The following is a 105,501-nucleotide window of genomic DNA, read 5'->3' as shown; positions in this document are numbered from 1 at the left end:
TAATATTTTTTATTTATATTTTTTTTATGATATGAATCCATATAAATATTCACTTAATTTAAAAATATTTTTCTAAATTTTAAAAATAACATACATAAAAAAAATATATGTATTTAATTAGTATATTTATTACAAATGTTATTGAAAGAACACAATGTTTTTTTATTACAAGGAAGTAATAAAGGAAATAGAAAAAAGCATTTAGATGAATCTTTAGCTTTAATTTCCCAAAAAATTGGAAAAATAATTCAAAAATCTTCTTATTTTGAAAGCGAAGCTTGGAATATGCACAAAGATACATATCCTTTTTACAATAGAGCTTTGTATGTAAAAACATTTTATTCTCCTATTGATCTATTAGAAAAAATTTATGATATCGAATTTTTTTTAAGAAAAAAATCCATAACGAATAAAAAAATAAAAGATCTATCATCCAAAAATAAAAAATCTTATAAAGATAGAGAAATTGATATTGATATTTTATTTTATGATCAAATTATAATACATAGTTCTATTTTAACTATTCCACATTCTTTATTACATCTTCGAAAATTTGTTTTAGTTCCTATGTGTGAAATTTCACCCAAAAAATATCATCCTATATTTAATACTACTCTTTTAGAAATATTAGGAGTTTGTGAAGATAAGTTAAAAATAAAAAAAATAGAATTTGAATAAATTCTTTTTATATATCCTGATGTATCCTATAAAATTCTGTACAACAGAATTTTTTATATATATTAATTATTTTAAATAATATTAATAATTATTAATAAATCTGGTTAATTGAATTTTTTTTTAAAAACTTAATTAAGTTGTATACAAAAAAATGGATTTCTATATCCGCAATAATATTCTTTTTTTTTCTATATACTATTTTTAGTTATGCAGAGGTAAAAAAAGAAGAGCTTAAACCAATTGATGAATCTAAAATTGAAAATTATTTGAATTTGAACAAAAAAACAAAATTAAATAATATTGTTATAAAATATCGTTCAAATATACAAGAACATAATATAGAAGAGGGGAAATCTTATTTATATGGAAATACATTTATAGAATATCTTGATACAAAAATAGAAGCAGATCGTATAGAATTTAATTGGAAAAATGGTGATTTATATGCTATAGGGAAAAAAGAAAATGTAATTGTTATCCAAAAAGGAGATAATCGATATTATACTTCTAGCCGTTTTCACATAAATTTAGATAATAAGAAATGGAATGCAGAAAATATTTATATACAAGAAAAAGATTATGTTATTATAGCAAAGGATATCAAAAAAGAGAATGATTATAGTTTAATGAAAAAAGTGATTTATACAGCAGATCCATTTTTTATGGATAAAAAAGATAAAAATCCTGATTTTTATTTAAAAACAGATTTCTTGAAATATTTTCATAAAAAAAAAGCGGTTATTACCGGACCTGTTTTTTTTTATTGGTATCAAGTCCCCATTCCTATAATTTTTCCATTTTTATATATTCCTTTGAAAAAAAATAATAGTGAAATTTCTTCTTTTGGAATTACCTATCCTAGGTTTTTGATTCAAAATAAGAAAATATCTGTAGAAAATATAGGTTTTTATTTCCCTATTTCCGATTATTTTAATTTTATAATTTCCAGTTCGATATATGGAGGAGAAAGATGGAAATTAGAAACAGAAATGGAATATAAATTGAAATATGCGTATAATGGATCCATTCATTTTAATTATCAATATTTATCAAATAAAAAATTTGATTATCAAATTCAGTGGAAGCATAATAAAGATTATAATTCAAATTCTGAAATAAAATTTAACGCAGATATAAATTATTATTTCGATAATTTTTCTCCAATTATATCCAGAGGAAATGAAAATGAAGAAATGAATATTTCTAATATTAGTATAAAAAAAATTTTTCAGAATTATTTTTTGAACATGGAAGCATATATAATTCAGAAAAGAAATAAAGGAGAAACGAAATTAAGAATTCCAGAAATTAGCATTTCCATGCGAAAAAAACCTTTTTTTACAAAAAATCCGTTTTTTTATCCATTAATTATGGATTATCATATATTTGCACATAATTCTATCGAATATTATTCAATTCCTCCTCTACTAAAAAAAATAAAACAAAAAACAAATATCCAAACTGGTATCAATCATACTATAAATATTTATACCTTTATTCCTATTTATCCTTATTTAAAAATTTCTCCAAGAATTCATTATAAAGGATATTCTACTTTGAATTTGAATTCATGGACCTCCTCCTTATTTCAAACGACAGATGCATTAACAGACATATTATTTTCTTCTATAGAAGGATTTTTAGAATTAAATAATAGATCTTTTTTATTGAGACATAAAATGTCCCCTATATTTTCTTTTAGAATTAAATCTTATCTTCCTGTAAATAATGATAATAAAGAAAATTTTATTAAAAATAGAATCAGTTTCATATTAAATAACAATTTGGAATTGAAAATAAAAAATAATAAGAATTTAAAAGAATTTTCATACAAAAAAATAAAAATAATTGACCTTTTTCAGGTAAAGAATTTTTATTTTTTTGATAAAAATTCTTTTCATTTAGAAAAATTCCATTTTATGGGCTATACTAATTTTACGAAGTATTTAAAAATGAAATATAAAGGTGGGATAAATTTCTATGAAAAACGGAAAAATAGTAATTTTTTCCATGATAGAAAAGAAAAAAAAAGAATGTATTTTAATTTCTCATTTCATGGAAATTTTGAAAATGAAATAAATTTTGTTGATAATAAATATGAAAAAAAAGGAAAAAATCGTTATGAATACTTTTATTTTGATAAATACAATTATGCAATATATCCAATTCCATTGAATCTTAAAATTGATTTAAATTCAACTTATGAAAGTTCTTTTAAGAAAAAAAAATTATTCAACACTTTTCTAAGTATAAATGGATCTATAAATCTAACAAAATATTGGAATATAGAAATAAATACGGATTACAATTTATTGAGACATAAAATAACCTTTTTCAAGATTGTTTTTTACAGAGATTTGAGAAGTTTTAAAATGAATTTTGACTGGACTCCCATAGGAGAAGATCGTTACTGGTCTTTTTTTATTGGAATAAAAGATCAAAATTTAAGTAATTTATTACAGTATAAAGAAATACATTATTATTAATAAATTCATAAAATGAAAAAAATAAAATCAGAAAGAATTCTATCTTATGGACCATATAGAACATATGTATTGATAGAAAATTTTTTATTTGTATCTGTACAAATTTCCATTGATCCAAAAACTGGAAATTTAATTTCTTAAACAATAGAATTAGAAACAGAAAAAGTTATGAAAAATTTGAAAATTATTCTTTCAGAAGATAGGGTAAATTTTAAAAAAATTATAAAAACTTCTTTATTTATAATAAAAATAGAGGATTATCCTAAAATAAATTATTCTTATTATAAATTTTTTCATGAAATAGATTCTCCTTCTAGAGAAACCATACAAGTTTTGGGATTACCAAAAAAATACGAATATAGAAATATCTTTAATAGAATATAGATAGAATCAAAGATGAAAATAAGCCTTTTATTCCTTATGAATAAATGAGTTCAAAATATTATTTTTTATTAATTATATTATTTTTCCTTAATATTGACTATTCTTTTAACAAGAATCCTAAAAAATCTATAAAATTAATTCATGCCGATTTTATACAAAAAAAAGATCATAATGATATTGTTTTTCTAACTGGGCATGTCCATTTTAAACATAATGAATATCACCTTTTTTGTGATCAAGCTATCTATAAAAAAAATAATCAATTTTACGGATATGGAAATGTTCAATTAAAATCAGAAAAAAACAAAATTTTTTCTCAAAAAATAGAATATTCCGAAAATATGAATAACCTGAAAGCCTCAGGTAAAGTTATTTTAGTTCAAGGAAATATAAAATTAACAGCAAATACTATTAATTATAATTTTAGAAAAAAATTTCTTCAGGCAATCAAAAACGTGATTTTATTCTTGGATGAATTTAAATTATATACCAATATTTTAGAATACGATCTTAATCTTAAGAAAATTTTTTATAAAAAAGGAAGCTTCCTTTTTTATAAAGATTATAATATCTATAGCAAAGAAGGATTTTTTTTTCCTCTAAAAAAAAAAGCAAAATTAAAATATGAAGTAAAATTAATTAGTAAAAATTATACAGTATACTCCAATTCAATAGAATATCTATTTTCAATAGATAAACTAACATTATATAGCCCGACTATTATAGTAAAAAATAATAATAAATTGGATAATTTTTTCTATGCTAAATCAGGTACTTTTTTTCTAAAAAAAAATATCTTTTTGTCCAAGGAATATTGTAGTCTTCACTATAATGATAAAATTATAAAAGGAAAATATTGGTTTTTTGATCACAATAAAAAATATGGATTTATAAAAAATGTTCTTTTTGAAGATAAAAAAAAAGGATATTTCTTTATAGGAGATAATGGAAATTTTGATTTAGACTCTGGATTAATTTCCTTAAAAAGGAATACAGCATCTATAAAAATAGATCCTAAAGAGGATTCTTTTTTTATTTATTCTGATAAAATCATAATAAACTTAAAAAAGGATTCTATATTCTCAATTCAATTTTTTCCTGTTATAGGTTTTTTTTTAAATGAAGAACTTCAAATAAAAAGTGATTCCTTGAGATATGAACCATCCAATAATTCCATAAAATTTAATGGAAATCCAATTTTTTGGATAAAAAAACAACAAATAACTGGAGATTCCATTTCTATTCATCTTAAGAATGGTTTTTTTTTAGATTATTTGAAAATTATCAAAAATGCTTTTTATATAAAAAAAATAAATTTAGAAGAATTTAATCAGATCAAAGGAGAAATTATGATAGGTTTTTTTGATAAAAAAAATGTTTTAGAAAAAATTTTGGTTCAAGGAGATGCTGAAAGCCTTGTTTTTCTTTATAATAATCCTTTATATAATGGAAAAAAAATAATCAATAAATCTTCTTGTAAAATTATATATGCAGATTTAGAAAAAGGGAAAAAAATAAAAAAAATTTCCTGTTTAGAAAAAGCAAACTCAAAACTAATTATCCTATCTAATAATAGATCTAAAAAAAATTTATTTTTTTCTAAATTTTCTTGGAGAGAAGATGAAAAATCTAAAAATAAAAAATATTTAATCTATGAGAAAATGAAAAAATATAGAAAAGAAAATTTAGAAGAAAATGAAGAAATCAAAAAGTTAAGAAAAAAAAATTAATATGTATGAAAAAATTAGAGAAAGATTTTATTCGATATCAAACTCAAATAACATCTACTCCTATGAAAATTTCAGTAGATTATGCAGATGGTAATTATATTTATGGAAAAGATGGAAAAAAATATTTAGATTTTATTGCAGGTCTTTCTGTAAATACTTTAGGACACGGAAATAAAAAAATAAAAGAATCTATAAAAAATCAGGTAGAAAAGTATTTACATACTATGGGTTATGGTGAATTTATACAGGAACCTTGTGTAAAACTTTGTAAAAAACTTGCAGAAATTACTCCATATCCACTAAATAAAACTTATTTGGTTAATTCTGGAACTGAAGCTGTAGAAGGAGCATTAAAACTAGCAAAATGTTATACAGGAAGGGAAGAAATTATTTCTTGTAAATTAGCTTATCATGGAAGTACACAAGGATCCATGAGTGTTATGGGATATGAAAAAAATAAAAGACTTTTTAGACCTCTACTACCATTGGTTAAATTTATAACATTTAACCAAATAGATGAATTGATCTCCTCTATTACAGATAAAACAGCTTGTGTTATTTTGGAAACCATACAAAGTTCTGCAGGAGTGGTCTTACCTAACAATTCTTTTCTAAAAGAAGTAAAAAAACAATGTAAAAAAAGAAATTCTTTAATGATACTGGATGAAATCCAAACTGGATTTGGAAGAACAGGAAAATTTTTTGCTTTTGAACATTATGGAATTGTCCCTGACATTTTGGTAATGGGAAAAGGAATGGGTGGAGGAATGCCTATTAGTGGTTTTATGTCCTCAGATGAAATTATGAAATCTTTTTCTGATAATGCTCCAATGGGGCATATAACCACTTTTGGAGGTAATGCCGTAGCTGCAGCAGCTTCTTTAACTACATTAAATCAACTTATGGAGTTTAATATTATTGAAAAAGTTTCTATAAAAGAAAAATGGATTAGAAAATATTTAGTTCATGACCAAATAAGAAATATTCATGGAAAAGGACTTCTTTTATCTTTTGAATTAAAACACAAAAATCATGTTGATGAGGTATTACAATCTTGTATAAAAAAAGGATTAATTCTTTTTCGTTTTTTATTTCATAGTAGATCTTTGCGTATTTCTCCTCCATTGACTATTACGGAAAAAGAAATTCAAAAAGGATGTTCTATTATTATAGAATGTTTGAATAACCTTAAGAAAAGATAATAAAATGTTGTTTTCTATTTTTCCAAAAAAAAATGAGATTTTTTATTGAATTAGCTTATAATGGAAAGGATTACCATGGATGGCAAATACAGAATACAGTGAATTCTGTAGAAGAAAAATTAGAATATTGTTTATCTATATTATTAAAAACTCCTATAAATATAGTAGGAGCTGGAAGAACAGATAGAGGGGTCCATGCAAAACAAATGTTTGCCCATTTTGATCTTGAAAAAAAAATCAACAAGAATTTTATTAAAAAATTAAATATTTTTTTGCCTAAATCTATTCATGTCCTCAATATTTTTCCAGTAAAAAAAAATGTTCATGCTAGATTTAATGCGATAAGTAGAACCTACAAATATTATTTAACATATAAAAAAAATCCTTTTTTTCAAGATTTTTCTTGGTATTGTTTTTATCCATTAAATATTAAACGTATGAATAAGGCTACTAAAATTTTAATGAAATATAAAGATTTTAGTTCTTTTTCTAAAAAAAATAGAGAAAATAAAAAAAAAAATAATATATGTGAAATATACTATGCAAATTGGTCAATAAAAAATACTCATTTTTGTTTTACTATTGAAGCTAATAGATTTTTAAGAAATATGGTAAGGGGTATAATTGGTACATTAATTGACGTAGGAAGAGAAAAAATTAGCATAAATAGATTTATAGAAATTATAGAGTTAAAAAATAAGGATTATTGTAGTAAAACAATACCACCTCCATGTGGTTTATTTCTTTCTAAAATTCTTTATCCAGAGGATATTTTTTTATGAAAAAAAAATCTTCCTTGAAACAACTTTTAAGAATTAGTTTAAGTTATAAACTTATTCTAATAACAATAATTATCATTTCTATATTAATATCTTTTATATCTGCTTATCGCCCTAAATTGATACAGAAAGCTATAGATGTTCATATAGTTTATATGGATTTTTTTGGTCTTAAAAATATTTTAATATGGATTATTCTGCTTCTTATCTTAGAAAGTGTATCCCATTTTATTTTATTATATTTATCTAATATTCTTGCTCAAAAAGTTGTTGAAAAAATTAGAATTCTTTTATTTGAAAAATTATTATCTTTTAAAACTTCTTTTTTTAACAAAACACCAATTGGAAAACTTGTCTCCTATTCTGTTTCGGATATAGAAACTATCATTGTAATATTTAACGATGGTATATTACTTGTATCTGGAGATATTTTAAGAATAATGATGATTGTAATTATGATGTATACAGTGCATAAAAAATTATCTATTATTATTTTTTTTACTATTCCATTTATGTACTTGATTACTCGTTTTTTTCAAAAAACATTAAAAAAAACTTTTCATAAAGAACGTGTACAAACTTCACGTTTAAACAGTTTTTTACAAGAAAAGATCGTAGGTATGTCTATAATACAACTCTTCCATAAAGAAAGAGAAGAATATTTAAAATTCAAATCTATCAATCAAAAATTGATGAATGCTCATTTTAAAACTATTTTTTATTTTTCTATATTTTTTCCAATAGTTGAACTTATATCTGCTTCTACAATAAGCATTGTAATATTTTATGGAGGATTTTATTCAATTGAAAGTATAGGGAATAATATAAAATCAGGACAAATCATTGCTTTTATTTTTTTTATTTACCTTATTTTTCGTCCCATGCGTCAAATAGCAGATAGGTTTAATATTATACAAAGAGGAATTGCTGGTATAGAACGTATATTTTCTATATTAAATTCTGAGGATATAATTATTAATAGAGGAAATATAAAAATTAAAAAATTAAAAGGACATATTGTATTTCATAATGTCTATTTTTCCTATATAAATAATGAAAAAATGGCTATTAAAGGCATTTCTTTTGAAATACTTCCTGGAGAAAATGTAGCTATAGTAGGATCTACGGGTTCTGGTAAATCTACCATTACGAATTTAATTTCCAGATTATACGAGATAAAACAAGGTAAAATTTTGATTGATGGATATGGAATTAAAGATATTGAACTTAGAAATTTAAGATCTCATATAAGAGTAGTTACACAGGATACATTTTTATTTAATGATTCTATTATTAATAATATAACTTTAGGTAACTCTTCCATTAGCCTAATGGAAATAGAAAAAATGGCAAAAAAAATAGGAATACATAGATTTATAAAATCTTTACCTAATGGATATAAATATATTGTACAAGAAAGAGGTGATCTTTTATCGCTTGGAGAAAAACAGTTAATTGCTTTTTTAAGAGTACAAATACATCCTTATTCCATACTTATCCTAGATGAAGCAACAACATCTTTAAATCAAGAATTAGAAAAATTGATCTATCATGCTACATATCGTTTAACTAAAAATAAAACTTCGATTATTATCAGTCATCGGCTTTCTACATTAAAAAATGTAGATAAAATATTAGTTCTCAATAATGGAGTCCTTGTAGAAAAAGGACCCCATAAAGATTTAATTCAATTAAATGGATATTATGCAGAATTATATAAAGAAACATTTAATAAAAAAATAATATAATGTTATGGACAAACTATTTTTAAGTAAGTTTTTTTCAATTTATTTTTTACCCAATTTTTAATTTTTTCTTCTTGTTTTATAATCTTTCCCCAATTTTTTAATTTTGTATAATCTCTTTCAAAAGAAATTGGATGAGAAGGGATCCTTTCCAATAATTTAACAATAAAAAAAGCTTCCTTTCCATTTAAAATTTCTTTATACGTATCAGAAATTTCTCCATTGTTTAAATGAATTAAAGATTTTTTCATTTTTTTTGATAGATTTTCTTCTCCTATACAAATCTTTTTCCATATGAAAGAATCTACTATTTGATTATTTATAGGATTTTCATTTGGAATAGTTTCGAAAGAAATTTCATGATTTATTAAACGATTTTTTACTAAGTCTACAAACGATTTTGTTCTGGTTAATTCTTCTTTTGTATATTTAGGTTTGATTAAAATATGCCTTATATCTATTTCATCTCCTCTTTTTTCTTCTACTTTTACTAAGTGAAATCCTAAATTTGTTTCAAAAGGTTCAGATATTTGTTTTTCTTTTAGAGAATTAACTATACGTTTAAATTCTTTTGGTATATCTTTCTTTTTTAATCCCTTAATCAAACCTCCTTTCAATGCAGAAGAATAATCTTCTGATAATAAAATTGCTTTTGTAGAAAAATCTCTATCAAAATGAATTTCCTTTTTAATTTTTTTCAAAAAATTAAAAATTTTATTCCTGTGTTTTTCACTTAATTTTGGATAGAAAATCATATAAGAAATACATATTTTTTTAGGAATCATAGGTAGTTTATCCTTTTTTTTATTAAAAAAATATTTTACTTCTTCAGGAGATACTTCTATATCTTCTATTATTTTTTGATAGAATTTCTCTATATACTGATTATTTTTGATAGTTTCAGTTAATTCTTCTAAAAATTCCTCAGTATAGGAATTTTTATTTAATGTTTTTAAAAAATTTTCTTGATTTTCTAAAATATTAGATACTTTTGTTTCTAATTCTTGATCATCAAATTGTAAACTTGGATCTTTTTTTGCATAATAAAGAATTAATTTGTGAATTAACAAATTTTCTAATCCCTTACAGGAAGAAATATTTTTATTATAATCTAAATAATTTTTTATCTCGGAATCTAAGATAATTTCATCTCCTATTATAACAGAAATCCCATTTACTTTTTCTAATTCTAAAGAAAAAGAAAAATTAAAAAAAATCATCAAAAAAAAATATAAATATCCTTTTTTTAGAAAAAAATTAAACTTAAATAAAATATTTTTTATCATAAAACATAAATAAATTTGCAATTTAACAATCAAATTGATTTATTAAAAATAAAGATTATTATAATCATGACTTTGATAGCTAAAAATATATACAAAAAATATAAAAAAAGAAATGTGGTAACAAATGTTTCTTTTTGGTTAAATCAAGGAGAAATAGTTGGTCTAATTGGACCAAATGGGGCTGGAAAAACAACCTCTTTTTATATAATCGTAGGGCTTATTAGACCGGATCAAGGACAAGTTCTTCTTAATGAAGAAAATATTACAAACTACCCAATATATAAACGTTCTAGAAAAGGAATTGGATATTTATCACAAGAACCATCTATATTTAGAAAATTATCTGTAGAAGATAATATTTTATGCATATTAGAAATGAAAAAAAATTCTTATAAAGAAAGGAAAAAAAAAACAGAACAACTTCTTGAAGAATTTGGATTACAACATATACGAAAAAACAGGGGAGATCTTTTATCTGGAGGGGAGCGTAAACGTACTGAAATTGCTAGATGTTTAGCTTCAAATCCTAGATTTATTCTTTTAGATGAACCTTTTTCTGGAATAGATCCTATCGCGATAGAAGAATTACAAAAAATTATTCTTTCTTTAAAAAAGAAAAAAATTGGTATATTGATTACCGATCATAATGTACAGGAAACCTTTATAATTACAGATCGTCTTTATTTAATGTTTGAAGGAAAAATATTGAAAGATGGACCTTCTAAAGAATTGATAAAAGATTCTATGGTAAGAAAAGTTTATTTAGGAAATCATTTTCTAAAAAATCATAAAATAAAAAAATAAATGGATCATCGTTTTCAAGGTCCAGAAGTTGGATTGTTTCTTAATGGAGATCCTCCTAATATTTTTTTCAAAAAATATTTTTTTTACAAAAAAATATTTGCAGTGGACGGAGCTTTTTACTATTTAAAAAAAATGGGGGTACAAGTGGATTCTATTAGTGGAGATTTTGATTCTCTTTTAAAAAAGGATATTTTAGGAAAAAAAAATAAATTTTTTGAAATTTTTGAAACCAAAGATCAAAATTATTCCGATTTTGATAAAGCTTTACGAATAATATATTCTAAAGGATTTTTAAATATAAATGTTTGGGGCGCTAGTGGTAGCGAACAAGATCATTTTTTAGGAAATCTATCTACGGCTTTGAAATATAAAAAAAAATTATCCATAATTTTTCATGACAATTATCATTATTATTTTTTTTCTGATAAAAAAATTTTTTTTTATCAGAAAAAAAATAAAAAGGTTTCCCTTTTTCCATTTCCAAAAGTAGAAGGATTATTAACTCATGGTCTAAAGTATCCTATCAATGATGGATTATTGAAAATAGGTAAACGTATAGGAATTAGAAACGTAGCTACTGAACCACAAATAGAAATAAGTTATAAAAAAGGAGAACTATTAATCTTTGTAGAAAGATAACAGTATTTTTTATTGTATCCATTGGTTAATCCTAAAAATAATTTTATCTGTATGATTTTCCAAATCACATAAATTTCCATCCATTTTTACCCTATGTATTGAAATATGAACATATCCATGATAAACCATATTACAAATATGGGCTGTTTGTTGAATAGGGCGTAAGAATTCATCTATAGTAAAATTATTTTTTTCTCCTGCATGAAATGTTTTTTTTTCTGATCCAGTAGTAATAGATACCAATAAATGTTTTCCAGAAAGAGATTTTTTTTCATATAATTTTGTAAAAACCTGATCCTTCCACTCTTTTAAAAGGGAGGGATAACTATACCAATAAAATGGAAATTGAAATACTATAAATTTTGTATCCAAAATAATCCTTATTTCTTCCTCTACCTTGATTTTGAAATCAGGATAAATGTTATATAATTTTCGTATAATAATATTTTCTTTACATTTATCATGAATATTCTGTATAATTCTTTTATTTAGAATAGATTTTTCTATATTAGGATGAGCTACTAAAAATAAAATCTTATTTTTCATGATTAAATAAAAAATTTAGAAATTGATATCATTCAATTTTTTCATCATATTTTTTATATGATTAGCAGAATTTCTCAAAAGAAATATTTCTTCTTTGTTCAATTGTAATTCTATAATTTTTTCTATTCCATATTTTCCTAAAACAACTGGAACTCCTAAATACATATCTTTCAAATTATATTCTCCATTTAAAAAAACAGAACACGATAAAATTCGTTTGGAATTTTTAAGAATAGCTTTTACCATATTCACAACGGATTCACTAGGAGCTATCCAAGCGGATTTCCCCAATAAATTTACAATTTCCCCACCCCCATTTTTGGTTTTTTCAATAATAATCTGATTTTTTTCTTTCGATAAAAATTCCATGATAGGGATTCCAGATATAGAAGTATATCTATATAAAGGGACCATAGTCTCACCATGTCCTCCTAGTAATAAAGTTTGTATATCATGAGGAGAACAATTTAATTCTTTTGACAAAAAATAACGATATCTAGTTGAATCTAATATTCCTGCCATACCCATAACACGAGAAGAATCTATTTTAGCCGTTTTATAACATACATAAGCCATCACATCCAGTGGATTAGAAACAATTATAAATTTTGCATTTGGAGAAAAATAAATAGATTTTTTAGTTACAGTATGAATAATTTTTGCATTGATATTTACTAAATCATCACGACTCATTCCTGGTTTTCTAGGCAATCCACAAGTGATAATAATTATTTCGGAATTTTTCGATTTTGAATAATCATTAGTAATACCAATAACATGAGTATTTGATCCAACAAGAGGTAACATTTGAGATATATCTAAACTATTCCCTTCAGCTAATTTATCTTTTATATCCAATAAAACAATTTCTTCTACTATATCTATTCTAGCTAATAAACTAGCACATGATGTTCCTATATTTCCTGCTCCAATAATAGTAATTTTCATTTTTAATTTTTTTTGATATTAATATATAAATTTTTTAAACGATCGTTCTTAACGATCTTCTTTATGAAAGATTTCTCTAAATTTCTCTAACTTTACTGAAGTTAAACACAATTTCTATTTTTATGAGTGAGGATTTTTTTATAAAAAAATTCTATTCCAGACATATAGGGCCTTCTTGTGAAGAAATTCACGAAATGTTGAAAATATTAAAATACAAATCCATAAAAGATTTAATAAATAATACTATTCCAAAAGAAATACGTTTAAAAAAACGATTAAATCTTCCAAATTCTATTTCTGAATATCAATATTTAAATCATATTTATAGAATTAGTAAAAAAAATAAAATTTATCGTTCTTATATAGGATTAGGGTATAAAAATACTATAACTCCAGCTGTAATTCAAAGAAATATTTTAGAAAATCCAAGTTGGTACACCCCTTACACACCTTATCAATCTGAAATATCTCAAGGACGTTTAGAAGCTTTAATTAATTTTCAGACTATGATTTCAGATCTTACTGGAATGAAAATTAGTAACGCTTCTATGTTAGATGAAGGAACAGCTATAGCTGATGCTATGTTAATGATTTATAAGGAAAGTTTAAAAAAAAAACAGATAAGAAAAAATTTTTCCTATTTTTTTGTTTCAGATGAAGTTTTTCCACAGACATTTTCCATCCTAAAAACAAGATGTTACGGTTTAGGAATAAATTTAATTAAAGATTTTCATGGAAAATTACACGAATATAAAAAAGAAAAAATATTTGGATTATTACTTTCTTATCCTTCTCCTTCAGGAGAAATATATGACTACCTTGAAACAGTAAAATATGCAAAAAAGAAAGATATCTCAGTAATAGTATCCACTGATTTATTATCCCTAACTTTGTTAAAACCTCCTGGAGAGTGGGGTGCAGATGTGGTGGTAGGATCTACTCAGTCTTTTGGTCTACCTATGGGTTATGGAGGCCCTCATGCCGCTTTTTTTTCTACTTCTGAAAGATATAAACGTTTTCTTCCAGGAAGAATTATTGGTGAATCAATGGATAGAAAAAATAAAAAAGCATTTCGTATGGCTTTACAAACAAGAGAACAACATATAAAAAGAGAAAAAGCCACTTCTAATATTTGTACCTCACAAGTACTACCTGCTATAATGGCATCTATGTATGCTTTATATCATGGTCCAAATGGTTTAAAAAAAATAGCAGAAAATATTCATGAAAATACTAAAAAATTAGAATATTTATTGAATAATACTATTGGGAATAGTATTATTCAAATGAATACATTTTATTTTGATACTCTTAGAATAAAAATAAAAAATTCAGATTTTTTTTTCTTGGAAAAATTAAAAAAAATAGCTGAACGTAGAAAAACTAATTTCCGATATGTAGATAAAGATTCTTTAACAATTACTTTAGACGAAACAACTTGTAAAAAAGATATTTACCATATTGTTTCTATTTTTCATGAAGTTAGTAAGAAAAAAAACAGAAAATTTTTTATTGAAAAAGAAAAGTATAAAATTCCAAATTTTTTAAAAAGAACATCTAATTTTTTAGGACATCCAATTTTTCATAAGTTTCATTCAGAAAATGAACTTATGCGTTATATTAAAAGATTAGAAAAAAAGGATCTTTCTTTAAATCATTCTATGATTCCGTTAGGATCATGTACTATGAAACTAAATCCCTCTGCAGGATTGTTCTCTTTGAGCCAATATGAGTGGAGAAATGTTCATCCTTTTTCTCCTAATAATCAGACAAAAGGATATCAATTTATTATTAAAAACTTGGAAAAATATCTGAAAGAAATAACGGGATTTTCTGGAGTTTCTTTACAACCAAATTCTGGGGCTCAAGGAGAGTATGCTGGACTTATGGTAATAAAATCTTATCATAATTCTTTACAAGAAAATAAAAGAAATGTAGCCTTAATCCCTACTTCATCACATGGAACTAATCCTTCTTCAGCAAGTATAGCTGGAATGAAAGTTATTTTAATTTTTACTAAAAAAGACGGATCTATCGATCAAAATGATTTGTTAAAAAAAGTAAAAGAGAATAAAGATTTATTATCTGTATTAATGATAACTTATCCTTCTACTCATGGAGTATATGAATCAAATATAAAATCTATAATAGATCTCATTCATGAGTATGGAGGATTAGTTTATATGGATGGAGCAAATATGAATGCGCAAATAGGACTAATTAAACCAGCAGAAATTGGAATAGATGTATGTCATATAAATCTACATAAAACTTTTTCTATTCCTCATGGAGGTGGAGGACCTGGAATGGGTCCTATTTGTGTAGCCCCTCATTTAAAACCATTTCTTCCTAATCATCCTTTTCAAAAAAATTCAAACCAAAAAAAAGAATTGACCATTTCCTCTTCTCCATACGGCTCTTCTTTAATTTTAACAATTTCTTATGCATATATTCGTATGTTGGGTCCAGATGGATTGAAAAAGTGTACTGAAATATCTATATTAAATGCTAATTATATAAAGAATAAATTAAAAAATTATTATAAAATATTATATGTTGGGAACAAAAATACAGTAGCACACGAATTTATCATAGATTGCAGAGTTTTTAAAAGTATTGGAATAGAAGTTATCGATATAGCAAAAAGAATGATGGATTATGGATTCCATGCTCCTACTATATCTTTTCCTGTAGAAGGATGTATGATGATAGAACCTACAGAAAGTGAATCTAAAGAAGAATTAGACCGTTTTATTGAAACACTTATAAAAATACGTGAAGAAATTAACGAAATAGAAGACGGTCTATTTACAAAAAAAGAAAATGTATTAAAAAATGCACCTCATAGTTTAGATTTATTAACAGGAAACGATTGGATATACCCTTATACTAGGGAAAAAGCGGCTTATCCATTGAATTGGGTGAAAGAAAGAAAATTTTGGCCATCAATCGATCGAATTGATGATGGATATGGAGATAGAAATCTAATTTGTAGATGCACTTAAAATATTTTAGAATTTTTTAAATTTTGAATATGGAGTAACATTTATAGAATCAAAAAAATTTTTTTTGTATTTAAGTAGTCCTGTTATAGCTATCATAGCTCCATTATCTGTTGCATATTTTTTTTTTGGAATAAAAATTTCCCATTTTTTATTTTTTTTTGCAAAAAGGAGAAAATCACGTCTAATTTCATTATTAGCGGAAACTCCTCCTGCTAAAACAACTCTGAAAATTCCGGTCTTTATAGTAGCTTTCTGTATTTTTTCCAAAAGTATTTCTGATATAGTTTTTTGCACAGAAGCACATAAATCTGCTAAATTTTTTTTAATGAAAAGGGAATCCTTTTTTGATTTATTCTTGACAAATTGTAAAATATGGCTTTTAAATCCACTAAAACTAAAATCTAATTCATTCACGGATGGTTTTGAGAAAATAAATTTTTTGGAACATCCACTTTTAGAAAAATGATCTAATAGAGGACCTCCAGGATAATAGAGACCAAACATTCTAGCTATCTTATCAAAAGCATCTCCTACAGAATCGTCTAAGGTAGATCCTAGTATTTCCATTTTAAAAAAATCATTTACTTTTATTATTTGGGTATGTCCACCGCTAATCATTAAACATAAAAAAGGAAATTTTGGAAAAGAATTATTGATATTCGAATTTTGTATAAAATGGACAAGAATATGTGCTTGTACATGATTTACAGTTAGTAGAGGAATTTTTAATCCCATTGAAAAAGATTTCGCAAAAGAAGAACCTACTAATAAAGATCCTATTAGTCCTGGACCTAAAGAAAAAGATACAGCATCAATTTCATATCTATCTATCCTTGATAAGGATATAGCTTTATTTACAGCTAAAATAAGATTTTTATCATGAAATCTTGAAGCTAATTCAGGAACTACCCCTCCATATTTTTTATGAATTTTTTGACGTATGATAACATTAGATAACACTTCTCTATTATTAATTATAGAAACAGCGGTATCATCACATGTGGACTCTATTCCAATAATAATAAGTTTTTTTTTCATAAAAAAAATAACAATATCTTTAAGAATAAGAAATGAATAATTTTTTTAAAAAAAAATTTATTTTTCAAAATAAAAAAATATTTTTATTCTGTATAATAGTACTTTTTTTTATAATAGGAATATTTTATACTATTTATACTATTTATTATCAAAAAAAGAAAATACAAGAAAAAATAGTTTCTTTTTTTTTTGGAAAAAGTAAAGGAGAATATTGGTAGTAAAAAAATTTATGTAAAAAATATAACTTTTAATATTCTTAAAAAAGAATTTTATTTACATGATGTAAGTATCATAGATCATCACGAATTTTCTTTTATTCATTTTTCCAAATGTAAAATTTCTATTAATAATTTATTTCAATATATTTTAATCAATTCAAAATATTTAGATATAGGAAATTTAATTATTGATAATCCAAAAATATTTGTTAAAAAATACTTTAAGGAAAAAGAAAATAATTTATTTTATCTATTAAAAGAATTTATAATAAAAAAGAATTTGAGTAAAAATCCTATTGGAATTATTACTTGTTCTAATTTGAAAGTAAAAAACGCTTGTTTAACATACGAAAATATAAATTCTAAAAAAAATTATAGAAATAATTTTTCTACTTATATAAAGGATATTAAAATTGATAATAAAATAAAAGCCACCATATTTTTTTTAAAATTAAATGGATGGATAAAAAGAAAAAATTATAGAATTAAAAATTTTTTCTGCCGTTTTACATATCATCCTTCGAAATTAAAAATTCATAATTTTTTTATAAAAACAAATAATAGTTTTCTGAAAGGAAAATTTCTATTCTATAGTGAATACGAAAATCCGTTTTTTTACGAAAAAAATAGAAATATACAAGGGGAAATTTTTGAAGGATCTAAATTAGGGATAGATTTAATGGAACTATTTTTTTCTACTAAAAAATGGTCTTCCAATTCTATGTTTTTCATTCAAGGTATTATAAATGGTAAGTTAAATAAAAAACTTTTTTTTTCTAAAATTTTGATAAAAAATGTTTATGGAAATAAGATTTTTTCAGAAAAAATTAATATTTTCTATTTTAGAAATAAATGGAAAGAAATTCAATTTTTAAAAACCATTCTTAAAATTTCACCTCATGAAATACAAAAATTCATTTTATCAAATTTTCATTCAAAATTTAATTTTATAAAAAATTATTCTAAAAGTTGTATTTATAGAGGAAATATACTTATAAAAAAAAGGTTTTTAAAACTAAATGGACATATTCAATATAATAATATTAGAGCAAATATATATACTGGTATTAGTATTAACGATAAAAATATACAGTATACAGGAAAAATTTTAACAGAAAAAAAAAATATTTTTTTATTAAAACTACCAAAAATATCATTTTTTAGTAGTTTTCCATCAGATTTATGGATTTTTAAATTTAAAGGAATTTATAACAATTTTTTTTTGAAAAAGAATGTTAAAAATGATTTTCACAACTTTTTTACTACTTTATTTTTTTCTAATTATGAATCAAAAATAAATTTTAATAGAAAAGAAAATTCATATTTTCAAGAATTTTCTATAAATATAGCTAAATATAAAAATGAAAATAGATTTTTTATAAAAATATTTTCACATGAAAATAAATTTTTTAAAAAAATGTCCATAAATATATCCGATATAATTATCGGTCATATTTATGGGCATTTTGGATGGAATAATTTATTAAAATCATTAAAGGATGAGTTATATTGTTTAATAACAAAGAAAAAAATAGAAAATAATTATTTAGAAAAACAAAATGCTTATTTTAATTTATTAATTAATAAATCTTTTTACAAATTTTTTAATCAACAAAGAAAAATGAAAATACAATCTGATAATATTCAATTATCAGGACTATTAAAAAATAGGAAACTAAAAATTAGTTTTTTTACCAAAAAATTTCAATTAAATGAAATTTTTATAAAAAATATTTCTATTAAGGTAAATTCTTTTTTAAGAGAAAAAATAAAACTATCTCTTGAAAAGATGTTTTTTAAAAATTTTATATTTAAAAATATAGATCTATCTATTTTAGATAGAGATCACTCTCTATTTATTTATTCCAATTTTTTTTTCAATTTCCAAAAAAAAGAAGTAAAAAAACAAACCTTTAATTTAATTTTTCAAAAAATTAATGATCCATATAAAAAATGTAAGGAAAATAATTTTCTTATTTTTTTTATTCTTTCTTCTAAACTAAATATAAATGGATATGATTGGTTCATTATTAATCATATGAATAATAATATTGGAAAAATAAAAATAGACTTATTAAATCGGAGGTTTACCATTAATAATCTTGTATTATCTTCAACTTTAAAAGAAAAAGAAAAAAAAATAATTGTTATAAATTCCTATTTTATTGAAAATAATTATAATAAATTCCAATTTATACTAAAAAATATAGAATTAAAAAGAATAATTCCAAGAAAAAATATAATGATTGATGGTACTACAAACGGTTTTTGTATTTTACAAATAGGAAAAAATAAAATTGAACTTAATAAAATAAATATAAAAATTAACAATATTTTAATTGAAAAAAAAGTTCTTGGAGATTTTTATATTTACTCTTTTCCAGATAAGAAAAATTATAAAATAAATGGAATTTTGAAAAAAGGATCTTCTGAAATTTTATTTTTATCTGGAAATATTAATAGTGAATTACAAAAAAAATTAAATCTTGATTTAAATGTAAATATTCATAATTTTAATATTAGAGATGTTTCCTTTTTTTGGAAAAAAATTAATAGTGAAGCAAGAGGAATTATTGTAGGGAATATTCAAATTAAAGGATCCTTAGATAATCTTCATTATTTTGGAAAATTAGAAATTAAAAAATTTGGAATAAAAATAAATTCCATAAATACAGATTATGAAATGATAAATACAACTTATATAGATCTTATTCATAATTCTTTTATTTTAAATCCATCTTCTTTTATAGATACAAAATACCATACAAAAGGTTATATAAATGGGCATCTATTACATAATAATTTTTTTCAATGGAATTTAAATTTATCTATAAATACAAAAAATTTACTTGTTTTAAATACAAATAAAAAACGTAATACCTTTTTCTTTGGAAAAATTTTTTCTAATGGAAAAATTAAAATAATAAAAAAAGATAAAAGTGTAAAAATTTACATGAAAAAAGGAAATATTTTAAGTTCTTCTCATTTATATATCAACCCAAAAGGATTAAAATATAAAAAAAATAATTTTATTGACTTTGTAAGTCCTAATAATAAACATTTTAATAAAAATGATATCCAAAAAAATGAAATAAAAAAAATAGAAAATGATAATAAAGAAAATTTTTTCTCTTTAAATATAAAAACATCTATAAATAAGAATACCAAAGTTTCAATATTATTAGATAATAATTTGGAAAATTTTATAGAACTAAAAGGAAAAGGTTCTTTATTTTTAAAAAAAGATCCAGATACAAATATCCAAACCAGTGGAAAATATTTTGTAATAGATGGATTTTATCATTTTTCCAATCAAAAAAAAATTCCAATTTTTAAATTAAAAAAGAGATTTAAAATAAAATCAGGTGGATTGATTACTTGGACAAATAATTTCGATCACTCAAATATTAATTTGATAGCATATTATACAAGATATGTATCTAATGTAATAGATTATTTAGATATCCAAAATCATTCAAGTACTTATAATCCCATAATATTTACAAAATTAAAAATGAATATTTATGGAGACATAAAAAAACCTAATCTAAATCTAGATATTCTATTTCCAAATAGTAATGAAGAAATCCAAAAAAAATTATTCAAAAAATTAAATTCTTATGAAGAAAAAAATATTCAATTTTTTTCTATTTTAACCTTAGGAAAATTCTTTTTAAAAGATTTTCTAAAAAAAAATTTTTTATCCTCTTTTATTTATGACTTTTTTTTAAAACAGATAGGAAATCTACTTTCAGAAAGTAATCCATCATTGAACGTTAATTTCGATTTTATAAAAAAAAGAGAAAAAAACAAATATAGAAGTCTACTTTCTTCAATATATTATGAGATTAATGATCGTATTTCTATAAGAAGTAATATAGAATTACTTCTAAAAAAAATGAAAAAAGAAAAAAGAAGTCTATTTAGTATAGGAGAAATTCAATTAGATTTAGATCTCCATAGTACTAAAAATAGCCACTTAAAATTCACCATTTTTTCTCGTCCAAATGATAACTTTCTTCTTTCTAAGAAAAAAAATACCATAAATCATGATATTTATCCACTTTATGGAAGTGGAATTGTTTACAAAATTTCATCAGATGATTTATGGAAAAAAATTTATGAATTTTTTTTCCATAAAAAAAAATTATACAAAAATAATAAAAAATATATTGAAAAATAAGGAAATAAATCTTAAAAAGAAAGTTTTGTATCTTGGTGTTTTTAATACTTTTATACGAAAAAAAAATATATATAATAATGATTCCAAGATATAATACAGATGAAATAGATAATACTATTGTCAGAAATCTGAATCTAAATGCTAGAACTCCATATACTGAAATAAGTAAAAAAATAAGTAAAGAAATTAAACCTTTATCTGTTGGAACTATTCATGTAAGAGTAAAAAAATTAGAAGAAGCTGGTATTATAAAAGGAAGTACATTAATAATAGGATATGAATCACTAGGTTTTAATCTAATAGCTTTTGTAGGAATATTATCTGATTCTCGTGAATCAAAATTAGTCAAAGAAAAATTAAAAAAAATTCCAAATATTGTACAATTATATATAACTTCCGGTAAATATAATCTTTTTTGTAGAATTATCGCTAGAGATCCTTCAGATGCTAGAGATGTTATTTCTAAAATTGGAGAAATTAAAGGAGTTCTTAGAACAGAATCTACAATTTGTTTAGAAGAAAGTATTAATGATGAAAATAGATTGCTTTCTAATATATTGAAACAATATAAATCTTCTTAATTTTTAAGATTGTCCAATTTTTTTTATCCTTTTTTTAAATTTTCTAAGAAAATATTTATCCTTCCAAAAAATTGCATAGTTTCAATTTTTTATTAAGGGAATGTCTAAATTATTATTAAGGATTGATTTATATAAAAATATTACAGATAAGATTTTGATCTTACTTATTTCTATCTTAGCCTTGACCTTTTTTTTTCCAAAAAAAGATATAGTATTCATTTTTGAATACTATATCCCAGTTTCATATAAAAAAGATTCTAAAAAAAATTTTTTATATGAAAAAACAAAATCTATTACTAAAACTAAACATTTTATTGAAAAAGGGAAAAAGAATAATATTATAGATGAATATAAATTTCGAACATGTTCTTTTTTTAAGAACGAAAATGAATCTAGAATATGGAATAAAAAAAAGTATTATGGTTTAATTATAGGATATTTTTTAATGATAAGCATAATATTGAAGATATTATATCTTTTTTATTTCCAAAGCAAAATATTTAAAAATAATAGAAAAATAAATTTCTTAATAATCAATATCTTGTTGATATCTTTAATAACAATCTTAACTATAATATATCATTCTAAAACATTATATTTAATTCCATTTTGTATTTTTCCTATAAGTATTCGTGCCTTTTTTAATATAAATTTAAGTCTTCTTATCCATTTAATAACAATTTTATTATTATCTTTAATTACACCAAATAGCTCCGAATTTATTTTTCTTCAGGTTATTACAGGTTTTTTAGTAATGCTAACAAGAAAGAACCTTTATAAGGTAACTTATTTATTTTTTTCAGTAGGGAAAATAACTATTACTTATATCATTACTTTTTGCTCACTCACTTTAATTCGTAAAGGATCCTTAGAAAATATTTCCTTATATACTTTTTCTCTATTTTTTTTTAGTGGGATATTAACTTTATTTGTTCATCCATTAATATTTTTTTTTGAAAAATTGTTAAATATTACTTCAGATATTTCATTATTAGAATTTTCCGATATAAATACCCCAATACTAAGATTACTATCTCAAAAAGCTCCAGGAACTTTACAACATGTTTTAACTGTAGCAAATATAGCAGAAGAAGCGGCCGTTTCTATTGGTGCTAACTCTTTGTTAGTAAGAATAGGAGCTATTTATCATGATATTGGAAAAATTAAAAATTCTATATTTTTTACTGAAAATCAGTATAACATACTTAATCCTCACGAAAATATAAGTCCAAAAGAAAGTGCTAAAATTATTTTGGACCATGTCCCAATTGGAATTGAATTAGCTAAAAAATATCAATTGCCTAATCTCATTATGGATTTTATACGAACACATCATGGAAATCGTATTGTTCATTTTTTTTATGAAAAACAAAAAAAAATATATCCAAATATAATAGTAGATGAAAAAGAATTTCAATATTCTGGACCTAAACCATTTTCTAAAGAAACCGCTATTGTTATGATTTGTGATTCTGTAGAGGCCGCTTCCAAAAGTATAAAAAATCCATCTAACAAAGATCTAGAAAATGTAGTAGAAAATATTATTAATAAACAAAAAAAAGAAAATCAATTTTCTAATGCAAATATTACTTTAAAAGAAATAGAAAAAATAAAAAAAGTTCTTAAAAAAAAATTAATAAATATTTATCATACTAGAATTGAATACCCTATTTAATTTGTTTATTTAATAGATCTACTTTAGATTTGTATATATACATATACAAGGAGAGTTGCCGGAGTGGTTAACGGAACAGTTTGCTAAACTGTCGGTATGAAAAAAATATCGCGTGGGTTCGAATCCCACATTCTCCGCTTTTTAACGGGGTATGGCGTAGTTTGGTAATCGCGCCTGGTTTGGGACCAGGAGATCGTAGGTTCAAATCCTGCTACCCCGATTCTTATGGGTCACGTAGCTCAAATGGATAGAGCAACTGCCTTCTAAGCAGTAGGTCACAGGTTCGAATCCTGTCGTGATCATTTTTTTATTATATTTTTTTAGATTTTAGTACTTCGTCGATCATCCCATATTCTTTAGCTTCTTCAGAAGTCATCCAATAATCTCTATCTGAATCTTTTTCAATTTTTTCAATTGGAGATCCTGAATGTATGGAGATAATATCATAAAGTTCCCTTTTTAATTTCAAAATTTCACGAACGGTAATTTCAATATCTGAAGCTTGTCCATGGGTCCCTCCTATAGGTTGATGAATCATAATTCTAGAATGTTTCAATCCAGATCTTTTATTTTTAACTCCAGAACAAAGTAAAACAGCGGCCATAGAAGCAGCTACTCCTGTACAAATAGTAGCTACATCTGGTTCAATAATCTGCATTGTATCATATATTCCTAATCCAGCATGAACATCACCTCCAGGTGAGTTAATATAGATTTGTATATCTTTTGATGTATCTACCGATTGCAAAAATAACAATTGTGCCTGAACTATATTAGCTATTTGATCTTCTATAGGAGTTCCTAAAAAAATCACACGATCCATCATTAAACGAGAAAAAACATCCATTTGAGCTACATTTAATTTACGTTCTTCAACAATATAAGGAGTCATCATTTTAATATATTGATCTATAAATAAACTATTTATCCTTTGATCTTTTACAGCAAATCTCACAAATTCTTCAGAATTTTTTTTATGATAATTCATTTTTATTTACTTATATATATGGATAATATTTTATCAAATTTAATCATAATTACTATTATCTATCCATATATTAAAAAAAATAATGCAGAACTTAGAAAGTCCTTTAATTTTGATAAAAAAGTTTTGAATTTGTGTACAAAAAATTATTGATTCAAACCATAATCTATTCTATAGGATTCCTTTTCCCAAAGATTATTAATTATGCTTTTCTAAAATTTTTTACTAAATCTTTAAAAAGAGAAGAGTTTTCTCTTTATACAGATATGTATGCGTTATCCTTTTTAGTTATAGGGTTCCTTTCTTTTGGATTAGAAAATACTTATTTTAGATTTTTATCTAAAAAAAATCACAACAAGGAAGTTATTTTTTCAACAATAGTTATTATACAATTTTTTATAACATCTTTATTTTTAATATTTTCTATAAATTCAATAAAATACTTAGTTTCTATTGCTGGATATAAAAATCATCCAGAATATTTTTTCATGTTTTTTATAATTATATTTTTTGATACTATTTGCATTCTACCTATGGCTTGGATTCGTGCTCATGAAATGGCTTTAAGATATACTACTATAAATGTTATAAACATATTAGTACAATCTATTTTTATAATATATATGTTTTCTTTTTATACACCATTAAAACAAACACCTTTTATCCCAGAATCCTATTCTTACATTTTTGAATGGATTAATTCTTTTACAGATAAAATAGGATATATATTTTTTGCAAATATGATTGCTTCTTTAAGCAATTTTATTTTAATTATTCCTATTCTTTTAAGGAAAGTAACCATAAAAAAGTTTAATAAAATTCTAGCTAAAGAAATGTTAAATTATGGAATTCCTATTATGCTTGGAACTATGGCTTTTTCTATTAATGAAAATCTTGATAAAATATTAATTAAAAGATGGCTTTCCGATGAAATAAACGGGGCTTATTCCGCTTGTTATAAAATCGCATCTTTTATGAGTTTATACATTCGTGCATTTAGATTAGGAATTGAACCTTTTTTTTTTAAAAAATCTGAAGATGCTGATGCAAAATATTATTACGAAGAGATTATTTATATATTTATTATACTTGGTTTAATATTTTACGTATTAATATGTGGGAATATTTCCATTCTCATAGATTTTTTAATCGATAAAAAATATCATATTGCAATATCTATTATTCCAATAGTAATGATGGGAAATTTATTTTTAGGAATCTATACAAATTTATCCATTTTTTATAAAATTATAGATAAACCTATTATTGGAACTTATATATCCTTAATAGGTGTTTTTATTACAATTTTATTCAATATAGCATTTATATTAATTCCTAATAGCAGTTTTATGATACCTGCTTGGGGAACTATAACTTCTTATGGAAGTATGGTATTAGTTCTATATTTTTGGGGTAAAAAAAATTTTCTTAAATTCTATAAAAAAACGTGGAATATTATCCTTCATTTATTATTTGCTTTTTTCCTAGTTTCATATATAATTAATCATAAAAATAGGATAGAAATTCACTTTTTTTTACAATTTTTATATATAATTATTGTTTTTTTATTCGAAAAAAATAATTTTTTTTCTAAACTAAAATAGAAAAATAAAAAAAAAAGGAATATTTTGCATAAAAAAAGTTATCCATCAACATTCATTTTAAAAGCAAATATTCAAAAACCAATTTTCATAATTTTTTTGGAAAGAAAGTTAATTTCAACAGGTTTTTATTTAAAATTTTCTAAAAATATTAAAAAAGATTTTTTTATAAAAAAAAAATTTATTGATACTGGAACAATTTGTATTATCCATATTTCGGATAAAAAAAAAGAAATAGAAAAAGGGGATAACCAATATTATAAGGAATTAAAAGTAATTATAATAAATATTTCTTTAAAGAATATTTTAATTCAACCTAACGAAAAAATTGCAATTATGGATGTTTATCCAGAAATAGAAATAAAATGGAAAAAATGTTCCATTTTAAATAAAAGTAAAAGAGGAAATAATAGTTTTGGAAGTACCGGAATATAAAATTGTGGATTAAACTTAATCTATTTCAATGTATGAAAATCATAATTCCTATGGCCGGAGAAGGATCACGTCTTCGGCCACACACTCTAAGAACTCCTAAACCTTTGATTTCAATCGTAGGAAAACCGATCTTGAAAAGATTGTTGGAAAACTTATTTAAATCTATTGAAATTCTCTCAATAAAAGAAATAGTTTTTATTATAGGAAAAGTAGGGAAAAAAATAGAAAAACAATTAATAAAAATATCTAATGATATAGGATTTCACAAAATTGTAATATACTATCAGGAAAAACCATTAGGAACTGCTGATGCTCTTCTTAAAGCAAAAAATTCTTTAATAGGCCCCATAATTATTGCTTTTTCCGATACTTTATTTTACAATGATGATTTTGAAATTATAAAAAATACAAAAATAGAGAATATTATATGGACAAAACAGGTTAGAAATCCTAATTTATTTGGAATTGTAGAAAGTGAACCATCAGGATTAATTACTCGTTTTATAGAAAAGCCAAAAAGTAACGTATCTAATTTGGCTATTATTGGTCTTTATTATTTTAAAAATAGTTCTCTATTGAAAAAAGAATTACAATATATCCTAGACCATAATATTAAAAATGAGAAAGAATATCAATTGACTTCTGCATTAGAAAATATGAGAAAAAAAGGAATTAGATTTACTAGTCAACAAGTTCAGATATGGATGGATTTTGGAAATAAAAAAAGAACTATTTCCTCTAATTCAAAAATATTATCCATTGAATCCAAAAAATTAGAATTAATTCATGAAAAAACGATGATAAAAAATAGTTTAATTATAAGACCTTGTTTTATAGGAGAGAATACAACTATTGAAAATAGTATTATTGGTCCTTATGTTTCAATAGGAAAATTCACAAAAATAAAGAACAGTAACATAAAAAAATCTTTAATACAAGATTATACAAAAATACAACATGTGAATATTTACAATTCTATGATTGGAAGTTATACTTCTTATATAGAAATGGCAAAAGAAGTAAATTTAGGAGATCATTCTATTTTAAATTTTTAGTTTTTTATTTATATAAATAAAAAACTAACCAATATAATTAACTTAAAAAATTTAAATTAAAAAAAAGGCTTTAAAGTAAAACCTTCATATTAAATGAAAAATTCATAATTTTTTTTATATTTGAGTAAAATTTCCATTCAATGGATTTATTTTTTATTTTTTTTATGTTACTTGGAACATTTGGAACCACGGAAATTGTGGTTATTGTTATACTTGCACTATTACTTTTCGGTGGTAAAAAGATACCAGAATTAATGAGAGGATTGGGGACAGGATTAAAAGAGTTCAAAAAAGCTTCTGAAAAGGAAAATTCCGCAGAAGAAGAATAGAAATTTCTTTCATTTTCTGTTTTTTTTATTAGCACTTTTTTTTAACTAATAATTAATGAATGAAAAAGATAAGAAATATTATGTTTTTTATGCTCATATTCAAAAGCCTGATTATACAATCAGTATCAAAATCATTTGTTGAACAGAAAAGGAAAATAAATTATAATAAAAGCCTACCTATTCAAAAATTTGATATAAATCATATATATATAGATAATTTATGGAAAAAAATATTCGGAATCAAAAAAAAATATTTCTTTGGAAGAAGAAATTCCTTACCACATAAAAAAACTCTTATTATTACAAATATAGATGCAAATGAATTAAGATCTAGAATAAATAATCTAAATCAAAAATCTCAAATAAAAATACTTAAATATAATACCATAATACATGCATCTGTAGAAAGCTATCTTCGTATGGGAAAATATATAGGAAAAGTTATTTCATTATCTAATTTTTATTTTCCTATGTTTGAGGAAAAATTAGAAAAATATCGTATACCAAAAGAATTAAAATATATTGCTATCATAGAATCTAATCTAAATTCTACCATTACATCTAAATCTGGAGCTCAAGGAATTTGGCAATTTATGCCTGAAACTGGAAAAATATACAATCTCCATATCAATAATATTTATGATGAAAGAAATGATCCAATGAAATCTACAGAAGCGGCTTGTCGATATTTTAAATATTTATATAATAAAATAGGAAATTGGGAATTGGTTCTAGCGGCCTATAACGCTGGACCAAGTACAATAGATAAAATAATACGGCTTCATAATAAAAAAGATTTTTGGAGTTTATGGGATTTTTTCCCGAAAGAAACCAAAAATTATATTCCAAAATTCATTGCTATTAATTATGTAATGAATTATTACAAAGAACATAACATACAACAACTACCCCCATGTTCCCATTTTTGTATTAGATATAATGATACCGTATTAGTTCCAATAAAAGAAAAAATATCTTTGAGGTTTTTTGCATCCGAATTAAATATTTCCTATAAAGATTTAATGTTTTTAAATCCACAATATCTTGTAGATATTATTACTCCTGAAGATGGAAATAAATATTTTTTAAGATTACCAAAAGGAAAAATTTCTCTTTTAAAAGAGAAAGAGAAGGAAGACTTTTTGAGAAAAAAAAAAAATAATAATTAATTGATGATGAATGGATGAATTTCTACTATCAGATACCATTTTATTTACAAGATTATGAACGAAAAATTTGAACAAAAAAAAAAATCCCTAAGACTTGTATTAGATAAAATGGATAAAATATATGGAAAAGGTACAGTAATGCGCATGGGAGATTCACGTATAGAAAATTTAGAAATAATTTCTTCTGGATCTCTTAGTTTAGATATAGCATTAGGGATAAAAGGATTTCCTAAAGGTCGTATTATAGAAATATTTGGACCAGAATCTTCTGGAAAAACTACTTTAGCATTACATGCTATTAGTCAATCACAAAAAATAGGTGGATTTGCAGGATTTATTGATGCAGAACATGCTTTTGACTGTGTTTATGCTAAAAAGATTGGTGTGGATATAAAAGAATTAATCATTTCTCAACCAGATAATGGAGAACAAGCACTTGAAATAGTGGATAATTTAATCAGATCAGGGATTATGGATATGATAGTAGTAGATTCAGTAGCAGCTTTAACTCCGAAAAGTGAAATTGAAGGAGAAATGGGAGAATCCAAAATAGGACTACAAGCAAGACTGATGTCTCAAGCTTTGAGAAAGCTAACTTCTAGCATAGGTAAATCTAAGAGTATACTTATATTTATTAATCAATTAAGAGAAAAAATTGGGGTTTATGGGAATCCAGAAGTAACTACCGGAGGTAATGCCTTAAAATTTTATTCTTCTATACGATTGGATATTCGGAAAGGAAATCAAATTAAAAACGGAGAAAATATTTTAGGAAATAGAACAAAAGTAAAAGTGGTAAAAAATAAACTTTCTCCTCCTTTCAAAACTGCTGAATTTGATATTATGTACGGAGAAGGTATTTCAAAAATAGGAGAAATTCTTGATATAGGAGTTGATTTGGGAATTATTCAAAAAAATGGATCTTGGTTTAATTATGGAGATATGAAATTAGGTCAAGGAAGAGATTCCGTAAAAGAATTTTTAAAAGGGAAAAAAAATATTATAAATGAAATGCAAAAAAATATAATAAATCAGCATTTTCAATAGTAAAAATATATGAAAATTACTTTTTTAGGAACTGGTACCTCACAGGGAGTCCCTATCATTGGGTCCAAACATCCAGTATGTTTATCAAAGAGTCCAAAAGATAAAAGACTTCGAAGTTCTATTCTTATTGAAAAAGATAAAAAATCATTTTTGATAGATTGCAGCCCTGATTTTCGTTATCAAATGTTAAGAAGTAATCATGAAAAAATAGATGCGATTTTTATTACACATGAACATCACGATCATGTAGGGGGATTAGACGAAATAAGATCTATTAATTTTAAAATGAAAAAAACGATTCCAGTTTATGGATTACGTCGTGTATTAGAAAATTTAAAAAAAAGATTTTACTATATTTTTTCAAAAAATAAAAATTCAAATACTTCCAAAATTTCTATCTATGAATTGGATAATTATATGGATACTTTCATAGTAGAATATTTTAAAGTTATTCCTTTATATATATGGCATGGTCCTCTTCCTATTTTAGGATTTCGTATAGAAAACTTTGCCTATATAACAGATGCAAGTAGTGTTCCTATTCATACCATGGAAAAATTAATAGGTTTGAATATTTTAGTCTTAAATGTATTAAGAAAAGTTTCAAAACATTCCTCTCCTTTTACATTATCCGAATCATTGGAACTAATCCAAAAAATTGGACCTAAAAAAACTTATTTTACACATATAAGCCCTTTACTTGGATTTCACGATGAAATTCAAAATCAATTACCTAAAAATGTTTATTTAGCTTATGATGGACTGATTGATTATATATAAACTACTATTAACTATATAATTTTAACTCATCTTTCTTATCATAGAATATCTCCTATTTATATAAATAGAAGTTCAGACATTATAACTATATTATAAATTTTTTTGAAAAAAAATATTAAATAGATATCAGTATGCGAACGTTAAAAAAATTTCTTTTTTCCACAAAAATTACTTCTGTTTTATTTTTATTGTTAGCCTTATCTATGGCAATAGCTACTTTCTTAGAAAAGAAATATTCTACAGATATAGCAAAAATATTTATTTATGAATCTACTTGGTTTGAAACTATTATTGTTCTAATTATAATAAATTTAATAGGAAATATATGGAAATATAAGCTTTGGAATAAAAAAAAATTTCCTTTATTAATTTTTCATATATCATTTGTATTTATTTTTATGGGAGGAGTTATTTCTAGATACTATAGTTTTGAAGGAATGATGTCTTTAAGAGAAGGAGAAACTAATGGAAAAATTATTTCTAGAAAAAATTATATAAAATTGAAAGTACATAGAGGGATGAACACAATGGTTTATAATGATCCTTATATTTTATCTTCTTTTCATAATGGATATAAAGGAAAATTTTTTTTTGAAGGAGATTTATTGAAAATAAATATTATAAACTATATTCCATGTGCAAAAGTATTTCTTTCTAAAAAAAGTCCGGGGGAAAAAATTATAAAAATAGTTTCAACCAATAAAAAAGGGAGAACGGAAAATTTTCTTAAAAATGGAAAAATAATAAAAATAAATGGATTTTTTTTTTCCCTAAATAAGGATATTCCTTTTGGAATTCAAATTTTTGAAAAAAATGATAAACTTTATGTAAAATCTCCTTTTTTAGGGAGAAGAATGAATATGATCAATAAAGAAATTACATTCTTATCAAGAAATACTATTACACCTATAAAAATAAGAAGTTTATATCAAATAGAAAAAAATAAAGAAGTAGTTCAATGGGTTATTCCTGAAGGAATTGTAAAAGGAAAATTAGAATATATTAAGTCCTGTAATGATGATAAAAAAAATGATAATTTATTAGATGCTATTACGGCTAAGATAGCCTTTCAAAATAAATATAAATTGGTCACTTTTTTAGGAGGAAAAAATAGAACGGAAATGAGTGAACCTATATTCTTCAATAATCACCAAATTTCCATTGGATATGGATCTATTCTTTTGAATCTTCCTTTTTTTTTAAAGTTAAATAAGTTTAAGGTCGAAAATTATCCAGGTTCTGGATTTCCATCTTTTTTTATTAGTCATATAACTCTAATAGATAAAGAAAAAAAGAAAAATTATTTCATTTACATGAACCATGTTCTTAATTACAAAGGATATAGATTTTTTCAATCTGGATATGATCCAGATGAAAAGGGGACCCATTTTTCTGTAAATAATGATTATTTAGGTACTAATTTTTCTTATTTTGGATACTTTTTGATGAGTTTAGGAATGTTTCTTACTTTATTTTGGAAAGGAACTCGATTTAGTTTTCTTAAAAAGAAATTAAAAGATTTATCTAAAATTTCTATATTTTTTATTTTTTTTTCATTAATCAACAGCCATTTTATTTTTTCTCATATTCATGAATTGAAAAAATTCAAAAAAATTTCTTTAAAAGAAATTTCCTATAATATTCATATTCCTAAAAAACATGGAGAGAATTTTGGGCGTTTACTAGTACAAGATAATAAAGGAAGAATAAAACCTATAAATACTATGGCGTTAGACCTTCTTCGAAAGATTCATAAAAAAAGTCATATAGGAATTTTAGATGCTAATCAATGGTTTATATCTATACATCAAAATAATATATTTTGGGCAAAAATTCCTTTTATTAAAGTGGATAAAAAGGGAGGTACTGAATTTTTAATTCAAACAAAAGCCAATAAAGAAGGTTATGTATCTATGATAGATCTTTATACTGTAGATTCAAAAACATCAAAATTAAAATTTATTCTACAAAAAGATTATGAAAATTCTTTTTCTAAAAGTCCCATTCAAAGAAATGAATATGATAAAGCCGTTATTAACCTTAGTGAACGCGTAGGAGTTATTCATGGAATTTTTCAAGGTAAATACCTTCGTATTTTCCCTATTCCAAACGATATAAATCATACATGGTCTAGTTGGATAATTCCAGATTCCAATAGTTTAAATCCAATTGGATTATTGATGTTCAAAAATTATTTGAAATCTTTGTTTCATGCAAAAAATGAAAATAATTGGAATATTTCGGATAATGAAATAAAAAAGATACAATTGTATCAATTGAAAAATTCTAAATTTATTTTACCTTCAAAGAGAAAAATAGATATAGAAATTTTTTATAATAAATTGAATATTTTTTACTTTTTGCCTTTTTTTTATTCCGTTATTGGAATAATAATTCTTATAAGTTCTTTTATAAAAATTTTCTTTGAAAAAAAATACATATTTTGGATCTATAGAATTTTAATTTCATTTTTATTCATTCTATTTATTTTTGAATCTTTAGGTTTAATTTTAAGATGGTATATTTCTGGTCATGCTCCATGGAGTAATGGATATGAATCATCTATTTTTATTAGTTGGTGTTTGGTAGGTATAGGATTAATCTTTTATAAAAATCAATTTGTTTCAGGAATTACTGCATTAATTGCCTCTATTTTATTGATGATAGCATCACATAGTGATACTCTGGATCCAGAAATTACTAATTTAGTACCTGTTTTAAAATCTCATTGGTTGATAATACATGTAGCTATCATTACATCAAGCTATGGATTTTTTTTCACAGGATCCTTTTTAGGAATTTTAGTTCTTCTTTTATATATTCTTTTAAAATATAATTCTAAAAAAGAATATAAGAATAAAATTAAAATTCATATCGATAAATTAACTATTATTAATGAAATGAGCCTCACTATAGGCCTATTTCTATTAACTATAGGAACTCTTTTAGGATCTATTTGGGCTAATAGTAGTTGGGGCCGTTATTGGAGTTGGGATCCAAAAGAAACTTGGGCATTCATTAGCATAATGCTATATGCTTTTGTATTACATATGCGTCTAATACCAGGAATTAGAGGTATATTTTCTTTTAATTTTTCCAGTATATTGTCTATAAGTTCTATTATTATGACTTATTTTGGAGTGAATTATTATCTTTCTGGATTACATTCTTATGCTAGGGGAGAGCCAATTTCTATTCCTTATTGGGTTTATTATAGTTTACTAATTTTAGGATTCATTTCTCTTTTATCCTATTATTCATATTATTCGAATAAATTTAATGACAAAATTACGGAAAAATAGATAAGTAATATTCCTTATTTTATATATTTTTTGTAAAAAAAAGAAAAATTTGAAAAAAAAGGGGGGTACTCTATTTAGAGACGCGTTTGGAAATTTTCATTTCGTAAAACGTTTTTTAATTTTCACCTTTGGTTGTATTTCTTACAATCGTTATAATGGATTTAATCAATTACAATTAAAAGGAACAGAATATATTAAAGCTCTTCCTGATAAAAGAGTTCTTTTTGTATCTAATCATCAAACTTATTTTGCAGATGTGTTTGCTATGTTTCATGTATTTTGTAGTGTAAAAAATGGATTTATAAATACGATAAAAAATCCTATTTATCTTTTAAATCCTAAAGTTAATCTATACTATGTAGCAGCTAAAGAAACAATGAATAAAGGAATACTTACAAAATTATTTACTTATTCAGGAGCTATTACTGTAAAAAGAACATGGAGAGAGGGGAATAAAAAAGTAAATAGATCCGTAGATATATCTGAGATTACTCGTATGGGGACCGCTTTAAATGATGGATGGCTCATTACTTTTCCGCAAGGAACTACTAAAGAATTTGCTCCTGGACGAAGGGGTATTGTTCATGTTATAAGAAAATTTAATCCTATTGTAGTTCCTATTGTTATAGATGGATTTCAAAAAGCTTATGATAAAAAAGGAATTCGAATCAAAAAAAAAGGGGTTTTACAAAAAATGATTTTTAAAGAACCTATTAAATTGGATTTAAAGAATGATACTACGAATATGATTATGGAAAAAATTATGGACGCTATAGAACAATCTCCTAAATATTACAACAGAAAAAAAACTAAATTATGAAATACAAATATGTAATAGATACTTTCCTTGATTTTTTTCAAAAAAAAAAACATAAAATTATTCCTTCTTTCCCTATTTATTTAAAAGACGATCCTACACTTTTTTTTATTAATGCTGGCATGAATCCTTTCAAGGATTACTTTCTAGGATATAAAAATCCGGAATTTCGAAGAATCGTTAATATTCAAAGATGTCTTAGAGTTTCTGGAAAACATAACGATTTAGAAAATGTAGGATATGATAATTATCATCATACTATGTTTGAAATGTTAGGAAACTGGTCTTTTGGAGATTATTCTAGAAAAGAAACTATAGAATGGGCTTGGGAATTATTAATACAAAAATATAATATTCCAAAAAAAAATATTTACATATCCGTTTTTATTGGAGATGAAAAAGATGGATTATCCATGGATAAAGAAACTTACCAATATTGGAATTCGTTAACAAGTAAAAATAATATCCTTTTTTTTGGAAAAAAAGAAAATTTTTGGGAAATGGGGTCTACGGGTCCTTGTGGTCCTTGTTCTGAAATTCATATTGATTTTCGTAATCAAGAAGAAAAAAATAGATTACCAGGAAAATATCTGATCAATAAAGGACATCCTAAGATGATAGAAATTTGGAATTTAGTTTTTATAGAATTTTTTAGAAAATTAGATGGATCCTTGGAGATTTTATCTACAAAACATGTAGATACAGGGATGGGATTAGAAAGATTATGTATGATATTACAGGGAAAGTTCTCTAGTTATGAGACGGATATATTTTTTCCAATAATTAGAGATATAAAAGATTCTTTAGGAAAAATTTATAAAGAAGAATTTTATCAAGATGTATCCATACGTATTATAGCCGATCACTTAAGAGCTCTTGTTTTTTCTATCTACGATGGTCAATTACCATCAAATAATGGAGCTGGTTATGTTATAAGAAGAATTTTAAGAAGATCCGTTATTTATGCAACTCGTTTTTTATCTAAAAAGAAACCTTTTATTTACAAATTTGTGGAATCTTGGGTAAGAGAAATTAGAATATTTTTTCCTGAATTGGAAAATAAAAAAGAATACATAAAGCATGTAATTGAAGAAGAAGAAACCTCTTTTTTTAGAGTAATTGAAAAAGGGTATGAACGATTTCATCATTTAATCATAAAAACTAAAGAAAAAAATCAAAAAATTATTGACGGAAAAAGTATTTTTCAATTGTACGATACTTATGGATTTCCCATAAAATTATCTAGAATATTAGCTGAAAAAAATGATTTTTCTATAGATGAAAAATCATTCCAAAAAGAATTATTAAAACAAAAAGAAAAATCTAAAATAGATAATAATCTCATTATAAAAAGTGATTGGATAAAAATTCATAATAATCAATTTGTGAATGAAAATGAAAATTTTATAGGATATGATTTTTTAGAATATAAAATTTTCATTCTAAAATATAGAAAAGTAGAAAATAAATCCGTAAAAAAAAGAAAAAATTCTTATTACGAGTTAGTTTTTTCCAAAACACCTTTTTATCCTGAAGGAGGAGGACAATTGGGGGATACTGGTTTTATAAAAAATAAAATAGATAAAATTTTTATTGAAAATACAATAAAAGAAAATTCTATGAATTTACATATTGTTCGAAAACTTCCTTTGAATATTGATTCATCTTTTCAAGCAATAGTAAATAAAAATAGAAGAATAGAAATTGAAAAAAATCACACATCTACTCATTTATTACATTTCTCATTAAAAAAAGTTTTGGGGGACCATATTCAACAGAAAGGATCTTATATTGGAGAAGATTATTTACGTTTTGATTTTTCACATTATAAAAAAATAACTACAGAAGAATTAAATAAAATAGAAAAATTAGTTCAAGAATTAATTTTTTCTAATCTTCTTCTAGAAGAAAAAAGATCTTTTCCATTGAAAGAAGCCATAAAAAAAGGTTGTTTCGGAATATTTCATGAAAAATATAAAGAAAAAGTACGTGTAATCACTTTCGGAAATTCTTCCGAATTATGTATTGGTACACATGTCAAATGTACTGGATTAATTCAAGTTTTTGAAATTTTATCAGAGGCTTCTATATCGTATGGAATACGTAGGATAAAGGCTATAACTTCTAAAAAAGCTATTCAATATTTAAAATCTATTCATTTTCAACATAAATCATTAAAAAAAATTCTAAAATATCCGGAATCCCCGATAAAGAGTTTTCTTAGTTTACAAATAGAAAATAAAAAATTAAAACAAGAACTTGAAAAAGGGTTTTCACAGAAAATTAAAATTTTAAAAAAAGAGTATTTATTAAAATCGATCCAACTATCTTATATCACATATATATGTGATATATCTAATGAAGATAAAAAATTAAATCCCAACCTTATTAAGAAAATTGTTTTAGATTTACGAAACGAAGTATCGAATTTATTTATGGTAGTAAGTTTTATCAAAGATAAGAAAATAATGATTTTTATATCTATTTCTGATTCTGTAATCAACAATAAAAATATTCATGCTCATAAAATTATCCGTAAAATGGCGGATTATATCCATGGAAAATATTGGGGTAAATCTTTCTTTTCTATGGCAATAGGAAGCAATATAAATGGACTAAGTTTAGTTTTGAAAGAAACGAAAGAATTTATAAAATTTTTTAAAAATGATGATAGAATTTCTTTTTGAGAGATTTTTTTTAAAATTGTTTAAATTTGATAAATATTTTTTTTGGTAAAAATTTGTATATGAGTGATGATCGATATTCTTTTCTAAACTCTATCCATAATATAGAGTTTCTTTATAAGAAATATAAAGAAAATCCTAATTCAGTAGAACCAAGTTGGTGTGCTTTTTTTTATGGATTTGATTTTAATGAAGAAAATTATCAAAATTTTCATGAAAAAATGAATCAACTCTCTACTAAGAGTAGTCCCATAAATGTTCCAATTATTAACACAATTACTAAAGAATTTTTAGTTTATAATTTGATTCAAGCTTATCGAAAAATTGGTCATTTTTTTACTAATACAAATCCTATACGAAAAAGGAGAAAACATTTACCTTCTTTAGATTTAAAAAATTTTGGATTATCTGAAAAAGAACTTGATCTTTCGTTTGAAGCAGGAAAATTAATTGGTATTGGAAAAAATAGTTTAAAAAACATTATTAAACATCTAAAAAGTATTTATTGTAATTCTATAGGGATAGAATATATGTATATATCGGATCCTAAAAAAATAGAATGGATTGAAAATTGGTTTCTAAAAGAAAAATTCGAATTTTCCAAAGAAAAGAAAAAATTTTTTTTAAAAAAATTAAATGAAGCAGTTTCCTTTGAAAATTTTATTCATACTAAATTCGTAGGTAAAAAAAGATTTTCTATAGAAGGAAATGAATCTATATTACCGGCATTGGAAGAAATGATAGATTACACTTCCAATAAATATATGACCGAATATTTTGTCGTAGGTATGTCTCATAGAGGACGTTTAAACATTCTTTCTAATTTCTTAAAAAAAGAATATTCTCATATTTTCAGTGAATTCCAAGAAAAAAAATATAAAGAAAAATCATTTTCCGGTGATGTTAAATATCATTTAGGTTTTACAAAAATTAGAAAAACTTTTAGTGGTAAATATATAAAAATAAGTCTTGTTCCAAATCCATCTCATTTAGAATCAGTAGACGCTATTGTTGAAGGGCTCACTCGTTCTAAAATAGATATTGATTATAATCAATATAGTGATTCAAAAAAAATAATTCCCATTCTTATTCATGGAGATGCTTCTTTATCAGGACAAGGAATTGTATACGAAGTAATACAACTATCTAAATTAAAAGGTTATAAAACAGGGGGGACCATTCACCTCGTGATTAATAATCAAATAGGATTTACGACAAATAACACAGAAGGCCGTTCTAGTCCCTACTGTACTGATATAGCAAAAATTGTTCTTTCTCCAGTATTACATATTAACGCAGATGATATAGAATCTGTTATTCGAGCAATTCATTTTGCAGTAGATTTTAGAATGCATTATCATGAAGATATTTTCATAGATTTACTTGGGTACAGAAAATATGGACATAATGAAGCGGATGAACCTCGTTTTACTCAACCTACTTTATATAAAGTTATTTCCAAACATACAAATTCATATAATTTGTATAAAGAAAAATTAGAGAAAGAAGGGATCATTAATTCAATTGAAATAAAAAAAATGGAACAAGAATATGAAAAAATTCTAAATATAGGATTTGATGAAGCAAAAACTATTAAATGGAATATTCTAAATTCATTTTTAGAAGAAGAATGGAAAAACTTTCCTTATAAAAATAAGGAAATTTTTCATAAAGTAAATACTCAATTTTCAATTGAAAGACTTATAGAAATTTCCAATAAAATTTTTACTCTTCCTACGGATAAAATATTTTTTAAAAAAACAAAATCTATCTTTCAACAAAGATTAGAAATGGTTAAAAAAAAATTAGTAGATTGGAGTATTGCAGAATTGCTATCCTATGGAACACTTTTAGATGAAGGATTTAATATTCGTCTATCAGGAGAAGATGTTGTAAGAGGGACTTTTTCTCAACGACATGCAATTGTAAAAACAGAAGAAGAAGAGGATATTTTTTTACTTAATCATATTCGAATAGGACAAGGAAAAATGCAAGTTTACAATTCTCCACTTTCTGAATATGGAGTTTTAGGTTTTGAATATGGATATGCGATGTTATCTCCTTATACTTTGACTTTATGGGAAGCTCAATTTGGTGATTTTGGAAATGGAGGACAAATTATTATAGATCAGTATATTTCCTCTGGAGAAAATAAATGGAAAATTAGAAATGGAATTGTAATGTTCCTTCCTCATGGATACGAGGGACAAGGTCCAGAACATTCATCTGCACGTATTGAACGTTATTTACAACTTTGTGCTAACAATAATTTATTTTTGGTTAACTGTACTACTCCTGCTAATTTTTATCATCTTTTGAGAAGACAAATGAAATTAAATTTTCGGAAACCTCTTGTAGTTTTTACCCCTAAAAGTTTACTTCGTCATCCAAAATGTATATCAAAAATGGAAGAACTTTCTGAAGGAGAATTTCAAGAAATTTTGGACGACACTTCGGTTATAGATATAGATAAAGTAACAAAATTAATTTTTTGTTCTGGAAAAATATATTATGATTTGCTAAAGAAAAAAGAATCTATTAAGGATGAAACAACAGCTATAATTCGTATAGAACAAATTTATCCTTTGAAAATAAAAAAAATTATAGAATTATTTAATAAATACAAAAATAAAAAAAGAGTCTTCTGGGTCCAAGAAGAACCAGAAAATATGGGATTATGGAGTTCTATTTTTAGAAAAATAGGGAATAGTCTGTCATTTCATTTAATAGCACCATATGAAAATTCTAGTACATCTACAGGATCTTATATAGATTTTTTAAAAATTCAAAATAAAATATTAGAAAAGGCTTTTCTATAGTTTTAAAATTATAAAATAATACTTAAAATTTAAATTATCTATGATAATAAAAGTCAAGACCCCTTCTCCAGGAGAATCAATTACAGAGGTAGAAGTTACCTCATGGCTTGTTAAAGATGGGGATTACGTTTCCAAAAATCAGGTAATAGCTGAATTAGATTCAGATAAAGCAACTTTAGAAATTTCTGCAGAAGAAAATGGTGTAATAACCTTAATGGAAAAAAAAGGAAAAAAAATAAAAGTAGGGGATATTCTATGTACTATAGACACTTCTAAAAAAAGAAAAATTTATGAGGAAGAATCTAAAAAACCATATCCTGAAGAAAAAAAAAATAAGATTAATAAAAATAAAAAAAAGGAAACAGTTTCTTATAATAAGAACTGGCCTTCTCCAGCATCAAAAAAAATATTGGCAGAAAAAAATATTCCTATAGAATCCATTCAAGGAACGGGGAAACATGGAAGAATAACAAAAAAAGATTGTATTATTTCTGAGACTACGACCGATATACATTTCCCTTATATTATAGGAGGAAAATCTACTCCAGTGTATCGTTCAAAAAGAGTTACTACTCTTTCTCCTCTTAGAAGAAAAATCTCTGAGAGATTGGTTTCTGTAAAAAATAAAACGGCGATGCTAACTACTTTTAATGAAGTAGATATGCAGGAAATTTTCTTAATAAGAGAAAAATACAAAAGTATTTTTAAGGAAATACATGGAGTTAATTTAGGATTTATGTCTTTTTTTACTATTTCTTGTGTTAGAGGTCTATATATATATCCAGATATTAATGCAATAATCCATGGAGAACAAAAAATTAATTTTGAATATTGTGATATTAGTATTGCTATTTCAGGACCTAAAGGTTTGATGGTTCCAGTCATTAGAAATGCAGAACATTTATCTTTTCGTGGTATAGAACAAGAAATTAGTAGATTATCTACACGTGTTCGAAATGGAAAAATTTCTATAGATGAAATGAAAGGAGGCACTTTTACCATTACTAATGGTGGAATATTTGGATCTATGCTTTCGACTCCAATAATAAATCCACCACAAAGTGCTATTTTAGGAATGCATAAAGTAGTGGAAAGACCTGTAGTTGTTAATAAATCCATCGAAATACGTCCCATAATGTATTTATCGTTATCCTATGATCATAGAATAATTGATGGTAAGGAAGCTGTTGGATTTTTAGTATCTGTGAAAGAATCAATAGAAAATCCAATAAAATTTTTAATGGGAGAAAATGAAAAAAACATTCCTAAAATATTGGAATTATGATTCTAAAAAAAAATTTTGGAATATAGAATATAGGGGAAACTTATAAACCTATTGGATAGAATTCTATCAATTTTTTCAATAGAAAATTGACCTTTTTAGTATAAATAATAAAATACCATTAAAGGATTATATTATGGATTTACCATATTTTAAAAATTTTTTCTGATATAAGGATTTTGTCTATCTACCATATTCATTTTTCTCATTTGTATTTTTATTATTTGAATTTGATCATGCAATAGACCTCTTGTATCCATCTTTTTTGCTTCTGATAATAATAGTTCAGCTTTTTTTTTATTTCCTCTTGATAAAGAGGAAATTGCTAAGTTTAATTTAGCTATAGCTATATTTTGCTTAAATTTTAACCCAAAATCTATAGCTTTTTGCATATAATTTTCCGATTGATGCATATTCGATTCTGAATATAAAATTCCATGAAGAAAATAGTAATAGGCCATTTGATTTTTTCTTAGTTGTAATTTTGGATTTTTTATAAAGTCTAAAGACTTCTTTAATCCTTTCATATCTTTTTTTTTTATTTTAAAAAAGGCTAATAATAAAAATTCATTCCTGAAATAAAAAAAGATAGGAAGTAATCCAAAAAAAATTATAATTATTCCAAATAAATAATTTTTATTCCAAAAAAAATAAATAGATCCTATAAAAATAAATAAGGAAAAAAGTATTTTTGTGGATTTTTTCATCAAATTTTTATTAAAAATATTTATATTTTTTAATCCAATTAATGAGATCCTGATAATTGTAATTGTTTAAAGAATGTCCCGAATCGTATTCTTTGTATTGTAAAGAAAGTATTTTCTTATTTTTAAGAAAGTGAATCCCTTTTTTTACCAAATTAATAGGACAAATGGTATCATATTTTCCATGAGAAATAAAAAATTCTAAATCTTTATAAGAAGCACAATTCATTTTTTTTGGTAAAAGTTTTTTTTCTAAATATCCACTTAAAGCAATGACTTTTTTTACTTTTTCAGGATTTTTAAAAGCAATAGCATAACTTAGAATAGCCCCTTGACTAAATCCACATAACCATACTTGGTTTTTGTTTAATTGATATTCTTTAATAGCTTCATCTATAAAACAAGATATTTTTTCAATAGTTTTCTTAGCTTGTAAAATATTTATGAATCGATCTTCATTAGAAAAATCTATATCATACCAAGAATATTTATCTGATCCAAAAGAATAAAATCCTTGAATACTAATTATAAAAAAATTTTCTGGAATATCTTTTTGAAAAGAGAAAAGATCCTTTTCATTACTTCCATATCCGTGAATCATTAAAAAAAGAGGAGGTAAATATTGATTGACTATTTTTGGTTTTTTGATAATATGTTTAATAGAAAGTTTATTTAAAAGCATTTTTGTTAATTTTACTTAATTACTATTCCATTTTCTATTTTCAACTTTTCATCTGCCATATCTGCTAATTTTAGATTATGTGTTACAATTAAAAAAGTTTGTTTAAATTCTTCTCTTAGGGAAAAAAAAAAATCGTGTAATTTTTTAGCATTTTTCATATCCAGGTTACCTGAAGGCTCATCTGCAAAAATTATTTTAGGATCATTAATTAATGCTCTTGCAATACATATCCTTTGTTTTTGACCTCCAGATAATTCTTCAGGTTTTGAGTTTTCAAATTGAGAAATATTCAATTTATTCAATAATTTTTTTCCTTTTTTTTTACATTTTTTTTATCCCTAATTTTTATCAATCTTGGCAAACAAACATTTTCTAATGCTGTAAATTCAGGAAGAAGTTGTGGTGTTTGAAATATAAATCCAATTTTTTCGTTTCTAATAATAGATAGTCTTTTTTCCGAAATGGACAATACATTTTCTCCATCTATTTTTAAAACTGTTTTTTCCTTTTTTTTTAAAGTAGGATTCTCTAAAGTTCCCAGTATATGCAATAAAGTACTCTTTCCAGATCCAGATTCACCTAATATACATACTATACTTCCTTTTTTAACTATAAGATTGACTCCTTTCAAAATTTCTTCTTTTCCAAAGGATTTATAAATATTTTCAGATTGAACCATAAATTTTTATGTAAATTTAGTAATCTTATCATTAAGAAACTAAAAAAAACTTTTCAAAAATAAACTAATTTTAGTTTAAATTTACTTTTAAAAAGTATTCTAAATGAATTTACATGAATTCCAGGGAAAAGAAATATTAAATTCTTTTTCAGTTCATGTCCCTTATGGGATCATTGCTTCTTCTCCAGAAGAAGCTGTAAAAGCTGCAAAAATTATTTTTGAGAAAACTAATAAAAAATCTTTAGTTATTAAGGCACAAGTACATGCAGGAGGTCGTGGAAAAGGTGGAGGAATAAAAGTTGTCCAATCTTTGGAAGAAGTATATAAAAAATCCAAAGAAATTTTGGGAAATTATCTAATCACTCCCCAAACTTCAAAAAAAGGAAAATTAGTTCATAAAGTTTTAATTTCTGAAGATGTATATTCTTCTCCTTCTCCTTACTACATTCCTAAAGAATATTATTTATCAATATTTCTAAATCGTGATCTAGAAAAAAATGTAATTCTTTATTCTAAAGAAGGAGGAATGGATATTGAATATATATCAAAAAAATATCCAAATAAAATATATATAGAAGAAATAGACCCATCATGGGGATTACATCTATTTCAAGCCAGAAAAATTGGGTTTAATTTAGGAATAAAAAATTTAAGTTCTTTTTTAATTTCTCTTTACAATGCTTATTTATCTTGTGATGCTACATTGTTAGAAATAAATCCTTTAATTTATACTTTTGATAATAAAATTATAGCAGTAGATACAAAAATAATTATAGATGATAATGCATTATTTCGTCAAAAAAAATATGCTAATCTACGTGATAGAGAAGAAGAGGAGCCTATTGAAATAGAAGCTCTTGAATATAGATTGAATTTTCTAAAATTGGAAGGAAATGTAGGGTGTATGGTAAATGGAGCTGGATTAGCTATGGCTACTATGGATATGATTAAATCTTGTGGAGGTTATCCAGCTAATTTTTTAGATATAGGAGGAGATGCTGATAAAAAACGTGTAGAAAAAGCCTTTCTTCTTATATTGAAAGATCCATCGGTTCAAGTTATATTAATAAATATTTTCGGAGGAATTGTTCGTTGTGATACCGTTGCAGATGGAATTATTAATTCCTATCATCATATTGACCATGATATTAAAATACCGGTCGTTGTTCGTTTACAAGGAACCAATGAAGAAAAAGCCAAAAAAAAACTTGAAACTAGTAAATTACCGATTTATTCTACTTATACTTTAAAAGAAGCCTCTGATAAAATTAAAGAAATTTTATCGGATTAGTATTAAATTAGAATAATGGATAATAAGGGTTTTTCTTACAAAACTGTATTAACTAAAAAATATAGACCTGTAAAATGGAATGATCTCATTGGTCAAAATGAAGTTACAATTATTTTAAAAAAGGCAATAAAAAACAGTTTTTTATCTCAAATTTTATTATTTATGGGGCCAAAAGGAGTTGGGAAAAATACATGTGCACAAATTTTGGCCAATGAATTAAATTCTTTTTCAGAAGGAGTATCCTTGAATGTATTTGAAATTAGTGGATTTTTTAATCAAGAATCCATTTTTGAAATGATCAGGAAAATTTTTTTATATCCAAAAAAAGGAAAGTACAAAATACTTATTATAAATGATATTCATTTATTTTCTCAAGAATCTTTTAACCTCCTTTTCAAAAGTATGGAAAAACTTCCTTCACATGTATTATTAATTTTCTGTTGTTCAGAAAATAATGAAATAATAGACCCCATTATTTCACGTAGTCAAGTTTATGAATTTAAACAAATTTCTTTAAGAGAAATTTATTTTTTTTTGAAAAAAATTTCGGAAAAAGAATGTATTCAAATAGAAAAGGAAGCTTTATTTCTCATATCTCAATATGGAAATGGTTCAGTTAGTAAAGCCCTTTATACTTTTGATAGACTTACTTTCTATGAAGAAAAAAAAATTTCTAAGAAATTAGTAATGGAAAAACTAGGTATTCTTGATATAGATTCCTATTTTAAAGTGATTGATTATCTATTAGACGAAAAAATATCTAAAATATTAATATTATTGGATAAATTTTTGAAAAATGGAGTTTCATCTATTAATTTTACAGGTGGATTAACCACTCATTTTAGAAATTTATTATTATCTAAAAATACGGATACCCTATTTCTTTTAAAATATAAAAAGAAAACTATTATACAATCTTATATACAGCAGTCAAAGAGATTATCTTCTTCTTTTTTAATTAAGGCTTTAATCATTTGTCATGATATGGAAAAGGAATCTAAATTGAGTAAAAATTCTAGATTAACAATAGAAATATATTTAATACAATTATTTAATGGTTTTTATAAATGGAATTTAAATCGTAATTATTCTGAATTAAAAAATAAAAAAATTCAATTTTTAAAAGAAAATTGGAAAATTTTTATACACAAATTTTCCGAAAAAATAAATCCAATTTATTTAAATTCATTAAAAAATGAAATACAATTCCAAATTTTAGAAAATAGAATAATTTTAATAATTCCTTCAAAATTAGAAAATCGTGAATATTTCTTAATCCAAACATATTTTATAAAATACTTACGTAAAAAATTAAATAACCCTCATTTAAAATTTAAAACTTTAACAAAAAAATTAGAAAATTTTCCAAAAAAAAAATATAATTTTTTATCCAAAAAAAATAAGTGTGTAGATAAATTGATAGAAAGATTAAATTTGAAATTTTCATCTTCTATTATACCAATACAATAAAATAAACAAAAAAAAGACAATTGAAGATATTCAATTATCTATTTCATTTGTACAAATGAAATAGATAATTTATCTTCCTCGAAACATTTTTATTTATGAATCATAATAGATTTTTTTTTTCTTCTACTTATTCAGATGAAAATATTGAAAATGAGAGCTCCACTTCTTCTTATGGTAGTAGTGGATTTGGTGGTGGATTTGGAGGAATCAGAATGGGTTCCAGTTATTATAAAGGAACTTCTATAAGAAGCAATACTCCAGTATTGAACAATTTTGGAATTGATCTAAATTCTATTGCTATTGAAGGTAAATTAGATCCAATAGTAGGAAGAGATAAGGAAGTGGAACGAGTATCTCAAATATTGAGCAGAAGAAAAAAGAATAATCCTCTTCTTATAGGAGAACCAGGTGTAGGAAAATCTGCTATTGCAGAGGGATTAGCTTTTCGTATTGTACAAAAAAAAGTTTCCAGAGTCTTATATAATAAAAGAGTAGTTGTTTTAGACTTAGCAAGTCTAGTCGCTGGAACTAAATATAGAGGTCAGTTTGAGGAAAGAATGAAAACTATCATAAATGAGTCAGAAAAAGATGTAGATTTAATTCTTTTCATAGATGAAATTCATACGATGATTGGAGCAGGAGGAACAACCGGTTCATTGGATGCTTCTAATATATTCAAACCAGCTTTAGCTAGAGGTTCCATTCAATGTATTGGAGCCACTACGTTAAATGAATATAGACAATATATAGAAAAAGATGGAGCATTAGAACGTAGATTTCAAAAAATTATAGTACAACCATCTTCTGAAGAAGAAACTATTGAAATTTTAAAAAAAATAAAAGAAAAATATGAAAGTCACCATAATGTAATTTATACAGAAGAATCTATAAAAGCTTGTGTAAATTTAACTGTACGATATATTGTTGATCGTTATTTACCAGATAAAGCCATTGACGCCCTAGATGAAGCTGGATCTCGTGTACATATTAAAAATATTAAAGTTCCTCAAGAAATAGTTTCTTTGGAAAAAGAATTGGAAAATATTAGGGAAAAAAAATCCCAAGTAGTTAAAAGACAAAAATATGAAGAAGCAGCGCAGCTACGTGATACAGAAAAACGTATAGAAAAACAATTGATTAAAGAACAAAAATCATGGGAAAATTTATCCAAAGAAAATAAAGAAATAGTTTCTGAAGAAAATGTAGAAGAAGTCGTTTCCATGATGAGTGGAGTTCCAGTAAATAGAATAGCTCAAGCGGAAATGAAAAAGTTGAATAAAATGATGAGCATTCTAAAAGAAAAAATAATAGGACAAGATGAAGCTATAGAAAAAATAGTGAAAGCAGTTAAAAGGAATAGAACAGGTTTAAAAGATCCTAATTGTCCTATAGGATCTTTTATTTTTTTTGGAAAAACAGGAGTGGGAAAAACTTATTTGGCAAAAGTATTTTCAAAAGAACTTTTTGATTCAGAAGAATCATTAGTACGTATCGATATGAGTGAATATATGGAAAAATTTTCTGTTTCTAGATTAATAGGGGCACCACCTGGTTATGTTGGATACGAAGAAGGAGGACAACTAACAGAAATTATACGTCGTAAACCTTATTCTGTTATTTTATTAGATGAAATAGAAAAGGCCCATCATGAAGTATTTCATGTTCTATTACAAATGCTTGATTATGGATGTATAACGGATAGTCTTGGAAGAAAAGTAAACTTTAAAAATTCTGTAATTATTTTTACTTCAAATACGGATACTAAAAAGTTAAGAGAATTTGGTCAAGAAATAGGTTTTTATACTAAATCAAAAAAATCGAATGATTATAAAAATATTTTAGAAAAAACTTTGAAAAAAACTTTTTCTCCAGAATTTTTAAATAGAATAGATGATATTATCATTTTTAATACTCTTAACCAAGAAGATATATCTAAAATAACTTATCTAGAATTAGAAAAAATAAGTATTCATATGTCTTATTTAGGATATAAATTAATTTTATTTCCAGAAGTAAAAGATTTTATTAAGGAAAAAGGATTTGACCAAGAATATGGAGCCCGTCCATTAAAAAGAGTAATAGAAAAATTTGTAAAAAATCCCATATCGGAATGTATCATTAGTGAAACCTTAAAAAAAGGAGATAAGATCACATTGAAAATGAACGATAAAAAAAATGATATTCAGATTTCTATTCAAAAATCATAACTTAATTTAGTGTTAGAAACGAAAAAAAAAATAAAAATTATCATAGATACCTTAGATTTTCTTTATCCTAATCCAATCAGTTCACTCTATCATATTAATGAATATACTTTACTTTTAGCTATAATGCTTACTTCCAGAAGTAAGGAAAAAAAAGTAAACGAATTGACAAAACATTTTTTTAAAAAAATTCAAAATCCTCAAGAAATTCTTAAAATTTCTATAAATGATATTAAAAATTCAATAAAAAATATAGGACTTTATAATAAAAAGGCTATAAATATTTACAATATATCGAATATTTTAATAGATAAATATCATGGAGTTATCCCAAAAAATTTTTCAGAATTAGAATCTTTACCTGGAATTGGTCATAAGAGCGCTTCTGTTTTTTTATTTCACAGATCGAAAAAACCTGTATTTCCTGTAGATACCCATATTCATAGAATGATGTTCCGATGGAAATTAAGCAACGGAAAAAATGTAGAACAAACGGAAAAAGATGCTAAACGTGTATTTCCAAAAAAAAAATGGAAAAAATTACATCTTCAAATAATTTTTTATGGAAAAAATTATTCTCCATCCAGGAGATGGAATCCTAAAAAAGATATTATTTATCAAAAATTAGTAAACAATCATCTTTTATAAAATTAAAAAGGTAAATCATCAAAATCATCGGAAGATAAAGATGGAGATATAGTCGAGGTTTTTTTTGAAGATCCTAAAGAATGTTGTATTTCCTCAATTTTCCATCCTTGTATAGAATTAAAATATTTTATAATTCCTTCTGGATTAGTCCATTCTCTTCCCCGAAGATTAATAAAAATTTTTATTTTATCTTTTGGTCTTATAGATTCCAATAAATCTACTTTATCTTGAATAAATTCTATCAATATATTTTGAGGATATGGCTCTTCTGTCGTAATAACCATCTCCCTTTTTCGAAATCCACTATCAAATTTTTGAGTATCAAACAATTTTTTTACTATTCCTATTATTTCCATGGAATTTTATGATTTTATCATTTATTTTTTTTACTATCTTTACTTTCATTTTTCTTTTTTAGAGATTCTCCAATTTGATTAGATATATTGAATGAAGTTATCATATTATTCAACATATCATTAGCTGCTCCCGGAGAATTAGGTAATAAAATTAAATTAGTATTTGAACTTTCTCCCATAGATTGAAGAGTATCATAATGTTGCGTTACTACAATTAATGCAGACGCTTCTTGAGAATTGATTCCAACATTATTTAACACTTCTACAGATTCTAAAATACCTCTGGCTATTTCTCTACGTTGATCCGCTGTTCCTTTTCCCTGTAATTTTTTACTTTCAGCTTCCGCTTTAGCTTTAGCTACAATTTGTATTCTTTCTGATTCTGCTTTATATTCTGCAGCTACTTTTTCTCTCTCAGCAGTATTAATACGATTCATTGCTTGTTTTACCTGATCATCAGGATCTAAATCTGTAACTAATGCTTTAATAATGGAATATCCATAATCTAACATAGATTCTTCTAGTTCTCTTTTTACAGCAATAGCAATATAATCTTTTCGTTCAAAAACATCATCCAAACGCATTTTTGGAACCTCTGCTCTTACTACATCAAATATATAGGATGTAATTTGTGTATTAGAATTATCCAATTTATAAAAAGCTTCATATACCTTATTTTGGATGACTTTAAATTGTACAGAAATTTTTACTTTCACAAAAACATTATCTTTAGTTTTTGTATCTACCAAAATATCTAATTGTTGAATTTTTAACGTAAGTTTTCCAACTACATTATCTATGATAGGAATTTTAAAATGTAGTCCAGCCTGACGAATATTATGAAATTTTCCAAGTCTTTCAATAACAGATGCTGTTTCCTGATGAACTATGAAAATAAAACTAGAAAAAAGAGATAAGATCAAAAGAATTAATAATCCATAGAATAGTAAACTAAAAATGCTCATAGTTATCTTTTATATATTAAAATTTATAACATTCCAAGCTCTAAACGAGCTTCTTCACTCATAAATCCTCTATCCCAAGGAGGATCAAACGTTAAAATAACATCTACATTTTTAATTTCTTCAATAGATTTAATTTTTTCTTTTACTTCTACAGGTAAAATATCGGCAACTGGACAATTTAATGTTGTAAGAGTCATTACAATTTTAACATCTTTTTTTCGAGAAATTTGAATATCATAAATGAGACCAAGCTCATAAATATCTACTGGTATTTCTGGATCATATATCTTTTTTAATAAAGAAATAATACGATCTTCTAAAAATGAATCTTCATTCATTATTTCATTCATTTTAATATTTTCCCAAATTTATCAAAAAAACGAATAGGATAACCAAATTTTTTAAGATTAGGTAAAATATCATTAACTTTTCCAATAATTAAAATTCTTCCATTTTTTACAGAAAAAAATTTTTTACATGAGGAATGTATATTATAGATAGTCACAGACTGAATATTTTTCAAATAATTTTTGTAAAAATTACTTGGAAGATTATTTTTTAATTCACTAATAAAAAGATCACTAATTCTGTTAGGATCTTCTAAATCCATGATAAACTGACCGCATATTTCTTCTTTCTTAATTTTTAATTCTTCTAAGGAAACTTTATTTTTTGTTATTTCTATAATTTCTTTTAAAATATCTTCGATTGCCTTATCAGTAACTCCATTTCTTACCTGAGTATAAATGGAAAAATAACCTATATTTCTATCCGATTTTAAAATTGAATAAGCTCCATATGTATAAGCTTTTTTTTCTCTAAGATTTAAAAATAAACGACTTTGAGCTCCTCCTCCTAGAATCCCATTTGCTAAAATGGAAGAAAAATAAGTAGAATCATTTTTTTTAAAAAAAACCGGTCCTCCAAAACAAATTGTAGATTGTGTAAGAGAAGGAATATCGACTAAATCTATTTCTATTTTCGGAGATTTTATCAATCCATTTATATTTTTTTTTTCATGAAAAAAAAATCTTTTTTCCCATTTATGTAAATAACGTTCACATAATTTTTTTGCTTCTTTTGAAGAAATATCTCCTATAAAAGAAAGATAGGAAATATTCGGAATGTAATATTTATGATACAATTTTTTTAAATCATTAAGAGTGATATTTTTTATAGTATCGTAAGTTTCATATTCTCCATAAGGATGATTTTTTCCAAAATATAAAACATTTCGTACACGTTGTAAAATAGCATTTGGATCTTTTTCGGATAGATTGATATCTATAATTTTTTGTTTAACTATTTTCTCTAATTCTTTAGAATTATCAAACTTGCTATTCAACAAAATATCACTCATAATAGAAATCGATTTTTCCAAATTTTTTTTTAAAGTAGAAATAGAAATTCCTGAGAACGAAGTATATAAAGTTGTTCCAATATAATCAATAGTTTCATCTAATTCTTCTTTAGAATAATTTTTTGTTCCAGAACGAAGCATTTGCCCAAAAATTTTTTTGATTCCAGCTTTATCTTTTTCTAAAAATGGTTTATAATCCAATTCTAAACCTATTCTAACTAAAGGCAGTTTATGATTTTCCACAACTAAAACTTTTAATCCATTTTTCATTTGAAAAAAAACTGGTTTTTCAATATTAATGAAAATCTTTTTTTTTAAAGATTTAGGTGGTAAATTTCGATCGAATATTTGAGAAAACATATTGGTTTGAAAAAAAAGGTTAATTATTATGATAAAAATAATTTTTTTTAAAAAATTAACTAATTGGGACATTATACAAACGTACTCTACAATTTTTATTTAAATATTTATTAGCAACAATCTTAATATCTTCTACAGATACTTTACGATATTTTTCTATATCCGTATTAATTAAATCGGTGTTTTGATAGTATAGAAAATAATGGGCTAAATTTGCGGATATTCCACTCATAGAATAATTATCGAAAAGAAATTTCTTTTCAAAAAAGTTTTTTTGTTTATCTAATTCATATTGTGTAATCCCTTTTTCTTTCAAATTTTCTATTTCCTCATCTATAACTTTAGTTAATTGATCTAAAGTTATTCCTGGATTGATTAATCCGTATATAATAAAAATACCATAATCTTCCATAGAATCTAAAAAAGATCCAGCATAAGAAGCTAATTGTTTTTTATTTATTACATTTTTCATTATACGTGAACTTTCTCCAGAAGAAAGGACATGATCTATAATTTTTAATACGTAAGAATCTTCATCAGTTATTTTTGGAAATCTATATGATAAAAAAACTCCGGGAACTTTAGTATTTTTATCTACATATGTAGATAAAATCTCCTTACTTATGGGATCTTCTTCTATTTTTTTCATGTTAAAATCTATTTTCCCTTTAGGGATAGAAGAAAAATATCTAGAAACAAGATTCCTAGCCTCATTCATCTCAAAATCACCAGCCACTACCAACGTTGCATTATTTGGGACATAATAAGTTTCATAAAATTTTTTGTAATCTTTTTCTGTTGCTGTGTTCAAATCTTTTTCAAAACCAATAATAGGATATTTATAAGGATGTTTTTTGAATAATAAAGAAGGGATAACTTCGGAAATAGCTTTAGCATATGGTTGATTTTCAATTTGCATCTTCTTTTCTTCTTTTACTACTTCTCTCTGAATATTAATACTTTCCTCATCTATTTTTGCATGAAGCATCCTTTCAGATTCCAACCATAAAGCTAAAGGAAGACGATCAGATGGAAGCAATTCGTAGTAACAAGTTTCATCATGATTGGTATAAGCATTATTTTTCCCTCCATTAGAAGCTATATATTTAAAAAATTCTCCTTTTTTAATATTTTTAGATCCCTCAAACATAAGATGTTCAAAAAAATGAGCAAATCCCGATTTTCCAGGAAATTCATTTTTAGTTCCTACATGATATAAAACAGAAACAGAAACCAAAGGATTTGTATTATCTTGATGTAAGATTACATGTAGTCCATTTATCAGTTTTTCTTCAAAAAATCTAATTTTCGTAGCTTCGTTATCTGCTTTCAAATGATTAGAATTGAACATTATTATTGTTATGATTAGTAATATTAAGAAAGAAAATTTATACATGTTATGTATATGAATAAATAAAAATATAAAATTAAATATTCTATTTATTTTATTCTTTTTTTCAAAAAAGGAATTTACGAATTTTTTTCTTTTATTCTATTTTTGTTGATTAAAAATATTATGAATTTATTCATCAATTATGAAAAATTTTTTATTTTCTGTTTTTTTTTCATTTTCTACTTTTATATTTCTAATTGAAGCAAAAAATATAGAAGGAAATTTCAAAAAAGGAAAAGAACTTTTTAAACAAAATTGCACATCCTGTCATTCTCTAGATTTAGAAAAAAAGATGATAGGACCAGCTTTATATGGTGTAACCGAAAAAAGGAATAGAGAATGGCTACATAAATGGATAATTGATAATAAATCACTGAGAAATAGTGGAGATAAAGAGGCCATTTCTATTTATAAAGAATATGGAAACGTAGAAATGAACTCATTTCCTAAATTATCCGAACAACAAATAGACGATATATTATCCTTTATTAAAAAACCAAAACAAGATAATAAACAAGAACAAGAAAATAAACAAGAATTTCATAATAATCTAGAACTAGAAAAAAATAAATTTCTAATAAAAATAATTTTTTTTGGCCTTTTTATTATCTCTACAATTTTATTTTGGATTCTATATAAAGTTTATATTTTAACTCATTTACTAAGTAATGATTTTATTTTTACAGAAAAAAAGAAAAAAAATTTTTGGATATTATCCTATTTATTTTTATATAAATTTTTAGGATATAAAAAGAAAAATTGGTATTTCCTTTCTTCTTTTATAGGATTTTTTTTCATATTAGGAATATATGGAATATGGATTTTTTTAATGGAAATAGATGTGAATAAAGGATATAAACCAGAACAACCTATTTACTTTTCTCATAAAATTCATTCTGGAATAAATGGAATTGATTGTCAATATTGTCATTCTTCCGCAAAATATAGCAAAGTATCTGGAATTCCTTCGGCTAATATTTGTATGAATTGTCATATTACTATCAACGAATATAAAGGAAATTATATAGAAAAAGGAAAAAGTAGAGATGAATACAATAAAGAAATACAAAAAATATATGATTCAGTAGGTTGGAATCCAGAATTAAGAGAATTTTCTAAAAAAACTCATCCAATTCAGTGGATACGTATACACAATATGCCTGATTTTGTATATTTCGATCATTCTCAACATATAATAACCGGAGAAAAGATGATCAAAAAATCCAAAAAAGTAGATTTATCATGTAATGCCTGTCATGGAAAAGTCCAAGATATGGATCAAGTAGAAATGGCCAATAGTTTTACGATGGAATGGTGTATATCTTGTCATAAGAATACAGAAATAGATACTGAAAATCAATATTATAAAGAATATTTTCCAAATTTTATAAAAAAAAGAAAAGAAAGAAAAATAACAGTAGATATGATTGGTGGTCTGGAATGTGCTAAATGTCATTATTGACAAAACTGACTAATGATATTATAGTTTTTTTTCTATTAAAAATAATATTCATGATGAAATCAAATAATAAAAAAGAAAACGTTTTTCCTTCTCATTCTGAAAAAAATACTCTAGTTAAAGTATTTGTAAAAAAAAATAAAACATCCAGACGAAATTTTCTAAAATGGGTAGGATTTAGTACCGCTTCAGTAGCTTTAGCAGCATGTAAAGGCCCAGTTATAAAATCTATACCATACATTGTAAAACCAGATGTTATAACTCCAGGTATTCCTACTTATTATGCCTCGACTATGATAGATTCTTTTGATATTGGAAGTGTATTGGTGAAAACAAGAGAAGGACGTCCAATAAAAATAGAACCTAATTTAACTTCAAAATATTTCAATACAACATCAGTTAGAATACAATCTTCCTTATTATCCCTTTATGATGAGGAAAGGTTAAAAAATCCTTTTATTAATGGAAATAAATGTTCTTGGAAGGAAATAGACAATTATGTAATGAACCATTTAGAAAAAATATCCAAAATAAAAAAAGATATTGTTATTCTTTCCTCTTCTTATCCAAGCTTTTCTACAAAAAAATTAATTCAGGATTTTACAAATACATATCCTACTACTAAATGGATTACTTATGATGCGATTTCCTATTCTGTAGCTTTAGATGCTTCAGAAAAAATATTTGGAATTCGTGCTTTTCCACTTTTTGATTTGTCAAAAACGGAATTAATAGTATCTTTCGATGCTGATTTTTTAGGAGATTGGAGTCCAGAAAATATGGCAAAATCTTATGTAAAGAATAAAAATCCAAAAAAATCAATGTTAAAACATGTTCAGATAGAAAGTAATATGACTTTATCTGGAGCAAATGCAGATATTCGTATTTCAAAAACCCCTTCCGATATTAAAAAAATATTATTTGAAATTTACCAAAAACTTTTTTTTGGGAAAAGAATAAATCAAGATAAGGAAATTGATAAAATAGCCGATTTGATTGCAGAAAAAGGATCAAAAAGTGTGATTTTTGCAGATGGGGATAAGGAATCTTACATACTATCTTTTTTAATAAACCAAAAAATTCGAAGTAATGCTCTACAAAATAAATTTATTTTATCAAAAGAAAGTAATGATAAAAAATTAAAAAAATTCATAGTGGATTTAGAAAAAGGAAAAATTGGTGCTATTTTAATTCATAATACCAATCCAATTTATAGTCTTCCATTTTCTAGTAAAATAAAAAAATTTTTAAAAAAAATTCCAATTACTATTTCTTTTTCTATGAAAAAAGATGAAACTAATGAAATTATGAATGTATTAGCTCCTATTCCTCATTGGCTTGAAAGTTGGGGTGATACTAATCCTATTACCAACTTTTACACTCTGATTCAGCCTACCATTCAATCCCTTTTTAATACAAGACAATTTCAAGAATCTTTAATAATTTGGGGAAAAATTCCAGAAAAAAATTATTACGAATATTTAAAAAAAATTTGGGAAAAAAAAATAATTCCACAGTCTAATGTTTCTTCTTTTAATGAAGCTTTATTTCATGGATTTGTTGAAAAAAAAGAAAATAGAAAAAATAATAAACTCACATATGATTATCAAAAAGAAATCCATGAATATGGAATAAAATTAATCAATAGTGGAAAAAAAGTGGAAAAAAATTTTGAACTTAGATTATACACAAAAATAAGCATAGGAGATGGACATCAACATGACAATCCTTGGCTACAAGAGTTTCCAGATCCTATTACACGTACTACTTGGGAAAACTATCTAACTATATCATCATATGATGCAAAAAAAATAGGACTAAAAAATTGGTATACAGGAAGTGGAGCTATGAATGGAAATTGCGTGAATTTAATCAAGAACCATAAAATTTTAATTAAAGATATTCCTGTATACATTCAACATGGACAAGGTATAGGTTCTATAGGGTTATCTTTTGGATATGGACAAAAAATAGGAAAATTATCTAAAATATGCGAAGGAAAAAATGCCTACGTAGTCTATGAAGATTTCAGTTTAATACAAAAAAATATACAGATAAAAAAAACAAATAAAATACATAAATTTTCTTGTTTTCAAGTACAAAATACAACGGTAGGAAGAAATTTAATCAAAGAAACAGATTTAGAAACTTTTTTAAAAAAATCTAAAAAAATTTGGAATGAAGAAGAAAAGGTCCTTACTCATAAAGGAATGCTCCCTCCAGAAAAAATTTCTCTTTGGGAAGAAAAAAATAATCAAAAAGAAAGAAATGGACATCATTTTAACTTATCTATAGATTTAAACGCTTGTATCGGTTGTGGATCTTGTGTTATTTCATGTCATTCAGAAAATAACGTTCCTGTTGTTGGAAAAGAAGAAATAAGAAAATCTAGAGATATGCATTGGTTACGAGTTGACAGATATTATTCAGAAAAAATAAATTCATCAAAAAATGAAGAGGAAATTTTTAAAAATCCAAAAGTTTCTTTTCAACCTATAATGTGCCAACATTGTGAATATGCTCCTTGTGAAACAGTTTGTCCAGTTGGAGCTACCTCTCATGGAATGCAAGGTCAAAATATGATGAGTTATAATCGTTGTGTAGGAACACGTTATTGTGCAAATAATTGTCCTTATAAAGTAAGAAGATTTAATTGGTTCAATTATGTTAATAACCAAAAATTTGATTATAATATGAATAATAGTTTAGGTAAAATGGTCCTAAATCCAGATGTAGTTGTTCGAACCAGAGGGGTTATGGAAAAATGCTCTTTGTGTATACAAAGAACACAATTTGTTATAGGAATAGCAAAAAAAGAAAATAGAAAAATAAAAGATGATGAATTTGAAACAGCTTGTAGTATTTCTTGCCCAACCAATGCCATTGTTTTTGGAGATATCAATGAAAAAAATAGTCAGATTTCAAAAAAAATTCAAGATAAAAGGAATTATAAACTTCTTGATTTTCTTGGAATACGACCAAATGTATCCTATCAATTAAAAGTTAAAAATTTGAAATAGATAGAAAAAATTTATGCTAAATAACCGTGAATCCAACCCTATACGAGAACCATTAATTATCGGAAATAAAACATTTCAAAATATTACTGAAGATATCCTGAATCCTATAGAAAAAAAAGCTGGATCATTATGGTGGATTTCTTTTTTTATTTCAATTTTAGCTTTTTTTTGGGGATTAGGATGTATTTTTTACACTGTAAGTACAGGAATAGGAGTATGGGGGTTAAATAGAACCGTTAATTGGGCTTGGGATATAACTAATTTTGTTTGGTGGGTAGGTATTGGTCATGCAGGGACTTTAATTTCCGCAGTTTTATTATTATTTCGTCAAAAATGGCGTTTATCTATTAATCGATCAGCTGAAGCTATGACAATATTTGCGGTTATACAAGCTGGATTATTCCCTATTATTCATATGGGTAGACCCTGGAATGCCCATTGGGTATTACCTATTCCTAATCAATTTGGAAGTTTATGGCCTAATTTTAATTCTCCACTTTTATGGGATGTATTTGCGATTAGTACTTATTTTTCCGTTTCTACTGTTTTTTGGTTTATGGGATTAATTCCAGATTTTGCCATGATACGAGATAGAGTAAAAGATCCTATCCAAAAAAAAATATATGGTATTCTTAGTTTCGGATGGGGAGGAAGATCCAAAGATTGGAAAAGATTTGAAGAAATTTCTTTAGTTTTAGCAGGACTTTGCACTCCATTAGTTTTTTCTGTACATACAATTGTTTCTTTTGATTTTTCAACCTCTGTAATTAAGGGATGGCATAGTACTATTTTTCCTCCTTATTTTGTTGCTGGAGCTATATTTTCTGGTTTTGCTATGGTCCAAACTTTATTAGGTGTGGCAAGAAAAGTACTCTCTCTAGAGAGTTATATTACGAGAAATCATATTGAATATATGAATATGATCATTTTATTAACAGGGGGAATAGTTCTATTAGCATATATATCCGAATTTATTTTAGCATGGTATTCTAGTAATCCCTACGAAAAATTTATTTATTTTTCTGTAAAAGCAGCAACTGGTCCATTCTGGTGGGCTTTTTGGATTTTAATAATTTGTAATGTTTTAATTCCACAATTATTATGGATAAAATCAATACGTAGAAGTTTTTTTTGGTCTTATATAATAGCTATTATCATAAATATTGGAATGTGGTTTGAAAGATTTGATATTATCGTTTTAAATCTTAGTCATGATTATCTTCCTTCATCTTGGACAGGTTTTCTTCCTTCATTTGTAGATGTCGGTATTTTTATAGGTACCATAGGTTTCTTTTTTGTCCTTTATTTGCTATACATACGTGTATTTCCAGTTATATCACAGTCGGAATTAAAAACAATACTGAAATCTTCTAAAATAAGTACCAGTATTACAAAAAAATAAAAATGAATAAATCCGAATTTAATATTCATGCATTATACAATAATGATGATTTAATGATCAATAGTATAAAAATTCTTATAAAAAAAAAGATAACTATATATGAAGTATATTCTCCATTTCCAGTTCACGGTTTAGACAAAATACTTGAATTAAAAAAAACTAATTTATCTTTTTTATCCTTTTTATATGGATTTTTTGGATTTTTTATGGCAAGTCTACTTACTTGGTATACCATGATTTATGATTGGCCACAAAATATTGGAGGAAAACCTTCTTTTTCTTGGATTAGGAATCTACCCTCTTTTATTCCTGTAATATTTGAATTTTCCATTTTTTTTTCTGCACATTTTATGTGTATCACTTATCTTATCCAATGTAGATTATTCCCTGGGTCTTCTCCAAAAAATCCAGATGAAAGAACTACTGATAATATGTTTCTAATAGAAATTTATGCAAAAAACAATGTTGAAAAAATATTGAATTTATTAAAAGAAAATGGAGCTATGGAAGTAAACGTAAAAAGAATAATTTAACATAAAAAGATTGATTATGAATAATAAATATTTTTATGTTATTTTACTTTTTTTATTTATATTTATTAATGGATCATTGAATTCCTGTTGGTTTGATAAATCAAAACCCAATAGAGTATATATGCCAGATATGTACTATTCGGATGCTTATGAACCTTATTCAGAACCATACCCTAATTACAAAAAAACTGTTAGAAAAATTAAAATTTCTCTTTTTTTAAAAGAAAAAACTTCCTCTCTTTTACCAGTGAAAGGAACTATTCCAAGAAATTCTTATGAAATTCTTTCTTACATAAGAAAAAAAAATAAGGAATATAATACTTTTTCAAAAAAAGAAAAAAACGAGGATAAATACAAGAAAAACATAGAAGATGGAGAAAAACTATATAAAATAAATTGTTCTATATGTCATGGAGATAATGGAGATGGACAAGGAATTTTAGTCAAAAATGAAAAAATATTTGGGATTCCTAATTATAAAGATAGGGATCTTACTATTGGAAGCATTTATCATGTTATTACTTATGGTAAAAACAATATGAGTTCTTATGCTTCTCAATTAAATGAAAGTGATAGATGGAAATTATCAGAATATGTAATGTATCTAAAAAAAATAAATAGATGAAATACAATGTATAAATTTTCTAAAAAATTAAAAAAAATTATTTTTTTTCTAATGACGTTAGGTTTTTTTCTTCTTTTTTTTGATAAAATTCCTATTTTAAATAGAATAGATTTTAACCAAAAAAAATTTTTTTTTCTAAAAACGATTTCGAATAAAAAAGAAGAAAAAAAAGAAAATAAACCTTGGATAGGGTTATATATAGCTATTTTTTATTTTACTACTATTTCTCTAGGATCTTTATTATTTTTAGGAATACAATATGCATCACAATCAGGATGGTCCATCATAATTCATCCTATCATAGAGGAATTAGCTTCTTTTATTCCATATGGATGTTTTATGATTCTAATATTTTTTTTATTAAATTCCATGGATATTATTCATATATTTCACTGGATGGATATTAATCTATATGATCCTACTTCATTAAAATATGATAAACTTATTTCAAGTAAAAGAGCTTTTCTAAACATCCCTTTTTTCTTAATAAGAAGTTTAATTTATATAATAGGTTGGAATTTTTTTTATTTTAAAATAAAAAAAACGTCTCATATTTTGAATATGACACGTTCTTTGAACGATTACAAAAAATTAAATTTTCTTTCCATTATTTTTATAATATTTTTTTCTATAACATCTATTTTTATGGGATGGGATTGGATTATGTCCTTGAATCCTCACTGGTTTAGTACTTTGTTTAGTTGGTATGTTTTAAGCTCTTATATGGTAACTGGGATTGGAACTATTACTATCCTTTCTATTTATCTAAAAAAAATAGGATGTTTTCCTTTTTTTAATGAAAATCATTTGCATGACTTAAGTAAGTATCTTTTTTCTAGTAGTTTATTGTGGAGTTATTTTTGGTTTTCACAATTTTTACTTTATTGGTACGGAAATATTCCAGAAGAAGTATCTCATTTCTTGAAAAGAGAAGAACTATATGGAAATATCCATTTTTGGATGCTTATTCTAAATTTTTTGGTTCCTTTTTTTGGTTTAATGAGTAGTAAAAGCAAAATTAATCCAAAAATAGTACTTATAGTTTCTTCTTCTTTACTCGTTGGGCATTATATAGATATATACAATTTAATAGCCCCAGATGTCATTGTCAATGACCCCTTTTATCCAAAATTTGGATTACATGAAATAGGAGCTTTATTACTAATAGGAAATATTTTTATTTATATATTATTTATAAATTTAAATAGAAAAAAACTCAATTCTATTGGACATCCTTTTTTTCAAGAAAGTAAAAAATATAAATATCCTTATATATAAAAATGTAAAAAAAAGAACTTGTAATAAAATCCATCTTTTTATATTATAAGTTAGTGATAAGATTAAATTTTTTATGGATGTTTTATAAAATTTTATGTAAAAAAAATAGTTTTATTATTCTCTTTTATTGATTAATAAATCAAAAATAAAAAATTTTTTTTATAAGAATAAAAATTTCTTTTAAAGAAGGATTATCCGGAATCCATATTTTTTTATCCAAAAACTTTGAAACAAATTTAGCTGTTGTTTTTCCTATAGCGAAAAATTCCGTTTTGGAATTATATTGTATTCTATTTTTTATAAAAAAAGATTTTGCTCCAGAGGGACTAAAAAATATGATTCCATGATAACTAGATAAATTTTTTATTTTCTTAGGAAGAAATAAAGTTTGATAAACTTCATATTGATTCAGAAAAATATTTTTTTTTTCAAAAAATGTCCATTTATTCATACTACTCTTTTTTCCACAAAACCAATCATAAGATTGATTTGATTTTTTTTTAAAAATTTCATTCATAAGATCTTGAACATAATTTTTTCTAAAAATAAAGGAAAAAATTCCACAATTTTTTAGAAAAAAAAAAGTTTTAGATCCAACTACATAAACTTTTTTTTTTTCAAAAAATCTTTTCCAAAATTATATAGGAAGCCCTTCACTCCATTACAACTAGTAAAAATTAGTTGATCATTTAAAATAGGTCTTTTATCTAAAATGAAATATTTTATGGATAAAAAATTACAAGATTTTACAAAAAAAATTTTTTTAGAAAAAGAAGAATAATCTCCCGATTTTGTCATAAGTATTTTAATCATGATTTGTTACTTTATCTTTTAAAAAATTCATTATAGATTTATTAGATCCAAAAAGAGTCAATATATCTCCTTTTTGTAAAATAGTATCCCCAGTCACTAATCCTATAACTTTTTTTTTAGATTTTCCATTGGAAGAAATAGAATTTTTAATTTCTCGTATTACAGTAATTAAGGAAACAGAATATTTTTGTGTTAATTTAAGACTTTTAACCGATTTTCCACTAAAGGAACATGGAGAAAAAACTTCTGCAATAGAATGTTTATTGTCTACTCTAAAATAATCTAAAGCATAATTAAAAGATATTTGTTTTGTCAACCGAAAAGCTGCGTCTTGTTCCGGATGAATTACATCATTAATTCCCATAGCCTCTAATATAGTATCATGTATCTCTGATAAAGATCTACTGACTATTCTAAGATTTTTATATTTTTTTAATATAGCCGTAGTTACTATTGAAGATCCTTCATTTTCTCCAATAGCAACAATTCCCAAGTCAGCTTGTTGTATAGGCAATACTTTATAAGCAGCTTCGTTATTAGCATCCATACAAACTACATCTGCTATATGATCTTTTAATAAGTCTACTTTTTCCATTTTATGGTCTACTCCAAAAACTTCATGTCCGTTATCTGTTAAATTAAGAGCTAAAGATCTCCCAAAATTTCCTAAACCAATAATTATAATTTTCATACTTTTTTAATTGATGAGAATGTATCCTTGAGGATATTGATAATAATAAGAAGAATTGATTCGATTTCTTTTTAACAATCCTATCATAATATTCAAAACGCCTATTCTTCCTAATAACATCAAAATAATTAAAACTAACTTACTTCCATTGGATAAATTAGGAGTAATTCCTAAAGATAATCCTACTGTTGAAAAAGCCGAGAAAGCTTCAAAAGAAATGGATAAAATATCTTTTTTTGGATCTAAAAAAAGAATAATCAAAATACTTATATATATGATAATAAGAGATAATATTATAATTGCAAAAGCAAGTCTAACAGATTTTGAAGAAATTTCTTTTCTTTGAATTTCTAATCTATCTTTTCCTATAGATAAAGAAATAATGTTCATTAATGCTAATGCAAAAGTACTTGTCTTAATTCCTCCACCTGTAGAAGCTGGAGAAGCACCAACCCACATCAAAAAAATAGTAAATAATATAGTGAATGGAGTCCATCTTTGCATATCCAATACTTGAAATCCAGCTGTTCTAGATGTCGCAGAAGAAAAAAATGAAACAGTACACTTTCCAATAATAGAAGAATGTTCTGAAAGAGAGTAATGATATTCGCTTATATAATAAAAAATAGTTCCAAAAAAAAGTAAAAAAAAGGTTGTAAATAAAACAATTTTTGTATTTAAAGTGAAAATATGTACAGGATATCTAAAATATTCATCTTTAAAAATTTTATAAAAATATTTTTTAAAAGTTAACCATACATATGTAAAAAAATTAAATAAAATATTAAATCCTATCCCACCCAATATTAATAAACATGCAATAATAAATTGTAATAAATAATTAAATCTTACAGATTCAGAATAAAGACCTTTACTAAGAGTAGAAAATCCTCCATTACAAAAAGCAGATATAGAATGAAAAATAGAAAAAAATAAAGGACTATCAGATTCGATAATATCCCTTTCGTTCTTAATAGAAAAATAGATTAATAAAGCACCTACCATTTCTACTATTAAAGTAAGTAAAACTACTTTTACGGCTAAAAAAAGAACATTACTTGTAGTCTTTGTATTCAAAAAATTTCTTATATAAATTCCCTCCCTAAAAGAAAAACCATCCCTAAAAAAATAACTAAAAAAAGAAGTAACGGTTAAAATTCCTAATCCTCCAAGTTCTACTAAAGTTAGAATAATAACTTTTCCTAAATGGGTAAAATCTTTGGATGTATCTAATACTCCTAATCCAGTAACACATACAGCACTAGTAGAAGTAAATAAAGCATCTATAAATGATATTTTCTTAACGGTTGATGATGGAAGCATAAGCAATACAGATCCTAAAAAAGATAGAAAAACAAAACTGGTAATAAAAATAAAAACAGGATTATGAATTCTTACGTATATTTTTCGCATAAAATAGGTAACACGAATTAATATATATATAGTTAAACTAACTAATAGAATTCCTCTTACATCTGTAATTTTTTCGTTTTCATAAAAAAAAATTTTTCCAATAGAAAATAGTATAGAGGGAATAAAAACGAAAAAAGATAAAAATATCATAGATTGATATCCTTTATCCAATGTTTTTTCAAAAAGGATAAAAAAATGGAAAAAACTTAATATTAATATCATTCCAATAAGTATTCCTATATTAAAAAAAGGATTTATGGAAGTTTTCCATCCTAAAGAAATAATTATATACAAAAATATAATTGGAGTCAATAATGGTAATAATTTTCGGAACTTAATTTGGATCATGATTTATTTTGAAATATTTTTTTCCCTTATCTTTTGTAAAATTTCCATTCCCCCTTCTTTTAATATTTCCTTAGCGCACTCAATTCCAATAAGATCATTATGAGATCCTATTTTTGTTTTTTGTATTTTTTGCATACCATCTAAACTAAACAACACTCCTGTAAAATAAGTAATTTTGTTTTTAATAACCGCATGAGCACCTATTGGAGTCATACATCCACATTCTAAAGTTCTCAAAAACTGACGTTCTATATTTGCAGATAATCTAGTTTCCTTATCGTCTAATTTTTCAGTTAAATGGTGGATAAAATCATTATTTTTCAATGTAGAAACAACAATAGTTCCTTGTCCAGGAGAAGGGATCATCCAATTTAATACTTGAAAATTTAATCCATCTAAATTATGTAATATTCCCAAACGTTCCAATCCTATCTTTGCAAAAAGAGCTCCTTTCCAATAATTTTCACGTAATTTTTTTAATCTAGTATTTATATTCCCTCTTAAATCTACAATAGTATTATTTGGATAACGATTTCTCCAAAAAGCTCCCCTCCTAAGACTTCCAGTAGCAATAATGGCATGGATATTTGAATCTAATAAAAAATTATTGGATCCTTTATATACTAATAAATCAGAAAAACTCCCTCTTTTTAAATAAGCAGAAAGAACTATTTCTTCTGGTAATTTAGTTGGAACATCTTTTAAAGAATGCACCGCAATATCAATTACTCCTGAAAGCATTACCTGAGTAATTTTTCTAGTAAAAACACCTGATTTTTTTAATTTATGAATAGGAATATTTTGAATTAAATCTCCTTCAGATTTTATAAAAAATAAACGAGAAGAATAACCTTTTTTACGAAGAAAAGTTTGAACTTCTCTAGCTTGATAAACGGCTAGTGGACTATTTCTTGTTCCAATTCTAATAATTCTATTCAAGAAAATATATATTTTTACTTTTTTCGGAATAAATAAAAAACATATAAATGAAATAAAAATAGAATCTATTCATCATCATAAATAAAAAGGAATAAAATCTTCAATATTATTGAACTTTTTATTACAAAATTTAACATAAGAAAGAAAGGCCATATCCATTGCAGAGGGATAAATATGAGAAAAAAAATGAAAATAATCTGTAAATAAATTCTTTTCTTTTTCTTGAAAATTTACATTTCCAAAAAAATATACTTTTTTATTTTTTGTGATTAATCTGAAATATTTATCATTTAAATTCTTTATAGAGATAGGACACAACCTTTTTTTTAATCTATTAAATAAGGATGTATAAAAAAAATCGGATTTTGCATGTATCATAGGTATTAAAAATCCATCTTTTATATCTATCTTTTGACTCATAATTGTTAATGAATCCAACGATAATAAAGGAACTCCTAATGAGTAACACAAACCTTTAGCAGCAGATATTCCTATTCTTAGTGAAGTGTATGAACCAGGACCTTGGCTAACACAAACTGATTGCAAATCATTTATATCAATTTTAGAAATTTTTATAGCATATTGTATAAATGTATGTAATTTTTCTGAATGAAGATATTTATCCGAACGTTCTTCTACAGAGGTAATACATTCTCCATTTTTGGAAACACTAACCGAACAATTTTTTGTAGAAGTTTCTAAATTAAGAATTAAGGACATTTTTTTAAATATTAAAAATTTTTTTATGAAATATCTAAAAACAATTTAAAATGATAAATGCAAAAAAAGTAATTGAATATGTTATATCCTGGCTAAGAAAATATATAAAAAAATCTCAATCAAATGGATTTATTATTGGTCTATCTGGGGGGATAGATTCATCTGTAACATCTATGTTAGTAGCTATGACCCAGTATCCAACTTTAACATTAGAAATGCCTATCCTAGAAAAGGATAAAAATTTATTATCTCAAAAACATGCAATTTTTTTAAAATCCAAATTTTTAAATGTTCATCATCTAAAAAAAGACCTATCTTCTCTATATTTATCTTTTTTTCATACAGTAGACGATACTTCTAAAAAAAGAAATAAAACTCTACTTGCCCTAGCAAATACCAAATCTCGTATTCGTATGATAACTTTATACTACTATGCCAATATAAATAATTATTTAGTAGTAGGAACTGGAAACAAAATAGAAGATTTTGGAGTTGGATTTTTTACAAAATATGGAGATGGAGGAGTAGATATCCATCCCATAGCGGATTTAACAAAAAGTGAAATACGTCTTTTAGCTAAAGAATTAAAAATTCTTGATTGTATACAAAAAGCAAAACCTACGGATGGATTATGGGATGATCAAAGATCTGATGAAGATCAGTTAGAAGCCACTTATGAAGAATTGGAATGGGCCATGAAAATCACAGAAGAGGAAAAAAAATTTTTCAATTATGATATTTTTAAGGAAAGAGAAAAAAATGTAATGCAAAAATATAAAACTTTACATCAAAAAAATATGCATAAAATTATTCCTATTCCTATCTGTAAGATCCCTTATATTCTTAAAAAAAATTGAATAAATATGAAAAATTTTATTCATATTTTATTGAATTGTATTAGAATTAGACATTCTAGATTAAAAAATCTAAAGTATTTTTCTTAAAAAAAAGACATAATCCTTTTTGTACCTTTGTTTATCATGGATTGATTCAGTTAATTAATGTTAATGATGGAAGAAAAACATAAAAAATTTTTAGAAAAAAAAATAAAGAAAACTATTTTTTCTTTAGAAGATCATGAGACTCCATTACGTAACGATGCCTTTATTATGAGCGACGAAGAAAAAATTTCTAAAATAGAAAAACATTTTTTCCATATTATGGAAATATTAGGATTGAATATGAATGATGATAGTTTACGTAGGACCCCTAAACGTGTAGCAAAAATGTTTATACAAGAAATATTTAGCGGTCTTAATCCAAAAACTTACCCTAAGGTATCTACCTTTGAAAATAAATATCGATATAACCAAATGTTAATAGAAAAAAATATTACGATTTATTCTACATGCGAACATCATTTTCTTCCTATTGTTGGAAAAGCTCACGTTGGTTATATTTCCAATGGAAAAGTGATAGGTCTTTCTAAAATTAATAGAATAGTAAATTACTATGCAAAAAGACCACAAGTTCAAGAACGTTTAACAATGCAAATCGTAAAATCTTTACAAAAAATATTAGATACAAAAAATGTTGCTTGTGTTATAGATGCAAAACATTTATGCGTAAATTCTCGCGGAATTCGAGATATAAATACCAAAACTATTACTACTAAATTAATAGGGATATTTAAAAAAAACTCGGAAATTCGAAAAGAATTTTTCCATTATATTGGAATTCCATAAAAGATATGAATATAGAAGAAAGAAAAAATATACGAAGTCATATAAGAATATATAATTCTTTAACTAGAAAAAAAGAATTATTTCAACCTATTCATAAAGAATATGTGGGGATTTATGTTTGTGGACCTACAGTTTATAATCATCTACATTTAGGAAATTGTAGAACCTTCATTTTGTTTGATTTAGTTTTTCGTTATTTAAAACATTTAGGTTATAAAGTTCGTTATGTAAGAAATATCACAGATGTAGGGCATTTAGAAAATGAAAAAGATAACGGAGAGGATAAAATTTTAAAAAAATCTCGTATAGAAGGACTTGAACCTATGGAAATTGTCCAAAAATATACTATTTCTTTTCATTACATCTTAAATCTTTTCAATACTTTACCTCCAAGTATTGAACCTACTGCCACTGGTCATATTATAGAACAAATTGATATAATTCAAAAATTGATTGAAAAGAATTTAGCATATGAAAAAAATGGATCTATTTATTTTAATATGAAAAAGTATAGGAAATCTTATTCTTATGGAATATTAAGTCATAATAAAACAGATAAACTATTTAGTAAACAAAAAAAATTTTTAGAAGAAAAACATTGTTTTCAAGATTTTTCTCTTTGGAAAAGAGCAAAAAAAAATCATATTATGAATTGGAATTCTCCATGGGGAAAAGGATTTCCAGGTTGGCATATTGAATGTACTACTATGAGTACAAAATATTTAGGAGAAATTTTTGATATCCATGGTGGAGGGATGGATCTTAAATTTCCACATCATGAATGTGAATTAGCACAGGCTGTAGGTGTTTATAATAATAAACTTGCAAATTATTGGATGCATACAAATATGTTAACATTAAATGATAAAAAAATGAGTAAATCAACAGGAAATTATTTATCATTAAAAGATTTGATTTCCAAATTTCGTAAAAAAACTTTTCATCCAACTATTATTCGTTTTTTTATTTTGAAATCTCATTATCGTAGTATTTTAAATTTTTCTAACAAAGGGCTTATAGATGCCGAAAAAGGATATTATCGTTTAATGAATGGAATACAAAAATTAAATTTTTGTTATTCTCATAATAACAAAAATAATAGTTTCATATTTAATGTTCCTAAATGGATAAAAAAATGTTATGAAGCGATAAATGATGATTTTAATACTCCATTATTAATTTCTTATCTATTTGAAGTAACTCATATCATTAATTCTTCTTTTATAAATGAAAATGATATGGATACTATTCATTTATTGAAAAAATATATGAATTATTTTATTTTTGATATCCTGGGTATTCAAATTTTTGAAAAGGATTTTTTAGAAGGATCTTCTAAAAAATTAAAAAGGATTACTGAAAGATTAATAAAAATTCGCACAGAAGAAAGAAAAAAGAAAAATTGGTTTCTTTCAGATCAAATTCGAAATGAACTATCTTATATAGGGATTTTCTTACATGATGATAAAATTATTTAAAATAATATTTATAGATATTTAATCCTAGTTTTAAAATAATCGATCCATACTCTCATTTTTAAATTGATTTTAATTCAGGTACTTTTATAAAAAATTAACGTTTTTTATAGAAAAAAATCTAAATTTGTTTTCTGTTCGTCTATTGAATTGAATGAATGGGGTTAAACAAATTAGTAGTATATTATTTATTCATCCTTATTTTTTTTAGTTTTATTCATGTGAATCTTTTCGCAAAAGAAAAAAAAAATATTGATGTATCTAAAACAATTATTGAACATATCAGCGATTCTCATGAATGGAATATTGTTGGGGAAGAAAATTTTTCTTTGCCTATATTTTTGTGGGATAATGGTTTGGAATTTTTTTTTTCTTCTCAATTTTCTCATGGAAAAGTAGTAAAAGGAAAATATGGAAATTATAAAATGTTTAAAGAAAAAATATATAAAACCGATTCTATTGGAAATTTATATATGGATTCAAAAGGTTATCCAAAAAATGATAAACCATTGGATTTTTCTATTACAAAAAATGTAGTATCCATTTTTATTTCCTTTATTCTATTATGCTTTATTTTTATAAAAATGGGGAAAAGCTACGAAAATAATCAAATAAAATGGAGTTTAGGAATTTTTTTAGAATTCTTAATACTATTTATTCGTGATGAAATTGTTATTCCAAATATTGGGGAAAAAAAATATAAAATTTATTTTCCTTTTTTGTTGACTATATTTTTTTTTATATTGATTAACAATTTAATAGGTATGCTACCAGGATTTCCAAATGTTACAGGGAACATAAGTATTACGTTTGTTTTATCTATCATCACTTTTATAATAACCTATATTAAGGCTAATAAAAGTTATTGGAAACATACTTTTTGGATGCCCAATGTCCCTATAGGAATAAAATTATTATTAGCTCCAATAGAATTTTTGGGTATTTTCATTCGTCCGTTAACTTTATGTATTCGTTTATTTGCTAATATTACTGCTGGACATATTGTTATTTTAAGTTTTATTTGTCTTATTTTTATTTTTAAAAGTTTTTTTATTGCTGGTTTTTCCATTATTTTCGGTTTTTTTATTTCCCTTTTAGAAATTATGGTTTCTTTTTTGCAAGCTTTTATTTTTACAACTTTATCTGCTTTGCTTATAGGAATCACCGTAAAGAATTATGAATGTAAAATGAAATAATATTATATTATGGATATAGATTTAACTTACTCAGGTTTAGCTGCTTTAGGAGCTGGTCTCGCTGTGATAGGAGCTAGTTTAGGTATTGGTAAAATTGGAAGTTCAGCTATGGATGCTATTGCTAGACAACCTGAAGCTTCAGGAAAAATACAAAATTCAATGATTATTGCTTCAGCTCTTATTGAAGGGGCTGCCCTTTTTGGAATAGTAACTGCTTTATTAGCTGTGTTTAAATAGATCTTTGTAATGGATTTGATAACTCCTTCTATTGGATTAATTGTTTGGCAAACAATAATATTTGTGATATTGATACTATTCCTTTCTAAATATGCTTGGAAACCAATAATAAAATTCATTGATCAAAGAGAAGAAAAAATTCGAATTTCCATAGAAAAAGCTAATCAAATTCAAAAAGAATTGGATTTTGTAGAAAAGAAAAAAAATAAAATCTTGAAAGAAACTCGTATAAAAAGAGATATTATTTTGAAAGAAGCCCTTAAAATTAAAGAAAATATTAAATCTAAAGCGATAGAAGAAGGTTTTCTAGAGAAAAAAAAAATATTAAAAGAAACAAAAAAAATTATACAAATAGAAAAAAAAGCTGCTATTCAAGATTTGAAAAATCAAATAGGAAATATTTCCATAAAAATTGCTGAAAAAATATTAAAAAAAGAGTTGGATCAAAATCAAAAAACGGAAAAACAAGAGAAATTTATAAAAGAATGGCTAAATAAATTAAACTAATAGTAATTTTACTATATACATAAACATGTTTTCGAAAAGAAGAGTAATTAAACATTATGCTATGGTACTTTTTGAAAGTTCTATGAAAAACCATAACATGGATTCTATTTATCAAAATATAAAAAAAATATCTTTTCTATTATCTAAAAATGTAGAGTTAAATAAATTTTTTCATTCTTCTTTATTAAATTCAGAAAGAAAAATACAAATTTTAGAAAAAATTTTCTATTCTTTTGATATTTTTCTTTTTCATTTTATAAAAATTTTAATTATCCGGAATAGAGAACCTCTTTTAAAAAAAATTTTTTTGGAATACCAAAAAATATATAAAGAAAAAAAAGGATTCTTGAAATGCATTATTACTTCTTTCATCCCTTTAAGTATAGATATTCAAAAAATGATAATACATAAAATTCTTTCTTCAGAAGAATCAAGAACTCAAAAATATCACATCATTAATAAAATTGATAAATCCATTATTGGAGGATTTTTTCTTCGAATAGGATATAAAGAATGGGATTTAAGTGTGAAAAAACAATTATTAAGTATTCAAAAAACATTCAAAAATTTAATATAAAGTATTTATTTTCATGTCCGATTTAAAATATTCTGAAATATCATCCATTCTTAAAAAACAAATATCTGATTTTCAATATGAATCAAAATTATCTGAATATGGAATTATTGTTCAAATAGGAGATGGAATCGCTAGATCTTTTGGTTTGAACTCGGCCTTTTGTGGAGAATTAGTAGAATTTCATACTGGAATAAAAGGAATTGTATTGAATTTAGAAGAAGACTATGTGAGCATAGTATTGCTAAACCACTCGAATGATATAAAAGAAGGGGATATAGTTACACGTACAGGAAAAACTTTTTCTATAAAAGTGGGAGAAGGAATGCTAGGCCGTGTAATAGATCTATTAGGAACTCCTATCGATGGTAAGGGACCAATAGAAGGACCCCTATTTGAAATGCCATTAGAAAGAAAAGCACCAGGTGTTATTTATAGAGAACCTGTAAAAGAACCTCTTCAAACAGGTATAAAATTTATAGATAGTATGATTCCTATAGGAAGAGGACAAAGAGAATTAATCATTGGAGATAGACAAACTGGAAAAACGACTATAGCTATTGATACCATCATTAATCAAAAAGAATTTTTTGAAACGGAAAAACCCGTTTATTGTATTTATGTCGCTATATGCCAAAAAGGATCTACAATAGCTAGAATAGCAAAAGTTCTAGAAGAAAAAGGCGCCATGCCTTATACTATTATAATGGCTTCTAAAGCTTCTGATCCAGCCTCTATACAAGTTTTTTCTCCTTTTTCTGGTACTGCTATTGGGGAATACTTTCGTGATACAGGACGTTCTTCTTTAGTAGTGTATGATGATCTATCCAAACAAGCTGTTTCTTATAGAGAAATATCTTTGTTATTACGACGGTCTCCCGGTAGAGAAGCATATCCAGGAGATGTCTTTTATTTGCATTCTCGTTTATTAGAACGTTCTGCTAAAATTATACAAGATCAAAAGATAGCTAAACAGATGAACGATATTCCAGAATCCATTAAAGAACATGTAAAGGGTGGGGGGTCTTTAACCGCACTTCCTATTATTGAAACTCAATCTGGAGATGTATCATCTTATATTCCAACTAATGTCATTTCTATAACAGATGGACAGATTTTTTTAGAAAAAAATCTATTTCATTCTGGAGTACGTCCTGCTATTAATGAAAGTATTTCCGTTTCCCGTGTAGGAGGATCTGCTCAAATTAAATCTATGAGAAAAATATCTGGAACTCTAAAATTAGATCAAGCTCAATTCCGAGAATTAGAATCTTTTTCTCAGTTTGGATCTGAATTAGATCCTACAACTATGAACATTATACAAAAAGGGAAAAGAAATATAGAAATATTAAAACAGGCCCCTCATAATCCATATAATATTTCCGATCAAATTGCTATTATTTATGCTGGGACCAAAAACCTTTTAAAAGACATTCCTATTGAAAAAATTTCATTTTTTGAAAGAGAATATCTTTTTTATTTAAATGAGAAACACAAAGATTTATTGACTTCTTTAAAAAATGGTTTTTTTGATGAAAAATTAGCTTCTATATTAGAAAATGTGGTAATTGAATTAAGTGAAAAATATCTATCATCTTAATAATGTCCAATTCAAAAGAAATAAAAAATAGAATTTTATCTATAGCTTCTATTATAAAAATCACAGAAGCTATGAAAATGATTTCTATCGTAAAATTACGAAAATCAAAAGAATCTCTTTTGCATTTCAAAAAATATTCAAAACATATAGAACAGTTATTTCAAAACATTTTATTTTCATTCCATGAAAATACAGATATTTTAAAAAAAAACAATTATTTTTTTTCCTCCAAAAAAAATAAATTGTTTCTCGTAATTACTTCTAACCGTGGATTATGTGGATCATTCAATTCCTTAATTTTTGATAAAATTCATGAAATAATTCAAAAAAAAGAGGATTCATTAAAGAATGGATGTATTTTTTTTTCTATTGGAAAGAAAGGTTTTGATTACTTTTTATCAAAAAAATATACTTTGTATGATTACAATAAAAATCTTCTAAATAATTTTTCTGATATATATTTGTTTGTCCAAAAAATTATTGAAGATTTTTTATCTAAAAAAATTTCTTCTATATACTTAATATATAATCATCTAAAAAATTCTTTATTTCAAAAAGTCATTGTTGAACAGATTTTTCCAATTTCTATTCCTACTTTTAGAAAAAAAAAATTATCAGAATATGAATATTCTATCTTAGAACCATCTAATATTGAAATTTTAGATCATCTTATTCCAAAACTTATTAGCGTAAAAATATTTAAAAGTTTATTGGAATCATATACTTCAGAACATACTGCAAGAATGATATCTATGCATAAAGCTACAGAAAATGCTAATGATATTAAAAGAAATCTTATGTTGAATTATAACAAAGAAAGACAAACTAACATTACTAAGGAAATACTTGAAATCATTAGTGGATTAGAAGCCTTAATCTAAAAAAAAAGTAAAAATACAGAGAAATGAATAACATTTCATTTAATTACATTTGTTAATATTTAATAAAAAGATTATGAAAAATATGTTAACAGGAATTCAAAGCACTGGAATTCCTCATTTAGGAAATATTTTAGGAGTTATAATTCCATCTATAGATATAGCTAATCATTCAAAATATTCTTCGTTTATATTTGTAGCAGATTTACATTCACTGATAGAAATGAAAGATCTAGAAACTATCCGTTATAATACTTATCAAATTACGGCAGCATGGTTAGCTTTTGGTTTAAATACAGAAAAAAGTCTATTTTATAGACAATCAGATGTTTCAGAAGTTACTGAACTAGCTTGGTATTTGAATTGTTTTTTCCCCTATCAAAGACTTACATTAGCTCATTCATTCAAAAAAAAAAGGGAAAATAATGAAAAAATTAATGTAGGTGTATTTGCTTATCCCATTTTAATGGCCGCTGATATATTACTGTATAATGCAGAAATAATTCCTGTAGGAAAAGATCAACTACAACATGTAGAAATAACACGTCACATAGCTAATCGTTTTAATAAACGAATAGGAAAAAAAATATTTGTATTACCTGAAGCCTTTCTTAAAAAAGAAACGATGTCTATTCCTGGTACAGATGGTAAAAAAATGAGTAAATCAAAAAGGAATTGGATTAATATATTTTCTTCAGACGAAATATTAAAAAAACAAATTATGAGTATTCATACAGATAATAAGTCTTTAAACGAAAAAAAAAATCCGGATAAAGATTCTATAATGTACTTATATAGATTACTAGCACCTATAAATAGAGTAGAAGAAATGAGAAAAAAATATATAAAGGGTGGATATGGATATTTAGAAGCTAAAATAGCCTTATATGAATGTATAATAAAAAGATTTTCAGTTGAAAGAAAAAAATTTTTTTCTTTAATAAAAAAGAAATCTTTATTAGATCGTATCCTTTCTTCAGGTGCTAAAAAAGCCAAACATATTGCTTGTGAAAGATTGAATAATATTAGAAAAACTTTGAAATTTAATCCTTCATGAAAATTATATTGAGGGCTATAAATTATAACATGTCATAATGACACAATTGTAAAATATGGCCAATATTTTGCTCCTAGAGCATAGAATTGGTTTATAAATATTTTTTATGTTATGAATATGAATCAAAAAAAAACTGAAAAAAAGGATGAAATTCCATCTACGAGTGATCTATATAAAATGGAAAAATCTTTTTTAAAAGAAAAAATCCATGATAATCCATTAAAGGAAATAGAAATTCTAAAAGAAAAATTGGAAAAAGAAAAAGAGAAATTTTTACGTATTTTTGCAGAATTTGAAAATTATAAAAAACGTATTAAAAAAGAAAGATTTGATCTATTTAGAATTGTTCATCAACAAATTATTATAGATTTAATTCCAATTTTAGATGATTTTGAACGAGGACTTAAAGAACTTAAGAAGTCAAAAGACGAACTTATAATCCAAGGAATTTCTCTAATACAGGGAAAACTAATCAAAATTTTAAAAGAAAAAGGGTTGAATAAAATTCAAATTAAAAAAGGAGATGATTTTAATACAGATTTTCATGAGGCGATTACACAAATCCCAGCTTTGACAGAAAACTTAAAAGGGAAGGTAATAGAGATTATAGAAGCTGGATATATCCTTCAGGAAAAAGTCATACGACATGCTAAAGTCATTACCGGTAAATAATTAAATTTTATCTTCATGATGAAAAAAGATTATTACGAAGTATTAAATATTTCTAGAAATTCTTCTTCAGAAGAAATTAAAAAAGCTTATAGAAAATTAGCAATTAAATATCATCCAGATAAAAATCCGGATAATAAAAAAAATGCAGAAGAAAAATTTAAAGAAGCGGCTGAAGCCTATGAAGTATTAAGCGATCCAGAAAAAAAACAACGTTATGATAAATTTGGTCATTCCGGTGTTAAAGGAAATACCTCTGGTGGATCAGGAATGAATATGGAAGATATTTTTACAAATTTCGGAGATATTTTTGCTGATGCATTTGGTGAAGGATTTTCTAGTTTTGGATTTGGAAAATCTACAAGACACAAAACTATTAAGGGAAGTGATCTTAGAATACGAGTAAAACTAACATTAGAAGAAATAGCTAATGGAATAGAAAAAAAAGTGAAAGTAAAAAGATTGAAAGTCGCTAATGGTGTAAAATTTAAAAATTGTACTCCTTGTAATGGGACTGGTCAAATAACACGTATAGCTAATACTATTTTAGGAAGAATGCAAACAACGTCTCAATGTAACATATGTTCTGGAACTGGAAAAAGGATTGAAAAGATTCCATATGGAGCCAATAAACATGGATTAATTAAAGAAGAAGAATTAGTGAATATACAAATCCCCGCAGGACTTACAGAAGGAATTCAACTAAAAGTCTCTGGAAAAGGGAATGAAGCTCCATTTAACGGAATTCCTGGAGATTTAATTGTATTGATTGAAGAAATCTCTCATCCTAAATTAAAAAGAGAAGGTAATAATCTTCATTATGATTTATACATATCATTTCCAGATGCTATATTAGGAGCTTCAAAAGAAATTCCTACTATTAGTGGAAAAGCTCGTATTAAAATAGACCCTGGAACACAATCAGGAAAAACTCTTAGATTAAAAAATAAGGGATTACCTAATATTGAAGGATACGGATATGGAAGTCTTTTCATTCATGTAAATGTTTGGACTCCTAGAAAAATTAATGAAGAACAAAGAATTTTTTTCGAAAAAATGAGAAAAAATGAAAATTTTTTTCCTCATCCTGGAAATTCAGAAAAATCTTTTTTTGATCGTGTTAGAGAAATGTTTTCATAATAGAAAATATTTAATATATATAATCACTAATTTATTCTTATAAAAGATTACTTTTTCTTATGAAAAGAGTAGTAGTAGGACTTTCAGGGGGTGTTGATTCTAGCGTTGCGGCATTACTTCTTAAAAAGAAAGGTTATGAAGTAATCGGTTTATTTATGAATAATTGGGATAATTCTAGTATCAATATAAATAAATGTACTTGGTTGGAAGATAGTATTTATGCTATGTTAGTGGCTAAAGAATTGAAAATCCCTTTTCAAGTAGTGGAAATGAAAAAAGAATACAAAGAATCCATTATAAATTATATGTTTAACGGATATAGATATGGAAAAACACCTAATCCAGATATACTTTGTAACCGAGAAATAAAATTTAATGTTTTTTTGAAAATAGCCATTGATTTAGGAGCCGATTTTATTGCTACAGGTCATTATGTTAATAAAGAAAAAATTATAAAAAATAATAAAATTATCTATCGTCTTTTGATTGGAAAAGATTCTAATAAAGATCAATCATATTTTTTATGTCAATTAACACAATATCAATTAGAAAAATCTCTATTTCCATTAGGTCCATTTACAAAAAATCAAGTACGAAAAATAGCAGAAAGAAATAAATTGTGTAATGCATACAAAAAAGATTCTCAAGGATTATGTTTTGTTGGAAAAATTAATTTATCTAAATTTCTTCAACAAGAAATACTTCCTAAAAAAGGCGAAATTATTAATATTAATCCAAAATCCTCAATATATAATAAAAAAAATATCTCTTTTTTTTCAAAAGAAGAAGAATTATTTTTTTTATCCAGAAAAAAAAAATATAAAAAATCGGATGGTAATTTGATTGGATATCATCAAGGGGCACCCTTTTTTACAAAAGGACAACGTAAAGGAATTTCTTTAGGAGGATATAAAAAAGCACTTTTTGTTATTGAAAAAGATATTAAAAAAAATATTGTTTATACAGGAATGGGAAAAAACCATCCTGGGCTATATAAAAAATCTTTATTTATTCAGGAAAAAGATATTCATTGGATACGAGAAGATTTTATTCTTTTAGATGGAAATAAAATGGAGGTTTTTTGTAGAATTCGTTATAGACAACCATTGCAAAAAGCATTGTTATACAAAACAATAAACGGAATGTTCATAGAGTTTGAAACAATGCAATGTGCTATCAACGAAGGACAATTTGCTGCTTGGTATCTAGATAAAGAATTAATAGGTTCCGGAGTCATTTCATGAAATAAAATTCATTATAATATGAAATATTTCACATAAAAAATGATATTTTTTAAGCCCTACTTGATTATTCAGTAGGTCTTTTTGATTTATAAAACCTATCATGAAAAAAAGAATTAACAATTTTAGCAGAAAAATGACAAAAAATCTCAATTTACCATATTCGCATTTTATGCTTTATGAAACAGGAATGGATGATTCTTATTTTTTAAAAGCTCAAATCGGAATAGTTAGTAATTGGTATGACGGAAATCCTTGTAACATGCATTTAGACCAACTAGGAAAAAAAATTAAATCCTCAATAATAAATAAAAAAAATTTAATAGGATTTCAATTTACAACTATTGGAATAAGTGATGGAATTACTATGGAAACTTATGGAAAGATATATTATTCACTCTATTCTAGAGAATTAATAGAGGATAGAGTATAGAAACGGGAGTTGATTCACATCATTATGATGGAATTATAATAGCTATACCTGGATATGATAAAAATATTCCAGAAGTTATGATAGCTTTACTAAGATTGAATAGACCTTCTGTTATTTTTTATGGAGGAGTATTTCTTATGGTCCTTATAATGGGAAAAATTTAGATATTGTTTCTTTTTTTTAGGCATTATAGAAGAATAACTCCTGTAAAATATCCGAAAAAGAATATAAAAATATTATAAAAAATTCCTGTCCAGGTACAGGATATTGTGGTGGAATGGACACATAAAATACAATGGGATCTTCTTTATCAGATATGGGAATGAGGCTTCCTTACTCCTATTCTTCTTCATCTACAAGTAAGTAAAAATAAAAAAATAGATATATTTATTGATGTATTTCCAGTAAAAAGTTAGGTTACTTAAATTTTTATATATACTTAATCAAGTATTTTATGATTTAAAAACCACACCGGAAGGAAAGAAAAGATATGTACTTCTATTTTAGATTGGTATAATTTTGTATTTATTGTAGAACATCCAACTGGATATTTTTCCAGATCGTTATTAGATTTTTAATCTAAAAAAATAAAGGGGGAAAACTATTATTTTTTTGTCTATTTAGAGTTATAAATAACGATAGTACTTTACTAGTACAGAATAAATACGATAAAAATTTCTTATATATATGAAGAAAAAAAGTATTATTTTATTGTTAATTTCCACTATATAAATACTTTGTACCCACGACTGGATTCGAACCAGCATATCCTATATCGGATACCACTCCCTCAAAGTGGCGTGTCTACCAATTTCACCACGTGGGTTTAATTTTTTAATTCATTTTCATTTTAAAGAAACAGGGACTATTTTTCCGTTAAAAAATGAATTTCCTTCTAAATATAAGAAATTTACACTAGGTCTATTTTTTTTATTCTTTAAATTTTTCAGATAAAACTTCCGTAAGATTATATAACGATTCTTTAGAAGAACTAAATATTGATAGTCCATTTTTTCTAATAAAAGGCTTTACTAATTGTATTATTTTCATAGGATAAAAAACAAAAAACATTTACTTCATAATAAATATCTTTATATTTTAAATTATTGAATTTTTTTTCAATAAAAAACCATCATTATTAATGATTCAGTCTACAGATATCCATTCTAATAAAATTTTTTCTATTTTTTTATAGGATTTTTTCCCCGTTAAGGACATTTATAATGGAATACAAATTCCAAATTTTCTATTATTTAATAATTTGGATAATTGACTAATATTTTTATAGATATAGGATATAGATAATACATGATCCCCCATATTTAAGAATTTTTTTACTATTTCATATCCTATTCCCTTTCCGGATCCTGTAATAATTACTTTTTTTTCATTTTATATAATTTATTTTATTATAATAAAATTTCAGAACTAAAGTTGATCTATCTTTGGAGAATGAATTTTATATATATAAAAACTTAGAAAAATATGAATATAGCCATAATAGGATATGGAAAAATGGGAAAGGCTATAGAAAAAATAGCAAAAATTAGAAATCATCAAATTTCTTTTTTTTCTAATAAAAGTCCTTGCAATATTTCATTTAAAAATACAGATGTCGCAGTAGAATTTAGTCGTCCTGATTCAGCATTTAAGAATATAAAGATTTGTATAGAAAATAAGATTCCTATAGTGTGTGGAACTACAGGATGGTTAGATAAATTTAACCTTGTTAAAGATATATGTAAAAAAAAAAATGGAACTTTTTTATATTCTTCCAATTTTAGTATAGGGATGAATATTTTTTATGAGATCAATCATAAACTATCAAAATTACTATTTCCATATTCTATAAATTATGAAATAAAAATTGAAGAAATTCATCATAAAAAAAAAATAGATAGACCTAGTGGTACAGCTCTTTTTTTAGCAAAAAATATTATTAATAATAAAATGAAAAAAACATGGGTTTTAGATAAAAAAAAAACAAAAGATGAAATCTTAATTGTTTCAAAAAGATTTGATAAGGTACCAGGAATACATAGAGTTTTATACCAATCTAAAATAGAAAATATAGAAATTGAACATAAAGCTCATAACAGAGAAGGATTTGCAATAGGAGCTATTATTGCTGCAGAATGGATACAAAATAAAAAGGGAATTTTTTCTATGAAAGAAGTCTTAGGTATATAAATTAAATACATTTTTATGTTCCAATATCTCTTTTTCAGTAGTATTTTTTTATTTTTTGAACATTTTATTCATGTTTTAGGTACATGGAGACTTTATAAAAAATTAGGAATAAATTATTATAAATCAATTATACCTATCTACAATATTATACTTCTTTTAAAAATTTATCGAAGATCTATTTGGTGGTTATTTCTTTTATTTATTCCAATAACAAGTATTTTTTTATTTGGAATTTTATGGACAGACTTACTTAAAAATTTTGGAAAGAATGAAAAACAAAATATTATTTTATTTTTTTTAACCCTAGGAGGATATATATTTTATATAAATTATTCTAAAAATATTGAACTATCAAAAATAAAAGAATCCAAAAAAAATACAGGGTCAAATATTTTATTTGCTATGATTCTTTCTTTCCTTACACATACTTATATAGTTCAACCTTTTGCCATACCTACTTCTTCTATGGAAGGGACTTTACTTGTAGGGGATTTTATATTAGTAAGTAAAATTCATTATGGATTGCGTATGCCAATTACACCCATATCTATTCCATTTACTCATAACACTATTTTTGGAAAATGGAAATCTTATATTTCTATTTTCCAATGGCCTTATTTACGTTTTTCTCCTATACAACCTATACGAAGAAACGATATTGTCGTTTTTAATTTCCCTAAAGATTCTAATCATAAAGTTATAGATAGAAAAGAAAATTATATTAAACGTTGTGTAGGGTTACCAGGTGATGTCATTTCTATAAAAAATGGGGATTTATTTGTCAATCATAAAAAAGAAAAATCCTACAAAAAAAATATTTTAGAAAAACAACAAATTTACCTTCTTAAAACGAAAAATATACCATTAAATATAGAATTTCTTAAAGAGAATATGGATCTTGAAGAGGTTGAAATGATAGTAGAAAAAAATGACGAATATTTTTATCAAATAATGTTAACAGAAAAAAAAGCAATTCAGATTAAAAATCTATTTGATAACATAGTTTTTATAAAAAAATATATTTTACCAATTAATTTTCAAGAAGATTCTATATTTCCAAATAATTTTGGTTGGAATAGAGATTTTTTTGGTCCATTATTGATTCCTAAAAAAGGAGATTTTATTAGATTAAATTCAAATAATATTAATATTTATTATGATATTATTGTTTCTGAAGGAAATAATATTGAAAAAAAATATTCTTATTTTTTCATTAATAATAAAAAAAATAATTTTTATAAAATAAAAAGAAACTATTATTTCATGATGGGGGATAACAGACATAATTCTTCCGATTCTCGTTATTGGGGATTTGTTCCAGAAGATCATATAGTGGGAAAACCTATATTTATATGGATGAGTATTGACTGGAATAGAGAAAATCCTTTAAATTTTCTTAATTGGAAATTTCGTTGGAATCGTACTATGATCACGATATATGGACAAAATTCTTATTTATCCTTTTTTTTTATATTTTCATTTATATATTTTTCCTATCTTTTATTCTATTCTCTGTTCTATAAAAAATAATTTGTGATTTATTAAACCTTTTCTTTTTTTAGAAAAAAATTTCCTATAAAATAACCCGAAATAATTCCTCCAATGTGAGCAAAATGTGCTACACCAGGAGAAAAGTTAAAAATAGCAGAAATGAAACTTCCAAAAATAAAAATCAAAAGAGCTTTTCGTACAGCAATTGGAAAAGGAAAAGGTAAAATAAATATTTTATGTTCTGGAAAATATCTAGCAAAAGCACCTACTATTCCACTAACAGCTCCAGAAGCTCCCATCATAGGAGAATACATTGAACTATAAAGATTTATTCGTTGTTCTTGATTCAAATAATCAAAAATTTTTTTTGCTTGGGAGAAATCTAATGTATGAACGAAATAATAAAGGATACTAGTATTAAATACTAATTGTAATAAAGAAGCTAAAATACCAGATAAAAAATATACTATCAAAAATTTTTTGATTCCTAATAAAGTTTCCATTTGTCCTCCAAACATGAATAAGGCTAACATGTTAAAAATTATATGTAAAAAAAGACGTTTGGAATGGACAAACATATGAGTAAAAATCTGATATAATTCAAATCGATCATCTAGAGGATGATATAAAGAAAGAAGGTTTTCTATTTTATATTGTGAAAAAACAAAGGTAGCTGTATATACAAGTATATTAATACTAATCAAGTGTTTTACAGCATCTGAATTGAAATTTGATGTATAAAAATTCACTTACAAAATTGTTTTTTTTAAAAAATTTTTATTGAAAATAAAAAATATAGGATCTCCTGAATAAGTATAATTTATATTTTTACAAGAAAAAAAATCTCTAATTAAACATTCCATTTTATCGGAATGTAATTCCGTTCCGTATTTTACAGCGGCAGATTTAGATACAGATTTAATAAGTATTTTTTTATTATTTTTTTCTCCATTAATAAAATTATATGTTAAAATATTTTGAAAAATTTCAACTAGTATATTTTGATGAATATTCTCAGGAATAGAATATAAATATGCGGATTTATTCCAAAAGTATAAATGAAATCCCATTTCAATCAATTCATATTGAATATTTTTCAATGAAATAAATTCATTATCCAAAAGCTTAACTTCAATTGGAAAAAGTAACTGTTGGCTTATCAATTTTTTTTTTCTTTCCTTAAAAAAGAATTCAAATAATATATTTTGATGGGCTCTGTGTTGATCTACTAATATTATATTTTCATTATTCCATAGAAAAATTATATATTTTCCGTTCATTTGAAAAGTTTTTATTTTCTTTTCATGATATATGTAATTGGATAACTTTTTCGTAAGATGAACATCAAGAAAAAAATGAGATTCTTTCATTTTATGAAACCAATTCTCTAATTGAGTTACTTTTTCTTTATAAGAAAATTTATCAAAAAAAGAATCATAATAATTCATCAATAAAAATGATTCTTTTTTAACAGATGAATTAAAGGATAATAATAAATCGGAATTTTTTAATTCCTCTTTTTTTACTTTATATTGACAACATAAAACATTTTTTATTTCTTGTTGAATCAGATTACAAATCTGATCTTCTTCTTCCAATTTTATTTCTTTTTTTGTAGGATGAATATTCCAATTTACTAAAATTGGATCTATGTTAATAAAAATAAAATAAGAAACGGTTTTTAAATCTTTTAAAAGACCTTCATAAGAATGAATAATTCTTCTATGTAAAAGGGTATTGGTTATACAACGTTGATTCACAAATAAAAATTGATCTCCTTTTTTTACTGAAAAATCTGGTTCACTAATAAATCCCTCTATAATAATTTTATTTTTTTTTATTAAAATAGGGAGTAATGTTTTATTTCTTTTAATAAAAATTTCTTTTATTCTTTCTTTTAAAGAAGCTTTTTTAAAAAAATAAATAATTTTATCGTTATGATAAAAACGATAAACAATATCTCTGTGTGCTAAAATAATTTTATAAAATTCATTAATAATATGTTTAAATTCTATTCTAGAAGATTTTAAAAATCGTCTTCTTGCAGGAAATTTAGAGAAAATATTTTTTACCGAAATTCTTGTCCCTCTAAGCATATTTATGGGGATTTGTTCTTTAATTTTCCCTTCTTCTACAAGAATGTGAATACCCACTATATTTTCTTGATTTTTAGTTTGTATTTCCAACTTAGAAATGAAAGCTATGGAAGCTAAAGCTTCTCCACGAAACCCTTTTGTATTAATCCTAAAGATATCCTCATTGGTTTTTATTTTAGAAGTAGCATATCTTTGAAAACTATTCCTAGCATCATTATAACTCATTCCTTCTCCATTATCTATTAGTTGAATTAACGTTTTTCCTGAATCTCTTATAAAGATATCAATACTTTTTGATTTTGCATCTATGGAATTTTCTAAAAGTTCTTTTAATACAGATGAAGGACGTTGTATCACTTCACCAGCTGCAATTTGATTGATCACTTTTTTAGGTAAAAATTGAATAATATCCTTCATAAAGGAAATATTTTATTCGATAGATTTTTTAAAAGAAGCCATATATAATGCTGTTTTAGCGCATTCTATTCCTTTATTACCATTTTTTCCACCTGATCGATCAAAAGATTGCTTTTTATTTTTATCAGTAAGAACACAAAATATAACCGGAACATCATATTGAATATTTATATCTTTTATTCCTTGTGAAATTGCTTGACAAAGATAATCAAAATGAGGAGTTTCTCCTTTTATAAGGGATCCAATAACAATAATTGAATCAAAATTATAACAAAGAGCTATTTTTTTAGAAGAATAAATAAGTTCATAACTTCCAGGAACTTCCCATGTTTTTATTTTATCTTTTAAAATACCTGATTGAATTAAAGTTTCATAAGCTCCTTTATACAATTTTTTTGTCACATCGTGATTCCATTTTGAAACAATAATGGCAAATTTTAATTTTTCATTTTTTATTTTATTTTTATCTATTTTATATGCAGGAGCTATTTTCATAATCAAGAATTATTATAATTTATTTTCAATAAACATTAGATATTTATCTACATTATCCTTATACAAAAAAAGAGGATATTTTTTTTCTATTTTTTCCAAAAAAAATTTAGAATCCCTATATTTATTCATGGAAAAAGTCAACAATGCTGCTTTATAATAATAAAGAGGTGTAGTAATTTCGTTTTCTCTTATATTAGCTGCTTTGATGTAATTTTTTAAAGCTTCATTCTTATTTTTAATCTGTGTAAAAGAATCTCCTATCATTCCATATCTTATAGAAGATAAAAATTCATCTTTTGCAGAAAAATTATTCATCATTTTTATAGATTCCTTATAATTTCCTAATTTATAATAACATATTCCTGCATAAAATTTAGAAATATTACCTGCTTTAGTAGAAGGATACTTAGTGACAATTCCATAAAATCCAAGATAAGGAATTTTAAGTTTTTTTTGGTTTAATGCTTTATCTATAGATCCTTCTGAAAGATATTTTTGAGCGTAAATCAATTCTTTCAAAGCTTTTTTTTCTAATGGATATGAATAAAATTTTTTATATAAAAAAAATGTTGCTCCTGTTATAAAAATCATACTACAAAAAAAAATCATTACTTTTTTCTTTTTCATATATATTAACTTTTATTAAGAAAGAAAAAAAATTATATCGTTCATGATCTTATTATATAAATTTAATTCTAAATATCATATATATAATAAAATCATTTATTTTTTTTTCTTATTACTTCTATACTCTTTATTCTTTTATTATCTATCCTCCTTATAAGGAAAGAATAATTTAAAAAATTAATTTTTTGTTTTTGTTTTGGAAATTCTTTATTTATTTCCATAATAAAACCACCCAAAGTATCTGCATCTCCTTTTTTTTTCTCAAAAAAAACTTCTTCTTTAATTTTCATAATACGGTAAAAATCAATTAAAGAAGTTTTCCCATCAAATAAATAATTATTTTGATTTAATTTGGAATAAGAGAGAACCTCTTCATCATATTCATCAATAATATCTCCTACTATTTCTTCAATAACATCTTCAAGAGTAACTAATCCACAAGTTCCACCATATTCATCAACTACAATTGCTAAATGTATTTTTATTTTTTTAAAATCATTCAAAAGATCATCTATTTTTTTATTTTCTGGAACAAAAAAAGGAGTATGAATTAATTTAATCCATTCAAATTCCTTTTCATGAATAAAAGGAAGTAGATCTTTAGCAAAAAGAACTCCTTCTATATCATCAATGCTATCTTTGTAAACGGGGATTCTAGAATATCCCTGATTACGAACTAATTCTAAAATATTAGAAAATAATGTTTTTTTATTCAAAGCAAACATATCTATTCTGGGAGTCATAATTTGATGTGTTTCCGTATTTCCAAAATCAACAATTCTTTGCAAGAATTGACATTCTTTAACATTTTTTTGATTTGAAGATGCAATTTTTAAAGCTTTTGAAAGTTGATCTACGGATATTCTATTCTTTTTTTTTTTCATTCTTTTCTCTATGAATCTGGAAACTAAAATCATAATTTTACTGATAGGACCCAATATTTTACTAAGGTAAATTAGTGTTTGAGACATCAAAATAGCAAAACGAAAATTATTTTTTCTAGCATATATTTTTGGAATTATTTCCCCAAATAAAAGTAAAATAAAAGTTAAAAGAATTACTTCTAATAAAAAGTTAATAGGGATTTTATGAAAAAAACTATCTGTAAAGTATTTTGTTATTAAATATGAACTTAATATGACTATTCCAATATTAGAAAAATTGTTAGATATAAGTATAGTAGCTAAAAGTTTTTTTCTATTTTTCAGGATTTTTAATACTTTATCTCCTCTATAGCGATTTTTTCTTATTTCCCTATCAATAGTTTTTTTCTCAAGACAAAAAAATGCAGTTTCTGATCCAGATATAAGGGCAGAAAATAATAATAAGATTATTATTAATACAAAATAAAGAACTATTTGAAGATATAAAGTGCTTTCTAAAAAAATATTCGTCAAGGATTCCCTTCCCAATATATTGAATTTTTAAGTTTTAGAAAAGAAAATAATGATGATGAACAAAAAATTGGATTTTTATTTAATCAAAGATAAAAAAAACTAAATCATTTTTTCATTTTTAAAAAACAAAGTAATAGGACTAGGAAATGGATATTCACAAATTTTTTCATGTGAAATAAAAAAAAATTTATTTAAATTTTTTTTTATTTGAATAGGTTTCATAATCTTACAATTCAAGAATTGAATAGATAAAATTTGATTATTTATTTTATTTTTTACTTTATAAATGATATTATCAGAAAATATTTTATATTTTTTCCAAATTTTATCTCTTATTTCGAAAAGGGGAAGATTTTTTTCTGATTCTATTAAAGGAAATTCATAAAGGCCCTTCCATATATCTTTATTTAATCTCTTATTAATGCAAAATTTTTTACTATTATTACATATGAAAACATAATAAAAAAATCTATTTCTTATAGATTTTTTTATTATGTTTTTAACCGGTAATTCATATACAGTTCCATTTTTAAATGAAAAACAATAAATTTTTATAGGGCATAATAGGCATTTAACCCTTTTTGGGGTACATAAAGTAGCCCCTAAATCCATGATAGCTTGATTGAAAATACCTGGATTTTTCTTATCCATCATTTTTAAAATGAAAGTTCGTAATATTTTTTTCGTAAATACTGATATAATATTATTATATATACCTAGATATCTAGAAAATACCCTATAAAAATTTCCATCTATAGCTGGAACTACTTCATCGAAACATATAGAAGCTATAGCCGCTCCAGTATATGGGCCTATTCCTTTATATTTAATGAGTTCTTGGTATTTTTTTGGAAAAAACCCAATTGGTTTTTCTCTTAATTTTTTTGCAAAAGAATGTAAATTTATAGCTCTTTTGTAATAACCTAATCCTTCCCATTCTTTTAATACTTCTTTTTCTTCAGCTTGAGCAAGCTTTTCTAAATTAGGAAATTTTTTTATAAAATTCGAATAATACTTTATAGCTTGTGAAACTTTTGTTTGTTGCAACATAAACTCTGAAACCAATATATAATATGGATTTTTATTTTCTCTCCAAGGAAGTTTTCTATGATTATTTTTATACCAATTTATTATTTTTTTGGAAAAATCCATGTATATCTAATTTTAGAGCAATTTTATAAAAAATTGGTATATTTAAGAAACCGAATTTTGGATATTATTAGAAGGATTAAAAATGACAAAAGCAGATATAATAACAGAAATCATATCAGAAATTGGATCTGAAAGAATTGACACAAAAAAGGTTATAGAAACATTTATGAAAAAAATAAAAGAAAGCCTTACATCTGGAAAGAATGTTTATTTAAGAGGATTTGGATCATTTATTATTAAATATAGAGCTAAAAAACTAGGACGTCATATATCTAAGGATATATCTATTGTAATTCCTGCGCATAATATACCAGCATTTAAACCTGCAAAATCATTTACTGAATTAGTAAAGAAAAACGTTTCTATTATTAAAAATAATAGTATGTCTAAAAATAAATCAAAAACGATTTAAAATTATTATGCCAAACGGAAAAAAAAGAAAAAGACGAAAAATAGCAACCCATAAAAGAAAAAAAAGAAATAGGAAAAATAGGCATAAGAAAAAAAAATAAAAATTTGATCATCTTTATCAAAATCTATTATAATTTATAAATTTTTTTTCCTTGTTTTTGTGTATGATTAAAGAATTAGTTATAAATGCAGAAGAACAAGAAGTTAAAATAGCCCTTTTGGAAGAAGGAAAGTTGTTGGAACTTCATCAAGAAAATTACAATAAAAAACTATCTGTAGGAGATATATACTTAGGAATAGTTAAAAAAATTTCATATGCATTAAATGCAGCTATTATTGATATAGGTTATTCAAAAGGAGCTTTTTTACATTATGATGATCTTGGATTTCAAATAGAAAAAATGTTAGAATTGATCACCATAAATCAAAAAAAATTTTTTTTAACCAATTCATATACTTTTTTTTTAAAAAAAAAAGGAGATCAAAGTTCTATAGAAAAAATATTATATCCCGGACAAAAGATTTTGGTTCAAATATCGAAAGAACCAATTTCTAATAAAGGACCAAAATTAACGGCAAAAATTTGTATTCCTGGAAGGAATTTGGTATTAATTCCTTTTTCGGAAAAAGTTTCTATTTCTCATAAAATAAAAAATGTAAAGGAAAAAAATAGATTAATTTTATACATGCAAAAAATAAAACCAAAAGAATTTGGAATAATTATTCGTACAGTCGCATGTTTTAAAATAGAAAATATTTTAAAAAAAGAACTTTTTATTTTGATAAAAAAATGGAAAAAAATATTAAGTAATTTGATAAAATTACCTCCAGTTAAAGTTTTAAGTGAAAGTAATAAAACTTCTTGTTTATTAAGAGATACATTTAATGATGATTTTAAATCGATTTATTGTAATAATAGTCTTCTCTGTCAAGAAATTCATTCTTATTTATCTTTTATTTCTCCAGAAAAAACCAGTATTATTAAATATTATAAGGGAAATATACCCATATTTGAAAAATATGGAATTGAAAAACAAATACAAACTTTTTTAGGGAAAAACGTTCCTCTCGGAAATGGTGCTTATCTTGTAATTGAACATACTGAAGCTTTACATGTTATAGATGTTAATAGTGGAATGATTAATCATATTAAAAAAAATTGTACAGACTCAGAAAGAGTGGATCATATATTGCAAGTAAATCTTTTAGCTGCAACAGAAATTGCTAGACAACTTAGATTAAGAGATATGGGAGGAATAATTGTTGTGGATTTTATAGATATGTCTGAACCTTGTCAAAAAAAAAAATTGTACGAACATATAAAAGAAAAAATGAAAAACGATCGAGCTACACACCAAATATTACCTCCAAATGAATTTGGGTTAGTTCAATTCACTCGTCATAGAGTAAGACCTGAATTAAAATATAATGAAAAATATCAAGAATTAGAATCTCCTATAATTTATATTCATAATCTAGAATTTATCTTAGAAAAGATTATGAAAAATAAATTTCATAAAGGAATACAATTACATATACATTCTTTTGTAGAAGCTTATCTTAAAAAAGGATTTCCTTCTATTCAACAAAAATGGTTTTTTAAATATAAAAAATGGATTAAAATTATTCCTAGAAATTCATTTAAATACACGGAATATCAAATTTTAAATAAAAATAAGGAAATCGTATCCTCTTCATTTATTTAATAAAAATTTCTATTAATTTTATAATGTGGGCGTGGTGGAATTGGTAGACACGTCAGACTTAGGATCTGATGCCCATCAGGCATAAGGGTTCGAGTCCCTTCGCCCGCACATCATACACAAAATGTGTTTTAATATATATTTCTTTTTTTATATCCTATATAAATTTGTCTAGGTCTCCCTATAGGTTCTCGATTTAATCTCATTTCTTTCCAATGAGCCATCCATCCAGGTAATCTTCCCAAAGCAAACATAACCGTGAACATGTTTTTTGGAATTCCTATCGCTTGATAAATAATTCCTGAGTAAAAATCTATATTTGGATATAGTTTTTTTTCTATAAAATATGGATCTCGAATAGCGATTTCTTCAAGTTCCTTTGCTAATTCTAAAATTGGATCATCAATTCCTAATTCACAAATAATATTTTCGGCTACTTTTTTTACTATTTTTGCTCTAGGATCAAAATTTTTATAAATTCTATGTCCGAAACCCATCAATCGAAACGGATCTTTTTTATCTTTTGCTTTATCCACCCATTTTTTTATATTTCCACCACTTTTCAAAATATTTTCTAACATTTCAATAACCGCCTGATTAGCTCCTCCATGTAACCTACCCCAAAGAGCACTAATTCCAGCGGATATAGATGAAAATAATCCTACATATGCAGAACCTAACAAACGTACCGTAGTAGTGGAACAATTCTGTTCATGATCTGCATGTAATATTAAAAGTTTATCTAAAGCATCTGTAATAATTGGATTTGTTTGATAACATTTTTTTGGTATGGAAAAAAACATATTTAAAATATTGGAAGTATAATATAAATCCTTATCGGAATAAGATGGAGGAAGACCTACTTTTTTTCTATAAGTTAATGCTGCTAATACAGGAAGTTTTGCTAAAAGATGTAAATACATATCTTCCTCTTTTAGATTAATACAATCTGTGAATGCAGTAAGAATACACGTTAAAGACGATAATATTCCCATAGGATGATAGAATACAGGAAATTTATCCAGTATTTGATAAATTTTATGATTAATTGAATTGAATTCTTTTATTCTTTCAGAAAAAGATTTTAATTGTGCAGTATTAGGAAGTTCACCATTTAAAAGAAGATAACTAGTTTCTATAAATGAACATTTATTAATAATTTGTTCAACAGGATAACCTCTATATAATAGAACTCCTTTTTCTCCATCTATGAAACTGATAGAACTTTTAACAATTCCTGTATTTTTAAATCCTGGATCAAATGTAATAAATCCTGTATTTTCTCTAAGTTTAGATATATTAATAGCTTTTTCTTCATAAAAAGTTCCATAAACTACTGGAAGTTTATAATTACATCCATTAATATCAAAATTAACAATACTGCACATAATAAATAAATTTTGAATAAAATATAAATAATTTTTACAATTAAATATTGAAATAAGAGATCCTTTATTCTATATTAATTATCAAAAAATCATTTCATCAAATGAAAGAATAGTATGAAATCCTTTTTTTGAAAAATATTTTTTCATCCCCTTTCTGGAACTTATTAAAACAAAATCCCCACCCCAAGTTCCTAAACTTTTTACTATACCTAAATAGTCCGGAAAATAATTTTCTTTTACAGTAGGAAGATCAAGTATTCCGGATATAATACTTTCATGTTTAAGTAATAATATTTCAAATTCTTTCAAAGTTTTACAAAATAGAATTTTTTTAGTTATGGAAGAAATAGAATCGATATTTTTTCTAGATATGTTTTTTTTTGAACGAAAAAATCGGATTCCTTCAAAAGTATTTTGTTTTTTATTAAGATGTAGAAAAAAAAGTTTGTCTTTAAATGGAGGATTAAAATCTATAGGAATAACATGAGGTTTTTTATTTTCTAATTTATAAATTATTGGTTTTGAATTAGATACGCATGCTATATCATATCCACTTCCTAGAAATTTTTTTTCTAATAACATATAAGGATCTATTCTAGCCCATTTAGCTATATTATTAATTAAAGTAGAACTACTTCCTAACCCCCAATTTCTAGGAAATTCTAATTTCGTTTTTACATAAAAAATTCCAAATGAATTTTTAAGAAAATTTTTTTGAATTTTTCTAGATTCCAACAATAAATTTCTTAATCTAATAGCTGTTTTCTTTTCTGTATCATAACAAATATCTAAAGAAGGAAGTTGAAAAAATACTTCAAACCATGGTTTATCTATTTCATCAAAACTCTTCCAATGTAATCCAGAAGATACAGAACAATTATTATCATAAAATATAGTAAATGATTGTCCTTTTACGGTAGGTAAAGCTAAACCATAAGCTCCATATAAAATAAAATATTCTCCCGTTAATAACAATTTTCCATGACTATAAAAAAAATGTTTATATTGACGCATAATATTAATAAAAATCATTTTTTATAAATTTTATTGAAAATTTTTTTCGTTATTCCTTGTAAAATATTTCCTGGGCCTATTTCTTTAAAGGAAATAGCACCATTAGAAATCATATTTTCCACCAATTGTTTCCATTTTACGGGAGATGTTAATTGTTCTATGATATTTTTTTTTATATCGTTAGATTTTATAACTGATTTAGCCGTTACATTTTGATATATTGGGCATTTAGAATCTTTAAATGAAATTTTTTCTATAAATTTCGATAATTTTTTTTTAGCTGGTTCCATAACAGGAGAATGAAAAGCTCCATTAACAGGAAGTCTTAATATTTTCTTAGCACCTATCTTTTTTAAAGATAAGCAAACTCTTTTTAAAGCTCTTTCTTCTCCAGAAATTACCAATTGTCCAGGACTATTATAATTAGAAGGAACAATAATTCCATTATCTTCTTTACAAACTTTCTCTATAATATGATCTTCTAATCCTAATATTACGGCCATCCCTCCATGTATAGATTCACATATTTCTTGCATAAGAGAGGCTCTTTTAGCTACTAAAATCAATCCATCTTCAAAAGAAAATACATTAATAGATGCTAAAGCGGATAGTTCTCCAAGAGAATGTCCAGCTACCATATCCGGATTAAAATTGTCTAAAATTTTTGCTTGTATTACTGAATGTATATAAACAGCCAGTTGTGTATATTTAGTTTTTTTTAGAACTTCCATAGAACCATCAAACATAATATTTGTCATACGAAAACCCAAAATATCATCGGATAATTGAAACAATTTTTTTGCTAAATTAGAAGTATTGTATAAATTTTTTCCCATCCCCATAAATTGAGAACCTTGACCCGGAAATATATAAGCTTTCATACAGAATAAAATTTTTAATTTAAACAAAATTAATAATGTTTATATGAAAATAACTGATACTCATACTCATTTATATATGGAACAATTTGATAAAGATAGAGATGTTGTCATAAAAAAAGCAATTCATAACAGAATACATAAGCTTTATATTCCTTCTATAGATCGTACAACAATTCCAAAAATATTAAAATTAGAGAAAAAATATCCAAATATTTGTTTTCCCATGATAGGATTACACCCTAGTAAAGTAAATCCGGATAATTTAGAAAAAGAATTAAATAGTATTAAAAAATGGTTAGATCAACATTCTTTCATTTCTGTAGGGGAAATTGGAATAGATTTACACTTAGAAAAAAAATTTTTTCTTGAACAAAAATATGCATTTCAAACTCAAATACAATATGCAAAAATAAAAAAATTACCTATAGTTATACACTGTAGAAAGGCTTTTGACCCAGTTTTTGATATTTTAAAAAAATATCATCCTATTACAGGAATTTTTCATTGTTTTTCTGGGACCTTAGAACAAGCAAAAAAAATTATTAATTTTGGGTTAAAACTAGGAATTGGAGGAATGATTACTTTTAAAAATAATAATATTAGTTCATTTTTACATAAAATTAATTTAAAAAATATAGTGTTAGAAACAGATTCTCCATTTTTATCTCCCTATCCTTTTAGAGGAAAAAGAAATGAACCTGTTTACTTAAAAATAATTTTGAAAAAAATTTCAAAATTATATTCTATTTCAGAAGAAAAAATAGCAAATATCATCGAAATAAACGTAAAGGAAATATTTTCATAATTATGATAATATTTATACCATTTTTTCCGGTCTTACTAATTTATCAAATTCATCATTTGTCAAATATCCTAATCGAATAGCTTCCTCTTTTAAAGTACTATTATTTTCATAAGCTTTTTTTGAAATTTTTGCGGATTTTTCGTATCCAATAGAAGTATTAAGTGCTGTTATTAACATTAAAGATCTATCTAATAATTCTTGAATTTTTGTATAATTGGGTGTAATTCCTTTTACACAAAGATTAGAAAAAGAACTACAAGAATCAGAAATAAGTTGTGCAGATTGCAAAAAATTATAGGCTATTAATGGTTTAGAAACGTTTAACTCATAATTTCCTGATGCTCCTGCTATTGAAATCGATAAATCATTTCCTATTACTTGTGTACAAACCATCATGAGAGATTCACATTGGGTTGGATTTATTTTTCCAGGCATAATAGAAGATCCAGGTTCATTTTCAGGAATATGAATTTCTCCTATTCCTGAACGAGGACCCGAAGATAAAAATCGAATATCATTTGCTATCTTCATCAAAGAAACGGAGATTTGTTTGAGAGAAGAATGAGATTCCACAATAGAATCATGGGATGCTATTGCTTCAAATTTATTATTTGCTACTTTAAATGGAAGTCCAGTGTATTTGCAAATAAAATCAGTTACTTTTATATCGTAACCTTTAGGAGTATTTAAACCTGTTCCAACAGCTGTTCCTCCAATAGCCAATTCAGAAAGATGATCTAAAGTTTTTTTAATAGAATTTAATCCATGATCTATTTGAGAAACATAACCGGAAAATTCCTGTCCTAAAGTTATAGGAATAGCATCCATAAGATGAGTTCTCCCTATTTTAATCACATTTTTAAATGATTTTGTCTTTTTTTCCAATATATTACGTAGAATTTCTATAGAAGGAATCGTCTTTTCTATCAATTTTTTATAGGATGCAATATTCATTGCTGTAGAATAGGTATCATTAGATGATTGAGACATATTTACATCATCATTTGGATGTATAAAAGACTTACTTTTTCCAAGAGTTCCTCCCATTAAAACATGAGATCTATTAGATATGACTTCATTTATATTCATATTAGTATGTGTTCCAGATCCTGTTTGCCATATAACTAAAGGAAATTGATCATCTAATTTTCCTTCCATAATCTCTTCACAAACCAAAGTAATTAAATCTCTTTTTTTTTTAGACAAAATTCCAAATTCAAAATTGGCATATGCAGCTGCTTTCTTTAAAAGAGCAAAGGCATGTATAATTTCTATAGGCATAGATCCTTCTATTCCAATTCTAAAATTATTTCTTGATCTTTCTGTTTGAGCACCCCAATATTTATCCATAGGAACTTGTACCAATCCCAATGTATCTCTTTCGGTTCTAAAAATCATTTTTCTTTTTTTTACGAAATTAATAAAAAATTTTATTAATTTAATAATTATATTCATTATGATTATGATAATCAAATTTATAGGATTTTTATTTTTTATACTCATAACAATATCTGGATTCTGGTGCATTCTTTTTTTATTTTTTTTGAGTGTATACTGGACCATAATTATAGGAGTAAACACTATAAAAAATTGGAAAAAATGAAAAAAAAATCCATAATCCAGAAAATATTTAGAACTAAATATTTTTGGATCAGTTTGTTTTTTTTTATATGGATGTCCTTTTTTGATACCAATTCTTTGATATTACATTGGAAGTTAAAAAAAACTATAAATAAAATGATATTGGATAGAAATTTTTTAAAAAAAAAAATTTTTTTGGAAGGGAATCATCTGAAAAAGTTAAATAAAGATCCTAAATATTTGGAAAAAATAGCTAGGGAAAAATTCTATATGAAAAAAGAGGATGAAGATTTATTTGTTCTATCTAAAGCTAAAAATTAACGCCCCATATAGACTAATAAAACACTTAAATCCGAAGGAGAAACTCCACTAATTCTTGAAGCTTGTGCAAAGGATACCGGACGATGATAAGTTAATTTTTCCTTAGCCTCTATAGATAAAGATGGAATCCTTTCATAATCAAAATTATTTGGAATTCGAATATTTTCTAGTTTCAATAATTTCTTAGCATTTTCTTTTTCCCGTTCGATATATCCTCTATATTTAATTCGAATAGAAACTTGCTCTAATATTTCTTGTTGATTAAGATTATTTATTTCTATCTCTTTTTTTAAAAAAGGGATAGAAATAATATCTTCTATATTGATTTCCGAACGAGATAAAATCGCATCTATTTTTTTTTCCTGATATACAATAGGAGATTTTTTCCTATTTAGAATAGGATTAAGTATTTCTGGATTTAGATTAATCTTATTAAATAAAGAAATACATTTTTCAACTTGAAATCTTTTTTTATCTACTAATTTCATTCTTTTTTCTGAAATCAATCCAATTTTATATCCCATAGGAGTTAATCTTTCGTCCGCATTATCTTGACGTAATAACATTCTATATTCAGCTCTTGAAGTAAACATTCTATAGGGCTCTTCTGTTCCTTTTGTAATCAAATCATCTATTAATACTCCAATATAAGCTTGATTTCTTTTAAGAATGAATGGCTCCTTTTCATGAATTTTTAAATGAGCATTAATTCCAGCGATTAATCCTTGCGCAGCTGCTTCTTCATACCCTGTAGTTCCATTAATTTGTCCGGCAAAAAAAAGATTTTTTATGAACTTACTTTCCAAAGTAAGTTTTAATTGTATTGGAGGAAAATAATCATATTCAATAGCATATCCAGGTCTTAACATTTTTGCATTTTCAAATCCTGAAATTTTTCTTAGAGCTTGGTATTGTTTTTCTTCTGGTAAAGAAGTAGAAAATCCATTTATATATACTTCTACTGTATTCCATCCTTCTGGTTCTACAAAAATATGATGCTTTTTTTTATCGGAAAATCTATAAATTTTTTCTTCAATAGAAGGACAGTATCTAGGGCTAATACCTTGAATAGCTCCTGTAAAAATAGGAGAATATTTCAAATTTTTTTTAATAAAATCATGAATTTCTTCATTTGTGTAAGAAATATGACATTTACATTGTTTTTTTAATTTCATTGTTTTTAAAAAAGAAAATTTTTTAGGAAAAATATCTCCATTTTGATCTTTCATTTTTTTGTAATTCAAAGAACGTCCATCTACTCTTGGAGAAGTTCCAGTTTTCATTCTACCATGTTGAAATCCGAAATATTTAGTTAATTGTTCTGTTATTCCTCTAACTTCTTTTTCCGATATTCTACCTCCATTTATCTTTTTTTTCCCAATATGAATTTTTCCATTTAAAAAAGTTCCATTTGTAAGTATGACCGATTTCCCCATAATTTTTATTCCAAAAGATGTTATCACCCCTTTAACCGTAGCATCTTTACTTACAATTAAAGAAGTTACCGTATCTTGATACAGATCTAATTGATGATTTTTTTCTAAAAAAAATCTCCAATTATGAGAAAATAATTTTCTATCACATTGTGCTCTAGGACTCCACATAGCAGGTCCTTTAGACATATTCAACATTCTAAATTGAATCATACTATAATCGGAAATTATCCCTGAATAACCTCCTAAAGCATCTATTTCTCTTATTATTTGTCCTTTAGCTATTCCTCCTATAGCTGGATTGCATGACATTTGACCAATTGTTTGTAAATTACTTGTAATTAGCAAAGTTTTTGATCCCATTTTAGAAGAGGCTGAAGCCGCTTCTGCTCCTGCATGTCCTCCTCCAACAATAATAATATCATATGTATTTAAAAACATAATTTTTTTACTGAAATAAAATTAAATAAAACTCTTCTTTTTTTCTCATTAATTTTTTACTTTTCTTTTTTTGATCATCATATCCCAAAAAATGTAATATAGCATGGATCATAACACGTTTTAATTCAACTTTAAAAAGTTGATTCCATTGTTTAGAATTCTCTAAAACTCTATCTATGCTAATAAATATATCTCCTGATATATACTTTTCTTTTTTTTTTTCATCAAATCCTGAAAAAGATATGACATCTGTATAATAATTTTTTCGAAGAAATTTTTTATTTATATTTAAAATATAATTATCACTACAAAAAATATAATTAATATCTCCAATATTTTTTCCTTCATTTTTTAATATAATACAAATAGATTGAATAAATATAGATTCATTTTGAATAGAAAAGTTAGAAACTTCGTAAAAAAAATTTATCATAACGTATGAAAAAATAAAATAAAATATTATTTTTAGAATATCATATATCCATGAAAAAAATCATAAAAATCATTCCAAATATTTTTACTTTATTGAATTTATTTTTTGGGTGTATTTCTATTATTTTTTTACAATCAAAACTTTTTGAATATTCGGCTTTTTTTACTATATTTTCATTGATTTTTGATACTTTAGATGGATTTCTATCTAGATATCTGAAAATAGAAAATAAATTTGGTAAAGAATTAGATTCCTTAGCGGATATGGTTTCTTTTGGTTTAGTTCCATCGATAATAGTTTTTCTTTTATTTAAAAATATAAATGGGAATCAAAAAATAATACCATTCATAGAATGGTCTTCTTTTTTGATTCCCATATTTTCCGCATGGCGTTTAGCTAAATTTAACATAACTTATCATATGGATAATAAAAATTATGGTTTGACCACTCCAGTGAATACTATATTTTTTACTTCTTTATCTATTATAATGAAATATAAACCAAGTAAAAATATAAATATTGCAATAAAAGAAATTGTATTTTCTCCTATTATAATATTTTTTATGATTTTTTTTTCCTGTTATTTTTTAATAACTAAAATACCTATGATTTCCTTTAATTTTTATGGTTTTTCTTGGAAAAGAAATAAAAAACGTTATTTATTTTTACTAATTAGTATATTTCTTTTATTAACTTTACATATGGTAGCTATTCCATGCATTGTCATTTTATATATCATAACTTCAATTTATTTTCATAGATTTAATAGAAAAAAATTACATTAGAAAACATGAAACTACAACTTTATCGTCCTATTTGTTTCTTTGATATAGAAGCTACAGGAATAAATATTGGAAAAGATAGAATTATAGAAATATCTATATTGAAAATATTTCCAAATGGTAAACAAGAAGATAAAACTTGGCTTATTTTTCCTGAAATACCTATACCACCACAATCTACAGCTATTCATGGAATTAAAGATGAAGATGTAGAAGGAAAATTACCATTTAAAAATGTAGCGATTCCTATTCTAAAAATGATTGAAAATACGGATTTAGCAGGTTATAATTCTAATAGATTTGACATTCCAATTTTAGTAGAAGAGATGCTACGTGCAGGAATTCCTTTCGATATTAAAAAACATAATACAATAGACGTACAGGTAATCTTTCACAAGATGGAACCTAGAAATCTTTCTGCTGCTTATAAATATTATTGTAGAAAAAATCTTATAAAGGCACATAGCTCTAAAGCAGATACATTTGCTACGTATGAAATATTACTTGCTCAATTAGAAAAATATGAAGATCTAAAAAAAGATGTGAAAAGTCTAAATAAATTTTCTCATCAAAAAAATATAGCAGATCTTGCTGGTTTTCTAAAAATAGATGAAAATGGGAATGAAATATTCAATTTTGGAAAATACAAAGGAGAAAAAGTATTCAAAATTTTTGAAAAAGACCCAAATTATTATGATTGGATACAAAATTCAGATTTCCCGTTATATACAAAAAAAGTATTGACAAGTATTAAACTAAGGAAATTTAATATTTAATAATAAATAACTGATTTTTTTTATTGAGTAAGCTCTTCTATTTTTTTTGAAATAAAAAAAATTAGATTTTTTCCTTTTAATAAATTTTTTGATAAAAGTGTTAGATTTAAAGCCTCTTGAATAAGTTCTTTTTTACTTTCATTACATGGGTTCCTTAATATTTTCTTCATTAAAAGATGATTTGTATTTACAATCAATTGATAAAATTTTTCTTTATCATTTTTTATAATATCTCTTCCTATCGTAGTAATTTCTCTCATTCTTCTTAGAAATTCTGGTATGATGATTAAAAAAGGAGGATCTTTTTTAGATAAGTTTTCCAATTTTACGGAAAACTCATATTCTTTTATTAAATTTTCATTTACAATATTTTTTAAATCTTCTTTTTCTTTTTCCGAAAGTTCAGAAGAATATTTCTCCTTTTTTTTATCGATTAATTTATCAATATGATCTGAATCTACACGAACAAAAGAAATATCTTTATGAGTGATTTCCAATTTTTGTATTAAATGGACTGTAAGTGGACTATTTAAAATCAAAACTTCATAAGTTCTGTATTCTGCATCTTTAATATAACTATATTGTTTTTCTTTATCCGAAGTATAAAGAAAAATAATTTTTCCATCTTTGTTTTTTTGAGAATTTTTTATTTTTTCTTTTAATTCCTCTAAAGTAAAAAATTCTCCATTTATTGTAAGATAAATGAAAAAATTATTAGCTTTATCAAAAAAACTTTTTGTACTGATCATTCCATATTCTATGATAATTTTTATGTGCTCCCACTTTTTTTGAAAATTTTTTCTATCTTTTTTAAACATAGAATGAAGTTTATCCGCAACTTTTCTTGTAATATATTTTGATATATTTTTTACTGATGTATTAGACTGAAAATGAGAACGTGAAACATTCAGAGGGATATCTGGAGAATCTATAACTCCTTTTAATAAACTTAGAAAATCGGGAACGATACCTTCTAATTTATCCGTGATATAAACTTGATTTTTATATAAATGAATTCTACCTTTTTGAACATCCATTTTATTTTCTATATTTGGGAAATATAAAACGCCCGTCAAATGAAAAGGATGATCTATGTTTAGATGGGCCCAGAATAAAGCATCTTCCACCTGTTTTGGGTATAATTCATGATAAAAACTTAAATAGTCTTTATCACTTAAATAAATAGGATTTTTTTTCCAAAGAGGATCAATATTATTGATGATAACTTCTTTTTCTTCTTCTGAAAATAAGGATATAGGAACAGGCATAAATTGACAATATTTATGAAGTAATTTTAAAATACGATTGTATTCTAAAAATTCTTTACTATCTTCATTAATAAATAAAACGATTTCTGTTCCTCTTTCTCTTTTTTTAGTTTTTACCATGCTGAATTTTGGGGTTCCGTCACATGACCATAATACTGTAAATGAATCTTTTCTATAAGATTGAGTAATAATAATTACCTTTTTTGCTACCATAAAAGAAGAATAAAATCCCAATCCAAAATGACCAATAATAGAAGATGTTGGATCTTGATATTTTTGAATAAATTCCTCCGCTCCAGAAAAAGCTATTTGATTTATATATTTTTCTACTTCTTCTTTTGTCATTCCAATTCCATTATCAATAATATGAATAGTTTTATTTTTTTTATCTATTTTTACTTTAATTTTCAGTAAATTATCATCCATAACCTCATCTATTTCTATCTCTTTTACTCTTTCCAGAGTTTTTAATTTTAGAATAGCATCCGTAGCATTGGAAACTAGTTCTCGTAAAAAAATTTCTTGATCAGAATAAAGGAATCTTTTTATAATGGGAAAAATATTATCTGAAGTAACACTAATCTTATCCTTTTCCATAATTAAAAAATTTTAATGAAAAATATAGCAAATAGAAATAACAAAGACTATCCCTTTTTAAGGGTAAAAGACATAATGTTAGTTGTCCTGGATTATATCTTCTTTAGTAGTACTAATAAAAAAAGAATCAATAAATTTTTTACCATCAAATTCTTTCAAATCTTGTATTTTTTCTCCTATTCCAATATATTTAATAGGTATTTTAAATTGATCCATGATTCCTATAACGACTCCCCCTTTAGCAGTGCCTTCTAATTTTGTTAATATTATAGAAGAAACTTTCACAAAAGAAGAAAATTTTTTCACTTGTTCAAAAGCATTTTGACCCGTTGTAGCATCCAAAACAAGCATAATTTCATGAGGAGCTTCAGGTATTACTTTCTTCATCACTCTACTTATTTTAGAAAGTTCTTCCATCAGTCCAATTTTATTTTGCAATCTACCAGCTGTATCAATCAATACTACATCCGTATTTTTAGATTTTGCAGATTGCAAAGTATCGTACGCTACAGAAGCTGGATCCGCTTGCATATGTTGTTGTTTTATCAATGGAATATTCACTTTTTTTGACCATATTTCAAGTTGTCGTATAGCAGCTGCACGAAATGTATCCGAAGCACCTATAATTAAATTAAATCCTTTTTTTTTTAAAAAAAATGCTAATTTACCAATTGTTGTGGTCTTCCCTACTCCATTTACTCCAATCATCATAATTACGTATGGTTTCTTTTCATATTTTATTGTTCGTTCTAAACTTTCATTTTTAATAACATCCATAAAAAGAACTTTCATTTCTTCTTTCAAGAATTCATATAATTTTTGATTGTCTTCATATTTTTCCTTTTTAATTCTTTTTTCAAGATTATTAATTATTTTTATGGTAGTTTTTGTCCCTATATCCGAAGATAATAATATCTCTTCTATATGATCTAAAACATCTATATCTATCTCAACTTTCAATTTTGATTTTCGGAAAAAAATATTTTTTACTCTAGAGAAAAAGGATTCTCTAGTCTTTTTTAATTCATGATCGAATGCTACTTTTATTTCCTTTTTTTTTGGAGGCGAAAACATTTTTACTGACTGAATTTAAATAATCAAAAATTAATTTTTATCTTTATGATGGAAAAATTTATCCACTTCATTATCGGTTATGATTTTATTTTCAAAAGTGTAAAAACCAGATTTTTTAGATTTAATTATTCGGATAGCAAGAATCATCTTTTTAGAATTTTTTTTATTTTTATCTTCTACAATTTTTTTAGACATACTTATTTTATTTCCTTATAAATTGTGTATTTTCTCAATCTTGGATTGTATTTTTTTAATTCTATTCTATTTGGAGTATTTTTTTTATTTTTCGTAGTAATATATCTATAGGAACCCGGAATTCCAGTCTTTTTTTGTTCAGAACATTCCAATATTACTTGTATTCTATTTCCTTTTTTTCCCATAATATTTAATATTTATATTTAAAACGTTTTAATGTATTTTCAATTCCAATTTTATTAATCAATTTAATAAC

General features: G+C 24.6%; 95 protein-coding genes, 5 tRNA genes and 2 pseudogenes (1 of these 102 only partly in view). 63 read left to right on the top strand and 39 right to left on the bottom strand.

Going from position 1 to position 105,501, the window contains the following annotated elements; translation table 11 throughout:
* Positions 1–135: 135 nt before the first annotated feature.
* From folK to DM815_RS03085, 8 genes are all read left to right on the top strand, one after another.
* Complete coding sequence (folK, locus tag DM815_RS03115; protein WP_110509336.1) at positions 136–678, top strand: 2-amino-4-hydroxy-6-hydroxymethyldihydropteridine diphosphokinase; 543 nt, start codon at positions 136–138, stop codon at positions 676–678.
* A 137-nt stretch (positions 679–815) separates the two neighbouring features.
* The gene (locus DM815_RS03110; RefSeq protein ID WP_110509334.1) at positions 816–3,164 is read left to right on the top strand and encodes a putative LPS assembly protein LptD; all 2,349 of its coding nucleotides are present in this window, start codon (positions 816–818) and stop codon (positions 3,162–3,164) included.
* A 12-nt stretch (positions 3,165–3,176) separates the two neighbouring features.
* Positions 3,177–3,305 carry a hypothetical protein gene (locus tag DM815_RS03225; RefSeq protein ID WP_255410412.1) on the top strand — a complete coding sequence of 43 codons (129 nt, stop codon included), beginning with the start codon at positions 3,177–3,179 and terminating at the stop codon, positions 3,303–3,305.
* 27 nt (positions 3,306–3,332) lie between these two features.
* On the top strand, positions 3,333–3,548 hold the full coding sequence (locus tag DM815_RS03215) for a Rid family hydrolase (protein ID WP_235610006.1): 216 nt from the start codon (positions 3,333–3,335) through the stop codon (positions 3,546–3,548).
* A 44-nt stretch (positions 3,549–3,592) separates the two neighbouring features.
* Entirely contained in the window at positions 3,593–5,278 is a 1,686-nt protein-coding gene (locus DM815_RS03100; protein ID WP_110509332.1) for an OstA-like protein, read from the top strand.
* A gap of 5 nt (positions 5,279–5,283) precedes the next feature.
* Positions 5,284–6,480: an aspartate aminotransferase family protein gene (locus DM815_RS03095; protein WP_110509330.1), complete on the top strand. Its 1,197-nt coding sequence runs from the start codon at positions 5,284–5,286 to the stop codon at positions 6,478–6,480.
* Positions 6,481–6,512: 32 nt separating this feature from the next.
* A complete protein-coding gene (truA, locus tag DM815_RS03090) occupies positions 6,513–7,262 on the top strand; it encodes a tRNA pseudouridine(38-40) synthase TruA (protein ID WP_110509328.1) in 750 nt (249 codons plus the stop codon).
* Positions 7,259–9,007, top strand: coding sequence for an ABC transporter ATP-binding protein (locus DM815_RS03085; RefSeq protein WP_110509326.1), 1,749 nt, complete (start codon positions 7,259–7,261; stop codon positions 9,005–9,007). Before truA ends, DM815_RS03085 begins: the two co-directional genes overlap by 4 nt.
* Before the next feature lie 2 nt (positions 9,008–9,009).
* Here DM815_RS03085 and DM815_RS03080 read toward each other — a convergent pair whose 3' ends face one another.
* Positions 9,010–10,224: a peptidylprolyl isomerase gene (locus DM815_RS03080; protein WP_235610005.1), complete on the bottom strand. Its 1,215-nt coding sequence runs from the start codon at positions 10,222–10,224 to the stop codon at positions 9,010–9,012.
* A 132-nt stretch (positions 10,225–10,356) separates the two neighbouring features.
* On the opposite strand from DM815_RS03080, the gene lptB reads away from it, so the two are divergent.
* Positions 10,357–11,094: an LPS export ABC transporter ATP-binding protein gene (gene lptB, locus DM815_RS03075; RefSeq protein ID WP_110509449.1), complete on the top strand. Its 738-nt coding sequence runs from the start codon at positions 10,357–10,359 to the stop codon at positions 11,092–11,094.
* Positions 11,095–11,733 (top strand): thiamine diphosphokinase, encoded by a 639-nt coding sequence (locus DM815_RS03070; protein WP_110509324.1) that lies wholly within the window; start codon positions 11,095–11,097, stop codon positions 11,731–11,733.
* 9 nt (positions 11,734–11,742) lie between these two features.
* On the opposite strand, the gene DM815_RS03065 is transcribed toward DM815_RS03070, so the two are convergent.
* Both DM815_RS03065 and mdh read right to left on the bottom strand, forming a co-directional pair.
* Positions 11,743–12,279, bottom strand: coding sequence for an NAD(P)H-dependent oxidoreductase (locus DM815_RS03065; RefSeq protein WP_110509322.1), 537 nt, complete (start codon positions 12,277–12,279; stop codon positions 11,743–11,745).
* Positions 12,280–12,294: 15 nt separating this feature from the next.
* A complete protein-coding gene (gene mdh, locus DM815_RS03060; RefSeq protein ID WP_110509320.1) occupies positions 12,295–13,227 on the bottom strand; it encodes a malate dehydrogenase in 933 nt (310 codons plus the stop codon).
* A 122-nt stretch (positions 13,228–13,349) separates the two neighbouring features.
* Here mdh and gcvP point away from each other — a divergent pair, with 122 nt between their 5' ends.
* Entirely contained in the window at positions 13,350–16,232 is a 2,883-nt protein-coding gene (gene gcvP, locus DM815_RS03055; protein ID WP_110509318.1) for an aminomethyl-transferring glycine dehydrogenase, read from the top strand.
* Between the two features lie 6 nt (positions 16,233–16,238).
* Here the strand turns inward: gcvP and tsaD are convergent, their stop codons facing one another.
* Complete coding sequence (gene tsaD, locus DM815_RS03050; protein WP_110509316.1) at positions 16,239–17,270, bottom strand: tRNA (adenosine(37)-N6)-threonylcarbamoyltransferase complex transferase subunit TsaD; 1,032 nt, start codon at positions 17,268–17,270, stop codon at positions 16,239–16,241.
* A gap of 189 nt (positions 17,271–17,459) precedes the next feature.
* Here tsaD and DM815_RS03040 point away from each other — a divergent pair, with 189 nt between their 5' ends.
* From DM815_RS03040 to DM815_RS03015, 6 genes are all read left to right on the top strand, one after another.
* Entirely contained in the window at positions 17,460–21,671 is a 4,212-nt protein-coding gene (locus DM815_RS03040) for a translocation/assembly module TamB domain-containing protein (RefSeq protein ID WP_235610004.1), read from the top strand.
* 77 nt (positions 21,672–21,748) lie between these two features.
* Entirely contained in the window at positions 21,749–22,252 is a 504-nt protein-coding gene (locus tag DM815_RS03035) for an Lrp/AsnC family transcriptional regulator (RefSeq protein WP_110509312.1), read from the top strand.
* A 100-nt stretch (positions 22,253–22,352) separates the two neighbouring features.
* Positions 22,353–23,927, top strand: a complete 1,575-nt coding sequence (locus DM815_RS03030) for an HDIG domain-containing metalloprotein (protein WP_110509311.1) — start codon at positions 22,353–22,355, stop codon at positions 23,925–23,927.
* Positions 23,928–23,976: 49 nt separating this feature from the next.
* Positions 23,977–24,064 (top strand) — tRNA-Ser (locus DM815_RS03025).
* A gap of 8 nt (positions 24,065–24,072) precedes the next feature.
* Positions 24,073–24,147, top strand: a tRNA-Pro gene (locus DM815_RS03020).
* Between the two features lie 8 nt (positions 24,148–24,155).
* Positions 24,156–24,229, top strand: a tRNA-Arg gene (locus tag DM815_RS03015).
* 8 nt (positions 24,230–24,237) lie between these two features.
* Here the strand turns inward: DM815_RS03015 and DM815_RS03010 are convergent.
* Positions 24,238–24,915: an ATP-dependent Clp protease proteolytic subunit gene (locus DM815_RS03010; protein ID WP_110509309.1), complete on the bottom strand. Its 678-nt coding sequence runs from the start codon at positions 24,913–24,915 to the stop codon at positions 24,238–24,240.
* 131 nt (positions 24,916–25,046) lie between these two features.
* On the opposite strand from DM815_RS03010, the gene DM815_RS03005 reads away from it, so the two are divergent.
* From DM815_RS03005 to odhB, 12 genes are all read left to right on the top strand, one after another.
* Positions 25,047–26,516, top strand: coding sequence for a lipopolysaccharide biosynthesis protein (locus DM815_RS03005; protein ID WP_110509307.1), 1,470 nt, complete (start codon positions 25,047–25,049; stop codon positions 26,514–26,516).
* A gap of 24 nt (positions 26,517–26,540) precedes the next feature.
* A complete protein-coding gene (locus DM815_RS03000; RefSeq protein WP_110509305.1) occupies positions 26,541–26,948 on the top strand; it encodes a deoxyuridine 5'-triphosphate nucleotidohydrolase in 408 nt (135 codons plus the stop codon).
* A gap of 32 nt (positions 26,949–26,980) precedes the next feature.
* The gene (locus DM815_RS02995) at positions 26,981–28,003 is read left to right on the top strand and encodes a sugar phosphate nucleotidyltransferase (RefSeq protein ID WP_110509303.1); all 1,023 of its coding nucleotides are present in this window, start codon (positions 26,981–26,983) and stop codon (positions 28,001–28,003) included.
* A 140-nt stretch (positions 28,004–28,143) separates the two neighbouring features.
* Entirely contained in the window at positions 28,144–28,332 is a 189-nt protein-coding gene (locus tag DM815_RS02990; RefSeq protein ID WP_110509301.1) for a twin-arginine translocase TatA/TatE family subunit, read from the top strand.
* 80 nt (positions 28,333–28,412) lie between these two features.
* Positions 28,413–29,501, top strand: coding sequence for a lytic transglycosylase domain-containing protein (locus DM815_RS02985; RefSeq protein ID WP_235610003.1), 1,089 nt, complete (start codon positions 28,413–28,415; stop codon positions 29,499–29,501).
* Positions 29,502–29,555: 54 nt separating this feature from the next.
* Positions 29,556–30,548 carry a recombinase RecA gene (gene recA / locus DM815_RS02980; RefSeq protein WP_110509297.1) on the top strand — a complete coding sequence of 331 codons (993 nt, stop codon included), beginning with the start codon at positions 29,556–29,558 and terminating at the stop codon, positions 30,546–30,548.
* A 9-nt stretch (positions 30,549–30,557) separates the two neighbouring features.
* Positions 30,558–31,328, top strand: coding sequence for an MBL fold metallo-hydrolase (locus DM815_RS02975; protein WP_110509295.1), 771 nt, complete (start codon positions 30,558–30,560; stop codon positions 31,326–31,328).
* A gap of 131 nt (positions 31,329–31,459) precedes the next feature.
* On the top strand, positions 31,460–34,630 hold the full coding sequence (gene ccsB, locus DM815_RS02970; RefSeq protein WP_110509293.1) for a c-type cytochrome biogenesis protein CcsB: 3,171 nt from the start codon (positions 31,460–31,462) through the stop codon (positions 34,628–34,630).
* A 49-nt stretch (positions 34,631–34,679) separates the two neighbouring features.
* Positions 34,680–35,450: a lysophospholipid acyltransferase family protein gene (locus DM815_RS02965; RefSeq protein WP_110509291.1), complete on the top strand. Its 771-nt coding sequence runs from the start codon at positions 34,680–34,682 to the stop codon at positions 35,448–35,450.
* Positions 35,447–38,134 (top strand): alanine--tRNA ligase, encoded by a 2,688-nt coding sequence (gene alaS / locus DM815_RS02960; RefSeq protein ID WP_110509289.1) that lies wholly within the window; start codon positions 35,447–35,449, stop codon positions 38,132–38,134. Before DM815_RS02965 ends, alaS begins: the two co-directional genes overlap by 4 nt.
* A gap of 59 nt (positions 38,135–38,193) precedes the next feature.
* Positions 38,194–40,950 (top strand): 2-oxoglutarate dehydrogenase E1 component, encoded by a 2,757-nt coding sequence (locus DM815_RS02955; protein ID WP_110509287.1) that lies wholly within the window; start codon positions 38,194–38,196, stop codon positions 40,948–40,950.
* Between the two features lie 40 nt (positions 40,951–40,990).
* The gene (gene odhB, locus DM815_RS02950; protein ID WP_110509285.1) at positions 40,991–42,235 is read left to right on the top strand and encodes a 2-oxoglutarate dehydrogenase complex dihydrolipoyllysine-residue succinyltransferase; all 1,245 of its coding nucleotides are present in this window, start codon (positions 40,991–40,993) and stop codon (positions 42,233–42,235) included.
* 149 nt (positions 42,236–42,384) lie between these two features.
* On the opposite strand, the gene DM815_RS02945 is transcribed toward odhB, so the two are convergent.
* The 3 genes and pseudogenes from DM815_RS02945 to DM815_RS02935 form a co-directional block, all read right to left on the bottom strand.
* On the bottom strand, positions 42,385–42,939 hold the full coding sequence (locus DM815_RS02945; RefSeq protein ID WP_110509283.1) for a hypothetical protein: 555 nt from the start codon (positions 42,937–42,939) through the stop codon (positions 42,385–42,387).
* Between the two features lie 10 nt (positions 42,940–42,949).
* Positions 42,950–43,618 (bottom strand): alpha/beta hydrolase, encoded by a 669-nt coding sequence (locus DM815_RS02940; protein ID WP_110509281.1) that lies wholly within the window; start codon positions 43,616–43,618, stop codon positions 42,950–42,952.
* An 11-nt stretch (positions 43,619–43,629) separates the two neighbouring features.
* A pseudogene (locus tag DM815_RS02935) lies at positions 43,630–44,297 on the bottom strand (ABC transporter ATP-binding protein).
* A gap of 103 nt (positions 44,298–44,400) precedes the next feature.
* On the opposite strand from DM815_RS02935, the gene sucC reads away from it, so the two are divergent.
* The 4 genes from sucC (at position 44,401) to DM815_RS02915 (ending at position 49,910) form a co-directional block, all read left to right on the top strand.
* Positions 44,401–45,588, top strand: a complete 1,188-nt coding sequence (gene sucC / locus DM815_RS02930; RefSeq protein ID WP_110509279.1) for an ADP-forming succinate--CoA ligase subunit beta — start codon at positions 44,401–44,403, stop codon at positions 45,586–45,588.
* Between the two features lie 15 nt (positions 45,589–45,603).
* Complete coding sequence (locus DM815_RS02925) at positions 45,604–47,058, top strand: AAA family ATPase (protein WP_110509278.1); 1,455 nt, start codon at positions 45,604–45,606, stop codon at positions 47,056–47,058.
* A 95-nt stretch (positions 47,059–47,153) separates the two neighbouring features.
* Entirely contained in the window at positions 47,154–49,265 is a 2,112-nt protein-coding gene (locus DM815_RS02920) for an ATP-dependent Clp protease ATP-binding subunit (protein ID WP_110509276.1), read from the top strand.
* Positions 49,266–49,274: 9 nt separating this feature from the next.
* Positions 49,275–49,910, top strand: a complete 636-nt coding sequence (locus DM815_RS02915) for an endonuclease III domain-containing protein (protein WP_110509274.1) — start codon at positions 49,275–49,277, stop codon at positions 49,908–49,910.
* A 2-nt stretch (positions 49,911–49,912) separates the two neighbouring features.
* Here DM815_RS02915 and DM815_RS02910 read toward each other — a convergent pair whose 3' ends face one another.
* Genes DM815_RS02910 through DM815_RS02890 form a run of 5 tightly spaced genes read right to left on the bottom strand, consistent with a single transcriptional unit; the run spans position 49,913 to position 54,302 of the window.
* Positions 49,913–50,266, bottom strand: coding sequence for a DUF3127 domain-containing protein (locus DM815_RS02910; protein ID WP_110509272.1), 354 nt, complete (start codon positions 50,264–50,266; stop codon positions 49,913–49,915).
* 17 nt (positions 50,267–50,283) lie between these two features.
* Positions 50,284–51,231: an SPFH domain-containing protein gene (locus tag DM815_RS02905; protein ID WP_110509270.1), complete on the bottom strand. Its 948-nt coding sequence runs from the start codon at positions 51,229–51,231 to the stop codon at positions 50,284–50,286.
* A 23-nt stretch (positions 51,232–51,254) separates the two neighbouring features.
* Positions 51,255–51,569, bottom strand: coding sequence for an iron-sulfur cluster assembly protein (locus DM815_RS02900; protein WP_110509447.1), 315 nt, complete (start codon positions 51,567–51,569; stop codon positions 51,255–51,257).
* An 8-nt stretch (positions 51,570–51,577) separates the two neighbouring features.
* Entirely contained in the window at positions 51,578–53,023 is a 1,446-nt protein-coding gene (locus DM815_RS02895) for a M16 family metallopeptidase (protein WP_110509268.1), read from the bottom strand.
* Entirely contained in the window at positions 53,007–54,302 is a 1,296-nt protein-coding gene (locus DM815_RS02890; RefSeq protein WP_110509266.1) for a M16 family metallopeptidase, read from the bottom strand. Before DM815_RS02890 ends, DM815_RS02895 begins: the two co-directional genes overlap by 17 nt.
* Positions 54,303–54,486: 184 nt before the next feature.
* On the opposite strand from DM815_RS02890, the gene DM815_RS02885 reads away from it, so the two are divergent.
* Genes DM815_RS02885 through DM815_RS02860 form a run of 6 tightly spaced genes read left to right on the top strand, consistent with a single transcriptional unit; the run spans position 54,487 to position 62,661 of the window.
* Positions 54,487–55,806 carry a c-type cytochrome gene (locus DM815_RS02885; RefSeq protein WP_110509264.1) on the top strand — a complete coding sequence of 440 codons (1,320 nt, stop codon included), beginning with the start codon at positions 54,487–54,489 and terminating at the stop codon, positions 55,804–55,806.
* A 50-nt stretch (positions 55,807–55,856) separates the two neighbouring features.
* Positions 55,857–58,823: a 4Fe-4S dicluster domain-containing protein gene (locus tag DM815_RS02880; protein ID WP_110509262.1), complete on the top strand. Its 2,967-nt coding sequence runs from the start codon at positions 55,857–55,859 to the stop codon at positions 58,821–58,823.
* Between the two features lie 13 nt (positions 58,824–58,836).
* Positions 58,837–60,225 carry an NrfD/PsrC family molybdoenzyme membrane anchor subunit gene (gene nrfD / locus DM815_RS02875; RefSeq protein ID WP_110509260.1) on the top strand — a complete coding sequence of 463 codons (1,389 nt, stop codon included), beginning with the start codon at positions 58,837–58,839 and terminating at the stop codon, positions 60,223–60,225.
* Between the two features lie 2 nt (positions 60,226–60,227).
* Positions 60,228–60,758 carry a DUF3341 domain-containing protein gene (locus DM815_RS02870; protein WP_110509258.1) on the top strand — a complete coding sequence of 177 codons (531 nt, stop codon included), beginning with the start codon at positions 60,228–60,230 and terminating at the stop codon, positions 60,756–60,758.
* Between the two features lie 16 nt (positions 60,759–60,774).
* Complete coding sequence (locus DM815_RS02865) at positions 60,775–61,383, top strand: c-type cytochrome (RefSeq protein ID WP_110509256.1); 609 nt, start codon at positions 60,775–60,777, stop codon at positions 61,381–61,383.
* 51 nt (positions 61,384–61,434) lie between these two features.
* Positions 61,435–62,661 carry a hypothetical protein gene (locus tag DM815_RS02860; protein ID WP_235610001.1) on the top strand — a complete coding sequence of 409 codons (1,227 nt, stop codon included), beginning with the start codon at positions 61,435–61,437 and terminating at the stop codon, positions 62,659–62,661.
* A gap of 139 nt (positions 62,662–62,800) precedes the next feature.
* Here DM815_RS02860 and DM815_RS02855 read toward each other — a convergent pair.
* The 6 genes and pseudogenes from DM815_RS02855 to tsaB all read right to left on the bottom strand — a co-directional run.
* Positions 62,801–63,229: pseudogene (locus tag DM815_RS02855) on the bottom strand (uroporphyrinogen-III synthase); the annotation flags it as partial.
* A 29-nt stretch (positions 63,230–63,258) separates the two neighbouring features.
* Positions 63,259–63,474, bottom strand: coding sequence for a hypothetical protein (locus DM815_RS02850; RefSeq protein WP_110509250.1), 216 nt, complete (start codon positions 63,472–63,474; stop codon positions 63,259–63,261).
* On the bottom strand, positions 63,467–64,165 hold the full coding sequence (locus DM815_RS02845; protein ID WP_110509248.1) for a potassium channel family protein: 699 nt from the start codon (positions 64,163–64,165) through the stop codon (positions 63,467–63,469). Before DM815_RS02845 ends, DM815_RS02850 begins: the two co-directional genes overlap by 8 nt.
* Positions 64,166–64,171: 6 nt before the next feature.
* Positions 64,172–65,926 (bottom strand): TrkH family potassium uptake protein, encoded by a 1,755-nt coding sequence (locus DM815_RS02840; protein WP_110509246.1) that lies wholly within the window; start codon positions 65,924–65,926, stop codon positions 64,172–64,174.
* Positions 65,927–65,929: 3 nt separating this feature from the next.
* On the bottom strand, positions 65,930–66,865 hold the full coding sequence (gene hemC, locus DM815_RS02835) for a hydroxymethylbilane synthase (RefSeq protein ID WP_110509245.1): 936 nt from the start codon (positions 66,863–66,865) through the stop codon (positions 65,930–65,932).
* A gap of 75 nt (positions 66,866–66,940) precedes the next feature.
* Positions 66,941–67,585 (bottom strand): tRNA (adenosine(37)-N6)-threonylcarbamoyltransferase complex dimerization subunit type 1 TsaB, encoded by a 645-nt coding sequence (gene tsaB / locus DM815_RS02830; RefSeq protein ID WP_110509243.1) that lies wholly within the window; start codon positions 67,583–67,585, stop codon positions 66,941–66,943.
* A gap of 50 nt (positions 67,586–67,635) precedes the next feature.
* Between tsaB and nadE the strand changes: the two genes are divergently transcribed.
* The 15 genes from nadE to DM815_RS03255 all read left to right on the top strand — a co-directional run bounded on the left by nadE (position 67,636) and on the right by DM815_RS03255 (position 80,441).
* A complete protein-coding gene (nadE, locus tag DM815_RS02825) occupies positions 67,636–68,442 on the top strand; it encodes an NAD(+) synthase (protein ID WP_110509241.1) in 807 nt (268 codons plus the stop codon).
* A gap of 150 nt (positions 68,443–68,592) precedes the next feature.
* Entirely contained in the window at positions 68,593–69,270 is a 678-nt protein-coding gene (folE, locus tag DM815_RS02820) for a GTP cyclohydrolase I FolE (RefSeq protein ID WP_110509446.1), read from the top strand.
* Between the two features lie 5 nt (positions 69,271–69,275).
* Positions 69,276–70,748, top strand: coding sequence for a cysteine--tRNA ligase (cysS, locus tag DM815_RS02815; RefSeq protein WP_110509239.1), 1,473 nt, complete (start codon positions 69,276–69,278; stop codon positions 70,746–70,748).
* 155 nt (positions 70,749–70,903) lie between these two features.
* Positions 70,904–71,941: a F0F1 ATP synthase subunit A gene (gene atpB, locus DM815_RS02810; protein WP_110509237.1), complete on the top strand. Its 1,038-nt coding sequence runs from the start codon at positions 70,904–70,906 to the stop codon at positions 71,939–71,941.
* Positions 71,942–71,950: 9 nt separating this feature from the next.
* Positions 71,951–72,178 (top strand): ATP synthase F0 subunit C, encoded by a 228-nt coding sequence (atpE, locus tag DM815_RS02805; RefSeq protein WP_110509235.1) that lies wholly within the window; start codon positions 71,951–71,953, stop codon positions 72,176–72,178.
* Positions 72,179–72,187: 9 nt separating this feature from the next.
* Complete coding sequence (atpF, locus tag DM815_RS02800) at positions 72,188–72,685, top strand: F0F1 ATP synthase subunit B (RefSeq protein WP_110509233.1); 498 nt, start codon at positions 72,188–72,190, stop codon at positions 72,683–72,685.
* 25 nt (positions 72,686–72,710) lie between these two features.
* Positions 72,711–73,262, top strand: coding sequence for an ATP synthase F1 subunit delta (gene atpH / locus DM815_RS02795; protein WP_110509231.1), 552 nt, complete (start codon positions 72,711–72,713; stop codon positions 73,260–73,262).
* Positions 73,263–73,275: 13 nt separating this feature from the next.
* Positions 73,276–74,859, top strand: coding sequence for a F0F1 ATP synthase subunit alpha (gene atpA / locus DM815_RS02790; protein ID WP_110509229.1), 1,584 nt, complete (start codon positions 73,276–73,278; stop codon positions 74,857–74,859).
* Positions 74,860–74,861: 2 nt separating this feature from the next.
* On the top strand, positions 74,862–75,740 hold the full coding sequence (atpG, locus tag DM815_RS02785) for an ATP synthase F1 subunit gamma (protein WP_110509227.1): 879 nt from the start codon (positions 74,862–74,864) through the stop codon (positions 75,738–75,740).
* 73 nt (positions 75,741–75,813) lie between these two features.
* A complete protein-coding gene (gene trpS, locus DM815_RS02780) occupies positions 75,814–76,794 on the top strand; it encodes a tryptophan--tRNA ligase (protein WP_110509225.1) in 981 nt (326 codons plus the stop codon).
* Positions 76,795–76,905: 111 nt separating this feature from the next.
* Positions 76,906–77,466 carry a nucleotide exchange factor GrpE gene (locus tag DM815_RS02775; protein WP_110509223.1) on the top strand — a complete coding sequence of 187 codons (561 nt, stop codon included), beginning with the start codon at positions 76,906–76,908 and terminating at the stop codon, positions 77,464–77,466.
* A 15-nt stretch (positions 77,467–77,481) separates the two neighbouring features.
* Positions 77,482–78,603 (top strand): DnaJ C-terminal domain-containing protein, encoded by a 1,122-nt coding sequence (locus tag DM815_RS02770; protein WP_110509221.1) that lies wholly within the window; start codon positions 77,482–77,484, stop codon positions 78,601–78,603.
* 59 nt (positions 78,604–78,662) lie between these two features.
* On the top strand, positions 78,663–79,847 hold the full coding sequence (mnmA, locus tag DM815_RS02765; protein WP_110509219.1) for a tRNA 2-thiouridine(34) synthase MnmA: 1,185 nt from the start codon (positions 78,663–78,665) through the stop codon (positions 79,845–79,847).
* 100 nt (positions 79,848–79,947) lie between these two features.
* Positions 79,948–80,277, top strand: coding sequence for a dihydroxy-acid dehydratase (locus tag DM815_RS03260; protein WP_317046299.1), 330 nt, complete (start codon positions 79,948–79,950; stop codon positions 80,275–80,277).
* On the top strand, positions 80,274–80,441 hold the full coding sequence (locus DM815_RS03255) for a dihydroxy-acid dehydratase (protein WP_317046305.1): 168 nt from the start codon (positions 80,274–80,276) through the stop codon (positions 80,439–80,441). The genes DM815_RS03260 and DM815_RS03255 overlap by 4 nt, the downstream gene beginning before the upstream one ends.
* A 576-nt stretch (positions 80,442–81,017) precedes the next feature.
* Here the strand turns inward: DM815_RS03255 and DM815_RS02755 are convergent.
* From DM815_RS02755 to DM815_RS03275, 3 genes are all read right to left on the bottom strand, one after another.
* Positions 81,018–81,103, bottom strand: a tRNA-Leu gene (locus DM815_RS02755).
* 104 nt (positions 81,104–81,207) lie between these two features.
* Complete coding sequence (locus tag DM815_RS03145; RefSeq protein WP_161539543.1) at positions 81,208–81,348, bottom strand: hypothetical protein; 141 nt, start codon at positions 81,346–81,348, stop codon at positions 81,208–81,210.
* A gap of 147 nt (positions 81,349–81,495) precedes the next feature.
* On the bottom strand, positions 81,496–81,651 hold the full coding sequence (locus DM815_RS03275) for a hypothetical protein (protein ID WP_410491986.1): 156 nt from the start codon (positions 81,649–81,651) through the stop codon (positions 81,496–81,498).
* Between the two features lie 111 nt (positions 81,652–81,762).
* Here DM815_RS03275 and dapB point away from each other — a divergent pair, with 111 nt between their 5' ends.
* A complete protein-coding gene (gene dapB / locus DM815_RS02745) occupies positions 81,763–82,467 on the top strand; it encodes a 4-hydroxy-tetrahydrodipicolinate reductase (RefSeq protein ID WP_110509215.1) in 705 nt (234 codons plus the stop codon).
* 15 nt (positions 82,468–82,482) lie between these two features.
* Positions 82,483–83,997: a signal peptidase I gene (gene lepB / locus DM815_RS02740; RefSeq protein WP_110509213.1), complete on the top strand. Its 1,515-nt coding sequence runs from the start codon at positions 82,483–82,485 to the stop codon at positions 83,995–83,997.
* Between the two features lie 11 nt (positions 83,998–84,008).
* On the opposite strand, the gene DM815_RS02735 is transcribed toward lepB, so the two are convergent.
* The 6 genes from DM815_RS02735 to mutY form a co-directional block, all read right to left on the bottom strand.
* A complete protein-coding gene (locus DM815_RS02735) occupies positions 84,009–84,707 on the bottom strand; it encodes a rhomboid family intramembrane serine protease (protein ID WP_110509211.1) in 699 nt (232 codons plus the stop codon).
* Positions 84,708–86,471, bottom strand: coding sequence for a DNA mismatch repair endonuclease MutL (gene mutL, locus DM815_RS02730; protein ID WP_110509209.1), 1,764 nt, complete (start codon positions 86,469–86,471; stop codon positions 84,708–84,710).
* 12 nt (positions 86,472–86,483) lie between these two features.
* Positions 86,484–86,966 carry a 6,7-dimethyl-8-ribityllumazine synthase gene (ribH, locus tag DM815_RS02725; protein WP_110509207.1) on the bottom strand — a complete coding sequence of 161 codons (483 nt, stop codon included), beginning with the start codon at positions 86,964–86,966 and terminating at the stop codon, positions 86,484–86,486.
* Between the two features lie 12 nt (positions 86,967–86,978).
* Positions 86,979–87,593, bottom strand: coding sequence for a tetratricopeptide repeat protein (locus DM815_RS02720; protein WP_110509205.1), 615 nt, complete (start codon positions 87,591–87,593; stop codon positions 86,979–86,981).
* Positions 87,594–87,685: 92 nt separating this feature from the next.
* Complete coding sequence (gldE, locus tag DM815_RS02715; protein ID WP_110509203.1) at positions 87,686–89,005, bottom strand: gliding motility-associated protein GldE; 1,320 nt, start codon at positions 89,003–89,005, stop codon at positions 87,686–87,688.
* 84 nt (positions 89,006–89,089) lie between these two features.
* Positions 89,090–90,142, bottom strand: a complete 1,053-nt coding sequence (gene mutY / locus DM815_RS02710; RefSeq protein ID WP_110509201.1) for an A/G-specific adenine glycosylase — start codon at positions 90,140–90,142, stop codon at positions 89,090–89,092.
* Positions 90,143–90,224: 82 nt separating this feature from the next.
* On the opposite strand from mutY, the gene DM815_RS02705 reads away from it, so the two are divergent.
* From DM815_RS02705 to DM815_RS02695, 3 genes are all read left to right on the top strand, one after another.
* Positions 90,225–90,554, top strand: coding sequence for an HU family DNA-binding protein (locus DM815_RS02705; RefSeq protein ID WP_110509199.1), 330 nt, complete (start codon positions 90,225–90,227; stop codon positions 90,552–90,554).
* Positions 90,555–90,717: 163 nt separating this feature from the next.
* The gene (locus tag DM815_RS02700) at positions 90,718–92,259 is read left to right on the top strand and encodes an Rne/Rng family ribonuclease (protein ID WP_110509197.1); all 1,542 of its coding nucleotides are present in this window, start codon (positions 90,718–90,720) and stop codon (positions 92,257–92,259) included.
* 25 nt (positions 92,260–92,284) lie between these two features.
* Positions 92,285–92,367, top strand: a tRNA-Leu gene (locus DM815_RS02695).
* A 20-nt stretch (positions 92,368–92,387) separates the two neighbouring features.
* On the opposite strand, the gene DM815_RS02690 is transcribed toward DM815_RS02695, so the two are convergent.
* From DM815_RS02690 to fabD, 3 genes are all read right to left on the bottom strand, one after another.
* Positions 92,388–93,644, bottom strand: coding sequence for a citrate synthase (locus tag DM815_RS02690; RefSeq protein ID WP_110509195.1), 1,257 nt, complete (start codon positions 93,642–93,644; stop codon positions 92,388–92,390).
* Between the two features lie 81 nt (positions 93,645–93,725).
* Complete coding sequence (locus DM815_RS02685; RefSeq protein WP_110509193.1) at positions 93,726–94,676, bottom strand: GYDIA family GHMP kinase; 951 nt, start codon at positions 94,674–94,676, stop codon at positions 93,726–93,728.
* Positions 94,673–95,539, bottom strand: a complete 867-nt coding sequence (gene fabD, locus DM815_RS02680) for an ACP S-malonyltransferase (protein ID WP_110509192.1) — start codon at positions 95,537–95,539, stop codon at positions 94,673–94,675. The genes DM815_RS02685 and fabD overlap by 4 nt, the downstream gene beginning before the upstream one ends.
* A gap of 43 nt (positions 95,540–95,582) precedes the next feature.
* Between fabD and DM815_RS02675 the strand changes: the two genes are divergently transcribed.
* Complete coding sequence (locus DM815_RS02675) at positions 95,583–96,344, top strand: TatD family hydrolase (protein WP_110509190.1); 762 nt, start codon at positions 95,583–95,585, stop codon at positions 96,342–96,344.
* 12 nt (positions 96,345–96,356) lie between these two features.
* On the opposite strand, the gene fumC is transcribed toward DM815_RS02675, so the two are convergent.
* Positions 96,357–97,742 carry a class II fumarate hydratase gene (gene fumC, locus DM815_RS02670; RefSeq protein ID WP_110509445.1) on the bottom strand — a complete coding sequence of 462 codons (1,386 nt, stop codon included), beginning with the start codon at positions 97,740–97,742 and terminating at the stop codon, positions 96,357–96,359.
* Between the two features lie 201 nt (positions 97,743–97,943).
* Here fumC and DM815_RS02665 point away from each other — a divergent pair, with 201 nt between their 5' ends.
* Positions 97,944–98,246: an FtsB family cell division protein gene (locus DM815_RS02665; protein ID WP_110509443.1), complete on the top strand. Its 303-nt coding sequence runs from the start codon at positions 97,944–97,946 to the stop codon at positions 98,244–98,246.
* Here the strand turns inward: DM815_RS02665 and mnmG are convergent.
* Positions 98,243–100,120 carry a tRNA uridine-5-carboxymethylaminomethyl(34) synthesis enzyme MnmG gene (gene mnmG / locus DM815_RS02660; RefSeq protein ID WP_110509188.1) on the bottom strand — a complete coding sequence of 626 codons (1,878 nt, stop codon included), beginning with the start codon at positions 100,118–100,120 and terminating at the stop codon, positions 98,243–98,245. The two genes, DM815_RS02665 and mnmG, sit on opposite strands and share 4 nt — an antisense overlap.
* A 7-nt stretch (positions 100,121–100,127) precedes the next feature.
* Positions 100,128–100,553 carry an rRNA maturation RNase YbeY gene (gene ybeY / locus DM815_RS02655; protein WP_110509186.1) on the bottom strand — a complete coding sequence of 142 codons (426 nt, stop codon included), beginning with the start codon at positions 100,551–100,553 and terminating at the stop codon, positions 100,128–100,130.
* A 50-nt stretch (positions 100,554–100,603) separates the two neighbouring features.
* Here ybeY and DM815_RS02650 point away from each other — a divergent pair, with 50 nt between their 5' ends.
* Entirely contained in the window at positions 100,604–101,338 is a 735-nt protein-coding gene (locus DM815_RS02650; RefSeq protein ID WP_110509184.1) for a CDP-alcohol phosphatidyltransferase family protein, read from the top strand.
* A 5-nt stretch (positions 101,339–101,343) separates the two neighbouring features.
* On the top strand, positions 101,344–102,111 hold the full coding sequence (locus tag DM815_RS02645) for a 3'-5' exonuclease (RefSeq protein WP_110509182.1): 768 nt from the start codon (positions 101,344–101,346) through the stop codon (positions 102,109–102,111).
* A gap of 20 nt (positions 102,112–102,131) precedes the next feature.
* Here DM815_RS02645 and htpG read toward each other — a convergent pair whose 3' ends face one another.
* The 5 genes from htpG to rpmB all read right to left on the bottom strand — a co-directional run.
* The gene (gene htpG, locus DM815_RS02640) at positions 102,132–103,976 is read right to left on the bottom strand and encodes a molecular chaperone HtpG (RefSeq protein WP_110509180.1); all 1,845 of its coding nucleotides are present in this window, start codon (positions 103,974–103,976) and stop codon (positions 102,132–102,134) included.
* A 78-nt stretch (positions 103,977–104,054) separates the two neighbouring features.
* A complete protein-coding gene (ftsY, locus tag DM815_RS02635; protein ID WP_110509178.1) occupies positions 104,055–105,050 on the bottom strand; it encodes a signal recognition particle-docking protein FtsY in 996 nt (331 codons plus the stop codon).
* A 30-nt stretch (positions 105,051–105,080) separates the two neighbouring features.
* On the bottom strand, positions 105,081–105,245 hold the full coding sequence (locus DM815_RS02630; protein ID WP_110509176.1) for a DUF4295 family protein: 165 nt from the start codon (positions 105,243–105,245) through the stop codon (positions 105,081–105,083).
* Positions 105,246–105,247: 2 nt separating this feature from the next.
* Positions 105,248–105,430, bottom strand: a complete 183-nt coding sequence (rpmG, locus tag DM815_RS02625; protein ID WP_110509174.1) for a 50S ribosomal protein L33 — start codon at positions 105,428–105,430, stop codon at positions 105,248–105,250.
* Positions 105,431–105,435: 5 nt separating this feature from the next.
* Positions 105,436–105,501: the final stretch of a 50S ribosomal protein L28 gene (rpmB, locus tag DM815_RS02620; RefSeq protein ID WP_110509172.1), read on the bottom strand. 162 nt of this gene lie beyond the right edge of the window; 66 of the gene's 228 nt are visible here — the last part of the coding sequence; its start codon lies beyond the right edge, outside the window; its stop codon occupies positions 105,436–105,438.

The sequence above is a fragment of the Blattabacterium sp. (Cryptocercus kyebangensis) genome, from assembly GCF_003226855.1.
Lineage (GTDB): Bacteria > Bacteroidota > Bacteroidia > Flavobacteriales > Blattabacteriaceae > Blattabacterium.
Note: the sequence above shows the minus strand (reverse complement) of the source record. Positions and strands in the feature narration are given on the sequence as shown.

What these genes read in the sequence shown, in the direction of transcription:
- DM815_RS02870 (WP_110509258.1), top strand. Translation starts at nt 60,228, where the DNA reads ATGAATAAATCCGAATTTAATATTCATGCATTATACAATAATGATGAT.
- DM815_RS02685 (WP_110509193.1), bottom strand. Translation starts at nt 94,676, where the DNA reads ATGATTTTTATTAATATTATGCGTCAATATAAACATTTTTTTTATAGT.
- DM815_RS02900 (WP_110509447.1), bottom strand. Translation starts at nt 51,569, where the DNA reads ATGAATGAAGATTCATTTTTAGAAGATCGTATTATTTCTTTATTAAAA.
- DM815_RS02925 (WP_110509278.1), top strand. Translation starts at nt 45,604, where the DNA reads ATGGATAATAAGGGTTTTTCTTACAAAACTGTATTAACTAAAAAATAT.
- fabD (WP_110509192.1), bottom strand. Translation starts at nt 95,539, where the DNA reads ATGAAAGCTTATATATTTCCGGGTCAAGGTTCTCAATTTATGGGGATG.
- dapB (WP_110509215.1), top strand. Translation starts at nt 81,763, where the DNA reads ATGAATATAGCCATAATAGGATATGGAAAAATGGGAAAGGCTATAGAA.
- DM815_RS02775 (WP_110509223.1), top strand. Translation starts at nt 76,906, where the DNA reads ATGAATATGAATCAAAAAAAAACTGAAAAAAAGGATGAAATTCCATCT.
- DM815_RS02895 (WP_110509268.1), bottom strand. Translation starts at nt 53,023, where the DNA reads ATGTCCCAATTAGTTAATTTTTTAAAAAAAATTATTTTTATCATAATA.
- DM815_RS02665 (WP_110509443.1), top strand. Translation starts at nt 97,944, where the DNA reads ATGAAAAAAAAATCCATAATCCAGAAAATATTTAGAACTAAATATTTT.
- recA (WP_110509297.1), top strand. Translation starts at nt 29,556, where the DNA reads ATGAACGAAAAATTTGAACAAAAAAAAAAATCCCTAAGACTTGTATTA.
- cysS (WP_110509239.1), top strand. Translation starts at nt 69,276, where the DNA reads ATGAATATAGAAGAAAGAAAAAATATACGAAGTCATATAAGAATATAT.
- DM815_RS03070 (WP_110509324.1), top strand. Translation starts at nt 11,095, where the DNA reads ATGGATCATCGTTTTCAAGGTCCAGAAGTTGGATTGTTTCTTAATGGA.
- odhB (WP_110509285.1), top strand. Translation starts at nt 40,991, where the DNA reads ATGATAATAAAAGTCAAGACCCCTTCTCCAGGAGAATCAATTACAGAG.
- DM815_RS03065 (WP_110509322.1), bottom strand. Translation starts at nt 12,279, where the DNA reads ATGAAAAATAAGATTTTATTTTTAGTAGCTCATCCTAATATAGAAAAA.
- DM815_RS02985 (WP_235610003.1), top strand. Translation starts at nt 28,413, where the DNA reads ATGTTTTTTATGCTCATATTCAAAAGCCTGATTATACAATCAGTATCA.
- DM815_RS02995 (WP_110509303.1), top strand. Translation starts at nt 26,981, where the DNA reads ATGAAAATCATAATTCCTATGGCCGGAGAAGGATCACGTCTTCGGCCA.
- DM815_RS03080 (WP_235610005.1), bottom strand. Translation starts at nt 10,224, where the DNA reads ATGATTTTTTTTAATTTTTCTTTTTCTTTAGAATTAGAAAAAGTAAAT.
- DM815_RS03145 (WP_161539543.1), bottom strand. Translation starts at nt 81,348, where the DNA reads ATGTTTTTTGTTTTTTATCCTATGAAAATAATACAATTAGTAAAGCCT.
- tsaD (WP_110509316.1), bottom strand. Translation starts at nt 17,270, where the DNA reads ATGAAAAAAAAACTTATTATTATTGGAATAGAGTCCACATGTGATGAT.
- lptB (WP_110509449.1), top strand. Translation starts at nt 10,357, where the DNA reads ATGACTTTGATAGCTAAAAATATATACAAAAAATATAAAAAAAGAAAT.
- alaS (WP_110509289.1), top strand. Translation starts at nt 35,447, where the DNA reads ATGAAATACAAATATGTAATAGATACTTTCCTTGATTTTTTTCAAAAA.
- atpF (WP_110509233.1), top strand. Translation starts at nt 72,188, where the DNA reads ATGGATTTGATAACTCCTTCTATTGGATTAATTGTTTGGCAAACAATA.
- mutY (WP_110509201.1), bottom strand. Translation starts at nt 90,142, where the DNA reads ATGGATTTTTCCAAAAAAATAATAAATTGGTATAAAAATAATCATAGA.
- DM815_RS03225 (WP_255410412.1), top strand. Translation starts at nt 3,177, where the DNA reads ATGAAAAAAATAAAATCAGAAAGAATTCTATCTTATGGACCATATAGA.
- DM815_RS03035 (WP_110509312.1), top strand. Translation starts at nt 21,749, where the DNA reads ATGATTCCAAGATATAATACAGATGAAATAGATAATACTATTGTCAGA.
- DM815_RS02880 (WP_110509262.1), top strand. Translation starts at nt 55,857, where the DNA reads ATGATGAAATCAAATAATAAAAAAGAAAACGTTTTTCCTTCTCATTCT.
- atpA (WP_110509229.1), top strand. Translation starts at nt 73,276, where the DNA reads ATGTCCGATTTAAAATATTCTGAAATATCATCCATTCTTAAAAAACAA.
- DM815_RS02865 (WP_110509256.1), top strand. Translation starts at nt 60,775, where the DNA reads ATGAATAATAAATATTTTTATGTTATTTTACTTTTTTTATTTATATTT.
- lepB (WP_110509213.1), top strand. Translation starts at nt 82,483, where the DNA reads ATGTTCCAATATCTCTTTTTCAGTAGTATTTTTTTATTTTTTGAACAT.
- DM815_RS02650 (WP_110509184.1), top strand. Translation starts at nt 100,604, where the DNA reads ATGAAAAAAATCATAAAAATCATTCCAAATATTTTTACTTTATTGAAT.
- tsaB (WP_110509243.1), bottom strand. Translation starts at nt 67,585, where the DNA reads ATGTCCTTAATTCTTAATTTAGAAACTTCTACAAAAAATTGTTCGGTT.
- DM815_RS03100 (WP_110509332.1), top strand. Translation starts at nt 3,593, where the DNA reads ATGAGTTCAAAATATTATTTTTTATTAATTATATTATTTTTCCTTAAT.
- ftsY (WP_110509178.1), bottom strand. Translation starts at nt 105,050, where the DNA reads ATGTTTTCGCCTCCAAAAAAAAAGGAAATAAAAGTAGCATTCGATCAT.
- htpG (WP_110509180.1), bottom strand. Translation starts at nt 103,976, where the DNA reads ATGGAAAAGGATAAGATTAGTGTTACTTCAGATAATATTTTTCCCATT.
- DM815_RS02905 (WP_110509270.1), bottom strand. Translation starts at nt 51,231, where the DNA reads ATGAGCATTTTTAGTTTACTATTCTATGGATTATTAATTCTTTTGATC.
- atpH (WP_110509231.1), top strand. Translation starts at nt 72,711, where the DNA reads ATGTTTTCGAAAAGAAGAGTAATTAAACATTATGCTATGGTACTTTTT.
- DM815_RS02975 (WP_110509295.1), top strand. Translation starts at nt 30,558, where the DNA reads ATGAAAATTACTTTTTTAGGAACTGGTACCTCACAGGGAGTCCCTATC.
- DM815_RS02910 (WP_110509272.1), bottom strand. Translation starts at nt 50,266, where the DNA reads ATGGAAATAATAGGAATAGTAAAAAAATTGTTTGATACTCAAAAATTT.
- mnmG (WP_110509188.1), bottom strand. Translation starts at nt 100,120, where the DNA reads ATGTTTTTAAATACATATGATATTATTATTGTTGGAGGAGGACATGCA.
- nrfD (WP_110509260.1), top strand. Translation starts at nt 58,837, where the DNA reads ATGCTAAATAACCGTGAATCCAACCCTATACGAGAACCATTAATTATC.
- DM815_RS02630 (WP_110509176.1), bottom strand. Translation starts at nt 105,245, where the DNA reads ATGTCTAAAAAAATTGTAGAAGATAAAAATAAAAAAAATTCTAAAAAG.
- sucC (WP_110509279.1), top strand. Translation starts at nt 44,401, where the DNA reads ATGAATTTACATGAATTCCAGGGAAAAGAAATATTAAATTCTTTTTCA.
- mnmA (WP_110509219.1), top strand. Translation starts at nt 78,663, where the DNA reads ATGAAAAGAGTAGTAGTAGGACTTTCAGGGGGTGTTGATTCTAGCGTT.
- DM815_RS02720 (WP_110509205.1), bottom strand. Translation starts at nt 87,593, where the DNA reads ATGAAAAAGAAAAAAGTAATGATTTTTTTTTGTAGTATGATTTTTATA.
- DM815_RS02955 (WP_110509287.1), top strand. Translation starts at nt 38,194, where the DNA reads ATGAGTGATGATCGATATTCTTTTCTAAACTCTATCCATAATATAGAG.
- DM815_RS03030 (WP_110509311.1), top strand. Translation starts at nt 22,353, where the DNA reads ATGTCTAAATTATTATTAAGGATTGATTTATATAAAAATATTACAGAT.
- DM815_RS03260 (WP_317046299.1), top strand. Translation starts at nt 79,948, where the DNA reads ATGAAAAAAAGAATTAACAATTTTAGCAGAAAAATGACAAAAAATCTC.
- atpE (WP_110509235.1), top strand. Translation starts at nt 71,951, where the DNA reads ATGGATATAGATTTAACTTACTCAGGTTTAGCTGCTTTAGGAGCTGGT.
- mdh (WP_110509320.1), bottom strand. Translation starts at nt 13,227, where the DNA reads ATGAAAATTACTATTATTGGAGCAGGAAATATAGGAACATCATGTGCT.
- DM815_RS02690 (WP_110509195.1), bottom strand. Translation starts at nt 93,644, where the DNA reads ATGTGCAGTATTGTTAATTTTGATATTAATGGATGTAATTATAAACTT.
- atpB (WP_110509237.1), top strand. Translation starts at nt 70,904, where the DNA reads ATGGGGTTAAACAAATTAGTAGTATATTATTTATTCATCCTTATTTTT.
- folK (WP_110509336.1), top strand. Translation starts at nt 136, where the DNA reads ATGTTATTGAAAGAACACAATGTTTTTTTATTACAAGGAAGTAATAAA.
- ccsB (WP_110509293.1), top strand. Translation starts at nt 31,460, where the DNA reads ATGCGAACGTTAAAAAAATTTCTTTTTTCCACAAAAATTACTTCTGTT.
- fumC (WP_110509445.1), bottom strand. Translation starts at nt 97,742, where the DNA reads ATGATTTTTAGAACCGAAAGAGATACATTGGGATTGGTACAAGTTCCT.
- DM815_RS03085 (WP_110509326.1), top strand. Translation starts at nt 7,259, where the DNA reads ATGAAAAAAAAATCTTCCTTGAAACAACTTTTAAGAATTAGTTTAAGT.
- DM815_RS02885 (WP_110509264.1), top strand. Translation starts at nt 54,487, where the DNA reads ATGAAAAATTTTTTATTTTCTGTTTTTTTTTCATTTTCTACTTTTATA.
- DM815_RS02645 (WP_110509182.1), top strand. Translation starts at nt 101,344, where the DNA reads ATGAAACTACAACTTTATCGTCCTATTTGTTTCTTTGATATAGAAGCT.
- DM815_RS02705 (WP_110509199.1), top strand. Translation starts at nt 90,225, where the DNA reads ATGACAAAAGCAGATATAATAACAGAAATCATATCAGAAATTGGATCT.
- DM815_RS02845 (WP_110509248.1), bottom strand. Translation starts at nt 64,165, where the DNA reads ATGAAAATTATAATTATTGGTTTAGGAAATTTTGGGAGATCTTTAGCT.
- DM815_RS02945 (WP_110509283.1), bottom strand. Translation starts at nt 42,939, where the DNA reads ATGAAAAAATCCACAAAAATACTTTTTTCCTTATTTATTTTTATAGGA.
- folE (WP_110509446.1), top strand. Translation starts at nt 68,593, where the DNA reads ATGATGGAAGAAAAACATAAAAAATTTTTAGAAAAAAAAATAAAGAAA.
- DM815_RS02700 (WP_110509197.1), top strand. Translation starts at nt 90,718, where the DNA reads ATGATTAAAGAATTAGTTATAAATGCAGAAGAACAAGAAGTTAAAATA.
- trpS (WP_110509225.1), top strand. Translation starts at nt 75,814, where the DNA reads ATGAAAAATATGTTAACAGGAATTCAAAGCACTGGAATTCCTCATTTA.
- DM815_RS02770 (WP_110509221.1), top strand. Translation starts at nt 77,482, where the DNA reads ATGATGAAAAAAGATTATTACGAAGTATTAAATATTTCTAGAAATTCT.
- DM815_RS02675 (WP_110509190.1), top strand. Translation starts at nt 95,583, where the DNA reads ATGAAAATAACTGATACTCATACTCATTTATATATGGAACAATTTGAT.
- DM815_RS02940 (WP_110509281.1), bottom strand. Translation starts at nt 43,618, where the DNA reads ATGCTTTTAAATAAACTTTCTATTAAACATATTATCAAAAAACCAAAA.
- DM815_RS03215 (WP_235610006.1), top strand. Translation starts at nt 3,333, where the DNA reads ATGAAAAATTTGAAAATTATTCTTTCAGAAGATAGGGTAAATTTTAAA.
- DM815_RS02990 (WP_110509301.1), top strand. Translation starts at nt 28,144, where the DNA reads ATGGATTTATTTTTTATTTTTTTTATGTTACTTGGAACATTTGGAACC.
- ybeY (WP_110509186.1), bottom strand. Translation starts at nt 100,553, where the DNA reads ATGATAAATTTTTTTTACGAAGTTTCTAACTTTTCTATTCAAAATGAA.
- mutL (WP_110509209.1), bottom strand. Translation starts at nt 86,471, where the DNA reads ATGAAGGATATTATTCAATTTTTACCTAAAAAAGTGATCAATCAAATT.
- DM815_RS02850 (WP_110509250.1), bottom strand. Translation starts at nt 63,474, where the DNA reads ATGATTAAAATACTTATGACAAAATCGGGAGATTATTCTTCTTTTTCT.
- DM815_RS03010 (WP_110509309.1), bottom strand. Translation starts at nt 24,915, where the DNA reads ATGAATTATCATAAAAAAAATTCTGAAGAATTTGTGAGATTTGCTGTA.
- ribH (WP_110509207.1), bottom strand. Translation starts at nt 86,966, where the DNA reads ATGAAAATAGCTCCTGCATATAAAATAGATAAAAATAAAATAAAAAAT.
- gcvP (WP_110509318.1), top strand. Translation starts at nt 13,350, where the DNA reads ATGAGTGAGGATTTTTTTATAAAAAAATTCTATTCCAGACATATAGGG.
- rpmG (WP_110509174.1), bottom strand. Translation starts at nt 105,430, where the DNA reads ATGGGAAAAAAAGGAAATAGAATACAAGTAATATTGGAATGTTCTGAA.
- DM815_RS02860 (WP_235610001.1), top strand. Translation starts at nt 61,435, where the DNA reads ATGACGTTAGGTTTTTTTCTTCTTTTTTTTGATAAAATTCCTATTTTA.
- DM815_RS03095 (WP_110509330.1), top strand. Translation starts at nt 5,284, where the DNA reads ATGAAAAAATTAGAGAAAGATTTTATTCGATATCAAACTCAAATAACA.
- DM815_RS02890 (WP_110509266.1), bottom strand. Translation starts at nt 54,302, where the DNA reads ATGTTCAATTCTAATCATTTGAAAGCAGATAACGAAGCTACGAAAATT.
- atpG (WP_110509227.1), top strand. Translation starts at nt 74,862, where the DNA reads ATGTCCAATTCAAAAGAAATAAAAAATAGAATTTTATCTATAGCTTCT.
- truA (WP_110509328.1), top strand. Translation starts at nt 6,513, where the DNA reads ATGAGATTTTTTATTGAATTAGCTTATAATGGAAAGGATTACCATGGA.
- DM815_RS02840 (WP_110509246.1), bottom strand. Translation starts at nt 65,926, where the DNA reads ATGATCCAAATTAAGTTCCGAAAATTATTACCATTATTGACTCCAATT.
- DM815_RS02920 (WP_110509276.1), top strand. Translation starts at nt 47,154, where the DNA reads ATGAATCATAATAGATTTTTTTTTTCTTCTACTTATTCAGATGAAAAT.
- nadE (WP_110509241.1), top strand. Translation starts at nt 67,636, where the DNA reads ATGATAAATGCAAAAAAAGTAATTGAATATGTTATATCCTGGCTAAGA.